The sequence below is a fragment of the Natronobacillus azotifigens genome (assembly GCF_026805325.1).
In the GTDB taxonomy this organism is placed as follows: domain Bacteria; phylum Bacillota; class Bacilli; order Bacillales; family Amphibacillaceae; genus Natronobacillus; species Natronobacillus azotifigens.
On record NZ_JAPRAT010000007.1, the window covers coordinates 1 to 115343 of the forward strand.

A 115343-nucleotide genomic window follows, 5' to 3' on the forward strand; every position below is an offset into this window, starting at 1 on the left:
CCTCGTCGAAACGACCACTTTCACTTAGGTTAAACCCTAAAAAGAGCTTCAACCTCGTCGAAACAACCACTTTCACTTAGGTTAAACCTTAAAAAGAGCTTCAAGCTCATCGAAACGACCACTTTCACTTAGGTTGACCCCAAAAAAGTGCTCTAACCTCGTCAAAACACTTACATACCTAGATTCGCTAATGAACAGTTTATTCAAAGGGTGTAAGAAAGGAACCTATGTGTATAGGAAATTCAATAGTAAAGCTTTCAATATCTAATTTTGAAATATATATATACATTGATTTATCTGGTGAAGGAATCATAAGATAAGAAGTGAATAATGATTGACATATAGAAAAAAAGAGCATATAATTTCCAATTGGTAAGTTTAAATACTTGACAGTGTATATAATTGTTTGCCTAGCTCCTAGTCAAACAAAATTTGAGTTCATTCTAGTTCGAGATCAAAGAGCTTTTTATCTACAGAACAAGCTTTCAGAACTTTGTTGCAATTCGGTAAATGATTTGCGTTACCTGTCATAATATGTTACGGTTTAATCGCTTATACTAATGAGATGAAGTGATCGAGATGCTAGAAGATTTACTACAAAAATTTGAAACCTACTTGCAGATTGAAAAGAATGCCTCAAAATATACTTTAACGTATTATCGAAAAGACATTGAATCTTTATATCTTTTCATGGAAAAAGAGTGCATTCAAGAGCTAACCAACATTGATTATCAAACTGTTCGTCTTTATTTAACAACATTGTACGACCAACAATTAAGTAGAAAAAGTGTATCAAGGAAAATTTCCAGCTTGAGAAGTTTCTATAGGTTTTTAGAGCGTGAGGGTGATGTAGACAAAAACCCTTTTCTACAAGTATCGTTACCGAAATCAGAGCTTACATTACCGAATTTTTTGTATCATGAAGAGTTAGAAGCATTATTTCGTGTAAGTGATTTGTCTACTCCATTAGGCCAACGCAATCAAGTGTTATTAGAGCTAATGTATGCAACGGGAATACGGGTTAGTGAGTGTGCTACACTCACACTCGATGCGATTGATTTTGATTTACAAACGATTTTAGTTATTGGAAAAGGCAGAAAAGAAAGGTATCTTCCTTTTGGTTCATTTGCAGCAAAAGCTTTACTTCGTTATCTAGAAGATGGACGTGAAGTGTTAAAGAGTAAATCAAACAACAGCAATGCGTTTGTTTTCTTGAACGCAAAAGGAAACCCAATCACCACTCGTGGGATTCGATTAATACTTAATAACTTAGTAAAGGATGCGGCTTTAACTGTTCATTTACACCCACATGCATTGAGGCATACATTCGCTACTCATTTACTAGATGCCGGAGCAGATCTCAGAGGTGTTCAAGAATTATTGGGACATGAACATTTATCGTCTACACAGATATATACACATGTAACAAAAGACCGACTTCAACACGTCTATATGAATAGCCATCCTAGAGCAAAAAAAAACAAATAATTTAGTTTGGGGTGAGGAGATGGATATGCAATTTCATGCAACGACAATATTTGCTACGCAACACAAAGGACAATGCGCAATGAGTGGTGACGGGCAAGTCACGATGGGAAATGCAGTTGTGATGAAACATAAAGCAAGAAAAGTGCGTAAATTATTTCGTGGTCAAGTATTAGCAGGCTTCGCAGGATCTGTTGCAGATGCTTTTACATTATTTGAAAAATTCGAAGCAAAACTGGAAGCGTTTAATGGTAATTTAGAAAGGGCTTCGGTAGAGTTAGCTAAAGAATGGCGAAGCGATAAAGTGTTACGTAAATTAGAAGCGATGTTAATCGTAATGAATAAAGAAACCTTATTACTTGTATCTGGTACAGGAGAAGTGATTGAACCGGATGATGGTATCTTGGCAATTGGTTCCGGGGGGAATTATGCCTTAGCAGCAGGGAGAGCGTTGAAACGTTACAGTCCTGAAAAAAGTGCTAGTGAAATAGCGAAAGCAGCTTTAGAGATTGCCGGAGAGATTTGTGTGTATACGAATGATCAAATTATTTTAGAAGTTATTGAATAATTAGGAGGTTTACAGATGGAATTTGATTTATCTCCAAAACAAATTGTAGCAGAACTAGACCAGTATATTATTGGTCAACACCAGGCGAAAAAGTCAGTTGCTATCGCATTGCGAAATCGGGTTCGTAGAATGAAATTAGATGAGAAGATGCGCGAAGAGATTGTCCCAAAAAACATTCTGATGATCGGCCCTACAGGTGTAGGGAAAACAGAAATCGCCAGAAGATTGGCTAAGTTAGTAGGTGCTCCGTTCATTAAAGTAGAAGCAACTAAATTCACAGAAGTAGGCTATGTAGGCCGCGACGTTGAATCTATGATTCGTGATCTGGTGGAAATGGCTGTTCGGATGGTAAAAGAAGATAAAATGAAGCAAGTTCAAGATAAAGCTGCTGAATTAGCCAATGAACACCTGGTAAACCTACTCGTTCCGTTGGCGAAAAAAAAGCAAAACCAAATAAAGAATCCTTTTGAAATGTTCTTTCCACAAGCTCAAGAGGATGAAGAAGTAGTTGATAAATCAGATTCATCCACAGAGCAGGAAATCGCTTCAAAGCGGAAGCGTGTAAAACATCAACTGCATTTAGGAGAGCTAGAAGATACGATCGTTTCTATTGAAGTAGAGGAACAAAATGCATCGATGTTTGATATGATGCAAGGTTCTGGGATGGAACAAATGGGAATGAATATGCAAGATATGTTTGGACAATTCATGCCTAAAAAAACGAAAAAGAGAAAATTAACAGTAAAGGAAGCACGTAAAGTGCTAACGCAACAAGAAGCGCAAAAGCTTATCGATATGGATGAAGTAACTCAAGATGCTCTACATAAAGTTGAACAATCAGGAATGATTTTTATTGATGAGATTGATAAAGTTGCCGCAAAAGGTGAACAACAAGCAAATGTTTCTCGGGAAGGTGTTCAACGAGATATTTTACCAATCATTGAAGGATCAACTGTGGTATCAAAATATGGGCCTGTTAAAACGGACCACATTTTGTTTATTGCAGCAGGTGCTTTTCATATGGCAAAACCATCTGATTTAATTCCTGAATTACAGGGACGTTTTCCGATTCGTGTAGAATTAGAAAAATTATCTGTAGAGGATTTTAAACGGATTTTAACAGAGCCATCAAATGCACTATTAAAGCAATATCAAGCGCTTTTAAGAACCGAAGATGTAGAAGTTGTTTTTACGGATGAAGCAATTACGAGAATTGCCGAAGTGGCATTTCACGTTAATCAAGATACAGATAATATTGGAGCAAGAAGGTTGCACACGATCTTAGAAAAACTTCTAGAAGATTTAACCTATGAAGCATCAGATGTTACGCTTCCTACAGTAGAAATCACTGCCACATATGTAAATGAAAAACTAAATACTATTGCAGAAAACAAAGATTTAAGTCAATATATACTATAACAGTAATTATTTGAACGGAGGATTATTATGGAGTTATTAAATCGCGCTAGAAAAATCAATTCTATTTTACAAGGAACTACAACAAAGTCAGTGAATTTTACTGATATGGCTACAATTTTACAAGATATTATGGCTGCAAACATTTTTGTAGTGAGTCGTAAAGGAAAGTTGCTTGGTTTTTCCATAAATCAACAAATTGAGAATGCTAGAATGAAGGCTATGTTAGAAGAAAGACAATTCCCTGAAGCCTACACAGATAGTTTATTTTCGATTAAAGATACTACAGCAAATATAGATATCAATAGTCCATATACAGCATTTCCAGTAGAGAATCAGGATTTATTTAAAGATGGTTTAACTACAATTGTTCCGATTATTGGGGGAGGAGAACGATTGGGTACATTAATTTTAAGTCGGCTCTCCAATAGTTTTAACGATGATGATTTACTTCTTGCTGAATATGGTGCTACGGTGGTTGGAATGGAAATTCTGCATGAAAAAACAGAAGAGATTGAGAAAGAAGCTAGAAGTAAAGCGGTTGTCCAAATGGCAATAAGCTCATTATCTTACAGTGAATTAGAAGCGATCGAACATATCTTTGCTGAATTAGATGGTAAGGAAGGGTTGCTGGTTGCAAGTAAAGTAGCTGATCGTGTTGGTATAACGAGATCAGTTATCGTCAATGCGCTACGTAAATTGGAAAGTGCAGGCGTTATTGAGTCGCGCTCATTAGGGATGAAAGGAACGTATATAAAAGTACTGAATGATAAATTCTTAGTTGAGTTACAGAAACTTAAAACAAATTAATCAAAAACCATTACCAGAACTAGTTTCTGGTAATGGTTTTTTTTTGCAAAAATAGTTTTTCTTATTTGCGTAGGTGTAATGAAACAAGGTTTATAATTCTGCATTTAATTGCTTTTTAAAAATTTTACAAGTTTTTAATCCGTTTATAAAAAATGTTTCTAAAGACCTAGTAAATAAATGAAGTATCAAAGAAATTGAAATAAATCTAAATTAATTACCAATTATTCACGAAAAGATAATAGCAAATAATGTTGAAAAATAAAAGAAAAGCCTTTATCTTTCTAATCTTTTGTGTGATAATTAGACTGATATTATTGATATTTTTCGACATTTTTTTCAAGATTTTTAATTAATCGTTTTTAGTCCTTTAGTCTTATTTGTTACAGGTGTGCTAGCAACTAAAGTCAGAATGTTATTAAACACCATAGACAGTGCGGTTTTTTTACAATACAATTACGTTTAGATTACACTCGACAAAAACGGATCATTTTTTACAGGAGGTGCTAGATAATGTCGTTGTTTGGAAGTTCAATTACTAATTTGCAACATGGCTTGAATTATGCTGCATTAAAGAATCAAACAATTTCTAATAACATTGCGAACGTTGATACGGCAAACTATAAAGCACAGAACGTTCAATTTAAAAAAATTTTAAATCAAGAAATGAACGATGGGTTTAAAGCGCAACGAACACATGAGAGACACTTGGATTTCGGAAGTGGTTCGGCAAGGGATTTTCGAATTACTACAAATAGAAATACACAATATAACCATAATGGAAACAACGTGGATATAGATAAGCAAATGACCGAGCTAGCAAATAATCAAATTTATTATCAAGCATTGATCGAACGTTTGAACGGAAACTTTAATACATTGCAGACAGTAATTAGGGGAGGAAGATAAGCATGAGTATCTTTAATGGAATTAATACGAGTGGAAGTGCATTAACTGCTCAACGACTAAGAATGGATACAATCTCGTCTAATATTGCAAATGCGGAAACTACAAGAGCAACGATAAATGAAAACGGAGAATTTGAACCTTATCGTCGGAAAACAGTGAATTTCCAACAAGCTGAACAACCTTTTTGGGGGCATTTACGACGTGCAAGAACTGGAAATCAGTCAGTAGGTTCTGGTGTAAAAGTTACAGGAATTACAGAAGATAGAGAACCGTTTACTATGGTTTATAACCCTAATCACCCGGACGCTGGTGAAGATGGTTATGTGCAAATGCCTAATGTAGATCCACTACAGGAAATGGTGGATCTGATGAGTGCGACAAGATCATACGAAGCAAATATTACATCGATTAATGCAACTACAGGTATGCTGATGAAAGCACTAGAGATTGGTAGATAACTAGAACTAAAGATGAAGGGGAGTAAACAATGGGAATAAATCTTCAAGCACTTCAAACCATGCAACCAACTGCATTTACGAATACACCTAGGTCTACTGTTGGAGAAGCACATTCACAATTTTCAAATCAGTTAAAAAACGCAATTGAACAATTAAATCAATCACAAATTGCTTCTGAGCAAAAAACAATTGCTTTAGTTAATGGTGAAATAGATGATTTACATGATGTCATGATTACTGCGCAAAAAGCAAGCATCACGATGAACATGGCAGTTGAAATGCAGAGTAAAGTAATCGATGCTTACAATGAAATTATGCGAATGCAAATTTAAAGGCATTTCTACTAAAGGTTGTTTTTGTATGGAGGCAAATGATGAAAGAGAACTTAACTATCTATCGAGATAAAGTAATAGAAATTTGGAAAACAAAATCAAATAAACAAAAAACGTTCATCCTGTCTATGGTGCTTTTATTTTTGATAATTGTAGTAGGTGGTAGTGTCTTGATGGCAAGGTCGCCCATGGTGCCGTTATATAACAATTTGTCCATGCAAGAAGCGGGGCAAATCCGAGCAGAACTAGATGCCCGTGGTGTCAATCATGAGATTACGGATGCCGGTACGGCTATTCGTGTGCCGTCAGACCAGGTGAATAACCTACTGGTTGAATTAGCGGCACAAGGGATTCCTAATACTGGTGGAATCGACTATTCTTTTTTTAGTGAAAATACATCTTGGGGTGTAACGGATAACGAGTTTGACATGATACGCTTAGATGCGATGCAAACGGAATTATCGAATATGATTACCGGAATAAGCGGGATAGATCACGCGAATGTAATGATCACATTACCTCAACAGCAAATTTTTGTGACAGACCAGCAAGGTGATGCATCTGTTTCCGTCGTATTAACTACAGCTCCAGGATATCAATTTGAAGCAAATCAAATAAATGGACTATATCATCTTATTTCAAAAACCATTCCTAATCTCTCTACAGATAATATCGTCATTATGGATGCAAATTTAAATTATTATGATATGGAAAATGGTTCCGGTACTACTAGTGGCGACTTATACGCAACACAACAACAAATTAAGCAAGATATTGAACGAGATATCCAGCGTCGTGTTCAACAGATGCTTGGAGTTATGATTGGCCCGGATAAGGTTCTAGCATCTGTTACTACAGATATTGATTTCACACAAGAGAATCGGTTAGAACAATTAGTAGAACCGTATGATGAGGAGCAAATGGCTGGATTGCCAATAAGCATTGAAACCATTCAGGAAACCTATACTGGAGAAGGTGCACCAATTGATGGAGTCGGTGTTGGAGAAGAAGATATCCCGAATTATCCAGCAGGGGAAACGGGTGTTGGTGATTATGAACTAGTTCAAGAATCCGTGAATTATGAGTACAACCGAATTCAAAGAGAAATTATCGAAAGCCCTTATAAAATACGTGATTTAGGAATTCAAGTAGCAGTTGATAACCGTAGAGACACACTTGATGAAGCAGGAGAACCAGTGTTTTTGACAGCAGCTGAACAAGCGGAAGTAGAAGCAAGTATTGCATCTATATTAGAGTCAATAATCTCTACATCTATCGATCAAACATACGGAGAAATTGATATGGCGAATCGTACGTCGATCGTTTTCCAAGAATTTAGTGGCATACAAGGTGGAGAAACACCAGGTGTTCCGGTGATACCAACTTGGGTTTATGTTGTTGGTGGGATTTTGGTCGTATTAATTGCAGGATTAATCATCTTATTGGTTCGTAGAAGAAATAATCAAACCACAGAAGAATTCGATTATACAGAAGAGACAACAATACGCCAACCTAATGAGATTCCGGATATAGAAGAACCAGAAGATACCGAAAGTACCATTAGAAGAAAACAACTGGAGAAAATGGCGACAGACAAACCAGATGAGTTCGCTAAATTATTACGCAGTTGGATTGCAGAAGATTAGGGGGAAACCTTTATGGCTAAAAAGCAAATATTGACTGGTAGGCAAAAAGCTGCGATTCTATTGATTTCATTAGGACCGGATGTTTCTGCTCAACTATATAAACATTTAACAGAAGAAGAAATTGAAAAATTAACCCTTGAAATTTCATCCGTAAAAAAAGTAGAGACAGAGCAAAAGGAAGACATTTTGGAACAGTTTCACCAGATTGCTTTAGCTCAGGACTATATAACACAAGGTGGAATTGGCTACGCGAAAACAGTTTTAGAAAAAGCTGTCGGATCTGATGAGGCAGCTAGCATTATCTCGAGGTTGACCTCGTCTCTACAAGTGAAGCCATTTGATTTTGCTCGAAAGGCAGACCCAGGGCAGATTCTTAATTTTATACAAAGTGAGCATCCTCAAACGATTGCGTTGATCTTATCGTACTTAGATAAAGAGCAGGCAGGGCAAATCCTCTCTGCATTACCGCAAGAAGTACAAGCAGATATTGCCAAAAGGATCGCTATTATGGATTCAACATCCCCTGAGATCATTTACGAGGTAGAACAAATATTAGAGCGAAAATTATCTGCAACTGTTACGCAAGATTATACACAAACGGGTGGTATACCTGCAGTTGTAGAAGTGTTAAATGGTGTGGATCGTAGTACAGAAAGAACAATTTTAGATGCACTTGAGATTCAAGATCCAGAATTAGCAGAAGAAATCAAAAAACGTATGTTTGTATTTGAAGATATTGTTACATTGGATAACCGCGCAATTCAACGAGTTATTCGAGAAGTTGAAAATGATGATTTACGCTTAGCATTAAAAGTCGCAAGCGATGAAGTACAAGAGATTGTCTTTAGCAACATGTCCTCAAGAATGGCAGAAACATTCAAGGAGGAGATGGAGTTTATGGGGCCAGTACGTCTACGTGATGTGGAAGAAGCCCAAACCCGGATTGTTTCAGCAATTCGACGCCTAGAAGAAGTCGGAGAGATTGTGATTGCTCGTGGCGGAGGAGATGATATTATTGTCTAATTCTCAAAAAACGTTGATACAAAAGGAAAAAGTTATTGGCTTAAAGCCTGTTGTTTTTCCTGTTATAGAACAAGATGGATCGACCGAGAAAAATGATGAGCTTGTTGATTGTAACATGCAACTTATTGAAGCAGAAAAAAAGCTAGAGGCGATGAAAGAGCACTCAGAAAAATTGTTAGCTGACACAAATAAGAAAATAGACCAAGCACAGAAAGATTGGGAAGTAGAAAAACAAGCATGGATTGAAGAAGCGAAAGAAATTGGTTATCAAGAAGGATTAGAGCTAGGCAAAGAGAAAGGTTTGCAACTTTTTGAACAAAAAATTGAATTGGCAAACGAAACAATTCAGCTAGCAGAACAGCAAAAACAAGTGTTGATTGATCAAAGTGAACCCGAAATATTGGAATTGGCTGTTCAGATTGCTTCAAAAATTCTTCACACACATTTAGTAGAAACAGAGGTTTATCTTGACATTGTTCAGAAGGCTTTGCAAGAAGTACGTGATCAAGTTCGAATTAAAATTTATTCTCACCCGGAAGATTTTCCGTTGCTTGATGCAAACCAAGAAAAATTATCGAGCTTACTTGATAATGAAGCTGTTTTATCGATCTATCCAGATACTAACTTAGCCAAAGGTGATTGTTTGATTGAAACGCCGTTCTCTAAATTAGATGTTAGTGTAGATAGCCAACTTAAGGTGGTTAGTGAGCAATTGTTAGAGCTTCTGGAGGAGACAAGTCGTGAAACTTGATAAGTATATAGATGGAGTTAAACAAGCAGATCTGTATAAACGTTATGGGAAGATTAAGCGTGTGATAGGGCTAATGATTGAATCTGTCGGCCCGGCTGTTAGTATTGGTAATGTTTGCCATATCCATACTTCGATTGAAACGAAAATTCTAGCTGAGGTTGTTGGATTTAATGATGAAAATGTTCTACTTATGCCTTATTCACCGATTAATGAAATCAGCCCTGGTAGCTTAGTAGAGGCAACAAATAAACCACTTACCATTAAGGTGGGTGAAGGTTTAATTGGAAAAGTGGTTGATGCGATTGGACAACCACTGGATCAGTCTTCATTACCGAGAGGTTTAATGAATTATACAACAGAACAATTGCCACCAAATCCACTTGTTCGACCTAGAATTCTTGAACCAATTGAAATAGGGGTTAAGACAATTGATAGTTTGCTAACGGTTGGGAAAGGACAACGGGTAGGTATTTTTGCCGGTAGTGGAGTTGGAAAAAGTACATTATTAGGTATGATTGCAAGGAACAGTGAAGCGGATGTAAATGTTATTGCATTAATCGGTGAACGTGGTCGAGAAGTTAGAGAGTTTATTGAAAAAGACCTTGGTCCTGAAGGGTTAAAAAGATCGGTTGTCGTTGTTGCAACATCTGATCAACCTGCATTGATGCGAATTAAAGGGGCTTACACCGCCACAGCAATTAGCGAGTACTTCCGTGATCAAGGTTATAATGTAAATTTAATGATGGATTCTGTTACTCGTGTAGCAATGGCGCAACGAGAAGTAGGTCTTGCTACAGGTGAACCACCAACAACGAAAGGTTATCCCCCATCTGTTTTTGCTACATTACCAAAACTATTGGAACGAACTGGTACTAGTGCAAATGGAACTATTACAGCTTTTTATACAGTTCTAGTTGATGGTGATGATTTAAACGACCCGATTGCTGACACGACAAGAGGAATTCTAGATGGTCATTTTGTCTTAGACCGGAAACTTGCTGAACAAGGGCAATTCCCAGCGATTAATGTTTTAAAATCGATTAGTCGAGTAATGCCCCAGATTACTAGTGAAGAAGATCAGAAACTAGCTAGTAAAATACGTTCACACTTGTCTACTTACGAAGAGAATTATGAATTAATTCAAATCGGTGCATATAAGCGTGGCACGAGTAAAGTGGTCGATGAAGCAATACAGCTACACCCTAAAATTATTTCGTTTTTAAAGCAGGATATAGAAGAAAATTGTTCAAGACAAGAAGCGATCGAGCAGATGGAACAAATTTTATACGGAGGAGTCTAGCAGATGACTACCATTAGAGCCTTTCATAAAATATTATCCCATCAAGAACGTCTGAAAAATCAAGCGCAAGTGAATTATCAAGAAGCAGTTAAAAGTTTCGAACAAGTTGCAACAAAATTATATGCACTATTGCAAAAAAAAGAACGGGTAGAGACAGAGTATAATTACTATTTACAAGCTTCTGGAACGGTTACCACATTAGCCACGCACTATGCTTATATCGAGCAGATTAAAAAACAAATTGAAGCAGTCCAAGTTGAAGTTAATCGAGAACGTTTCAACATGGAGAAAAAACAAGAGAAGTTAACCGAAGCTCATGTAGAAGTAAAGAAATTCGAGAAGATTATTGAAAAGAAAAAAAGCAATATTATTGCGTTGGAAGTCTATCAAGAGAGTCAGGCAATGGATGAAGTGTCCAATCGACAGTATTTTAGTAGAGATAGGTGAATGTAATGGCACAAACAGAAAAACAAGATAAAAAAAAGAAAAAACCAAGTTTCTTTCAATGGTTATTTGTGATTATCATACCGCTTTTATTTGCACTTTTAATCACGTTTATCATACTGTCACTTTTAGGCATTGATGTTGTCAATAACTCAAAAGAAATTGTTAGTGGTATTCCGTTCGTTGGGAACCTTGTGACTACGGAAGAGGAAGCTGAATTGGAACGAATAGAAGAGCGTTACCAACAACAAATCGAAACAAAAGATAATCAAATTTCAGAATTAGAAGCTGAAGTTACGGGATATGAATTAGAAATCGATCAATTGAATCAAGAAATTGTTTTATTGACAAGGCAAATAGAAGACATTAACGAAGAACTTGAGGATTCGACTCAAATAAATGAAAACCTTGAAAGGTTGACTATTTCTTATCAGGAAATGCCACCACAAAGTGCTGCAAATATTTTGAGTAACTTGAATGAAGCTGTTGCTGTAGTTATTTTACAAGAGTTAGAAGACCAACATAGAGGAGCGATTTTAAGTGTCATGGATCCGGAATCAGCTGCTGAATTAACAGAACTCTTACTAGATTAATTAATTTTTATAATTACTTGAAGGGAGGTGAGTAAATGAATATCGCGGCATTATTAACACACTCAAATATTGCAACAAATGGTTTGCAATCAAAGGTTAAGGAATCTAGTCCAAACGCATTTGGTGAATTTTTAACCAATAAGTCTACACATTATCATACAGAACCGATTAGACAACAACTGGATATACCGAAAGAACCTACAATAGTTAATAAGTATATTGAAGCTATTTCCGATCAGTTGATGGACAAACTATCAATTCTCTTTGAAGATGATCAGAAAATGGATCTAGATGTCTCTGATCAAACCAAAGAAGCTATCTTGGGAAGTATGGTAGAACATTTAGTAAAGCTTGATGAAGCATCCTTCTCTTTACTAGAGTTAGACAATGAAGAGAAAGCCGTACTAAACACGATCTTGGAAAAACTGAGTGAAGAGGAAAATCATGAACAGAACGTTTCATGGCTATATCCAGCAATTTATATTGATATTAAACCATCAGGTGTATTTATGGATGATAATCATGTTGAAGAAAAGTTTGCTACTATGGAAGCAGAGATTGCTGAACTAGTTACAGGCGAACACCTTGATTCTTTTACAAAAAACGGGAAACTATTAAACTTATTAGAACAGTGGACAACATTAACGAAATCGAATCCTGAACAAGCATCACTGGCTCTTACTAAGCAAATGGATACCGAAAGTAATAACGTTTGGTCACAATTATTATCAAACTATCAAAAGCGGATGAATATTGATAGCAAGACAAGTTATCAAACGAATACGTCTGTAACACCGAATGATGTAAGGAAATGGCTTGAGTCAGCAATTAGTCGTATGGATATGAGCGAGATTGAAAATAGCTCAAAAGGATTTTCTGATCAATTTATTAGTACAGCAGCTATATCTCAATTGGAGCAATTTACGGTCCACGTCGCAGAACCAACTGGGGATCATCAGAAATTTGCAAATCAATTGCTAGAAAAATTCGAACTGGCTATTTCTAAAAGCACATTCATGTCTTCACCTAATGGAGCAAAACAATTGATGTTACGCATAACTCCTGCTTCACTTGGGGAAATAATGGTTCAATTAACTGAAATCGACGGAGAAATGTTAGTAAAGATAACTGCTACAACACAAGCAACAAAAGAAGCTTTAGAAGCCAATCTTAAAGAACTGAGGCATATGTTTTCTCCACAACAAGTTGTGATTGAAAAACAAGAACCCCAAGATCTTTCGATAGGTAAACAGGAATGGGTAGATCAGCATGAAGAGCAATTATCACAATCCTCCGATCAAAAGGAACAAAGAAGCAACGATCAAGAACAAAGCCAAAATGGGGATTATCAAGAGAGAAGTTTTGAAGAAATACTTATGAATGAGAGAGTGTAGGTGATACCTGTGACAAGAATTGACCCTTCCTATTATTTAAGTAATCAACCAAGGTCTACCCCTAGTGCTGATTTAGGCAAAGATGAGTTTTTAAAAATATTAATGGCACAAATTCAAAATCAAGACCCATTGAATCCGATGGATGATACAGAATTCATTTCTCAAATGGCTACATTTTCTTCACTTGAACAAATGATGAATATGAACACATCGATAAGTAAACTTGTTCAAAATCAAACGGTTTCACCAGTGATTCAATACAGTCATTTGATTGGAAAAGAAGTTTCTTTCTATAAACTCGATGAAGAGACAAACAAAATTGTACAGCCTAAGGAAATCGTAAATAGTGAAGTGATCGCGATTAGCGAACGTGAAGGCTATGCAGTCATCGAATTAGTAAATGGTCAGAAGATATATACAGATGAAATTCTTCGCATTAACAAACCTTCTGCTGATCAATAAAGGAAGGAGTAATAAGAATGGATCATCGTATCCAACAAGTTCATCAAGGTGCTCTATTGCCGAAACGAACTGAGAAGTTAAAAGAGAAAAATAGCCATACACCTTTTCAGGAAGTGTTTCAAAAAGCTAAGGGAGAGGTCCTTAAGGTTAGTAAACATGCACAAGTCCGCTTAACAGAAAGAAACATAGAGATTTCTGAAGAAAAATGGCAAGAGATTGCTTCACAAGTAAATGAGGCAAGACAAAAAGGAATCTCTGATTCTTTAGTGATCACTGATGAAGCAACTTTACTCGTTAGTGCAAAAAACAATATGGTAGTTACAGCAATGAATCGACAAGAAGCGAAAAGTAGGATTTTTACAAATATTGATGGAACGATTGTTTTAGACTAGGCTGGACCCGAATGGGAAGCCTTCACCACTGTTGACTGATTGATACAGTAGGACAAATGAGAGGAATGATTTTTACATGTTACGTTCAATGTATGCAGGGATTTCAGGTATGAAAGGTTTTCAAACACAGTTAGATGTCGTTGGTAATAATATCGCTAACGTTAATACGGCTGGATTTAAAAAAGGTCGTGTAACATTTCAAGATATGATGAGTCAAACGATTGCAGGTGCTTCTGCTCCTACCGCTATACGAGGGGGGATTAATCCGGCGCAAGTAGGATTAGGTTCACAAATTGGCTCGATCGATAATATCCATACTGGGGGAAACCTCCAAACAACAAACCGTACCTTGGATCTGGCTTTAGAAGGGGATGGCATGTTTGTATTTGGGTCAGGCATTGCAGAAGATGTCAATGATATTGATTTAGCAGAAACAGAAATATTATTCTCACGAGCAGGAAACATGTATTTTGATGATAATGGATATATTGTAAATGCTAATGGTCAGTACTTGATTGGTCGAAATGGTTTAGATCAAGAAGGAAATCCAATACAGGGTGATAATTCTCGAATTCGAATACCAGAGGGTGCTGCTAGCTTTAGTATTCAAGGTAATGGTGTTGTGAATTATATTGATGCATCTGGTGAAACGCAAAGTGCCGGACAAATCATGTTGGCGAATTTTTCTAATCCTGGCGGTTTGGAAAAAATCGGAGGGAACATGTTCCGTTCTAGTGTCAATGATGGAATGTTTACTGGTGATGACGATTTAGTTACGTTATTTGAGCCAGAATCAGCGGGGGTAGCAACATTGGTGTCCGGTGCTATAGAAATGTCAAACGTCGATTTAGCAGAAGAGTTTACCGATATGATCGTTGCACAACGTGGTTTCCAAGCAAATACGAGAATCATTACTACTTCCGATGAAATCTTACAAGAATTAGTCAATTTGAAACGATAGTTAGGAGGATGGGGCAAACATTCGTTTGTTTGCTCCTATCATAAAAGATGATAGAAGTTACGAATTTTAATGGCGATACCTTTACACTAAACGCTCTTTACATTGAGCGAATACAATCTTTCCCAGATACAACCATTACATTGACGAATGGAAGGAAATTAGTTGTCAAAGAAACCGAACAAACGGTGGTTGATTTAGTAAATCGTTATTATCAACAAATCGGTTTACAAGGATGGCAAAAAGAAGCGGGTGACGAAGATGAATGCTAAACTTTTTAAGATTTTACTTATATCCTTAGTTATTATCGCTATTGTAGGACTAGGAGCAATAATTTTTATCTTGTTAAATGACGATGATCCTGATCGCGAACCTACGATTGACGAACAAATAGCTTATTCTTTTACTACAGAAGAAATTAACATTGATCTAAAAGGAAATAGTTTTGCAAGAATTCAATTTAATATTATTACGAACAGTAGCGATGCTACAGAGGAAATTGAAAAAAGACAATTTCAATTTAAAAATTTGTTAATAAAAGAGTCCGTAGATGTGACAGCGTCTGAATTACAATCGGATCTAGAAGAATTTGAGATGAATTTAAAAAACAAAATGAATGAGCTGATGACCGAAGGGGAAATTACTGATATTTATATTGTCAGTAAAATTGTACAGTAATATGAGCTCCTGCTTAGGAGGTGAAGGTCGTGCCTGATGAAGTTTTATCCCAGAATGAGATCGATGCCCTTTTATCTGCACTCTCATCTGGTGAGATGGATGCTAATCAACTAAAGCAAGAAGAAAAAGAAAAAAAAGTTCGTGTATATGATTTTAAGCGAGCACTTCGATTTTCAAAAGATCAAATCAGAAGTATTTCAAGAATTCATGAAAATTTTGCTCGATTACTAACAACGTATTTCTCCGCACAGTTACGTACTTATGTACATATTTCTGTTGCGTCTGTAGATCAAATTCCTTATGAGGAGTTTATTCGTTCCATCCCAACAATGACTGTACTAAATATATTTAGTATGGCTCCGTTGGAAGGACGTATTATCTTTGAGTTTAATCCGAATATTGCTTATGCTATGCTGGACCGTATTTTAGGTGGAAAAGGAAATAGTGTAAATAAGATTGAGAATTTAACCGAAATTGAATCAACGATCATGTCACAATTATTTGAAAAATCATTAGACAATTTACAAGAAGCATGGTCTTCTGTTGCGGAAATTGACCCTCTGCTCGAGGAATTCGAAGTGAATCCACAATTTTTACAGCTCGTATCTCCCAATGAGACAGTCGTTGTCGTTTCGTTGAACACGACGATCGGTGAGAGTAGTGGAATGATTAATATTTGTATTCCTCATGTGGTTCTAGAGCCAATCATACCAAAACTATCCGCACATTATTGGATGCAAACGGAGAAGCCAAAAGAAAGAAAACCACAAGAATATGACAATTTAACAAAGAATTTAGAAGTAGCTAAATTGGATTTGCAAGTATTATTAGGGAAGACTACTATTTCTGTTGAGGATCTTTTGAATTTACAAAAAGATGATATCTTGCATTTGAATCAAGCAATAGAGGATCCTTTAATCATGCAAGCGGATCAGGAGGAACTATTCTATGTTCAACCTGGTAAGAAGAAAAACAAGCTTGCTGTGCAAATTCTAGAAGAAATAAAAGGGGGGAATCCAAATGATGAATGATGGAATGTTATCACAAGATGAAATAGACGCATTGTTAAATAATGCTGATGATGAAGGAAGTACTGAAACTGATAGCGGAGAAGAAGATATCTCGGCGATCATGTCCGAGATAGAGCGAGACGCCCTAGGTGAAATAGGAAATATTTCGTTTGGCAGTTCGGCAACAACCTTAGCAACTTTATTAAATCAAAAAGTTGATATCACTACACCCACTATTTCAGTCATCAAACGTAGTGATTTGGAAAATGAATTTCCTCAACCACATGTTGGGGTAGAGGTTGAGTATACAGATGGATTTGAAGGTGCTAACATATTCGTCTTAAAATCTAACGATGCAGCAATTATCGCTGATTTAATGCTTGGTGGTGACGGACAAACGGATGCCGTTGAATTAAATGAAATACACATGAGTGCTGTTCAAGAAGCAATGAATCAAATGATGGGAACGGCTGCCACAAGTATGTCGACTGTATTTACAAAAAGGGTAGATATTTCACCGCCATCTATTATGATGCTAGATGTGAAAGAAGATGGAAGTAATCAATACCTCCCTCCAGATGATGTCTTAATTAAAGTTTCTTTTCAGTTGCAAATTGGTGATCTAATTGATTCAAGCATCATGCAACTGTTACCAGTTGGCTTTGCGAAAGAAATGGTGGATGGCTTACTAAATGCTCCAACAGAACAACCAGTTGAACAAACTCAAGAAACAGTAACGAAGCCAAGTTCTACAAGTTCCACAAACGAACAAGTAACTCAGACAGAGCAAACACAACAAAGCCGTAGTCCGAGAAACATAGGAGAACCAAGCCAAACAACTGGAGATATTCAATCAGCATCTTTTTCTAGTTTTGAAGAAGTTCAATTACCACAAGCAGAGAAAAAAAATCTTGATATGTTATTAGATATTCCTTTGCAAGTAACTGTGGAGCTTGGGCGAACGAAACGAGCAGTTCGTGATATATTAGAATTATCATCAGGTTCTATTATTGAATTAGATAAACTTGCTGGTGAGCCGGTTGATATTCATGTCAATAATAAGTTGATTGCACAGGGAGAAGTAGTTGTTATTGATGAAAATTTTGGTGTTCGTGTAACGGATATTGTAAGTCAATCTGATCGATTGAAAAAACTTAGGTAAGAATTTAGGAGGAAAACCGAATGGCGAAAAAAGTATTAATTGTAGATGATGCAGCTTTTATGAGAATGATGATTAAGGATATTTTATCCAAAAATGGTTTTGATGTTGTTGGTGAAGCAGCTGACGGTGTACAAGCAGTAGAAAAATATCAAGAATTAACTCCAGATTTAGTTACAATGGATATTACAATGCCTGAGAAAGATGGGATTGCAGCATTAAAAGAAATCAAAGCAATCAATTCAAATGCAATTGTTATTATGTGTTCGGCAATGGGACAACAAGCCATGGTTATCGATGCGATTCAAGCAGGCGCGAAGGACTTTATTGTTAAACCATTTCAAGCAGAACGTGTTATCGAGGCTATTCAAAAAGCATTGGACTAATAAAAATGATGAAAATATTGTTAGTATTCGTAACTAGTTTGTTCGTTCTATTCTTATTTCCAGAATTCACTATAGCAGAAGACAATTCAAATGGTTTTGTTAATGAATTATTTGAAAATGATTCGATGAATGATAATGAAACAGAAACTGATGAGGCGGAGACAATAGAGTCCCCACCAGCGACTGAATCAAATTTACTCGGTGGAGATAACAACATGAATCCCTTTATTATTTTTGTTCAAATCATTCTAGCACTGGGTGTAATTCTCGGTTTAATTTATTTGTTGTTAAAACTATTCAATCGTAACGGAAAACTTTCAAAGCATGGGGAAATGCTAGAAAACTATGGAGGGGTTTCGTTAGGGTCAAATAAGTCTATGCAAATTATTCGAATTGGTAAGCAATTTTTTGTTGTTGGTGTAGGAGAGAATGTGGAGATGTTAACAGAGATTACGGATGAAGAGACAAAAACAACCTTATTACAGGAGCGCGAAGAAAGCCAATTACAAGCAAATCAGATTATAGAGACAATCGGTAATAAGTTTAAAAGAATGAGCAACAAGACACAGTCAGATCAACATGAAAAAACATCAGATCCTTTTGCTTCTATGTTTAAAAATGAGTTACATGCAATGAAGGAAAAAAGAAAAATGATAAGAGATCAACAAAAGGAAGAAGATACTCATGAATGAATTTGTTGAGATATTCTCAGGTACAGATCCCGGTAACGTGTCTACAGCTGTTCAATTATTACTACTATTAACGATTTTCTCTTTAGCGCCAAGCATTCTGATCTTATTAACAAGTTTTACAAGAATTATTATTGTATTATCATTTACCAGAACATCACTTGCAACACAACAAATGCCACCAAATCAAGTATTAATCGGTATAGCTTTATTTTTAACATTTTTTATTATGGCACCAACCTTTTCCCAGATAAATGAAGAGGCTATTTCACCACTTATGAACGAAGAAATAACGCTAGAAGAAGCATATGAGCTAGCGAGTACTCCAATTAAGGAATTTATGGCTAGACATACAAGACAGCGAGATTTAGCTTTGTTCTTAAATTATAGTGGAGTAGAAAGTCCTTCAAGCATAGAAGACATACCGTTAACGGTACTAGTTCCAGCGTTTGCCATTAGTGAATTAAAAACCGCATTTCAAATGGGGTTTATGATTTTCATTCCCTTTCTCGTTATCGATATGACAGTTGCAAGTGTTCTTATGTCAATGGGAATGATGATGTTACCGCCAGTAATGATTTCTTTACCATTTAAAGTTTTATTGTTTGTCTTGGTGGATGGTTGGTATTTAATCACCCAGTCATTGTTGCAAGGTTTTAGTTAGTAAACAAAACAAGGAAGGAGTGTGGTGTGATGAGTGGAGAATTTGTTATTTCATTAGCTGAGGAAGGTATTTATACCGTATTAATCGTTGCAGGTCCATTGTTACTATTAGCACTTGCTGTCGGTTTGTTGGTTAGTATTTTTCAAGCAACAACGCAAATTCAAGAGCAGACACTTGCATTCATTCCTAAGATTGTTGCAGTACTCTTTGGTTTAGTTGTTTTTGGTCCTTGGATGCTTGGACGGATGCTAGACTTTGCGAGTAATATTCTACAAAATTTAAATCAATTTGTAGGGTAAATTCATGCTAACATTATTTGATATGAATACAATACCCGCATTTTTACTAATACTTGTTCGATTTGGAGCTTTTTTCTCAACCGTTCCCATTTTTTCGTATCGTAATATTCCAACCCCTTTTAAAATTGGGACCGCATTTTTTATCAGTTGGATTATTTTATATACCCTTGATATTCCTGAGATATCGTTAGATTATACTTTTTTATTGTTAATTGGGAAGGAAGCTATTGTTGGGCTTTTACTTGGGTTAGTTGCATACATGATTTTAGCTGCTGTTCAAATAGCGGGAGGGTTTATTGATTTTCAGATGGGTTTTGCTATTGCAAATGTGGTCGATCCTCAAACAGGTGCACAAAGCCCCGTGATTGGTCAATACTTTTATACTTTCGCCTTGTTGTTTTTATTAGCGGTTGATGGTCATCATTTACTTATCAATGGAGCATTTTATAGTTTTGAAATGATTCCACTGGATCAATTTATTAATTTTACAGATGAAACAATTTTGCTTACGATTGTACACATGTTTAATCAATTGTTTTTGATTGCTTTTCAGTTGGCTATTCCTCTAGTAGGTTGCTTATTTCTAGTTGACGTTGCTTTGGGGATTATTGCAAGAACCGTACCACAATTAAATGTTTTTGTAGTTGGTTTGCCACTGAAAATACTTGTTTCTTTATTTGTTCTCACAATGTTTATGGCAATCTATATGGGACTAGTTCGAAGATTATTCGCTTATATGCTTGAAATGATGTATGTTTTTATGCAGTTATTTGGAGGTGCTTGACTCAATGGAACTACGATTAGACCTGCAATTTTTTTCAGGTGAAAAAACCGAGAAAGCAACTCCGAAGAAACGAGAAGATACGAGAAAAAAAGGACAAGTAGCCAAAAGCCAGGATGTTAATACTTCGATCTTATTATTCTTTATTTTTATGCTATTTCTTGTTATAGGTCCATTTTGGCAAGATCGAATGACAAATTTATATACAAAAACATTCACAGAATATATTGTTTGGGATCTTACACCAGATCATTTTCAAATCATTTTTTCTGAAGTATTACTTTATATTGCTATTACAATAGCACCAGTAATGGGAATAGCTATCATAGCAGGACTAGCTGCAAATTTTATGCAGATAGGCTTTCTTTTTACGACAGAACCATTACAAATGAAATTAGATAAAATAGACCCAATTCAAGGAGCAAAGCGAATTTTTTCTGCTCGTGCTTTAGTCGAATTGGTCAAGTCACTCATGAAAATCAGTGTAATTGGTACGATAACTTTCTCTATTTTATGGTTAAATAAAGATGAAATGATGATGTTAGCAGGAAAGAATATTGACGGAGCGCTTGCTTTTTTTTCTAACACAGCCATATTAATGGGTGCCTTTGCTTCCATAGCATTATTAATTGTATCGATTATTGATTATGCTTATCAAAGATATGATTATGAAAAAAATATTAAAATGTCAAAAAACGACATTAAAGATGAACATAAAAATATTGAAGGGGATCCTTTAATTAAATCAAAAATTAAAGAACGTCAAAGACAGATGGCGATGAGGAGAATGATGAGTGAAATCCCTAATGCAGATGTAGTAATCACGAACCCAACTCATTATGCTATCGCTATTAAATACGATGAAAATAAATCAGACGCCCCTTATGTTGTTGCTAAAGGTGTTGATTATGTTGCATTTAAAATCCGTGATATTGCAAAGAACCATCAAGTAACATTGGTGGAGAATCGAACTTTAGCAAGAGCGTTATACGCAGAGATAGAAATTGGTCAAGCTATTACCGAAGAGTTTTACCAAGCTGTTGCAGAAGTTTTAGCCTATGTTTATCAATTAGAACGTAAAGCGTAAACAGCTTGGAAGGAGAGAGAGAATATGATGAAGGCAAAAGATTTATCGGTACTATTATTTGTTATTACCATCATAATTATGTTAATCATCCCGCTACCAGGGTGGATTTTAAGTATATTAATTTTAATGAATATTTCCCTCTCGTTAATTGTGATATTAGTAGCCATGAACACGTCCGAACCATTACAATTTTCTATTTTACCTTCGTTGTTATTATTGTTAACACTATTTCGATTAGGGTTAAATGTTTCTACAACGAGATCTATTTTGGGGGAAGCAGATGCTGGGGATGTTGTGGCCACTTTTGGTACTTTTGTAATTGGTGAAAATCCTTTAGTTGGTTTTGTAGTATTTACGATTCTTGTTATCATTCAATTTATTGTTATCACTAAAGGTAGTGAGCGAGTTTCAGAGGTAGGAGCGAGATTTACCCTAGATGCGATGCCGGGAAAACAGATGAGTATTGATGCTGATCTTAATGCAGGTCTAATTAATGAACAACAAGCAAAAGCACGTAGACAAAAAATTGAACAAGAAGCTGATTTTTATGGTGCAATGGATGGTGCTAGTAAATTCGTAAAAGGAGATGCGATTGCTGGTATTATCATCGTTTTAATCAACATTATATTTGGATTAATCATCGGGATGATGCAAGAAAATATGAGTTTTCAGCAAGCAATATCTACTTATATGCAATTAACGGTAGGGGACGGCCTTGTAAGTCAAATACCAGCATTATTAATTGCAACCGCAACGGGAATTGTCGTAACTAGAACAGCTTCAGAAGGTAACTTAAGCAGCGATGTTACAGGACAATTACTACAATATCCGCACTTGCTTTACATTGCAGGTGGTACGATACTTTTATTCGGATTCACACCAATGAATCCGATGCTGACAACCTCGATCGCTGGCGTGTTAATCATTAGTGGTTATTTACTTTCACGACCTAAAAAGGAATTGGCAATTGATCGTGAGTTAGAAGAAGAACAAGAAACCACAGAACAAATGAAATCACCAGAAAACGTAGTTGACCTGATCAGCATGGATCCAATTGAATTCGAATTTGGTTATGCTTTAATTCCATTGGTAGATGCTAATCAAGGTGGAGATCTGATGGACAGAATTGTTATGATACGTAGACAGCTAGCGATTGAATTTGGTATTGTCATTCCTGTTGTTCGAATTCGTGATAATATTCAGTTAAGTCCTAATGCTTATCAACTCAAGATCAAAGGAAATGAAGTAGCTCAAGGCGAACTAATGCTCGATCATTACCTAGCAATGACACCTGGAATGGAAGAAGATGATTTAGAAGGTGTGGATACAACAGAGCCAGCATTTGGACTACCCGCAAAATGGATAAGTGAAGAAGTAAAAGATGATGCTGAATTGTCAGGATACACGGTAGTAGATCCAGCGTCTGTAGTGTCTACCCATATTACAGAAATCATTAAGAAGCATGCACATTTATTGTTAGGAAGACAAGAAACAAAACAATTGATCGATCACTTAAAAGAATCATACCCAATTTTAGTAGAAGAAGTGACTCCAGAGCCACTGGGGGTTGGAGAAATTCAAAAAGTATTAGGAAAACTATTGCGCGAACAAGTATCGGTTCGTAATTTACCTGTAATTTTTGAAACATTAGCTGATTTCGGCAAAATGACAAATGATCCAGAATTGTTGGGAGAATATGCTCGTCAATCTCTTGCTTCTCAAATAACAAAGCAATATACTCAAGGAAATCCATCATTGAAAGTAATTACGGTGGCTGGAGAAGTAGAACAGTTAATTGCCGAACATGTACAGCAAACAGAACATGGAAATTACTTAGCATTAGATCCGGATTCACAGCAGAAAATAATCCGATCTGTTACAGAAAAAGTAGAACAAGTTTCCATGCAGGAAGAAATTCCAATTATATTATGTTCTCCTACAATTCGAATGTATGTAAAACAGTTATTGGATCGCTTTTTTCCTAATGTTGTTGTTTTGTCGTATAATGAACTGGAACCTAATCTAGATGTCCAAAGTGTTGGAGTGGTGAATATCGGATGAAAGTAAAAAAATTTATAGCGCCTACGATGCCAGAAGTAATGCAAAAGGTAAGAAAAGAGTTGGGAAATGATGCTGTCATCCTTCATTCTAAAGGAGTATATACAGGCGGTTTTCTCGGTTTATTTAAGAAACGTAATATAGAAGTGGTTGCAGCAGTTGATCCAGAACCAACGCCACCACCCAAACCTAAACAAGAGACTACCAGTTTCAAGCAGGTTATGTCTTTTGCTGATGAAAAACACCCCGATAAGCAACAACAAGTTGTTTTAGAAGAATTACGCTCTTTACGTAAATGGATGGAAAGCAGTGTAGCAGATAATACAGAAAGAACCTATCCAGCAGGTTATCAATCTGTTTATGATGAGTTAGTTGAAAATGAAATTGCCGATGAAATTGCTCATTCAATTATTGAGGAGCTAACCCAAAATAATAATAGTGAACAAGCTACTTATCAAGAAGTGAAAGAACAGGCTTATCAATATATAGAACAAGAGTTAAATCGTTTTGACTGTGGAAAAATAAGCTATCAAAAAAAATTCGTCCATCTTGTTGGCCCAACTGGTGTAGGGAAAACAACAACCATTGCAAAAATTGCTGCAAATAGCATGTTAAAAGATGGGAAGAAAGTAGCCTTGATCACAACGGATACTTATCGAATTGCCGCTATTGATCAATTAAAAACGTATTCAAAAATTCTCGATATCCCACTCGAGATTGCCTACACTATGGAAGATTATCAAAAAGCCAGGCTGAAATTTCAGAGTTATGATATTGTTTTTGTTGATACTGCAGGCCGAAACTTCCGTGATCCCAAATATATCGCTGATTTAGGTAAGATTGTCGATTTAGAACATGACATTGAAACCTATCTAGTACTTTCGTTAACAACAAAATCAAGGGATTTGGCGGATATTTATCAACAGTTTGATGCTGTGCCGTTAAAAAAGTTAATTTTCACCAAAAAAGATGAAACTTCTAGTTTTGGAGCCATAATAAACTTGGCTTTACAATACAAAATCGGTGTTGCTTATTTAACTTATGGGCAAGACGTTCCTGATGATATTGAAGAAGCAAGTGGAAAAGAAATCGCACAACTTGTTATGGGAGAACTGAATAATGAGTAGTGATCAGGCACACAATTTGAGAAAGAGAATGGATAAATTGCATGCAACGAAACAAGCTAAGACAATTGCTGTTGTAAGTGGTAAAGGTGGAGTTGGTAAGTCTAACTTCACATTAAATTTCGCTTTATCACTTGCTAAATCTGGTAAACAAGTGCTCTTGTTTGATTTAGATATTGGTATGGGGAATATCGACATTCTTCTCGGTGTCCATGCGAAAAAATCAATTGTACAAATGTTCGACAATCAGTTATCAATTCATGATATTATAGAGACAGGACCATACTCTTTATCTTATATTGCTGCTGGATCAGGACTTACCGATGTTTTTAGTATGAACGAAGAAAAGTTCACTTATTTCCTTCATCAATTTGATGAATTAATTCACCAGTATGACTATATATTTTTCGACATGGGAGCTGGTGCAACAAGAGATAGTTTATATTATATATTAGCTGCTGATGAATGTTTTGTCGTAACAACACCAGAGCCAACATCAATGATGGATGCTTATGCTATGATGAAACATATTCATGCCAAAAACGATAACATTCCTTTTCGTATATTAGTGAATCGCGCTGAATCAAACAAAGACGGTAAAGCTATTATGAATAGATTACAACAGGTTATGATTAAATTCTTGGCAAAAAATGTCGAACCGCTCGGTATTTTGCCTTATGATAAAGCAGTTTCTAAAGCTGTTTTAAAACAAATACCATTTACTAGTTTCGATCCAAAAGCAGATGTGACTAAGGCAATGAACGAGATTGTTTCTCAATACTTAACCGGGTCTATTGATATTAATAAAAAGACCCCGTCCACATTCATAAGGAAATTGAAAAAGTTTATGATAGAAAGGTAGATGACCATGACGATTATTAAAGCGTTAGTAGTGGATGACTCTGCTTTTATGCGTAAAATGATAACAGATATTCTAGAATCACATAGTCGAATTACTGTGGTAGGAACTGCACGTAATGGTCAAGATGCCCTTGAGAAAATAGAAAAATTAAATCCAGACGTTGTTACACTTGATATTGAGATGCCAATTATGGATGGCATCACGACATTAAGAAAAATAATGCAAGAAAAACCGAGACCAGTTATTATGCTTTCTAGTTTAACGAAGGAAGGAGCAGATAAAACCTTAGAATCGATGGAAATGGGTGCTGTTGATTTTATAACTAAACCATCAGGTTCCATTTCATTAAACATTCGTGAGAAAGAAGCCGAAATTAAAACAAAGGTTCTTCAAGCGATGAAGATCAAAGTAGAGAAACTAGCGCAAAAGGAACCAGCAAAACCAGTTGCTCTCTTTCACCCTACTCCTATGCCGCGTCGAAATAATTCAGAAAAATCAATCCTAGCAATTGGAACATCAACAGGCGGGCCACGAGCTTTACAACAAGTAATTACACAGATACCTAAGGACTTACCTGTTCCGATTGTGGTTGTACAACATATGCCTCCAGGATTTACAAAATCGTTAGCTAATCGTTTAGATCAACTCTCACAAGTACATGTGCGTGAAGTTACCGATGGAGAATATTTGCAAAATGGAACAGTTTATATTGCTAAAGGTGGGTACCATTTCAAAGTAGTTAATAGAGGGAAAGGTCTTCAGGCTAACGTGGTTCAAGAAGATAATCGAAATGGTCATCAACCATCTGTTGATGTGTTATTCGAATCCCTTTCCGCTATCCAGCAATGCAAAGTTTATGCTGTTGTTATGACTGGTATGGGTGCAGATGGTGCAGAGGGTTTAGTGGAATTAAAAAGTAAAAAGAAGAACACAGTAATTGTCTCTGAAGCAAAGGAAACCTGCGTTGTATATGGTATGCCAAAAGCCGCTGAAAAGACGAAGTTAGTAGATTTTGTTGTTAAATTACCCGATATTGCAGAAACGTTAGTTAACCAATTGAAAGCTAGAGGTGAATAGCATGGAAATGAACGAGTATCTAGACGTATTTATCGAAGAAAGTAAAGAACATATTCAATCATTGAATGATCATTTGTTGGAATTAGAAAAAAACCCTACCAATTTGGACACAGTAAATGAAATTTTCCGCTCTGCTCATACTTTAAAAGGTATGTCAGCAACAATGGGATTTCAGGACCTAGCAGATCTTACACATAAGATGGAGAATGTATTGGACGCAGTTAGAAATAATAAATTATCGATTGACTCTAACATTCTTGATGTAGTATTTAATGCAGTAGATGAATTGGAATCAATGGTATTTGATATTATTGGTGGTGGAGAAGGAAAGAAAGATGTATCTGTACTTGTCAATCAACTTCAAGCAATTGAAAAAGGTGAGTCTATCAACTTAGAAAACAAAGATGCAAACAATCAGGAATCCAAAACTTCAACGAGTCTTCAGATTGGTAATTTAGATCAGTTTGAGACAGCTGTTCTACAACAATCTGCTGAAAAAGGATTCTTTAATTATCAACTTACTGTAACCTTACAGAAAACATGCTTATTAAAAGCTGCCCGTGTCTACATGATTTTTGAAATATTAGAGCAGATCGGTGAAGTTATTAAATCCGAACCAACTGTTTCCGAGCTAGAAGATGAAAATTTTGAGTTTGACTTTACCGTCATCCTTGTCACCAAAGATTCAGTAGATGAAGTTAAGCAGAAAGTTTTGAAAGTTTCAGAGATTGATACGGTGGAAGTAGAGGAATTTTCATTGGACAATCTCCATAATAGTGAAACAGCTCTTGTGGAAGCAGAAACAGAGCTACAAAATAACGTAACACCAAACAATACAACGAGTAAAAAAGAAGTAAAAGATTCAGTTAAAGAACAGGTAACGAGTAAAACGATTCGAGTAAACATTGAGCGTCTTGATGCTTTGATGAATCTTTTTGAAGAACTAGTTATTGATCGTGGTCGGTTAGAACAAATCTCAGGAACGCTTCGTAATAATGAATTGCAAGAAACAGTAGAGAGAATGTCTCGTATATCTGGAGATCTACAAAATATTATTTTGAATATGAGAATGGTACCAATTGACCAAGTATTTAATCGATTCCCTAGAATGGTACGTCAATTGGCGAAAGATTTAGATAAAAAGATTGATTTGCAAATTTTTGGAGCTGATACTGAATTAGATCGAACTGTTATTGATGAAATTGGAGATCCTCTTGTTCATTTAATTCGAAATGCATTGGATCATGGTATTGAAACACCTGCTATTCGGAAAGAAAAAGGGAAACCTGAAGAAGGCGTTCTTAAGCTGAATGCATATCACAGTGGTAACCATGTCTTCATTGAAATTTCTGACGATGGAGCGGGTATTAATCGAGAAAAAGTTATTAACAAAGCAGTGTCAAATGGTGTAATTACTTTAGATGAGGCTAATACATTAACGGATAGTCAAGTCTATCAACTGATTATGGAAAGTGGTTTCTCAACCGCTGACCAAATTTCAGATATCTCCGGTCGTGGAGTTGGGTTAGATGTTGTGCGTAATACCATCGAATCTTTAGGTGGTAATATTATGATTGATTCTAATAATGGACAAGGTTCTGTATTCTCTATTCAGCTACCATTAACGCTATCCATTATCTCTGTTATGCTTGTTGAAGTACAAGAAGAAAAATTTGCAATACCATTATCCTCTATAATTGAAACATCGATTGTAAATAAGAAAGATATCATGCAAGCCCATAACAAGCAAGTGATTGATTTTCGTGGGAAGGTTGTACCTTTAATCTCAGTTAAAGAGGTATTCAATGTCCCGGGTGAATTAACGGATGAAGAGTACTTTTCTACTGTAATTATTCGTCAAGGAGATAAAATGGCAGGATTAATTGTAGATACTTTTATCGGTCAGCAAGAAGTTGTTTTAAAATCATTAGGTAATTATTTAACAGATGTATTTGCTATTTCTGGTGCAACAATTCTTGGTGATGGCCAAGTTGCACTTATTGTAGATACCAATGCTTTGATTAAATAAGAAGGGGGAAACATGATGTCTGAAGAATCAAAACAGTTTTTAAAATCAATTGTTTTTCAATTGAACAAAGAAGAATACGCAATGCCAGTCGATCTTGTTGGCTCAATCGAAAGAATGATGCACATTACTCGCGTACCCGGAACACCTAATTTCGTAAAAGGAGTTTTGAACCTTCGTGGTGTAGTAACACCGATTATTGATCTTCGTTCGCGCTTTGGTTTTGATGATTTATCGTACACAGAAAGTACACGTATGATTATTATCCACCCAAATAATATGGAGGTTGGGCTTATCGTCGATGCAGCTTATGACGTTATTGATATTCCAAATGAGAAAATTGAACCAGCTCCAGAAGTAGTAGGTACTGAGCGGATTGAATACATCGATGGAGTTGCAAAACTAGAAGATCGTTTACTCATATTATTAAATATAGATAAAGTTTTATCTCATGAATCAATCAAAAGTTTAGCTAAATAATAGTTATATAAAAAGGTTAGTAGGTGTACAAATGTCTTCATTTATTGAATCATTAACAGAATACCAATTAGATACCCTAAAAGAAATCGGAAATATTGGTTCGGGTAATGCCGCTACATCACTATCTATGTTATTAAATCACAAGGTCGATATGAATGTACCTGCTGTTCGAGTAGTAGGTTTTGATCAAATGATGGATTTAGTTGGTGGTGCTGATAAATTAATTGTTGCTGTTTTTTTGCGAATTGAAGGAGAAGCTCCTGGGAACATGTTTTTTGTCTTATCGCCAGGTGAAGCCGAAACTTTTGTGAAGGAAATGACAGGTATTGAGTCATTTTCTGTTGAACAACCACCTTTAGATGAGATGGCGTTATCTGCATTACAAGAGTTAGGTAATATACTAGCCGGAGCTTATTTGTCAGCATTGTCAGATTTTATTCAAGTATTGTTACAACCCTCTGTACCACTGTTAACAATAGATATGGCTGGTGCAATATTGGCAGAAGGTTTAATGGAACTTTCTCAAGTTAGCGATTATGCGATTATTATTGATACAATTATAGATGATCATGAGAATGATCGCGAACCAATTACAGGTCATTTCTTTTTACTACCAGATCCGGATTCATTCCCTAAGATATTTGATCGATTAGGTGTATCAGAACAGTGACAATTCAAACGAACGAGATAATTAAAGTAGGCATAGCTGATTTAAAGTTCGCAAAATCTCCGGATGTTTTGCGAACATCAGGCCTAGGTTCTTGTGTTGGTGTTGTTGTCTATGATTCATCTTTAAATATTGCTGGTATGTCACATGTTATGCTTCCTGATTCTTCTTTATCTAAACGAAGCGATTTAAATGAGTTAAAGTATGCAGATACAGCTATACCGTTTCTAGTCAACCAATTACTTCGCGATGGTGCAAGGAAATTCGCCTTAAAAGCGAAGATTGCTGGAGGTGCCCAAATGTTCTCATTCAGCTCCTCTAATGACATGTTACGTGTTGGTGCAAGGAATGTAGAGGCGGTAAAGCAAATATTAACGGAGTATCGAATTCCTATTATAGCGGAAGATGTTCATGGTAATAGTGGGAGAACGATTGAATTTAACCTAGAGACGAATATGTTAAAAATCCGTACAGTAAGTCAAGGTGAGACAGAAATATAAAAGGATTGCGAGGCGGTAGGGTGACTGATGTGAAGATATCTACAGAAGATTTATGGAACAATTGGATCAAAAGAAGAGATAAACATTCGGCCAATCTACTCGTTGAGCACTACCTTTACCTTGTTGATTATCATGTTCAACGAATAGCAGTTCACTTACCCAAGAGTGTATTAAAAGATGATATTCGAAGCTTAGGAATATATGGGCTATATGATGCGTTACAAAAATTTGATCCTTCTCGTGATCTTAAATTTGACACGTATGCTTCGTTTCGTATACGAGGTGCAATTATTGATGGTCTCCGAAAAGAAGACTGGCTTCCAAGGTCCACAAGAGAAAAAGCAAAGAAAATTGAACAAGCAACCCAAGTATTAGAGCAAGAACTCTATCGACAACCTACCGTCAAGGAAATTGCTAACCATTTAAGTATGAATGTCAACGAAGTAGAGACTATCTCAAAGGATTCTTTATTCGCTAATTTATTATCCATTGAAGAAAAATCAAGTGATTCAGATGATTTGAAAGAAGGTATCGGTTATAACCTTCCAGATAAAAAACAACTAACACCAGAAGACAATCTATTGCAACAGGAGAAATATCAAGACTTATCATGTTCAATTCGTGAATTAAATAAAAATGAACAATTAGTAATTAGTTTGTTTTATCAAGATGAACTCACCTTCACTGAAATTGGACATGTTTTATCCTTAACCACATCACGAATCTCACAAATTCATAAGCAGGCTATTTTTAAATTAAAGCAGGCTTTATCATAATAATGTAAAGGAGCGTTCGGCATGGAATCTTTACAAGAATATTTTGATTTAAGTATTAGCAAAGATAAAATGTCTGCTTCCCTTGACGTAAAACAAGAATACCAACCGGATGAATTGACTGCAGAAATGCTACTAAATTGGTTAAAAGAGAATAATGTCCAATTTGGTTTCGATCATACCGTGATTGATCATGTTGTGAGTGAGTATAACCTTGGTATTTACCCCGTTGAGGTAGCAAAAGGCATAGAACCAGTGCATGGAGAAGATGGACAAATTGAATTTTTGTGTGAACGTACTGATGCTTTAGATTTAGATGAAAAAAGGAATTTTCGTGATATAAAAAAGATTCCATCATTGAAAGAAGACGAAAAAATCGCAAGGATCATTGAACCAACAAAAGGAAAGCCAGGTCGAAATATTTTAGACAAAGCTCTCCCAGCAAAAAACGGAAAACCATTATTAATACGTGCAGGAAAAAATGTCCGCTATGATGAAAATACCAATATGTTTCACGCTACAGCTGTAGGTCAATTAAGTGTCGGCCCAAAAGTTATCAATGTTTTTGATACTCATGAGGTATCAGGGGATCTATCAATGAAAACAGGGAATGTTAAGTTTGTTGGTTCTGTTATTATACGAGGTAATGTTCCAGACGGGTATCGTGTAGAAGCTGAAGGTGATGTGCATATTTATGGCTTAGTAGAAGCCGGACACATTGAAGCTGGTGGGAATGTTATCATTTCTGAGGGGATTGCTGGTTTGAAAAAAGGAACAATCAAATCTGGTGGCGACATTACCATTAATTATATAAATCAAGCCAATGTACAAGCAGGGAAAAATATTGTCGTGCAAAACTCTATTATGCACAGTACTTGCGTAGCTAAGGAACATATCTATTGTAAATCCGGTAATATTGTTGGTGGTTCTTGCTCTGCTGGAATGACAATTGAAGCCAAGGATATTGGAAACAAGATGGATACGAAAACAGAAATAGCGATTGGGATTAATCAAGAACAATTTCAGTTAGAAAATCAACTGAATCTCGCTAAAAAAACATTAGAAAACGACTTAGAAAAATTAAATAAACTGGGGAATGGTCTCGAAAAGAAAGCGCAATCAAGTAACGGTCTCTCCTCAAAAGAAAGAATTTTATTATTAAAACAACGAAATTCTGTTCAATTGACAGAGGCGAAACTGGAAAAGGTTGAGCAACAAATAGCTTCTTTGCATGTTGAAATAGGGGAAGAAGATAAAGCTAGACTGATGGTTAAAGGAACATTGTATCCAAATGTTGATTTGTGCTTTGGCAAGTATCAGAAGACAACATTGAACGTTCAGAAATTCACTCAAGTGTATATCGAAGATGGGGAGATCACTTCTCAACCTCTTTAATTTACTGAAGGAGCGATTTTAATGAGTTGGAAAGCGGTAGAAATGCAAGTAGCATTACCACGTACTCATGATGCAGGTCGAATCCAAGAGCAAATTCAACAAAGAGGCCAGTTTATGCAGGATGTTATTACTGCTGATCACTTGCAAAAAGAAGAATTGAAACGAAAAACCGTGAATGAACTGCATCAAAAAGTAAAGTTATCCAATCAAAAACAATCTAAGAATTTACATAATAAAAATAGCAAAGAAAAAAACAACCAGAAAAATCAGGAGATAGATCACCCTTTTTTAGGGAATAACATAGATATTAACGGTTAAGAGGGATCAAATGGAATATTTTTTACTGTTGATTAGTTTCATTATTCATATCATTACACTGGTAATCATTCGGCAACTAAAAGTGAAATTAGCTGAACCTGCTGTAATTCGGGACGAAATAAATCAAGAGAAAAAAGAAATAGAAGAACTTCTTGCAGTATATTTATTGGAAATTCGAGAAGAAAATGAAAAAGTAATTTCTGCTCTAGATGACTCAAGGTATTCACGCGAACCAGACAAACAAAAGGCAGATGAGGTTCAGGATAATAATGTTACGTCTCAGAATCCTGTAAATGATTTAAAACAGGAAGAGTATAAAAGCTATCAACCTCCAATGGAAAATGAGCAACCAGATGTTATGGAGCAATCTTTTGCTGCGCAAGTTCTATCTTTATATAATAAAGGCGAAACGATAGAAACCATTGCCCGTAAAATGGACAAAGGAAAAACAGAGATCGAATTAATAGTGAAATTTCAACAAAAAAACAGGTAAAATTACTTGCCTGGATATATTCAATATGGTATAGTTACTTTTGGTGTTAATTACACACGCTTATGGATGATAAGATTGGTGCTAATATTTTTTATTAGTATTCTTATAAAGATGATATAAGCGGAGGCAAAAAACCAATTTATTAGGAGGAAACAAAAGCATGGCAGTTATTTCAATGAAACAACTACTCGAAGCTGGTGTACATTTCGGACACCAAACACGTCGTTGGAATCCAAAAATGAAAAAATACATTTTCACGGAAAGAAACGGCATTTATATTATTGATTTACAAAAGACAGTGAAAAAGGTTGATGAAGCTTATAACTTCATTAAAGAAGTAGCTGAAAACGGTGGAACAGTTCTTTTTGTTGGTACAAAAAAACAAGCTCAAGAATCTGTTAAAGAAGAAGCGATCCGTTCTGGACAGTATTACATTAATCAACGTTGGTTAGGTGGTACATTAACAAACTTTGGTACGATTCGCAAACGTATTAATCGTTTAAAAGACATCGAACGCATGGAAGAAGATGGCACTTTCGAAGTGCTACCGAAAAAAGAAGTTGTTGGATTATTAAAGGAAAAAGACCGTCTTGTTAAATTCCTAGGTGGAATTAAAGAGATGAAAAAAGTTCCTGATGCATTATTCATCATTGATCCAAGAAAAGAACGTATTGCAGTTGCAGAAGCTCACAAATTAAACATTCCTATCGTAGGAATTGTTGATACAAACTGTGATCCTGATGAAATTGATTATGTTATTCCTGCAAACGATGATGCTATCCGTGCTGTGAAATTGTTAACTTCAAAAATGGCAGACGCTATTTTAGAAGTTAAACAAGGCGAAGAAACGGAAGAAGTAGAAGTTGAAGCTCCAGCAGAAGAAGTAGCTACTGAGCAATAATAACAAAGTTTTAGAAGGGTGATAAGAGGGGAACCTTTTATCACCTTTTTTAGAAAGATAATAAATATCAGATTTATAGCTAATAATACAACGACTTACAAGGAGGAATATATAATGGCAGTAACAGCAGCAATGGTTAAAGAATTACGCGCAAAAACTGGTGCAGGTATGATGGATTGTAAAAAGGCATTAACAGAAACAAATGGTGATATGGAGCAAGCGGTAGATTACTTACGTGAAAAAGGAATTTCGAAAGCGGCGAAGAAAGCAGATCGTATCGCAGCTGAGGGTTCTGCATATACAGTAACAGAAGGAAATAAAGCAGTATTGTTAGAAGTTAACTGTGAAACAGACTTTGTAACAAAAAATGATCAATTCAAAACATTACTAAGTGATTTGGCACAACACCTATTAACTCAAACTCCAGCTAATGTTGAGGAAGCTTTAGCTCAACCACTTCATGGAGATGGCGAGTCTGTGGAAACACACATTAATAACAATATCGCAAAAATAGGTGAAAAATTGTCTCTTCGTCGTTTTACGATTGCTGAAAAAACAGATGCAGATGCTTTTGGTGCTTATATTCATATGGGTGGAAATATTGGTGTATTAACTGTAGTGGAAGGAACAACAGATGAAGCATTTGCTAAAGATGTAGCGATGCACATTGCAGCTGTTAATCCACGCTACGTATCTCGTGATGCTGTCGATGCGGAAGAAGTGGAAAAAGAACTAGAAGTATTGAAACAACAAGCACTTAATGAAGGTAAACCTGAAAATATTGTCGAAAAAATGGTAGAAGGTCGTTTAGGTAAGTTCTTTGAAGAAATCTGTTTATTAGAGCAAGGTTTTGTTAAAGATCCAGACCAAAAAGTTAAGAAGTTAGTAGCAGATAAAGGAGCTACGGTAAAAGGATTTGTACGCTATCAAGTAGGCGAAGGTCTTGAAAAACGTGAAGATAACTTTGCAGAAGAAGTAATGAATCAAATGAAAAAATAAACCTGCTTCCCATTGGAACAGCAAGTGAACAACAATAGGGGACACATGGTGTTCCCTTTTGTTTAGAAACAAAAAAGTCTTGTAAGCAGACGAAACTAAAAAATACATAATGGAGGTTATTATGACTACTGCTCGCTATCAAAGAATTGTGTTAAAATTAAGTGGAGAAGCATTAAGTGGAGAACAAGGTTATGGAATTGAGCCGAAAGTTATTCAATCCATTGCTAATCAAGTAAAAGATATTTCTGAACTAGGTGTAGAAATTGCAATCGTTGTAGGCGGAGGTAACATTTGGCGTGGAAAGGTAGGTAGCGAGATGGGAATGGATCGTGCAAATGCCGATTACATGGGTATGCTTGCTACAGTTATGAATTCATTAGCATTACAAGATAGTCTAGAGAATTGCGGAATTGAAACCCGTGTTCAAACATCCATTGAAATGCGCCAAGTTGCAGAGCCTTATATTCGCCGTAAAGCAATTCGCCACCTCCAGAAAAAACGTGTGGTTATTTTTGCAGCCGGAACCGGAAATCCATACTTCTCAACAGATACTACTGCAGCATTGCGAGCAGCAGAAGTGGATGCTGAAGTTATTTTGATGGCGAAAAACAATGTAGATGGTGTTTACACAGCCGATCCTAAACTAGACAAAGATGCAGAAAAATATGATGAACTTTCTTATTTACAAATGTTAAACGAGGAACTTGGTGTAATGGATGCTACCGCTTCATCGTTATGTATGGATAATGATATACCTTTACTTGTTTTTTCTGTCTCTGAAGAGGGAAATATTAAACGTGCTGTATTAGGTGAAAATATTGGTACAATGATAAGGAGGAATAATTAATGTCACAGTCAGTAATTAAAGATGCCCAAAACAAAATGCAACAAGCGATCCAATCATTCAGTAAACAACTAGCAACTGTCCGAGCGGGGAGAGCAAATCCAGCATTGCTAAATAGTGTCTTTGTTGATTATTATGGTGCTCCAACCCCATTAAATCAATTAGCTACAATTTCCGTTCCAGAGGCTCGTTTACTTTTGATCACACCATTTGATAAATCATCCATTGGAGAAATCGAAAAAGCAATCCAGAAGGCAGATCTTGGTTTAGCACCTTCTAGTGATGGGAATGTAGTTCGAATTTCTATTCCACCATTAACAGAAGAACGCAGAAAAGAGCTTGTAAAAGTGGTAGGCAAGTTTGCCGAAGAAGCTAAAGTGCAAATCCGTAATGTTCGTCGCGATGCCAACGATCAACTAAAGAAAGACGAAAAAAATGGTGAACTTACAGAAGACGATCTCCGTGATTTCCAAGACGAGGTTCAAACAGAAACCAATAAATTTATTGCAGAAATAGATCAATTATCAAAAGATAAAGAAGCAGAGATCATGGAAGTATAATACACAAGTCAGTAAAGACCCTCTTACGCTAAGAGGGTCTTTACTTTTACTATCTCTAATTAGAAGAAAAACAGAAAAACACAATATTCACCCTAGATCATTAGATCATAACCCAATACTCAATTCCAAGTATATGTATTTTTAACCATTACACAGTATCCATAAACTTTGCATTAACAAATCATCCAGCTACGTCAGTAAATGGATTCCCTTTCCGTGGGCACAGCCTCAGCTAACTTGGTAAAGAAAAACACTTTACCAAGTGGATCTTCGGCTTGTGGGACTGCGATTACTCGTCCCATCGAAAACATTTGCTGTTCCCAAAGGAGTGTCATCCATTTGCTGACGCAGCTAGTCAGAAGATATATTTAAATAATGAAGAAACTAAGTCATATTGAATTAACATCTATTTTTATTTAGCGAGCGGATCAAATGAAATTGGCGAGACTCCTGCAGGAACAGCGCGAGCTGAAGATCCACAAGCGTTCTTTGCTTCCTAGTTAGCTGAAGCCGTGCCTGCGGAAAGGGAGCCAATTTCATTTGAGTAGCGGTTAGAGGAGCAATACCACATAGTTTGTGTCTAATGGTAATACTTAAGAGGGGCGATGTCTTTGGAAAATGTTTAATTTTAAGCATGTAAGACAATGAAAAACTTTAAAAACATAATTTCTCAATTCTAAAGATAAATAGGTGAAGTTTCACTTTATTAGTGAATCTGTTATCATTACATGGTAAACTGTAAAAAGGTTATATTCTTTACGTTAGTATGAATATTAATCTAATATTGATTTAGTTTTGGACGTGATGGGGGATATATCATGGGTATTTTTCAATTACCTTTTAGAAAAAAAAGTAAAAAAACAAACGTAGAATTATCAAATAAATCATTAACACTCGTACCAGATCATGTTGCCATTATCATGGATGGCAACGGTAGATGGGCAAATGAACGTGGATTACCTAGGTTTGCTGGTCACAAAGAAGGAATGGATAATGTTAAACGCATTGTTAAAGCCGCAAACAAGCATAATATTAGCATCATAACCATGTATGCTTTCTCTACAGAAAACTGGAAAAGGCCGAAACCAGAGGTTGATTATTTATTGAAATTACCGAAGGAATTTCTGAATACATATTTACCAGAATTAATTGAAGAGAATGTGCAAATCAAAACGATTGGTGCTTTTAATTTATTGCCAGAACACACAAAGAAAGCTGTTCAACATGCTATTGAAAAAACAAAAGCAAATGATGGTTTAATATTAAATATCGCTTTGAATTATGGAAGTAGATCGGAGTTGGTTCATTCGGTCCAATCTATTGCAAATAGTGTGAAAGAGGGTAATCTTGACCCCTCACAAATTGATGAATCAACAATCGCTAATAGCCTTTATACGTATGATTTACCAGATCCTGATTTATTGATACGAACAAGCGGAGAAATGAGATTGAGTAATTTCTTATTATGGCAATCTGCATATACAGAATTTTGGTTTGCGAAGGAGTACTGGCCATCGTTTACTGAAGAAATATTTGAACAAGCATTACTCGACTATCAAAATCGGAAACGAAGATTTGGTGGATTATAAAAGTAACGGAAAGTTATTGAGGTGTTTATAATGAAAATTAGAATTATTACAGCTATTTTCGCAATTTTATTATTTTTTCCATTCGTAATAATCGGTGGTTGGCCATTTTATAGCATCATGTTTGTCATTGCTTCCATCGGATTATTAGAGCTAGTAAAAATGAGACAAATGACAATCTATTCTGTACCAACGCTTCTCACACTTTTTTTGTTGTGGTCTTTACTATTACCTATTGTTGATAATCCAATTTTAACTTATTTTTTTAATAATAAATCGGAAATAACGCTTATGATTTCATTGTTACTATTGGGATATACTGTATTGGTGAAAAATAAAATTACATTTGAAGATGTTGGATTTTTATTATTATCAGCAGTTTATATCGGTTTAGGTTTTCACTATTTTATACAAGTACAACGTGTTGGCCTAGAGTATATCTTCTATGCTATTTTAGTTATCATTGCAACAGATATTGGTGCATACTTTGCAGGAAGATTTTTTGGGAAAAATAAACTATGGCCTGAAATTAGTCCGAACAAAACGATTGAAGGTGCTGTAGGCGGAATCCTATTAGCTGTGATTGTGGCGATTATTTTCCAGTTCATTTTCCCGGTGCACAATTCTGTACTGGTCGTTTTCGTTGTAACCATTTTTGCGAGTATGTTTGGACAAGTAGGAGACCTTGTAGAGTCTGCATTTAAAAGACACTATCATGTGAAAGACTCAGGAAAACTACTTCCCGGACACGGTGGCATTTTAGACCGTTTTGATAGTTGGTTATTTGTCTTTCCATTCCTGCATTTTATTCAATTTGTATCATAAAATCAGATAGGAGTGTACAAGATGAAAAAAATAACCTTATTAGGGGCTACGGGCTCAATAGGCATACAAACACTAGAAGTAATCCGGCAATACCCACAGTTATTTTCCGTTCATGCATTTGCTTTCGGGAAAAATGTGAAGAAAGCTATCCCGCTTATTCGAGAGTTTCAACCTAAGATTCTCGTTGTTCAAGATATGGAAACCAAGCATGAATTACAACAACATTATGCCGTGCGTACAGAAATTTTAGTTGGAGCGGCTGGCATGGTCGAAGTGAGTATTGATCCGGAAACGGATGTCCTAGTTAATGCGGTAATGGGGAGTGTTGGTTTGGATGCAACGATTCAAGCTATTGAGAAGAAAAAACAGATTGCCATCGCTAATAAAGAGACATTGGTAACAGCTGGACATTTGGTCATGGCCCTCGCACAACAACATCAAGTACAGTTACTTCCCGTTGATAGTGAACATTCGGCGATTTTTCAATGCTTGCAAGGAGAAAAGCAGCAACAGGTTGAACGAATCATACTAACTGCGTCTGGTGGAAGCTTTCGAGATACACCGAGGGAAGCATTAGAAAATGTTACCGTAGAAGATGCACTCAAACACCCAAATTGGAATATGGGAGCAAAAATTACGATTGATTCAGCTAGTATGATGAACAAAGGTCTAGAGGTAATAGAAGCCCATTGGCTATTTAATATTCCTTATGACAAAATCGATGTAATTTTACATAAAGAAAGTATCATTCATTCAATGGTTGAGTTTCAAGATCGAAGTATTATCGCTCAACTGGGCAATGCTGATATGAGAATTCCTATTCAATATGCTTTGACCTATCCAAACCGAATGCCATTACAAGAGTCAGACCCGGTTAATTTTATTGAATTAGGAAAGATGCATTTTCAAGAAATGAGTTTCGAGCGTTTTCCTTGTTTAGAAATGGCTTATCAGGCAGGTAAAGAAGGGGGAACAATGCCCGCTGTCTTAAATGCTGCTAACGAACAAGCCGTGGCTTTGTTTTTGCAAAAGAAGATTAGCTTTTTAGCTATTGAAAAAGTAATCCTAGAAATGCTAAACACACATCAATCGATACAACATCCTGATCTAGAAACGATTCAAGCTGTTGATCAGGAAACAAGGTTAAAAGCAATTCAATTTGTTACTAGGTAAGACTATACAAATAAATTTACTATCGTTAAGTCAATAAAGGAGAGTGCTCTGTTTGGATACAATTATTGCGTTTATCTTAATGTTTGGTTTACTCGTTTTCGTACATGAGTTTGGACATTTTGTCATTGCGAAGAAAACAGGAATGCTGGTTAGAGAATTTGCTATTGGTTTTGGACCGAAAATTTTCTCAATTAAAAAAAGTGAAACATTGTATACGATCCGAATTTTACCTATGGGTGGATATGTTCGAGTTGCCGGTGATGACCCTGAAATTATTGATTTAAAACCAGGGCAGCATATCGGTATTACTTTCAATGCGGAAAATGAAGTAGATAAGATTATCATCAATAATAAAGAGAAGCACCCTACTGCTCAAGTAATTGAAGTGGAGCGTTCCGATTTAAATCATGAATTAATTATTGAAGGATATGAAGTGGGAGAAGAAGATCGTTCTAGTTTTTCTGTTGCTGCTGATGCTGCCTATATAATGAATGAAGTAGAAACACAGATTGCCCCATATGATCGGCAATTCGCTTCCAAATCAAAAAAGGCAAGAGCGATGCAACTATTTGCTGGTCCCTTAATGAATTTCCTGCTTGCTTTTGTTATTTTTGCCATTTTAGGGGCTGCTCACGGTATGGCTGTAGAAGAAGCGATAATGGGGGATATTCAACCGAATAGCCCTGCAGCAGAAGCTGGTTTTGTTTCAGGAGATGAAGTAGTCGCTATCGAAGGTATGCCTATTTCAACTTGGATTGAATTTCAAGAAACAGTAAGAGCCAATCCGGAAGAAACGTTGTCCATGACAATTGATCGTTCTGGATCCGAGCAAGAATTAGTTGTGGTTCCAAGATCAGTTGATTTAAATGGAAATGATGTTGGACAAATTGGTGTAACACAATATCTTGAGAAATCTTTCTGGAGAGCTATTCCTTATGGTGTAACGGAAACCTATGAAACAGGAAAAATGATTTTACAAAGCTTAGCCATGTTAGTTACAGGCCAATTCTCAATTGAGATGCTTTCAGGTCCAGTGGGTATCTATGATGCTACTGATCAAGTTGTTCAAGCGGGATTTTGGTACTTTTTAACTTGGACTGCTCTATTGAGTGTAAATTTAGGGATTATAAATTTATTACCATTACCCGCTCTTGATGGAGGACGGTTGTTGTTTGTAGGTATTGAAGCGATACGAAGAAAACCATTAGCGCCGGAAAAAGAGGGGATTGTTCACTTTGTTGGCTTCGCCTTATTAATGTTATTAATGATTATTGTAACGTGGAATGATATACAGCGATTGTTTTTGTAGGAATAAGAAATTTAACAAATTACGATAACCGAATCCAGATGCAGACGTAGTTTATGTAGAAATGAAAAGGTGGAATGAATCATGAAACAAAGCAAAACACTGATACCAACATTAAAGGAAACACCAGCTGATGCTGATATAGCAAGTCATAAATGGTTATTACGAGCAGGTTATATTCGTCAAAATGCTTCCGGTGTCTATAGTTTTTTACCATTAGGAAAACGTGTCTTGCAAAAGATAGAAGCAATTATTCGTGAAGAAATGGCTAAAGTAAGTGCCAATGAGATTTTAATGCCAGCTTTACAATCGGCTGATTTATGGAAAGAATCTGGTCGTTGGGATAAAATGGGGCCTGAGCTGATGCGTTTGAATGATCGTCATGAGCGAGAATTTGTTTTAGGGGCAACTCATGAGGAAGTAGTTACAAGTATGATAAGAGATGAAGTGAAAAGTTATAAAAAACTTCCATTAACACTCTATCAAATTCAAACAAAATTCCGTGATGAACGTAGACCAAGGTTTGGTTTGTTACGAGGACGTGAATTTATTATGAAGGATGCTTACTCTTTCCACGAATCATTTGAAAGTTTAGATGAGTCTTATCAGGATATGTTTCAAGCATATACGAATGTGTTTACTCGTTTAGGGTTAAATTTCCGTCCTGTTATCGCAGATTCTGGTGCGATTGGTGGGAAGGGCACTCATGAATTTATGGCGCTATCTGATGTGGGTGAAGATACCATTGCTTTTTCTGACTCATCAAATTATGCGGCAAATGTTGAAATGGCAGCTGTTTTGGATCAATATCCAGCATCCAATGAAGAGCCTAAGGAATTAACAAAAGTAAGCACACCAAATCAAAAAAACATGCAAGAAGTAGCTGATTTCTTTGGTCATAGTTTAGATGAAGGAATTAAAGCGTTGTTATTTCATGTGGATGATCGATATATACTAACTGTTACTCGTGGGGATCACGAAGTAAATGAGATTAAATTAAAAAATCTTTGTGAGGCAGAAAGTGTGGAGCTAGCAACGGAAGCGGAATCCAAAGAAATCATAGGTGCAGGTTTTGGTTCGTTGGGGCCAATTGGAACACCTGAAAAAGTAGAAGTTATGGCAGATCATGCGGTTAAATATCTAGTCAATGCAACTTGTGGAGCAAATGAAGATGGATTCCACTATACCAACGTAAATCCAGAGCGAGACTTTCCTAATACGAAATACGCTGATATTCGTTTTATCCAAGAGGGTGATTTATCACCAGATGGAGAAGGCAAAATAAAATTTGCAAAAGGAATCGAAGTTGGACAAGTTTTTAAACTTGGTAAACTCTATGCAGAGAAGTTGGGTGCTGACTTTTTGAACGATCAAGGAAAAGCTACTACGATGGTTATGGGATGTTACGGTATTGGAGTTTCTAGAACATTAGCTTCTATTGTAGAACAATACCATGATGATAATGGCATCACATGGCCGAAACAAGTTGCTCCCTTTCAAGTACACTTATTAGTATTGAATAGTAAGAAAGAGGATCAAACGTTACTAGCTGATGCGATCTATAAAAAGCTATTAGCTGAAGGAATAGAAGTTCTATATGATGACCGTGCAGAACGAGCAGGCGTTAAATTTGCCGACAGTGACTTGATTGGAATTCCGCAAAGAATAACGGTTGGAAAGCGTGCATCTGAAGGTTTTGTTGAATGTAAAGTTCGTGAGACAGGTGAACAAACAGAATGCCATGAATCCGAAGTGATTAGCTACCTGAAAAAATTACTTAATTAACAGAAAAGCCCTTGTCTAGTTGTGGTGACAAGGGTTTTCTCGATTGATAAATCTGAATAAGACTGGAGGGATTGACATGACTTTATCGAGTAGTCAAAAAGTACAATTATTATTGGAACAAATTCATATGAGTGAAGAAGATGTTAATCACTATTTTTCTGATGCAAAACTTGAAAAACTTCAAGTATATAAAAGAGAGAAACGCTGGGAATTTTATTTTTCATTGAAGAAGACTTTGCCTATTTCAGTATATCGTATGCTCCGTTTAAAATTACAAGAGTCTTTTGCAACGATTGCAACGATTGACTTTACGATTCAATGTGAAGATAGAACCTTGTCTAATGATGATCTCTGTGGATATTGGAGAGATTTTATTCTCTCGATTCCTGATTTATCTCCAGCCTACAGCGAGTTACTAAAAGAACAAAAACCAGAAATAGACGGAAATAAACTTACCTTAACAGGAAGAAATAATGCAGAAGCTGCCGTGTTGAAAAAACGATTAACCGATCCTTTCAAGCAGTATTGTGTAAAAGCCGGTCTTCATTCTTATCAATTGCAAGTGGATGTAAAGGAAGCCACAACCGATATTGAGCGCTTTAGAGAACAAACAGCACTAGAAGATAAATTACTGGTTAAGACAGCGGTTAAAGATAAAGAGGAACGAGCAAAACAAAAAGGGGAAAAACAATCAGATGGTCCACTAACGATTGGCTATGCGATTAAAGATCCGGCTATTCCGATGAAGGAAGTACTTGAAGAAGAACGTCGGATTGTTTTACAAGGATATATTTTTGATGTTGAAATACGAGAACTTCGATCTGGTCGGCATTTATTGATTATTAAAGCTACCGATTATACCGACTCCTTTTCTTTAAAAATGTTTTCTAAAGGGGATCAGGATATTGAAAAGTTTAAACTAGTGTCAAAAGGTATGTGGATTAAAGCCCGTGGAAGTATTCAAACAGATAATTTTTCAAATGAATTAACGATGATGTTAACAGATATTAATGAATTAAAGCCTGTAAAAAAACAAGATTTAGCATCGGCAGACAAAAAAAGAGTGGAATTACATGCACACTCTACAATGAGCCAAATGGATGCTGTTGTCTCTGTTTCTAAATTAGTTGAGCAAGCTGCAAAATGGGGGCACTCCGCACTAGCAATCACGGATCATGCTGTGGCACAGGCGTATCCAGAAGCACATGCTGCTAGTTTGAAACATGGAATAAAAATGATCTATGGTGTGGAGATAAACTTAGTTGATGATGGTGTCCCGATTGCTTACAATGAAGCGGATATTTCATTAGCGGATGCAACGTATGTTGTATTTGATGTTGAAACGACAGGTTTATCAGCTGTTTACGATACAATCATTGAGTTAGCTGCAGTGAAAATTAAAGATGGAGATATTGTTGATCGCTTTGAAGCATTCGCCAACCCTCATCATCCTTTGTCCCAAACAACCATTGACTTAACGGGGATTACGGATGATATGGTAAAAGATGCACCAGAAGTAGAAACGGTGTTAGCGGATTTTGCAAATTGGATTGGCGATGATATTTTAGTAGCACATAATGCGAGTTTTGATATGGGGTTTTTAAATCAAGGCATGGAAAAACACGATCTTCCTAAAGTTGATAATCCCGTGATCGATACATTAGAGCTTGGCCGATTTATTTTGCCAAACTTAAAGAGTCATCGGTTAAATATTTTATGTAAGTATTATGGAATCGAATTAACGCAACATCACCGTGCGATTTATGATGCAGAAGCTACAGGTTATTTGCTTTGGAAGCTAATAAAAGAGGCCAGTGAAAAGGAGATAACCAATCATAAACATTTTAATTTGCATATGGGAGAAGGAAATGCTTACCAACGCGCGCGGCCATATCATGCTATCCTTTTAGCAAAAAATGATGTGGGACTGAAAAATTTATTTAAGATCATTTCCATGGCTCATGTTGATTACTTCTATCGTGTTCCGAGGGTGCCAAGGTCAAAGTTGACTGCACATCGAGAAGGAATCCTGATCGGATCTGCTTGTGATAAAGGGGAAGTATTTGAAACGATGATGCAAAAATCAGCTGAAGAGGCTGAAAAAGTTGCAAAATTTTATGATTATATCGAAGTACAACCACCAGCTAATTATTTTCCATTGATGGAAAGAGAATTGGTTCAGAATGAAGCACAGATTTACGATATTTTGCGAAATTTGGTAGAACTTGCTGATCGATTAAACAAACCTTGTGTAGCAACAGGAAACGTTCATTATTTAGAAGAGCAAGATAAAATGTATCGAAAAATCTTGATTACATCACAAAATGGTAATCCGTTAAGTCGACAAACATTACCAGATGTTCCTTTCCGAACAACCGATGAAATGATAGCATGTTTTGAGTTTCTTGGAAATGAGAAAGCAGAAGAAATTGTCGTAACAAATACGCAAGCAATCGCTGAGTCCACAGAATCAATTTCACCGGTAAGAGAGGAATTATATACGCCGAATATTGATGGAGCGGATCAAGAAATTCGAGAAATGAGCTATCGTTTTGCTCATAATTTGTATGGGGACGATTTGCCAGAACTCGTCGTAGCCCGAATGGAAAAAGAATTAAAGAGTATTATAGGTCATGGATTCGCCGTTATTTATTTGATTTCACATAAACTAGTAAAAAAATCATTGGATGATGGCTATTTGGTTGGTTCACGTGGTTCTGTTGGTTCTTCATTGATTGCCACCTTTACAGAAATTACGGAAGTGAATCCATTACCACCACACTATGTATGCCCGAACTGCCGTAATCATCAGTTTTTCACAGACGGTTCGATCGGTAGTGGGTATGATCTTCCTGATAAGGAATGTCCAGAATGTGGAACGATGTATCGTAAAGATGGTCAAGATATTCCCTTTGAAACTTTTCTTGGTTTTAAAGGGGACAAGGTTCCGGATATCGATTTAAACTTTTCGGGGGCGTATCAACCGGTTGCCCATAATTATACTAAAGTATTATTTGGTGAAGATAAAGTATATCGTGCCGGAACAATAGGGACAGTTGCAGAAAAAACAGCATATGGTTATGTCAAAGGATATGCAGGAGATCATGACTTACGGATAAAGAATGTTGAAGTAGATCGACTTGTGCAAGGCTGTACTGGAGTGAAACGAACGACTGGACAACATCCTGGTGGTATTATTGTAGTTCCAGATGATATGGATATCTATGACTTTACACCGATTCAATATCCAGCAGATGATCGGAATTCAGAGTGGTTAACTACCCATTTTGATTTCCATTCGATCCATGATAATTTGCTAAAACTAGATATTCTTGGGCACGATGATCCAACGATGATTCGAATGTTACAAGATCTAAGTGGAATTGACCCAATGACAATTCCAACCGATGATGCAGACGTAATGAAAATCTTCTCTGGTCCAGAAATCCTCGGTGTAAACGGAGAACAAATTAACTGTAAAACAGGTACATTAGGTGTTCCTGAGTTTGGAACAAAATTTGTTCGACAAATGCTCGAAGATACGAACCCAAAAACCTTTGCTGAATTAGTCATAATCTCTGGACTTTCTCACGGAACAGATGTCTGGCTGGGGAATGCACAGGAGTTAATTAACAAAGGGATTTGTGAACTTCCCGATGTAATTGGTTGTCGGGATGACATTATGGTTTACCTTATGCATAAAGGACTTGAGGCGTCACTAGCTTTTAAGATTATGGAATTTGTAAGGAAAGGTAAAGGCCTTCAAGATGAGTGGAAAGTTGAAATGAAGAAACACGACGTACCAGATTGGTATATTGATTCATGTGAAAAAATCAAGTACATGTTCCCGAAAGCTCACGCGGCGGCATATGTACTGATGGCTATTCGCATTGCTTATTTTAAAGTGCATCATCCTATTCTTTTCTATGCAGCCTATTTTACCGTGCGAGCTGGAGATTTTGAATTAGATACAATGATCAAAGGATCGGACGCCATTCGTAAACGCATCGATGAAATTAATAAAAAAGGAAATGATGCTTCGCCAAAAGAAAAGAATCTGCTTGTTGTTTTAGAATTATCACTAGAAATGAACGAGCGCGGCTTTTCCTTTCAAAAAGTGAATTTGTATAAATCCAGTGCAAGTGAGTTTCTTGTGGATGGAAACAGTTTAATTCCTCCATTTAATGCTGTAGACGGTTTAGGAACAAATGCAGCCATGAATATTGTTAAAGCAAGGGAACAAGGTGAATTTCTATCAAAAGAGGATTTACGAGAAAGAAGTAGAATTTCCAAAACTGTTTTAGAATATCTAGATAATCATGGCTGTCTTGCAGGTATGGAAGAAAAAAATCAATTATCTTTGTTTTAGTACGGTTAATTCCACATTTACCGATTATTTCTTGCATCTTATTAGGTGGTATGCTATAGTAATTATAGATTTAAATGGGTGCGTGACGAAGAAAGAGTGGGGTAACCCACTCTTTCTTCACAGTTAGATCTTGTAAAGTTTCGACAGCGCACGTGACTTCACACCGTGCATTTTGTGGTTTTTAATGGTTGATCCTATTCCCTTGCCGTTTTTGGCAAGGGTTTTATCATTCTAAGAAATAGGTTAATGAAACATGATAAAAAAGCGCAAACTGAGATGAGAAGATCAATTGATCATGCGAAAAAAAACACCTTTAAAAGGAGGCGATAATAGTGAAAGTAACAGAGCAAACAGAACAACTAGTTCAACCTATATTAACAGAGATGGAATTACAACTTGTAGATGTTGAGTTCGAGAAAGAAGGAAAGAGTTGGTTTCTACGAGTTTTTATAGATAAACCAGGAGGTGTTGATATCGAAGAATGTGGTCGGGTCTCCGAAAAGCTAAGCGAACGCTTAGATGAAACTGATCCGGTTACTGTTCCATATTACTTAGAAGTTTCTTCACCAGGTGCTGAACGACCATTGAAAAATCCAGAAGATTTTGCTAATCATATTGGACACAATATTTTTGTGAAATTATACGAACCAATCTCAGGAGCAAAATCCTTTGAAGGAATATTAACTGATTTTGATCAAGAGATTGTAGGAATCGAAGTGAAAGACAAAGCAAGAACCAAAAAAGTACAGATTCCGTACAATAAGATTGCCAAGGCTCGGTTAGCTGTAACATTTAATTAAAAGGGGGAAGCATGGTGAGTAAGGAGCTTTTTGAGGCCATTCAATATTTAGGGAAAGAAAAAGGTATTGATAAGGACGTATTAATTGACGCTTTAGAAGCGGCGCTTATTTCAGCTTATAAGAAAAACTTTAAATCTGCAACGAATGTACGAGTGGATTTAAATGAAGAAACAGGTAGTATGCGCGTGTTGTCACGTAAGGAAATTGTGGAAGATGTAGAGGATTCCCAACAACAAATGGATTTGGACGAAGCAAAGCAATTAGATCCAAATTATGAAATTGGGGATGTAGTTGAGCTTGAAGTGACCCCAAGAGACTTTGGCCGAATTGCTGCTCAAGCCGCCAAGCAGGTTGTAACACAACGTGTTCGCGAGGCAGAACGTGGAGTGATTTTTAACGAGTATATTGATCGAGAAGAAGATATCATGAATGGTATTATTCAGCGTGTAGATCCGCGGTTTGTTTATGTGAATTTAGGCAAGGTGGAAGCTAAGCTTGCTGAAGCAGAGCAAATGCCCACAGAATCTTACAACGTTCATGATCGAATCAAAGTATTTGTTACAAAAGTAGAAAATACAAATAAGGGTCCACAAATTTTTGTTTCTAGATCTCATCCTGGTTTATTAAAAAGACTATTTGAAATGGAAGTACCTGAAATTTATGATGGTACAGTAGAAATTCGTTCTGTAGCAAGAGAAGCCGGAGACCGTTCGAAGATTTCGGTATATGCGGAGGATCCGGAAGTAGATCCGGTTGGGTCGTGTGTAGGACAGAAAGGTCAACGAGTTCAAACGATCGTAACAGAATTAAAAGGGGAAAAAATCGACATTGTCGAATTCTCCGAAGATCCAGTCGTTTATGTTTCTAATGCGCTAAGTCCTTCTAAAGTAACAGAAGTATTAGTTAAGGAAGAGGAAAAGGCAACAACGGTTATCGTTCCGGATAATCAGCTCTCCCTAGCTATCGGGAAAAGAGGCCAAAACGCACGACTTGCAGCAAAGTTAACGGGATGGAAAATCGATATTAAGAGTGAGACAGAAGCGAAAGAAGCGGGCATTTTTACAGAAAAAGCTCCAACAGAGGTTCAAGAACCACTTTTTGATGCGGACGAAGATTTATTTGATTAAGGAGGAATTTCATTATGCCTAAAAAAAATAAAAAAATTCCGCTTCGTAAATGTATTGTTACCCAGGAGATGCAGCCGAAACAGTCGCTGGTTCGGGTCGTTCGCAATAAAGATGGAGAAATCTTTGTTGATCCATCCGGAAAGAAGAGCGGTCGAGGTGCTTATATTTCCAAAGATATCTCGGTTGTAGAACAAGCAGAAAAAACCAATGCAATTGAGCGTCATTTTCAAACAAAATTAGATGAAAACATTTATTATCAATTAAAACAAGTAATTGAGGGAAAAGACATTGAGTAACGAGCAAAAGTATTTAAATCTTATTGGATTAGCTTATCGCGCTAGGAAGATCTCTTTAGGAGAGGAACAGATTGTGCGAGATATTCAAAAAGCAAAAGCGAAGTTGGTACTGATTGCTAGTGATACCGGACAACAAACAAAAAAGAAGTTAACAGATAAATGCAATTATTATCAAATTCCTTTTCGAATGACTGTAGAGCGTGACCAACTGTCCCATGCGATCGGTAAGTCTGGTCGGGTAGCTGTAGCTATTTTAGATCAAGGTTTTGCGGACAAGATTTGCTCATTACTTGATAATACTATTCGGGGGTGAATGTATGGCTAAAGTGCGTGTATATGAATATGCCAAACAACAAAACGTATCAAGTAAAGAAATTATTAATAAATTAAAAGAAATGGATGTAGAAGTTTCGAATCATATGTCTACAATAACTGATCAAGTAAAGGTTAAGTTAGATGAAATTTATGTGAAGCCGAAACAAGAAGCACATAAGATTGAACAAGAAAAAGCAATCCAGAAAAACAAAAGTCAATCGAACAAGAACAGGCGAAATAAAGGGAAACAAAAAGTTGATAATAAGCAGGCAAAAAGCCAACCAGCACCAAAGACTTCAATTGCGAAGAAAACAGAGGATGTAACAATGATTAGTTATGCGAATACATTAACAGTTGGTGAATTAGCAGAGAAATTAGGTAAAGATGCTAGTGAAATTATTAAGAAATTGATGGCATTGGGCGTTATGGCCACGAAAAATCAAGATTTAGATGATGATACGATAGAATTAATTTGTAGCGATTTCGGTATCGAAGTTGAAAAGGAAGAAGAAGTTGATGAGACGGATCTAAATCATTATATAGAGGCAGATCTAGAGGAACAACTTATCGAAAGACCTCCAGTGGTTACAATTATGGGACACGTTGACCACGGGAAAACGACATTACTAGATTCGATTAGACATACAAAAGTAACAGCGGGCGAAGCTGGAGGTATTACGCAACATATCGGTGCTTATCAAATTAAAAGTAACGGCAAGCCAATTACTTTTCTTGATACACCTGGTCACGCTGCGTTTACAAGCATGCGTTCCCGTGGGGCACAAGTAACGGACATTGCAATTTTAGTCGTTGCTGCAGATGATGGAGTAATGCCACAAACTGTTGAGGCAATTAACCATGCAAAAGCAGCAGATGTACCTATTATCATTGCTGTAAACAAAATGGATAAAGAAGGCGCTAATCCGGACCGTGTAATGCAAGAGCTAACAGAATATGAATTGATACCTGAAGACTGGGGTGGAAATACAATATTTGTACAGTTATCTGCACTTCAAGGTGAAGGTATTGATGATTTATTAGAAATGATTCTTCTTGTGGCTGAGGTTGAGGAGTTAAAAGCAAATCCGGAAGGTCGCGCTGTCGGTACAGTAATTGAAGCGGAACTGGATAAAGGCCGAGGTTCTGTTGCATCATTACTCGTACAAAATGGTACACTACGAGTAGGGGATCCGATTGTAGTAGGAAATACCTTTGGACGCGTTCGAGCGATGGTCAATGATTTAGGTCGACGTGTGAAGAAGGTTGGCCCATCGACCCCAGTCGAAATTACAGGCTTAAATGAGGTACCACAGGCTGGCGATCGCTTTGTTGTTTTTGAAGATGAGAAAAAAGCTCGCCAAATCGGTGAAGCAAGACAGCAAAAGCAAATTGAAGTTCGTCGTGGAGATCAATCCAAAGTAAGTTTGGAAGATCTTTTTGAACAAATCAAACAAGGTGAAATTAAGGACATTAATATCATTTTAAAAGCAGATGTTCAAGGTTCTGCTGAAGCACTTGCAGCTTCATTGAAAAAAATTGATGTAGAAGGTGTGAAAGTTAACATTATTCACACAGGTGTTGGTGCCATTAAAGAATCAGATATTATTTTAGCTTCTGCTTCCAACGCGATTGTGATTGGGTTTAATGTTCGACCTGATAACAATGCTAAAAAAGCTGCGGAATCAGAAAAAGTAGATGTACGTTTACACCGTATCATCTATAAAGCAATTGAAGAAATTGAAGCAGCAATGAAAGGAATGCTTGATCCTGAATTTGAGGAAAAAGTTATCGGGCAAGCAGAAGTTCGTGAAATCTTCAAAGTGTCAAAAATTGGTACAATTGCTGGGAGTTATGTTACAGATGGTAAGCTAACAAGAGATGCAGGAGTACGTGTCATTCGTGATGGAGTTGTTATTTTTGAAGGTGAAATCGATACATTAAAACGTTTCAAAGATGATGTGAAAGAAGTAGCTCAAAACTATGAATGTGGTATTACATTAGAGAATTTCCACGATATTAAAGTAGGAGACGTCTTTGAAGGATTTGTAATGGAGGAAATTAAACGTTCATGATCTTGTATGTTGAAGTAGAATGCTTCATTTATGAAGCTCATTCACTAAAGGATAAACGATCTGTTATTAAGCGGATAATAACCCGACTTCAAAATGAATACAATATTACAATTAGTGAACTCGATTATCAAGATCTTTGGCAACGAACATTATTTGGTATTGGAACAATTTCACCGGATCGAGTCCGAGCTGAACGGGTCATTGATCAATGTTTAGCTAAAATTGATTCTTTTCCAGAAATTGAACGAACAAGTGCAGATAAACAATGGTTGGGTTGATGATCATCATTGTGGAACTTACGAAGATAATGAGGTGAATGTCGATGAATCAAATGCGTGCAAATCGAGTTGCAGAGCAAATGAAGAAAGAATTAGGCGATATTATTTCAAGAAAGATTAAAGACCCGCGTGTTGGCTTTGTTACTGTTACTGATGTAGAGGTAACCGGTGATTTACAACAAGCGAAGATCTTTATAACAGTTCTTGAAGAAGGTCAAAAACAAGACACATTAATTGGATTAGCAAAAGCAAAAGGGTTTATTCGATCTGAAATTGGTAATCGAATTCGTTTGAGAAAAACCCCAGAATTGTTTTTCGAATTTGATGAAACAATTGAAACAGGTAATCGAATTGAACATTTATTGCGTAATTTAAATGATACAGACTAGTCTATTTAATTTACTTCACAAAACCCTTGTTCTATAATGATACAAGGGTTTTGTTTTTTGCTTGTATTTATTATGGATACCTTTTCGGAACAGACATAGCCATGTAAAGCTCCGAGCGCATAAACGAATCAATCTACGAGCTTTCATCTGTATTGATTCGATCACGTTGCTATGTTTTTAACCGACGCTCTTCATATTGGTTCCAATATAATTCTATAACAGTATTTTTAGTTTCATAGTAGGTCTGATGGTTGTCACCATCATCTTCTAAAAAAACACAGCTTTTTTATTGGTTAAAAAATTGGAGGAATAATTACAATGCATGGTATTATCCCCTTGTGGAAGCCAGTAGGATTAACTTCACATGATTGTGTGATGAAAATGCGACGTATTTTTCGGACAAAGAAAGTTGGCCATACAGGAACGTTAGACCCAGAAGTTGCTGGTGTTTTGCCGATTTGTATTGGAGAAGCTACCAAGATAGTCCCTTATTTAACAGATACAAAAAAAACATACCAAGCAGAAGTGACCCTTGGTTATGCAACCGATACAGAAGATCAAACGGGTAAAATAGTTGAAACAAGCGATGATGTTCCTAGCTTTACAAATGCAGCGTTAGAACAAGTGTTAGCAAAATTTCAAGGGGAGATAACTCAAGTTGTGCCGTTATATTCTGCGGTAAAAGTAAACGGGAAAAAACTTTATGAATATGCGAGAGCAAATCAACCCGTAGAACGCCCATCAAGGCAGACAATGATATTTTCGATTGAATTGATCAAGAACTCAATAAAAGAAGAAAACGGCTTGTTTCGTTTTGGTTATGAAGTAACCTGTTCAAAAGGAACCTATATTCGAACGTTGTCTTTAGACATTGGGAAAGCGCTTGGTTTTCCTGCACATATGTCTCATTTAATACGAACGGCAACAGGTAACTTTACAAGAGAAAATTCGTATACTTTAGAAGAGATTGAGGCAAAAAGAGCAGAAGAGAAGCATGAGAATTTATTGGTACCATTTAAGCAAGGAGTAGATCACTTGCCGGTATGGTCTGTTGATGAGGAAGTTGCAAAAAAGGTGCTAAATGGACAGAAACTTAATAAACCTGCTGCATTATTACCTGACATACCTTATCGCGTTGAGGTCAATGATCACCTACTTGCGATTTATCAACAGCATCCAACCAAGCCAGAATTAATGAAACCATCTCGTGTATTTCGCTATGATTAAAGAAAGAAGGTGAGTGAATTGGAAATTATTTCACTTTGCTATCCAGAACAAGTACCAGAAAATAACCAGGAGGAAATTGTTTGCGCGATCGGTTTTTTTGATGGTGTCCATAAAGGGCATCAAAAAGTAATTCAAACTGCTCAAAACCTAGCAAAAAAGCAAAATCGTAAAAGTGCTGTAATCACGTTTACACCACATCCTTCTGTCGTTCTTCAAGGAACAAAAAAAACAGTATCGTATTTAACACCACTACCTGAAAAGAAAAATATATTAGCAGATATGGGTATTGATATCTTATATGTTATTACTTTTAATAAAGCACTAGCACAGTTAACACCAAGTGAATTTATTGATCAATTTATTATCAAACTAGGGATCAAGCACTTAGTTACCGGTTTTGATTTTACATATGGAGCGAAGGGAATAGGGAACGTGAATACGCTTGACAAAGATGGTAATGGTCAATTCGGGGTAACGATAGTGGATAAGCTTACAGAAAATAATGAGAAGATAAGTTCAACTCGTATTCGTAAATTGATACAACTTGGGGAAATGACCTCCGTTAAGGAACTATTGGGCAGACCGTTATTCATACGTGGTCACGTTATCTCTGGCGCACAAAGGGGAAGAAAAATTGGTTATCCAACAGCGAACATCGAGGTCGATTCCAAGTATGCATTACCAAAAACGGGAGTTTATGCTGTTACAGTTAAACTAGATAATAGGGTTATTTATGGAATGGCAAATCTAGGATATAATCCTACTTTTGAAGATGATTACAAGATAAAGCTAGAAGTACATCTTTTTGATTTTCATGAAGATATTTATGGTAAGGAGTTAATACTTGAATGGCAAGCTTTTACTCGTCCTGAGCAAAAATTTGACGGGATTGAACAACTAATTGATCAATTAAAGCAGGACGAACAGGAAATTCGTCATTTATTTGGTCAGTTTGAACAGTAACACTTGCTTTTTGGCTGAAAAACATGTAATCTAAATAACGGAAAACCATCTGCTTGGCAAAACGAATCTCCAACGTTTGCTAGGGGATCGGTGTTTACAATTTTTTTAGGAGGTGAAAAGGATGGCAATCACACAAGAACGTAAAAATGAACTCATTAATGAATTCAAAACACACGAAAACGATACTGGATCTCCAGAGGTTCAAATCGCTGTCCTAACTGCAGAAATTACGAGCTTGAATGATCACTTGCGTACGCATAAAAAAGATCATCATTCACGTCGTGGTTTATTGAAAATGGTTGGGAAACGTCGTAATTTACTGACTTATTTACGTAATAAGGACGTTACTCGTTACCGTCAACTAATTGAAAAGCTTGGCTTACGCCGATAACATGTAGAAGCGGGAGTAATTCCCGCTTTTTCTGTATGTCAATATTTTACGATAGATCAAAGTGTTTGTTTATACATAATAGTATAAGGGATTTCATATCCTTTCGCTCGATTCTGATCAAACCATTGAAGCTGGTTCAATGGTTTGATCAGGATGGAGCAAGGTGAAAAAAGTGCAAAGGGATATACGAAAATAAAAAGTTCCTTTTACATAATCATTGTTTAAAACAGTAAAGTAATTGTTTATGGGTATACTATTACCAAATAGCAAACATTGACGATTTTATCGTTAAATATAAAAGTAGTATTTTATTTTTTTAAATGAGAGGGGTTAAAAATTAATATGGTAGCTGAAAAACAAATATTTTCTACAGAAATATCAGGGAAACCTTTTTCGGTTGAAATTGGAGAATTAGCTAAGCAAGCAAATGGTGCTTGTATGATTCAGTACGGTGACACATCTGTCCTTGCAACGGCAACAGGTTCAAAGGAACCCAAAGACCTACCTTTTTTTCCATTGACCGTAAATTATGAAGAACGTCTTTATGCGGTAGGGAAAATCCCTGGTGGTTTTATTAAAAGAGAGGGACGTCCAAGTGAAAAAGCAGTACTAACATCACGCTTGATCGATCGCCCAATTCGACCTCTATTTCCAGACGGTTTTCGAAATGATGTACAAGTAATCAGTATGGTGATGAGTGTGGATCAAAATGCACCATCAGAAATTGCTGCAATGATTGGTTCATCTATTGCGCTCAGTATTTCAGACATACCTTTTAGCGGCCCAATAGCTGGTGTTGTGGTGGGTAGAGTAAATGGCGAATTTATTATTAATCCTTCTACAGACCAACGAGAACAGAGTGATATTGATTTAGTAGTTGCAGGGACGAAAGATGCGATTAACATGGTAGAAGCTGGAGCTAATGAAGTTCCTGAAGAAGTTATGTTAGAGGCCATTATGTTTGGACATGAAGAAATCAAACGTTTAGTTGCTTTCCAAGAGGAGATTATCGCTGCGATCGCTCCAGAAAAAATGGAGGTGAAATTGTTTTCTTTTGATGAAGAGCTTACCAAAGAAGTGGAAGCAAAAGCGAAAGATCAAGTGATTTCTGCTATCCAAGTTTTTGAAAAGCATGCGCGAGAAGAAGCAATTCAAGCTGCCAAGCAAGTAGTTGTTGATGAATATGAAGAACAAGAAACTGATGAAGATACAATGAAGCAAGTAAAAGGTATTCTAGACCAAATTGTCAAAGATGAAGTTCGTCGTCTAATTACGAAAGAAAAAATTCGTCCTGATGGTCGTAGTCAAGCGGAAATCCGCCCACTAACTTCAAGAGTTGGCGTCCTTCCTCGCACACACGGTTCTGGATTGTTTACAAGAGGACAAACGCAAGCGTTAAGTGTATGTACGTTAGGGGCACTAGGTGATGTGCAAATACTTGACGGATTAGATTTAGAAGAGACGAAACGTTTTATGCATCATTACAATTTCCCATTATTTAGTGTCGGTGAAACAGGTCCAATTAGAGGCCCTGGTCGTCGTGAAATTGGCCATGGTGCACTAGGGGAAAGAGCTTTGGAAAAAGTTATTCCTTCAGAAAATGATTTCCCATATACAATTCGCTTAGTTTCAGAAGTGTTAGAATCCAATGGATCAACTTCTCAAGCAAGTATTTGTGCAAGCACATTAGCTATGATGGACGCAGGTGTTCCAATCAAAGCTCCTGTTGCTGGTATTGCGATGGGATTAGTAAAATCGGGTGATGATTATACGATCCTAAGTGACATTCAAGGTATGGAAGATCATTTAGGCGATATGGACTTTAAAGTAGCAGGTACTGAAGCAGGAGTTACCGCACTTCAGATGGATATTAAAATTGAAGGACTTTCAAAAGAAATCCTTGAAGAAGCTTTGACGCAAGCTAAAATTGGTAGAACGCATATTTTAAAACATATGACGGAAGTAATTAATGAGCCAAAACAAGAGCTATCTGCTTACGCTCCAAAAATTCTCACAATGTCTATTAACCCAGACAAGATTCGTGATGTTATTGGACCAAGTGGTAAGCAAATCAACAAGATCATTGAAGAAACTGGTGTGAAAATTGATATCGAACAAGATGGTAAAGTTTTTATCTCATCTACCGAAAATGATATGAACCTTAAGGCAAAGAAAATCATCGAAGATATTGTTCGAGAAGTACAAGCCGGAGAAATGTATTTAGCTACCGTTAAACGTGTGGAAAAATTCGGTGCATTCGCAGAGCTCTTTAAAGGTAAAGAAGGATTAATTCACGTTTCTGAATTAGCTTTGGATCGTGTAAATAAAGTAGAAGATGTAGTATCTGTTGGTGATAAAATCATGGTTAAAGTAAAAGAAATCGATCGACAAGGTCGAATCAATTTATCGCGCAAAGCAGTATTATTAGATGAAAAAGAAAAGCAAGAAAAACAATAAGTCCTATGAAAGAAACTAGATAAAAATCTAGTTTCTTTTTTTGCATAGTTATTGGTAACGAACATAAACTGTTTTGAATAGGAGGTCGAAAATAATGCGCTATAAAGACTTAGGTAGTAAGGAAATTGTTAACCTAGAAAACGGAGCTAGGTTAGGTATGTTAGGACAAACAGATATTGAACTGGATGAGACAACAGGACAAATAGAAGCTTTTGTTATTCCTAACTATCGTTTTTTTGGTCTAAAAAAAGATGGGTCTGATGTGAAAATACATTGGAAAGACATACAAAAAATTGGCGAGGATATGATTATTGTAAATCGAACCTCCTCCTCATCATCTTCCTAAGGCTGCTCCCCATCCGGAGCAGCTTTTCTTAACTAAAAAACCACAACAATGTGCAGTAGACACAAACTGCGTGGTAAGTAATTTGAATAGCAACCTCCTCCGGAGTCGCTCCGGAAAGAAAGGGTCTGCGCTTTCCGCAGGCTCGGCCTCAACTAACTTGGTAAAGAAGAGCACTTTACCAAGTGGATTTTCGGCTTTCGCTTTTCCTGCAGGAGTCTTGCCCCTTTCTTTCCTCCGCTTGAATTAGCATTTGACTCGTAAAATTACGAATCAAAAAAACTGTTTATATAAATTTGCAATAGAGTTAATAAGTTCTAAAACCTGTTAAATATGCTAATTCTTTAGATCGGTATACAATAATCGAATTCAAAAACAATTAGATCCACTATCTAGCGTATCAAATGAAATTGGCGACACTCCAGCAGGAAAAGTGCGAGCTGAAGATCCACTCGGAAGTGAATTTCTTCCGAGTTAGCTGAAGCCGCGCCCTGCGGAAAGGGAGCAAAGTTCATTTGAGGAGCGGGATAAAAAGCTTCTGTTACCCCACAGTTTATACAAATAAATGTATTTATTTTCTTTGACTTAAGGAACTGTTTAAAAGAAAATAAATAGAAAGAATGTGTTTTAAGAGCAAGTGGTTTATGCAATTTCAGAAAAGTTCTAGTAGGGTAAGTTCCTCAATTTTGAATAATCCGCATGTGAATACGCACTGAAGTGTTATATAGTCATATGATGTATTATGCAATTTGAAAGAAAAGAGTGGTGACAAGATGAAGAATAAGATTCGTATTGCCATTTTAGGTGGCGATGCCCGTTATTTAGAAATGACAAAAAAATTAGCAGAGAATAACCATTTTGAATTAGAAGTAGTTGGTTTCGATCAATTAAATGAAGGCTTTTTTGGTGTGAAACAAACAGATTTAGAAGACTTATCTGTTGAAGAACTCGATGCGGTGATTCTTCCTGTTACCGGAATTGACGAAGATGGTAAGATCAATGCTGTCTTTTCCAATCAAAAGATACACTTATCTACGGATTGGTTTGAAAGATTATCAAAACATGTTGTAATGTTTACGGGAATCTCAACACCTTATCTAGCAGAACAAATCGCTACCCATGGATTAAAACTAATTCCATTGATGAACCGTGATGACGTAGCTATTTATAATGCAGTTCCTACAACAGAAGGTGCCATCATGTTAGCAATCCAGCATACAAATTTTACGATCCATGACGCAAATGTATTTGTCTTAGGATTAGGACGTGTAGGAATGACGGTTGCGAATAAATTCAATGGACTTGGTGCAAATGTATTTGTAGGGGCAAGAAAGGCAAGTGATCTCGCACGAGTTAATGAAATGGGACTGAATGGTTTTCACTTAGATGAAATAACCACATATACTGAATCGTGTGATATTTTGATTAATACCATCCCAGCGTCCATTGTAACGAGTGATGTTTTAAAAACAATTAAATCTAATGCACTAATCATCGATTTAGCTTCAAAACCAGGTGGTGTAGATTTTGCATATGCCAAAAAAAGAGGAATCACGGCAATTCATGCGTTAGGTTTACCAGGCAGAGTGGCTCCGAAAACAGCAGGTGAGATTTTGGCAAAAGTAATTAATCAATGTATCCTCTAAAAATATGAAAGGAAGTAGGTGGATATATATCGTGTTAAAAGGGAAAAAAATAGGGTTTGGCTTAACAGGGTCTCATTGTACCTATCACTTGGTATTTCCTCAAATTAAGCGATTAATAGAAGAAGGTGCCACAGTAATTCCAATTGTTTCGAATACTGTGCAAAAAACGAATACAAGGTTCGGTGAAGCAAAAGAACATTTGGATCGGTTATTAGAAATTACTGGTCAAGAATTAGTAACGTCCATTGAAGTGGCAGAAAAGTTTGGCCCCAAAGATCCATTGGATTGTATGGTTGTAGCGCCGTTAACTGGTAATTCATTAAGTAAACTAGCGAATGCTTTAACTGATACCCCGGTACTGATGGCCACCAAAGCCACCATGCGAAATCAGAATCCGATTGTCCTTGCCATCTCAACAAATGATGCCCTTGGCTTAAATGGTGTTAACCTAATGAGATTGATGGCGAGTAAACATATTTATTTTGTACCGTATGGTCAAGATGATCCAATAAAAAAACCAAATTCACTAGTTGCTAAAATGGAGTTGATTCCCGATACAATCAGAGAGGCACTTGATGATCAACAAATTCAACCCGTGCTAATTAATCATTAATATAAATTCAAAGATACTTTAAACAAAGAAAAGTCCCCCAAATTAACTTTCGCTTTATACAAATTCCCTTTTCTCCATAAGAATATGTTAAAATAGTAACTACAATTATAATTTAGCGTATACGCTTTTGGAGAGGGGAATTTTTTCATGGTGACAGAAAGAAAAAAATACAATGTTGCAGTAGTAGGAGCAACTGGAGCAGTTGGTAAAAAAATACTAGAAACATTAGAAAAAAAAGATTTTCCAATAGAAAATCTAAAATTATTATCTTCTAGTCGTTCTGCAGGAACAAAAATGAAATTTAATGGAAAAGTATATACGGTTGAGGAAGCAAAGCCGGAAAGATTTGAAGGAATTGATATTGCATTGTTTTCAGCAGGTGGGTCTGTTTCCAAAGCGCTAGCACATGAAGCCGTAGCAAAGGGTGCAGTAGTAGTAGATAATACAAGTGCATTTAGAATGGAACATGGGGTACCACTAGTAGTACCAGAAGTGAATGAAGCAGACATTAAGGAACATAAAGGAATTATTGCGAACCCTAATTGTTCGACGATTCAAATGGTAGCGGCACTAAAGCCGATTCAAGATAAATTTGATCTGAAGCGTGTCATTGTCTCTACGTATCAAGCAGTATCTGGTGCGGGTGCAGAAGCAGTAGAAGAGTTAAAAGATCAATCACAAGCATTTCTTAACGGAGAAGATCTTACTAGTGAGTTATTGCCTGTAAAAGGAGAAGATAAACACTATCCAATTGCTTTTAATGCATTACCACAAATTGATGTTTTCCAAGAAAATGGTTACACATTTGAAGAAATGAAGATGATTAATGAAACAAAGAAAATTCTTCATACGCAAGAATTATCGGTAGCAGCTACTTGTGTGCGTCTACCATTCTTTACATCCCATGCAGAGAGTGTCTATATTGAAGTTGGGCAGGATAATGTAACGGTTGAAGATTTGCACAAACTATTGGAAGAAGCACCAGGTATAACACTAATGGATGACCCTGCAAATCAAGTTTATCCAACACCACTTGATGCAGCTGGTCACCCAGATGTTTTTGTAGGTAGAATTCGTCGTGATCTAGACCAAGGAAATGGTTTTCATATGTGGGTAGTTTCCGATAACCTACTCAAAGGAGCCGCTTGGAATTCTGTTCAAATTGCTGAATCGCTTATTAATCACAATTGGCTGTAAGTTGAGGTGAATGAATGGAAATATTAGTACAGAAATTTGGCGGAACTTCGGTTCAGAACAAAGAAACAAGATCACATGCAATAAAGCATATTCAAGCTGCAACCAGAGAAGGGTATAAAGTAGTAGTTGTTGTTTCGGCTATGGGAAGAGCGCCTGAACCATATGCAACAGATTCGCTATTAAGTTTAGTTGATTACCCTGATGGTTACAGTACGAAACGTGAGCAGGATTTATTGTTATCCTGCGGTGAAGTGATCTCAGCAGTAGTCTTTTCAAATGAACTAAAAGAAAATAAGATTCAATCCACAGCTTTAACAGGCGCTCAAGCTGGTTTTATTACAAATGAAGAGTATACTGCTGCGAAAATAAAAAAAATGCAAGTAGACCGCGTATTTGAAGAACTACAAGTTAATGATGTTGTTGTAGTTGCGGGTTTTCAAGGAAAGTCTGAGCGATCAGGTGAAATCACCACATTAGGACGCGGTGGAAGTGATACTTCAGCAGCGGCCCTTGGGGCGGCCCTTGATGCAAAGTATGTCGATATTTTTACAGACGTAGATGGCATCATGACTGCAGACCCGCGAATTGTAAAATCGGCACGCACGTTAGACGTGGTGACCTATCATGAAATTTGTAATTTAGCTTATCAAGGCGCAAAGGTTATTCATCCACGTGCTGTTGAAATTGCAATGCAAGCAAAAATTCCTATTCGTGTACGATCTACTTCATCAACGAATTTGGGAACGCTAGTAACAAGTACAACTATTGAAGAAAAAGGAAAAGATATTCCGGATCGATTAATTACAGGAATAGCCCACATGTCAGGTATCACGCAAGTAAAGGTAGAGGCAGAAGATCAAATTGATCAACTACATGCAGAAGTTTTCAAGTTAATGGCGGAAGCAGGTATATCCGTTGATTTTATTAACATTTTTCCAAATGGTGTTATTTATACTATTCCAGAGGTATTTAGCGAGAAAGCTAAACTATTACTTGAAGAATTATCTTATCAACCCAAGATGATTCATCACTGTGCAAAAGTATCATTAGTTGGAGCAGGCATGACAGGTGTTCCTGGAGTAACAGCCAAAATTGTGCAAACATTAACCGATGCCGGGATACAGATCCTCCAATCAGCAGATAGCCATACAACCATCTGGGTACTTATCTCTCATGATGATCTAGTACCTGCCATCAATGCACTACATGATACATTCGAATTGAATGGAAAAAATAATCACACTATTTAAGATGGTTATAAGAGGAAAGGAGACCGGTTTATCGTGAATTTCGGAAAGCTGTTAACAGCTATGGTTACCCCATTTAATGAACAAAACAAAGTTGATTATGATAAAGTAACCGAGTTAATTGAGTATTTAATTGATCAAGATTCTGATGGTCTAATTATCGCAGGAACAACAGGTGAATCACCAACACTGACAAATGAAGAAAAAGTACAACTGTTCAAACATACAGTAAAAGTGGTGAATGGACGCGTTCCAATCATTGCAGGTACGGGATCAAATAATACAAAGAATTCGATCGCGTTAACGAAAGAAGCAGAAGAAGCGGGTGTTGATGCGCTTTTGCTTGTTACTCCATATTATAATAAACCCAATCAAGCAGGATTGTATCAACATTTCTTAGCGTTAGCAGAGTCTACTTCATTACCAATTATGTTGTACAATATTCCAGGCCGAACAATGGTGCATTTGACAGTGGAAACCATTGTTGCGTTATCTAAAATAGATAATATTGTTTCTGTTAAAGAATCTAGTGGTAATTTAGATGCCATTTCTCAGATTATTGAACAAACAGATGATAGCTTCACGGTTTATAGTGGCGATGACAGCTTAACATTGCCGTTAAAATCAATTGGAGCAGATGGGGTAGTATCTGTTTCTTCTCATATTGTTGGGAAAGAGATGAAGCAAATGTTAAATGCGTATGATGAGGGGAACGTAAAAGAAGCGGCAGCGATCCATCGTCGCTTATTACCAATTATGCGAGGGTTATTTATGGCCCCATCACCCGCTCCAGTGAAAGCTGCACTGCGTATGAAAGGAATAGAAACCGGAAGTGTACGCTTGCCATTAGTTAATTTAAATGAAATGGAAGAGAAAATTATACAAGAATTATTAAAATAAAGCAAAGGACGGTTAAATAGCGTTTGTGAGTAAAAACTCACCAGCGCTATTTTTTTTAATTGAATATAGAAAAACACTTAGTAAATACATAAAACAAAGTATTTATGTATTTACTGTGAATTAACGAATCTTGGTGTATGTGGACGATTTGGCGAGGTTGCAGGACTTTTTAGGGTTTAACCTATGTGAAAGTGGTCGTTTCGACGAGGTTAGCACCATTTTTCACCCTGAACCTAGACAAGATTAGTCATCTTGACGAGGTTAAGTGCATTTTTCACCCTCAACCTAGGCAAGATCAGTCATCTTGATGAGGTTAGAGCTATTTTTCACTCTGAACCTAGACGAAAAACTGCCTTAGAGAAGTTACAGTATTTTTTAATCCTCCATCCTCACGTGAACTTCGTTAAAGTTATGAAGTTAAATCATCCACATTGTTTCCGTCATAAGCGAATATTGAAGAATAGCGATATTGAGAAAGCACAAACCTGTCTGCATTATTTGAGATTGTTTTTTGTTCGTATTTTCCTTATATTATCGCTCATACTAGTGAGAGGAGAAAGGAGCGAAAAAATGACAAATACAGAAAAAAGTAAAGGTCAGAATCAGAATAATGAAGAAAAAGCAACATTAGTAGATCGTATTCAACAGTTAGGACAAAGTAACATCCCTACTGCACCTGATTCGAACATTCATGTATTAACAATCATTGGACAAGTAGAGGGGCATATGCAATTACCGCCACAAAACAAAACAACAAAGTATGAACATTTATTGCCACAATTGATTGCAATTGAACAAAATCCAAAAATCGAAGGGCTAATTGTTCTATTAAACACGGTAGGTGGTGACGTGGAGGCAGGTTTAGCGCTTGCTGAAATGATCGCATCTTTATCAAAACCAACCGTTTCTGTTGTTTTAGGTGGCGGACATTCTATCGGTGTACCAATTGCATGTGCAGTTGATTACTCCTTTATAGTACCTTCTGCAACGATGACAATACATCCAGTTCGTTTAACAGGATTAGTCATCGGTGTGCCTCAAACGTTTGAGTATTTAGACAAAATGCAAGAGCGTGTGATCCAGTTCATTACTAATCATTCGAATGTATCCAATGATAAACTGAAAGAACTGATGTTTGAAAAAGGAAACTTAACAAGAGATATTGGGACAAATGTAGTCGGCAATGATGCGGTTGACTGCGGGTTGATTGATGCAGTAGGCGGTGTGAAGGATGCACTAGAAAAAATTAATTCTCTAATCAGCGAAAGAAATAATCCAGAAGAAGTTGTCTTGCAATGATACATTACACACCATTACATCAACAAGAGATTTTCCCAATTGACCAAGAAGTATATCAAAATCAAGTAATGATCAAGCAAGGGAACAGTGTATATTATTTTGATCGATTAAATGAACAAGATTATCGAGTGGCCCAAATTATCTCTACCAATCCTTATGATTATATGCAGCATGATCATATAGATATGCTATAATAGAGACAAAGTAATTGAATGAAGCAACATAGGTATAAACGAAAGGTAAATCCTTGTCGATATGGCTAGGATTTACCTTTACCTATTCATTGCTTTTTTGACTGGAGGAAAATGTTCATGGCAAAAAAGAAAGCAAAGAAAAAAACAAATACAAATAAATTGAAAGAACAATTAAAGTTTGAACTTTTAGGGATTCTATGTATTCTCCTCGCTGTGTTTGGTAGTGGAGCTGCTGCAATTAGTGATGGCTTGATACCTGTATGGCTAGAGAATATTTTCCGATTCTTTTTTGGTGGTTGGTATATGATCGCCTCCCTATCATTCCTTTCTATTGGTATCTATTTATTAATAAAAAGAAAACTACCTAATTTATATACTCGAAAAATTATTGGATTGTTCATTATTTTTTTTGGCATCTTATTATTCACTCATATTCAAAGCTATCAATCTATTATTGAAACAAGACAAGAAAACATCTCCATCATTCGGGAAACGTTTTCTAATTATCTTGGTTATGTAAATGGAAATGTTGATGCCGTCTATTTAGGTGGAGGAATGATCGGGGCATTATTATTTGCATTTAGTTACATATTATTTTCTGAAACAGGTGCACGAATTGTTGCAATTTTTGCTGTTATTATTGGTTTATTGTTTGTAACCAATTTTTCTCTTGGTACATTTCTTGAAAAAAGATGGGGACAAACAAAAAAATCACTCAGTGAAAAAATGAAAAATTGGAAGCAATCGCGTCGTGAAAAACAATTGAAAAAGAGAGAACAAAAAGAGATAGACATTGAACAAGAAGCAGTAACGCTAGATGTAGAACCTGTGATAGAAGAATTTACTGAAATTGCATATGCAGAAGAACCTGAAGTTATTGAACAAAAAGATAACGATACTGAGAAAACGGTTCCTGCCAAGGAAGAGATGAATGCGTCAGCGGATAATGAAGAGCCAATGGAAGTTGAAGTCGCTCCAATGACAGCGATGGAAAATGTTGATTATGTCTTACCATCAATAAACTTATTACGTGAGCCTGCAAATAAGAAGCAGCAACAAGAAAGAGGCCTGATTCAGGCGACTGTTAGAAAGTTAGAACGTACTTTTCAAAGTTTTGGAGTAAAAGCAAAGGTAACACGTGTCCATGTCGGACCGGCAGTTACGAAATATGAAGTATATCCAGAAGCGGGGGTTAAGGTTAGTAAAATTGTTAATCTACACGATGATTTAGCACTTGCTTTAGCAGCGAAGGATATACGTATTGAAGCACCGATTCCCGGAAAATCCGCCATTGGTATAGAAGTTCCTAACAGTGAAGTCTCTATGGTTTCATTGAGGGAAGTATTAGAAACAAAACAAGCCCAGAATGGCTCGATCTTATCGTTTGTTTTAGGAAGAGACATTTCAGGAGACGCTGTAGTCGCCGAATTAAATAAGATGCCACACTTACTAGTTGCTGGGGCCACTGGTAGTGGGAAAAGTGTATGTATCAATGGGATTATTACGAGCATCTTAATGCGTGCGAAACCGCATGAAGTAAAGATGATGATGATTGACCCGAAGAAGGTAGAGCTGAACATATACAACGGAATTCCACATTTGCTTGCTCCAGTTGTAACTGACGCTAAGAAAGCTTCACAAGCATTAAAGAAAGTTGTTGCTGAAATGGAGCGCAGGTATGAATTGTTTTCAGATACCGCTAACCGGAACATTGAAGGTTACAATAGCTATATTAAAAGACATAATCAGACGGTATCAGAAGAAGAAGCACAGCCGTTATTGCCATATATTGTTGTTTTAGTAGATGAATTGGCCGATTTAATGATGGTTGCATCTAAAGAAGTAGAAGATGCAATTACTCGACTTGCACAAATGGCACGTGCAGCTGGAATACATCTAATCATTGCAACCCAAAGACCATCTGTAGATGTTATTACTGGAGTCATTAAAGCAAATATTCCTTCACGTATTGCCTTTAGTGTATCGTCTCAAACGGATTCAAGAACGATCTTAGATTCAGGAGGAGCAGAGAAATTACTTGGTAGAGGGGATATGCTTTTTATTCCAGTAGGATCTTCAAAACCAACACGTATTCAAGGTGCTTTTTTATCTGATGAAGAAGTAGAAGAGATTGTCGATCATTGTATTGAACAACAAAAGGCTCATTATCAAGACGAAATGATTCCCGAAGAAGTTGAGGTTAAAGATGAAAAGCCTGAAGATGAATTGTTTGATGATGCGGTTCAGATGATTATTGAAATGCAAAGTGCGAGTGTGTCTATGTTACAACGACGCTTTCGAATTGGTTATACGAGAGCAGCTAGATTAATTGATATGATGGAGGATCGTGGTATTGTAGGACCATATGAAGGATCAAAACCTCGTACGGTTTTAGTTACCGAGTATCCCGATTAAGAGTAATCGCTAGGAAAAAAGCTTACAAACACGACTTTTATTAAATCTGAAGTCGTGTTTTTTGTTTGCATGATAAGCAGAGACAATTTAATCTCTCTTAGTTTTTCTAACTACCTTTGTAGAAGGAATTCAATGATACAGCATAGGTCATTCAACTACTCAAAAGCGAATGAAACACAAAAAACAGGGTAATTTACTGGATAAAGTTATCATTAAATAATATTGCTCATCAAGTTTATGTTGGAGCAGCCGTCTGTAAGAATGCTACTTCAAATAAGAAGAAAAATGATGCTAGTTTAAGCGAGAGTAATCGACGGTGCTCACCCAAAAGAATTCAAGTCAGTATAGGTCTAAGCCCCAAAAAGCAAATGGGAAGCTCCTGATCTTAAAGGAAACAAAAAAAAATATACAGAAAGAGGTCTGGTAATTGTTACCGAACTATTTTTCCTGTAAAATATATTGTTGGAGTCATAGATGGGCAATCTAAATAGATGAAGCGTGAATAAAAGGAGGAGTTTAAATGTTACAAGTAAATGAACATACGATAATGAAAAATGGATATCGTTTGCATATTATCAATAGTAAAAAATTTAAGACGATTCATTTTACAGCAAAATTACGAACGAATTTAGATCGCGAAGCAATTACTAAGCGAGCGTTATTGCCTTTTGTTTTACAGCAAGGCACGGAAAAATATCCAAGTTCGAATTTGTTCCGACGGGCACTAGATGAGCTATATGGCTCAGTGATGTCTATTGATGGTGCAAAAAAAGGGGATCATCATATTCTGAGTATCCGTATGGAGGTCGCAAACCAAGCATATTTAACCACAGAGAAAAATATTTTAGCAGAAGGAATCCAATTTTTAAAGGAAGTTATTTTTCAACCTAAAACGGTGAATGGAAGCTTTGATCCAAAGGTTGTTGAACGTGAAAAGCAAACATTAGCTCAAAAGATTGCTTCGATAATTGATGATAAAATGAGCTATGCAAATATGCGATTAATCGATGAGATGTGTGAACAAGAGTCTTATCGTTTCCATGTGCATGGTTATCCGGAAGATTTACCAGGTATTGATGCCGAAAATTTATTCGAATATTACCAAAACTGTTTGAAGCATGATGAAATGGATCTTTATTTACTTGGAGATTTTGAGGGGATGGATGTTGAGTCTCTGGTAGCAGATCATTTTGATCGTACACCGCCATCACCAATCCCATCGAATGAACGGCTGTTGAAACCAGTTCATGAATCGAAAGAAATTATTGAAGAACAAATGGTGCAACAAGGGAAGTTGCATCTAGGATTCCGAACAAATATCACCTTTGCTGACGCGGACTATCCAGCATTACAAATATTTAATGCAATTTTCGGTGGTTTCCCTAGTTCAAAATTGTTTATTAACGTACGAGAAAAAAATAGTTTGGCTTATTATGCGACATCACGATTTGAGAGTCATAAAGGCTTATTATTTGTGTTTAGTGGGATTGATCCAAAGGAATATCGGAAAGCAAAGCAGATCATTTTAGAACAAGTAGAAGCAATGCAAACTGGTGATTTTACAGAAGAGCAAATCACGGAAGCAAAAAAACTCGTTCAAAATCAATACAAAGAGACATTGGATGATCCATTCGGAATAATTGAAGTATTATTTAATCAAACATTAGCAGATACAAATCGCACAATTGAAGAATTTTTTGGACAACTAAATCAAACGACAAAAGAAGAGTTAATTGCTGTAGCTAACAAATTAGAACTAGATACAGTTTACTTTTTAACGGCACAAGGAGGTAAAACAGATGGCGAAAAAACATTATGAGCAACTAAAAGAAACAGTATACAGTGAAACGTTACCGAACGGATTACGCGTTTTGTTAATGCCAAAACCTGAAATGACCCAAACGTTTGGGATTTTCACAACAGATTATGGTTCCATTGATCAATCTTTTGTCCCTATTAATGAAAAAGATCTTATTACCGTACCTGATGGTATCGCACATTTTCTAGAACATAAATTGTTTGAAAAAGAAGATCATGATGTGTTTCAATTCTTTACACAACGCGGTGCTTCTGCCAATGCTTACACGTCGTTTACGAAAACTGCCTATTTATTTACGGCAACATCAGACATAGCTGAAAATGCTACAACCTTATTAGATTTTGTTCAAGACCCCTATTTTTCTGATGCCTCTGTTGAAAAAGAAAAGGGTATTATTGCACAAGAAATTCAAATGTATGATGATCAACCAGATTGGCGTGCATTTTTTGGTGTAATTGATGCACTATATCATCATCATCCCGTTCAAATTGATATTGCGGGTACAGTTGAGTCGATACAGGCTATATCGAAAGAAGATTTGTATACTTGTTACCATACTTTTTATCATCCAAGCAATATGATCTTCACGTTGACTGGAAACTTCGATCCAGATGAAATGATGGAACTTATACGTAAAAATCAAGCAGAGAAAAATTTTGAAAAAGTAGAAACGATTAAACGCGATCTTCCCGTTGAACCAACTACTGTGAACAAAAAAAATGCTTCCATTGAAATGCCAGTGTCTATTTCTAAATGTATGATTGGGATTAAAGAAGAACAGGTAAAAATCACGGACACATTTATGGCTGAAGAACTGATGGCAGATATGTTGTTGGATTATTTTTATTCGAAGAGTGGAGAATACTACCAAGAATTGTATGATGGTGATCTTATTGATGCAAAATTTGGATTTGAGTCACATCGTCAAAAGAATTTTGCTTTTTCTATTATAGGTGGCAATACGAATAAGCCAGATGTATTTGCAGAAAAGATAAAACAACAATTAGCAAGTTGGAAAACATATCAATTAACAGATGAAGCTTTTTTACGCATGAAAAAGAAGAAAATTGGGGAAGTACTAAGAGAGATGAACAGTATGTCTGATGTTGCGAATCAGCTTACGCATTATGAGATGATAGGTTTCGATTTCTTTGACCTTTTACCAACCCTTGAAAAATTAACAAAAGATCAAGTAAATCAATTTCTGAATCACTGGATTATCGAAGAAAATATCGCAGTATTTCAAGTGAATCCAAGTGAGCAAAAATAAATGAAGAAGCATTGTCTAGTCATTGGTGCTAGTGGAGCGATCGGTTTAGCAGCTACAAAAGCATTAGCTCAACAGGGCTACACGCTATCGCTTCACTATCATAAAAATAAAAGCGCGATCGAACAATTGATAGTAGATTTACCCAACGATTCTGTATTAGAAGTGATTCAAGCAGATTTAAGAAATCAACCTGGAATTCAATTTCTAATTGATTCTATCGCTTTTTCGCCTTCTGATCTCTTATTTGCTCAAGGGCAAGAGAGTTATGGGGTGTTTCACGAAACAAATGAGAAAATAATGGATGAACTTTTTTCTGTACATGTTAAAGCAACGTGGCTCATTACTTCTGCATTATTACCTACAATGCTTAGGGAAAGAAAAGGAAATATTGTTGTGATTTCGTCTATTTGGGGTGATCGGGGTGCCAGTTATGAGGTCGTATATTCGTCTGTTAAATCGGCTCAAAACGGTTTTGTTAAAGCACTCGCACAAGAGGTTGCTGCTAATAACATTCGGGTAAATGCTATTAGCCCTGGTTTTATCGATACTCGAATGAATCAGCATGTAACGGGTGAGGATAAAGATAATATCATAGCAGATATTCCTGCGAATCGATTGGGAACACCTGAAGAAGTAGGTGAACTCGTAGTATTCCTTCTCAACGAGAAATCTTCCTATATCAATGGAGAAAACATCAAAATCTCCGGTGGATGGTAATAATTTTTAGAATATGTAAAGCGAATTGTATGGAACAAGCAGTTCTACTTAACGCATGCTTACCTGAGTTTATCCCAAATGATTACAATCATTCTGTTTTCACTATAAATAATCTGCAAGGCTTTATAGAGATTGATTTATTTTCCGGTAAAAAAACTTACCAAATAATCTATTATTTCCTTTTATAATCACCAGAAATCATTTATTATAGAAATAGTACGGTTAATAACCCAAAGTTCAGTCTTCGATTATATCAATGGATGGTGTTTATAATGCAAATTGGAGAAAGACTAAAAGAAGCCCGATTGGAAAAAGGACTAACTTTAGAAGAAATACAAAAAAAGACGAAAATTCAAACAAGACATCTTCAGGCAATCGAAAAAGGTGATTTTTCGTTAATGCCTGGAAGTTTTTATACAAGAGCTTTTATTAAAGAATATGCTTTAGCAGTTGGACTAAATCCGGAAGAATTATTTAATGAATTTAAAGATGAAGTACCGCCACCGGTAGAGGAAAGTTCCATCCAATATGTTCAAAGAAGTCGAAGAAATAGTTCGACCAAAAAAAATTCGCCATTTGTATCCTTGTTGCCAACCATTTTTGTGTTTATCTTAATTCTTGGTGTTGCTTTTGTTATTTGGTTAACATTTTTACCAAATGAAGACGAAGGTCAAGACACTGGGAATGATGTGGGAACGGAACAACCTGCTGGTGACCAGGTCAACTTACCACCAGATTCAGACGAATCCGACGGTGACGATGACGATACTGAATCAGATCAGCCGGAAGAGAACGAAGAGGATGAAGAACCTGAAACTGACGAACAAGAGGAAATAGAGGCTTCTTTAACATTGGTTGAATACAACGACAATGAATCCAACTATGAATTTATAACAAATGATGAAGAAATCCAATTAGTAATCGAAACTACCGGAAGAAACTGGTTGGAAGTGGAGGGTGAAGCAGGCAATAGCCTTTATTATGGTACCCTTGAATCAAGTGCCTCCCCTTTAGAAATTGATGTAAGTGAATTTGAACAAGTCTATCTACGCTTTGGTGAACCTGGGATTATTTCTATTTACATCAATGACATTGAAGTTGAATTAGCTGAAGAAATTAGTCCTAGTGCTGTTCAAAGAGTTTGGATCACGTTGTTGGAAACAGAAGAATAATGCTAAAGCCCTTTTCACGATCGTGAGAAGGGTTTCTGTTGTAGTAACAACCTTTTACACAATAAGTGATAGATATGGAAAACCAAAATTTAACCCGTAATACATAGTAAGCCATTTAGGGAAACACGTCTTTGAAAGGATGGATGGAAGAATGAATATACCAAATCGAATAACTTTATCGAGGATTTTTTTAATTCCTGTTTTCATTTTATTACTAACTTTACCACTGGATTGGGGGTTCTGGGCAATAGGTACAACAGAGCTTCCGGTTGTGGATTTTGTTGCAGCCATGATTTTTATTTTTGCATCAGGAACAGACTGGGTGGATGGTTACTACGCGCGAAAGCATAATTTAGTGACCAATTTAGGGAAATTTCTTGATCCTATGGCAGATAAATTATTGGTAGCAGCGGCCTTCATTTTATTGATTGAAATGAATTTAGCTCCTGCATGGATTGTTATTTTAATTATTAGTCGGGAATTTGCAGTTACTGGACTACGGTTAGTAGCAGCAGGCGAAGGAATTGTACTTGCAGCAGGTAAAATGGGTAAATGGAAGACTACTTTTCAATTAGTATCGATTGCACTTTTATTGTTGCATGATTTTCCATTTTCTTATATCGGTTTTCCTGCTGGTAAGATTACTTTATACATCGCATTAATTTTAACAGTTGTCTCTGGGATTGATTATTTTGTAAAAAACTGGCATGTAATGAGGGACTCAAAATGATAAAGAATTTTCAGGCTGAAATAATAGGGGTTGGTACAGAACTATTATTGGGTCAAATATCCAACACGAATGCACAATGGATTTCAGACCAATTAGCAAGAGTAGGTATAAGTGTATATCACCATCAGGTTGTTGGTGATAACCTCACTCGGACTAGAGATGCTTTTGCTTTAGCAGCGAATCGATCTGACATAATCTTTGTCACTGGTGGTCTCGGGCCAACAGATGATGATTTGACGCGAGAAGCGTTACAGTTATTAACCGGTAAGGAATTAGTAGAAAGTGAAACGGTTCTTGCGACTATTCAAGCTTATTTTTCCAAATCAAATCGTACAATGACAGAAAACAATCGGAAACAAGCGAGAATATTTCCAGATGCTGTTGTGATTCCCAATCATTCAGGAACAGCACCAGGCATGATTGTACCTTATCAAGAAAGCTATTTTATTTTGATGCCAGGTGTCCCTAATGAGATGAAAAAAATGATGGAAGATTCTGTGCTTCCTTATTTAGGAGAGAATTTCGCACTAAAAGACGTTATAAAATCAAAAATGATGCGCTTTATTGGTATCGGTGAATCACAATTAGAAACCCTTGTTAGAGAATTAATTGATAAGCAGAACAATCCAACTATTGCGCCCTTGGCAACGGATGGAGAAGTTGCTCTCCGAATCACCGCGAAAGCAAACACAAATCTGTTAGCAGATCAGTTAATTGAACAGACAGAAAATGAGCTTAAAGATATTGTTGGTGATTACTATTACGGAGCAGATCAAATGACCATTAACGAGGCCGTTTGTAGCTTATTAAAAACACAAGGCTTGACCCTTTCTGCAGCAGAAAGTTTAACTGGTGGGAAATTCGCTGATGCGATTGTTTCTATACCGGGTGCTAGTACAGTGTTTGAAGGGAGTATTGTAAGTTATACACCAAATGCTAAGCAGAGCGTTTTAGGTGTTTCTAACAAAACGATTGAAGATTTTGGCGTAGTTAGTGAATGGTGTGCATTGGAAATGGCTAAACAAGCAAAATCTAAATTTGATACGGATATTGGGATTAGTTTTACTGGAGTAGCAGGGCCTGATTCATTAGAAAATAACCAGGTTGGCACAGTATATATAAGCATGTATCAAACAGAATCCAATCATGTAACCAAGTGTTTTCATTTTTCGAAGAACAGAGAAATGATAAGAGAACGTTCCGTAAAAAAAGGTTTAGAGCTTCTTTACAATTGGTTAAAAAAAATACAATAATTTAAAATTAATTTTTAACAATGTTTTTACAAGTGAAAAGTGATTTTCACTAGAGATAAATAGGAATATTCAACTAATATTACCAGTGGAAAAATCGGGAACATTCATTCGCTTTTTGCTTGTTAAAATGTCAAAAACAAGTTATGATAGTATTAGTTGAATTAATGAGGAGGAAATCAAGTGAGTGATCGCAAACAAGCCTTAGATATGGCATTAAAATCAATAGAAAAGCAGTTTGGTAAAGGTTCAATCATGAAGTTAGGGGAACGAGCAGAGCAAAAAGTGGCTACTGTTTCTAGTGGTTCATTAGCATTGGATGTTGCGTTAGGAGTCGGAGGGTATCCAAGAGGACGTGTTATTGAAATTTACGGTCCTGAATCTTCAGGTAAAACAACTGTTTCTCTTCATGCAATTGCTGAATCGCAAAAACAAGGAGGGCAAGCAGCATTTATCGATGCAGAGCATGCACTTGATCCTGTTTATGCTAGAAACTTAGGAGTTAATGTAGATGAACTTTTGCTTTCCCAACCAGATACCGGTGAGCAAGCGTTAGAAATTGCCGAAGCATTAGTTCGTAGTGGTGCAGTAGATATTGTTGTTATTGACTCAGTCGCTGCTCTGGTACCAAAAGCAGAAATTGAAGGAGAAATGGGAGATTCTCATGTCGGTCTCCAAGCTCGCTTAATGTCACAAGCACTAAGAAAGCTTTCCGGAGCGATAAACAAATCAAAAACAACTGCTATTTTCATTAATCAAATTCGTGAAAAAGTTGGGGTAATGTTTGGAAGTCCAGAAACAACTCCTGGGGGTCGAGCGCTTAAATTCTATTCTTCTGTTCGTTTGGATGTACGTAGAGCAGAAACTATTAAACAAGGAAATGATATGGTAGGGAATAGAACAAGAATCAAAGTGGTAAAGAATAAAGTAGCTCCTCCATTTAAACAAGCAGAAGTTGATATTATGTACGGAGAAGGGATATCTAGAGAAGGGGAACTATTAGATATTGCTTCTGATTTAGATATTGTGTTAAAAAGTGGTGCTTGGTATTCTTATAATGAGGAACGTCTTGGTCAAGGACGAGAAAATTCTAAACAATTTTTAAAGGAAAACCCTGCAATTGCTGAAAATATTTATCAAGCAGTTCGGAAGCATTATAATATGGATATCGAAGAACCGGTAATGGAAGAGTTAATTGAAGATAAATAATCTAGTTACCTAGATTAAATGAATACCCATGTCGTATTTGATATATTTTGTAAGCTATTTAAGAACAATGTTTATTTTTGTTCTTAAATAGCTTTTTATTTAGAAAAGTAACGAATAGTCGTTCATGTTTTCTTGACATTAGATAAACACAAGATTAAAATTGATATAGTATAATTTTTTGATTATTAAATTATACAATATGATTATTGATACATTCATAAGGTAGATTGTACATGCCGACTAAAAAAGAGTTTTTGAAACAAATTTATAGCAAGAGGAGGTGAAACCATGAACGTAATGGATTATTTACTCATCATCATCTCCAGTTTGCTTACCCTTATCGTCGGTATTGTTGTTGGCTATTGGATTCGTAAATCTATTGCAGAAAAGAAAATTTCTAGTGCAGAAGAACTGGCAAAGCAAATCGTAGAAGAAGGTCGTCGTAATGCCGAAGTAGCTAAGAAAGAAGCCCTACTAGAAGCAAAAGATGAAAATCACAAAATTCGTCAGCAAGTAGACCAAGACCTTCGAGAGCGACGATTAGAAATTCAGAAACAAGAAAATCGTCTGATGCAAAAAGAAGAGAATCTTGATCGGAAAGATGAAACGTTAGATAAGCGTGAGCTTGTTATGGAAAAGAAAGAAAGCTCATTATCTGAAAAACAACAACAAATTGAAGAAATGGAAAGCAAAGTGGAAGCTATGTTGAGTGATCAGCAAGCTGAGCTAGAGCGCATTTCTGGTTATACAACTGACCAAGCAAAACAGGTTATTCTGGAACGTGTGGAGAAAGAAGTTAATCATGAAGCAGCACTCATAATTAAGGAATCAGAAAATCGTTCGAAAGAAGAAGCAGATAAGAAAGCGAAGGAAATTTTATCTTTAGCTATGCAACGTTGTGCAGCAGATCATGTTGCCGAAACAACCGTATCTGTTGTCAACTTACCGAATGATGAGATGAAAGGACGAATTATTGGTCGAGAAGGTCGTAATATTCGTACTTTAGAAACATTAACTGGTATTGATTTAATTATTGATGATACTCCAGAAGCAGTAATTTTATCTGGTTTTGATCCAATTCGAAGAGAAACAGCTCGAATCGCACTGGAAAAATTAGTGCAAGATGGCCGTATTCACCCTGCTCGGATTGAGGAAATGGTTGATAAGTCTAGACGCGAAGTGGATGAATATATTCGAGAAGTTGGAGAACAAACAACCTTTGAAGTTGGTGTACACGGTCTCCATCCAGATCTAATTAAAATCTTAGGTCGTCTGAAATATCGTACTAGTTATGGTCAGAATGTATTGAAGCACTCAATGGAAGTGGCGCATTTATCTGGATTACTTGCCGCAGAACTTGGACAAGATGTAACTATTGCTAAGCGCGCAGGTTTACTTCATGATATTGGTAAGGCAATTGATCATGAGGTAGAGGGTAGTCACGTGGAAATAGGGAAAGAATTAGCAATTAAGTATAAAGAAAAAGAAATCGTTGTGAATTCGATTGCTGCTCACCACGGAGATGAAGAGCCAACATCAATTATTGCTGTGCTTGTTGCTGCTGCCGATGCATTATCAGCAGCTCGACCAGGAGCTCGCAGTGAAACGCTAGAGAATTATATTAAACGACTAGAAAAACTAGAAGAGATTTCTGAATCTTATGCTGGTGTAGAGAAGTCGTTCGCTATTCAAGCTGGACGTGAAGTTCGGATCATGGTGAAACCGGATGAAATTGATGATCTTGAATCGGTACGAATTGCAAGAGACATTCGAAAACGCATTGAAGAAGAATTAAATTTCCCGGGACACATAAAAGTAACTGTAATTCGAGAAACAAGAGCAGTTGAATATGCAAAATAAAAAAGAAGTGACCGATAGGTTGCTTCTTTTTGACATTCTTTATATCTTATGTGAAACTTGTTCTACATATACTTTAACAGAGGAAGGTAACAGATAGATGCGATTACTTTTTATTGGAGATGTTGTAGGATCGATGGGTCGTGATCAATTACAACAATACATGCCAAAACTTAAACAGAAATATCAACCACAATTAACCATTGTAAATGGAGAAAATGCAGCTTCTGGTAAAGGAATTACCGAAAAAATTTACAAACAATTTCTTGAATGGGGTGCAGATGTTGTTACGATGGGAAATCACACCTTTGATAAGAAAGAGATTTTTTCATTTATTGATGATGCGAAAAAAATGGTTCGCCCAGCAAACTTTCCAGAAGGTACACCGGGGAAAGGAATTCTTTATGTTAATGTAAATGGAATCGAAGTAGCCATCGTCAATTTACAAGGTCGTACTTTTTTACCCCCATTGGACGATCCTTTTCGATATGCTGATCATTTAGTAGAAGAAGCAAAAAAACGAACAAATGTAATTTTTATTGATTTTCATGCAGAAGCTACAAGTGAAAAACTTGCATTAGCGTGGTATCTTGATGGTCAGATCAGTGCACTAGTCGGTACGCACACCCATGTTCAAACGGCTGATCAAAGGATCTTAGATCAAGGGACTGCTTACATCACAGATGTTGGAATGACAGGACCGTATGACGGGATTATTGGTACAGAGCGAGATGCCGTGATTCGTCGTTTTCTTACTAGTTTACCTGCTCGTTTTGAACCACCAAAAGAAGGGAGGACACAGTTAAGTGGTGTGATTATTGATATTGATGAGAAGACCGGGAAATCAAAGCGTATTGATCGGATTTTAATTAATGATGACCATCCTTTCTTTTCCTAGCCTAGAATACTACCTCCTCGTAGCAGAGGAAACGATAAAAATGTTCAGTGATGAGATAGCCACGTCAAGCTCCGATCACTTAAAACCATGTAATTTCATGAAGCAACCTTCGATAAGTCATCTTTTTTAGTTAGCGAGTTTGCTGTAATTTCTTTATTTTCATTGATTCGCTCCAGTTGCTACGCTTTTAATCGCTCGCCTCACTTTTGTTCTTCGTTCGCGCTCTAATTAAGTGGAATATCTATTAAATTAGAGAATATAGTAAAAGTGGAACGACTTATGATAACCAAGGAGGTAGCAGAAATGGACGTATTAAAAGTTTCAGCCAAATCAAATCCGAATTCAGTAGCAGGTGCATTAGCAAATGTTTTGCGTGAGCGGGGGTCTGCAGAAATTCAAGCGATTGGTGCAGGAGCATTAAATCAATCGGTTAAAGCAGTGGCAATTGCGCGTGGGTTTGTAGCGCCTAGCGGGGTTGATCTCATTTGTATTCCAGCTTTTACAGACATTCTTATTGACGAAGAAGAGCGTACGGCAATTAAATTAATTATTGAACCAAGATAAGTGCTTTCCCCCTGTTTGTTTGTATGCAAACAGGTTTTTTTCTATTATACTTATTTTTAGGGAGGTGACATCGATGGTTATTGATGCTCATTGTGATGTATTACTTAAACTTTGGCAAGATCATGCAGATTTTGAATCTAGTGAACAATTGCAAGTAGATCTGAAAAAATGGAGAAAAAGTCCAGTTAAAGTCCAATGCTTTGCCATTTTTGTTCCGGAAGAAGTTCCGAAAGAAGAGCAATTTGATGTTGCGCTAGAGATGGCTAGACTTTTTCATGAGAAAATCGTTGAGCCTTATCCTGACGTTCAATTTATATCGAATCAACAAGACTTGCATCGGTTAGGTGATGACCAGTTGGGTGCTGTATTAACGTTAGAGGGTTGTCATGTTATCGGAAATGATATAGATAAACTAAAACAATTAATTTCATTAGGTGTACGAGCGGTTGGGCTTACATGGAATCAAGCAAATGCTGTATGTGACGGCATCGGGGAAAAACGTGGAGCTGGGCTCACTCGTTTTGGGGAAGAAGTCATTGACTTACTAAATAAAGAAAGTATTTGGACAGATCTTTCCCATATATCATACCAAGGTTTTTTTGATGCGATCGAACGAGCGAGATACATAATGGCTTCCCATGGGAATGCAATGGAAGTCTATCCTCATCGTCGTAATTTGTCCGATGAACAAATACAAGCATTAGTAAATAGAGATGCATGGTTCGGAATAACATTCGTCCCATATTTTACAAGTGGGAAAAAAATAGTGGAGATTAATGATTTACTGAAGCATATTCAATATTTTATCGATAAAGGTGGAGAGAACTGTTTAGGGTTTGGTTCTGACTTTGATGGCATCTCTGATACCATTGATCGGCTTGAGGATATTGCTGATTACCCAAATTTAATCGAAGAAGTAAACCGATACTTTACAAATGAACAGATTGAAAAAATCTCCTATCGTAATTTTATCGAGAAGTTTCCTAGGTTAGAAAACTAAAAACAAGTCTTTTTCTTACAAAATAGTTGAACTCGTGTTAAAATTGAGAAGGCTTATCCAGTTAACCTTTCTAAGGCTCTATGAAAACGTTAGGGATCAGGAGTTGGTAGTTAATGTAACGGATGTAAGAGCCTTTTTATTTCGATAGACAGTTAGTGTAGCTGGAGTAAACCTAACGTAGGTTCGCTTATAAGGACTAGATTGTTAAATTAGTTGCAAAGCAGTGAAAGGAGCTTAAATAAAGCAATGAACGAGAAACAAAGAAAAGAAGCAAATGAAATCAAGGAATATTCAGCGGACGTAAAATCCGAGTCGAATAACAACTTGAATCGTTTAAAAAATATGGAGTCCGATGAATTAATTGGTAAATATTTTCAATCAACCTATCAACCGCCTAATCTGAAAAAAGCGAAGAAGCGTTTGAAAAAAGATGTGGATATTCATTATGATTTTTCTATTCCTGAAGAAATGAAAGAAATCGGAAAAGATAAGAAATTTCTGATCCGCACTTATGGATGTCAAATGAACGAACATGATACAGAGGTAATGGCCGGCTTGTTGACGGATATGGGTTACCAGATTACAGAAGATACCAAAGAAGCCGATGTTGTTTTATTAAATACTTGTGCGATTCGAGAAAACGCAGAAAATAAAGTATTTGGGGAAATCGGTCACTTAAAACCATTAAAATTAGAAAACCCTGACATGATCATTGGTGTGTGTGGTTGTATGTCCCAAGAAGAATCGGTAGTTAATCGAATTCTACAAAAACACCCGTTCATCGATATGATTTTTGGTACGCATAACATTCACCGTTTGCCAAGCTTATTAAAAGAAGCTATGTTCAGTAAAGCGATGGTCGTTGAAGTGTGGTCCAAAGAAGGAGATATTATCGAAAATTTACCCAAAGTACGTAAAGGTAATATTAAGGCATGGGTAAATATTATGTATGGCTGTGACAAGTTTTGTACGTATTGTATTGTGCCCTATACGCGTGGTAAGGAAAGAAGTCGACTTCCAGAAGATATTATTCAAGAAGTTCGTCATTTAGCAGCACAAGGCTATCAAGAGGTAACCTTGCTTGGTCAAAATGTTAATGCATATGGGAAAGACTTAGAGTTTGATTATGGTTTAGGTGATCTAATGGATGAGATCCGTAAGATCGATATTCCACGTGTTCGATTTACTACCTCACACCCGCGAGATTTTGATGATCGTTTAATTGAAGTGCTTGCGCAAGGTGGAAATTTAGTAGATCATATTCATTTACCTGTACAATCAGGTAGTTCGGAAGTGCTTCGGATTATGGCAAGAAGATATACACGTGAAAGCTATCTAGAGTTAGTTCGTAAAATTCGTGAAGTGATGCCAAATGCAACATTAACCACAGATATTATTGTTGGTTTCCCTAATGAAACGGACGAACAGTTCGAGGAGACGATGACATTAATGCGTGAAGTAGGCTTTGAAAGTGCTTATACCTTTATTTATTCGCCACGAGAGGGTACACCGGCAGCGCGTTGGGAAGATAATATTCCGATGGAAGTGAAGAAAGAAAGGTTGCAACGCTTGAATAAATTGGTGAACGAACAATCTAAGCAAGCAATGGAGAAATACGAAGGAACTATTGTTAATGTTTTGGTTGAAGGGGAAAGTAAGAAAGACCCAGAAGTGCTTTCAGGCTATACAGAACGAAACAAATTAGTTAATTTTCGAGCACCAAAATCTTTTATCGGTAAAATTGTACCGGTGAAAATTACAAATGCAAAAACGTGGTCTTTAGATGGAGAACTTGTTGAAGAAACTTCCGAGGTGTTATAAATGGAAAAATTCTCAAAAGAGGAAATACTTGCTGAGGTTGATCAAGTAGCCGCACAGCTAGCAGAACTTGAAGAAATTCAGCGTTTCAAAGAATTGGAAGCACGTTTGAATGAAAATGATAAAGTAAAGAAGCTAATTGAACAAATAAAAGGGCTACAGAAACAAGCAGTTAATCTTCAAGCCTATGGGAAGCAAGAGGCAGTGAAACAGATTGATGAACAGATTGATCAAGTTCAAGCTGAGATTGATGCAATTCCTATTGTGGAAGAATTTAAAGGAACACAAGTTGTTGTCAATGATTTACTGCAAACGATGGTACAATCCATTACTCAGCAAGTAGCAAAAAAGATTGAACAGTAATAGGTTATTCAAGGTTATTGGAATAAGCTAGCTATAAGGAAACTTCTCGTAAATAACTACATTACGAGGAGTTTTTCTTTTTTTCAAGGCATTCTATTTTTCGTTACAGATCAATGAATTCAATGATTATTTGAAAAATGATGTACCTTTTCTTAGGCAAATGCATACGATGAACTAGAAAATCAATGCAGTTCGATCAAAAATTTACGTGCACTTTGCCTAGATCGTCTGCATAGACTGATTATGTAGAAAGAGGAGGTAACGATCAATGTCTTTTCTTGATCATGAATATCGAGAGATTATTACGAAAGCGGTAATTGGAAAGGGTCGTAAGTTTGTTCAAGACACAAATACCATCAACCCAACTCATAAACCAACGAGTATTTTAGGTTGCTGGATCATTAATCATCTCTATCACGCAAAACGTAAAGGGGAAGAAGTGGTAGAAGTAAGTGGTAGCTATGATGTGAATGTTTGGTATTCGTATAATGATAGTACTAAAACAGAAGTAGTTACCGAGCGTATCACTTATACAGATCCAATCAAATTATCCGTCAAAGATAAGCAAACAATTGGTAATCAAGTAGAAGTGTATGCAAAAGTATTGCAACAACCAAACTGTTTAGAGTGCTCCATTAGCAAGTCTGATCAAAAAATTGTTGCAGAAGTAGAACGTGAATTTTTAGTAGAAGTTATCGGTGACACAAAGGTTGCAGTAAGAGTTGATCCAAGTGGTGTCGAGACTGATGATGACGACGAATGGGACTTTGAATTGACAGATGAAGAACTTGCAGCAAATGTTGACCCAGAGTTTTCATCAAATACTAATGAGGGATAGTACTAGTAAGTACGTCTCAAAATAAGAATAAACCCCACTATAATATTGTGCTTTTCGGACCGAATCATTTTCTGATTCGGTCTTATTTTTTTTGCAAATAAATAATTGCAGATAATACTAGTTTAATTTGATAAAGGTATTCATAAACTTAAAGATAGATGCACAGTAGACACAAACAGTGTGATAAATAATTTAATTTTTTCACTTTAATGAGCTTCACATGAGGATGGAGGCTGAAAAATGGCTCGAACCTCGTCAAGATGCCCAATTTTGCCTAGGTTCAAGGCTAAAAAATGCTACAAACCTCATAGGAACGCTCACTTAAACTTAGAATCGCTACCCCACAGTTTATTCAAACCATGATTGGAGGTTGATTCAGTGGGATAATTATAAAAATTTTAGATGAAATTTTTTAGAGAGAAAAGACTTAAATAAATGGAGTCTTTTTTTATGTTTAAAATCTAAGTTTAATTGTTCGTTAATTCATTGACATCCTGCAAAAAGGATTGCTTGATATGCTATAATAGAAACCATGAAATTACTTGGCTGGAGGCAATACATATGGCAAATTACACACCAATGATCGAACAATATTTAAAGATAAAAGCAAATAATAGAGATAGTTTTCTCTTTTTTCGCCTTGGTGACTTTTATGAAATGTTTTTTGATGATGCAATCAAAGCATCAAGAGAATTAGAGATTACTTTAACAAGCAGAGATGGGGGAGGAACGGAAAGGATCCCGATGTGCGGTGTACCTTATCATTCTGCCGCGAACTATATTAAAAATCTCGTTGAAAAAGGTTACAAAGTGGCGATCTGTGAACAAGTAGAAGATCCAAAAGAAGCAAAAGGTGTGGTGAAGCGAGAAGTCGTCCAATTGATTACACCTGGTACAGTAATGGAAGGGAATATGTTAGATGAGAAGGAGAATAATTATTTAGCAAGCATTAGTCAATTTGATCTCGATACGTTTGTTCTTACATACAATGATTTATCTACTGGGGAAAATAGTGCAGCTATCATAGAAACAGGATGGGAACGTGTGGTGAGTGAACTGTTTAATCGTCCCATTAAAGAAATTGTAATAGCTAAAGATTTGCCTGAAGCATTTCAACAAGATTTAATGGAGCGTTTACAGGTAACCTTATCTTTTGCAGAGAACACGGAGATTAGTTCTGAACTAACTCAATTGGTTGATCACTTAACAGATAGCCGACTAAAGCAAGGCTTTGCGCGCTTGTATCATTACATCCAATCGACACAACAGAGAGCACTAGATCATTTAAAACCAGTTCAATTTATTGAACTAAATGAGTACATGATGTTAGATATGTACTCCAAGCGTAATCTTGAATTAACAGAAACGATTATGAAAAAAGGAAAGCAAGGAAGCTTACTATGGGTGCTTGATCAAACAGTTACTGCAATGGGAGCACGAAAATTAAAGAAATGGTTAGAACGACCGCTACTTAACCACCGATTGTTAGATCAACGGTATCAAATAGTAGAAGGATTTATGGAAGATTTCATGTCAAGAGAAGCAGTGCGGGAAACGTTAAAATCGATTTATGACTTAGAACGTTTAGCCGGTAGAGTTGCTTTTGGAAATGTAAATGGCCGTGATCTATTGCAGCTAAAAAACTCGTTAGAAAAAGTACCGCAACTACTATCAATCTTGCTTGCATGTAATCAAAAAGAAATAAACAATCTAGCGAAAACAATCGATCCTATCCAGGAACTTAAGACATTATTAGAAAACAGTCTTGAGCAAGATCCGCCTTTAACGATCAAAGAGGGCGGTATAATTAAGACGGGCTTCCATGAACAACTTGATGAATATCGAGATGCAGCCAAAAACGGGAAGCAATGGATCGCAGAGTTAGAACAACAAGAAAAGAAAGCAACGAATATCAAATCATTGAAGATTGGCTATAACCGTGTGTTTGGTTATTATATTGAAGTTACAAAAGCAAACCTACATCTGTTACCAGAAGGTAAATATGAACGAAAACAAACGTTAACAAATGCAGAACGTTATATCACTCCTGAACTGAAAGAAAAAGAGAGTTTAATTTTGACCGCTCAAGAAAAGAGTGTCGATTTAGAGTATAGATTGTTTCTTGAATTACGTGAGCAAGTAAAGGCATATATCCCTCAGTTACAACATCTTGCTGATCAAATTAGCGAAATTGATGTTTATCAAGGATTTGCCACTATTAGTGAACAACAAGCGTATGTGCGACCAACCTTTAATAAAAATCGGTCGATCGCAATTGTGAAAGGTCGCCATCCAGTAGTAGAGAAGGTAATGAAAGATGGAATGTATGTACCGAACGATGTAACGATGAATGAATCGACGGATATGTTATTGATTACTGGTCCGAACATGTCCGGTAAAAGTACGTATATGCGTCAACTAGCTCTTATCACGATCATGGCTCAAATTGGTTGTTTTGTACCATGCGAGTCCGCCAGTTTACCTGTATTTGATAAAATTTTTACAAGAATCGGTGCTGCCGATGATTTGGTCGCTGGTCAAAGTACGTTTATGGTAGAAATGTTAGAAGCAAATCATGCGTTAACTAATGCCACGGAAAATAGTCTAATCTTATTGGATGAAATTGGACGAGGTACAAGTACGTATGATGGCATGGCTCTCGCCCAAGCGATTATTGAATATGTCCATGATCAAGTAGGTGCTAAAACCTTATTCTCTACACACTATCATGAATTAACAGCTTTAGAAGAAACATTAAGTAACTTAAAAAACATCCATGTTCGAGCAGAGGAGTTTGAAGGACGAGTCGTATTCTTACATCAAATCCAATCAGGAGCTGCAGACGAAAGCTACGGAATTCATGTTGCTAAACTGGCAGCCTTACCAGAACCATTGATTGATCGAGCTACGATCATTTTAAAAGAATTAGAAGAGAAACAAGGAAAAGAAAAAAAAGCGGAAGTTATTCAAACAGATGAATCTCAGTTAAGTTTTTTCGTAAGTGAACCAAGCTTAAATCAATCAAGAGAACACCAATCGAAGAGTGAACAACATTTACGAAAAGAATTGCAACAATTAAAGTTAATGGAAATGACTCCAATGGAAGCAATGAACGCACTTTATCAATTACAAAAAAAAGCAAGTGAGGAGGGATAAAAGTGAAAATATTTCCGATGCCAGATTTACTAGCGAACAAAATAGCCGCTGGTGAAGTAGTCGAACGCCCGGCTTCTGTTGTGAAAGAATTAATCGAAAATAGTATCGATGCCGGTAGTACTTCGATCAAGTTGGAAATAGAAGAAGCAGGGTTAAAACGGATAAAAATTACCGATAATGGTATAGGGATGGAAGCAGAGGATGCTGAACGTGCCTTCTTACGTCATGCTACAAGTAAAATTAGCACAGAGAATGACTTGTTTCATGTTCGTACATTAGGTTTTCGAGGAGAAGCACTGGCCTCTATTGCTGCTGTAAGTCAATTAACGTTAAAAACATCTACTGGAGAAGGTGCGGGAACCATTTTGAAGTTAGAATCAGGAAAAGTGGTTGAACGCGATAAGAGTGATGCTCGTCAGGGAACAGAAATCACAGTAGACGCTCTATTTTATAACACCCCTGCACGATTAAAGTATATGAAAACCATTCATACAGAATTAGGTCACATTACCGATGTCGTAAATCGGATGGCATTATCTCATGCGAACATCCGATTCGAACTTTACCATAACGGGAAAAATCTATTTCAAACAAGTGGGCGAGGTGATTTGCTACAAATCATTGCACAAGTTTACGGCGTTAGTGTAGCGAAAAAAATGATCCCCGTTTCTTATCAAACACTTGATTATACGGTGAAAGGATACATTGCTAAACCCGAAGTGACACGAGCATCACGTAATTATATATCAACCATTGTTAATGGTCGGTATATACGCAGCATTCCATTAAATAAAGCGATTTCTAACGGCTATCATACTTTGTTGCCGATTGGTCGACATCCAATTGTTGTTTTAGCTATTGAGATGGATCCTATTTTAGTTGATGTTAATGTACATCCGGCGAAATTGGAAGTTCGGTTTAGTAAAGATAAAGAACTATTTCAAGCGGTTGAAGAGACGATTCGACAAGCCTTTCGTAAAGAAACACTAATTCCAGAAGCTAGCCAGAAGAAGGAAACGAAGCAAGAGAGCTCACAGTCTCAATTTTCATTTGAGTATACGAAAGAAGCAGATTTTGTTAAAGAAACACAGAACCCACCAGAAAAAACGGATAGTAATTTCTCGGATGAAATTGTATTACCATCAAATATAGATGATCAGTTGAATCATTTTCCCGAGATGGAAATAAAGAAAGAAATGTCGGGTGAAGGTAAACAGAATAACTATAATACCGATTTAGATGTAGAGGAAGAGAGGGAAGAAGAATTCCTCGATGCAGATCGCATTCCCGTAATGTATCCAATCGGACAGCATCACGGAACTTATATTTTAGCAGAAAATGAAGAAGGTTTTTACATGATTGATCAACACGCAGCACAGGAGCGTGTGAAATATGAATATTTTCGAGATAAAATTGGTGAAGTTTCGAACGAATTACAGGAACTACTTTTTCCTTTAACATTTGATTTCTCGAGTAAAGAAGCTCTTTTAATTGAACATTATCAAGAAGAGTTAAAACAGGTAGGGTTGTTTTTTGAACATTTTGGTCAACAAACGTACATTATTCGAGCGCACCCGCAGTGGTTTCCAACTGGATATGAGGAAGAAATTATTCGTGATATTATTGCACAAGTTATGGAAAATGAAAAGATTGACCTTGCTAAGCTAAGAGAAGAAGCGGCAATTTTAATGTCATGTAAACGATCGATTAAAGCGAATCATTATTTAACAAAAGACGATATGTTCCAATTATTAGAGGACTTAAGAAAATCAACAGATCCTTTCACTTGTCCACATGGTCGACCAATTCTTATTCATTTTTCTGGATATGAAATAGAAAAAATGTTTAAAAGAATCATGTAAGAGAGATAAATCACATATATGCTGAAGATCAGTAAGGGGAATGTCAATGAAGGAAATAGTAATAGGTGTAGTGGGACCTACAGCTGTAGGGAAAACAAGTCTTAGTGTAGAAATAGCCAAGGCGTTTAATGGCGAAGTGATTAGTGGGGATTCTATGCAAATTTATCGTGGAATGGACATTGGAACGGCTAAAGTTACGGAAGAAGAACAAGAGGGAATTCCACATCATATGTTAGATATAAGATCCCCAGATGAAAGTTTTTCTGTTGCAGAATTTCAAACGAATGTAAAAAGATACGTTCAGGAAATAACCTCCCGAGGAAACTTACCAATTATTGCTGGAGGTACAGGCTTATATATTGAAGCAGCCTTATATGACTATCAATTTGCAGACCAGAAGCGAGATGAAAGTTTACAAGCCCGTATTGAAAAAGAGATTGAAACAAACGGTATGGACGTCATATACGAACGATTAAGAAAAGTAGATCCAGAACAGGCTGAAAAAATCCATCCGAATAATGTACGACGAGTAATTCGTGCCTTGGAAGTATACGAGCGGACAGGATCTACCATGTCCGAGATGCATCAGAAACAATCAAAGACTTCTCCCTATCATCCTATTTTAATTGGCTTAGAAATGGAACGAAGTCTATTATATGATAGAATTAATCATCGAGTAGATTTGATGATGACTGAGGGTTTATTGGAGGAAGTAAAGCGATTTTATCAGCAAGGATTAGAGGATGCTCAAGCAATGCAAGCAATTGGATATAAAGAGTTTATTCCTTATTTTAAAGGGCATTATTCTTTAACAGAAGCGGTTGAATTACTAAAACGAAATTCGAGAAGATATGCCAAGAGACAATATACGTGGTTTAAAAATAAAATGAATGTTCACTGGTACTCTATTAACCCGGAAGAAAAAAATGAAAAATTTCAAATTATTTTAAATGATTTAGCAGGAATGATTAAGAAAACGTAGAAATATTATATATTAGAGATAGAAAGAGGAGGATATATATCATGGCTCAGTCTGTAAATATTCAAGATCAATACTTAAATTCTTTAAGAAGAGACCATATTCAAGTTACGGTGTTCTTAACAAATGGCTTTCAATTAAGAGGTGTAGTGAAAGCATTTGATAACTTCACCGTCTTATTGGAAACAGAAGGCAAGCAACAACTTATTTTCAAACATGCAATTTCAACGTTTTCACCTGCAAAAAATGTTCAGTTGGATAAAGAATAAAACAAAAAAGAACACCGATTTGGTGTTCTTTTTATGTTGTTTTTTTAAATAAATAAGCGATTACTGTGTGTTATTGATGATCGTAAACCCTTCAAATATAATTATCTCACTTAACAAAAATTTATTAACAACCGAGCATGGTATACTCAGTTTATGAATTTTTTGATTAAAAATTTGGGCGTTTGTCACAAGATTACAGGATCCTGCGTATACTATAGAGAGTGAGGAGTGTGATATCGTGGAGACACAGAGTTCCCCTTTGAGACAAAATCAAATCAACATTGTCCTTCATGACAAACGCGTTACACCGACAAGTAATAACAAAAAAGCTGTCAATCCTTTTCAACCAATTGATGATGCATTTGCGGATTTTGTTGGTCTAAAACAGTTTAAAGAAAATATTAAAGAAGTGTATGCCAATGTGCAAATTAACTTACAAAGAGAAAAAGCAGGACTAAAAACAAAAAAACAAGTTTTACACATGCTGTTTAAAGGGAATCCTGGTACAGGAAAGACAACTGTGGCTCGACAATTAGCTGAACTATTTCATGATCTAAATATGTTATCGAAAGGTCATTTTATTGAAGCTGAACGAGCAGATTTAGTTGGCGAATATATTGGCCAAACAGCAAACAAAACACGTGAATTAGTAGAAAAAGCATTAGGGGGCATTTTATTTATTGATGAAGCTTATTCCCTTGCAAGAGGTGGGGAGAAAGATTTTGGAAAAGAAGCCATTGATACATTGGTGAAGCAAATGGAAGATTACCATCAAGACTTCATTCTTATTTTAGCGGGCTATCCACACGAAATGGATTATTTCTTATCAACGAATCCAGGCTTAGCCTCTCGATTCCCAATGATTCTCGATTTTGAAGATTACACGGTTGAACAATTAATAAAGATTGCAAAACAAATGGCTCAGGAACGAGATTATCAGTTATCAAAGGAAGCAGAGTGGAAATTAACAAGATACTTAACGAACGAAAGAAATTCTCATCATCGTGAAAAGTTTGCCAATGCTCGCTTGATTCGGAATATCATTGAACAGACGATTCGAAAACAGTCAATGCGTTTAATGAGTGAACATAGTTATTCCACAGAACAATTGATGCTATTAATAGGCAGTGATCTTTGTTTAACATGATGAATGAACGAAATTACTTATCGAATGTGCTGACTTTTGATAAAATATAACTATTGATGTATGGAATAGAAACGAGGATGTCTAACATGGAAGAAAATGTACTAATTATTGCAGTCCAAAAAAAATTAGATGATGAAACAAGGTTTCACTACTCTTTAGAGGAGTTAAAATCTTTAACAGAAACAGCAAAAGGTATTGTTGTAGATAGTGTTATCCAAAAGCGGGATCGTGCGCATCCCGCTCTTTATCTTGGAACAGGAAAGCTAGAAGAAGTCGAGGAAATAATTGAAGAGAAGGAGATTGACTTATTAATTGCTAATGATGAATTATCTGCTTCACAAATGAGAAATTTGCAAGAGCAATTCGATTTGCCGATCATTGATCGCAGCCAATTAATTCTAGACATATTTGCTAGTCGAGCAAAAACGAGTGAAGGAAAGCTACAAGTCGAATTGGCCCAATATCAGTATTTGTTACCGAGATTACATGGACAAGGTCATGCGATGTCAAGACTTGGTGGTGGAATTGGAACACGTGGTCCGGGTGAAACAAAACTAGAATCAGATCGAAGACACATTAATCGACGTATTGATGAGGTCAAACGTCGTCTAGCAACCGTTGTTAATCAACGAGAACAATATCGCAATCGTAGAAAAACGAACCATACGTTTCAAATTGCTATTGTAGGTTATACGAATGCAGGCAAATCGACCCTTTTCAATCGTTTAACTCGAAGTGATGCGTTTGAAGAGGACCAATTATTTGCAACATTAGACCCGATGTCTAGACAGATGAAATTACCATCAGGATTAACGGTTGTTATTACAGATACGGTTGGGTTTATGCAAGATCTTCCAACTGCTTTGATTGCGGCCTTTCGTTCCACGCTGGAAGAGGTGGCTGAAGCGGATTTTATTTATCACGTAGTTGATGCTTCACACCCAGATCAAGGGCAACATCAAGAAACGGTACTTTCTTTATTAAAAGAACTAAAAGCTGATCACATCCCGTCGCTTACTATCTATAACAAAAAAGATCTGATTCGAGCGGATTTTTTGCCAATAAATCAACCCGCCATAACGATTAGTGCGTTTGATGAAGCAGATCGTAAGCGACTATTGAATAAAACGCAAGAATCCATGAAGAATAATTGGAAACGTTATGAGTGTGTCATTTCGGCTTCTGACGGGAAAAAATTACAACAATATAGACAACATTCTATTATCGTTTCAGAAGAATTTACTGAATCATCTGAAACGTATCATTTAGAAGGTTATTTACCAGAAGACCACCCACTTCAACCAAAGCATTAATAACTGTAGTTTCTTATTAAATAAATTCTTTGTATAGAAGAGAGAGTATGTAATGATGTTAGAACAATTAATAGAACAGACAGAGTTAGATATCGAGACAGAACGGAAAAAAATTCAAAAAATTGCAGAAAAAAATCAGTTACGCGTTTTGAACGCTTTTCGTCAAGAACAAATCTCTGACAGCCATTTTCAAGCCACCACAGGTTATGGCTATGATGATTATGGAAGAGAAGGACTAGAAAGCGTATATGCTAATGTCTTTGCAGCTGAAGACGCCTTGGTTCGACCACAATTGATTTCAGGAACTCATGCGATCACAACTGCGTTGTTTGGTGTACTTCGACCAGGCGATGAGTTACTGTACATAACAGGATCACCTTATGATACTTTAGAAGAAGTTGTTGGTACTCGTGGTAATAACAAAGGTTCACTCATGGACTTTGGCATTACCTATCAAGCGATAGAATTAACAAAAGAAAAGGACCTAGATTGGGATGCGATAAAAAATACGATTGGTACACAAACGAAAGTGATCGCGATCCAACGCTCCAAAGGCTATGCAGATCGTCCATCTTTTACAATTGAAGAAATAAAAACAATGATCCAATTTGTAAAAGAAATAAAACAAGATGTGATCGTCTTTGTTGATAATTGTTACGGTGAGTTTGTTGAGGAATTCGAACCGACCCATGTTGGTGCAGATCTTATTGCTGGCTCACTAATTAAAAATCCAGGAGGAGGAATCGCAAGAATTGGTGGTTATATCGCGGGAAGAAAGGACTTGATTGAATTAGCTGCAAATCGATTGACTGCACCTGGACTAGGTAAAGAGACGGGTGCAAGTTTAGGTTTACTACAAGAATTATTTCAAGGTTTTTTTCTTGCGCCACATGTCGTTGGAGAAGCGCTTCAAGGGGCTTTATTTACTTCGCGCCTGCTTCAATTACTGGGGTTTCAAACAAGTCCGAATTATTTAACGAAGCGTACGGACCTGATACAATCGGTTACTTTTGATACACCTGAACAGATGGTAGCATTTTGTCAAGCTATTCAACATGCATCACCGATTAATGCTCACGTAACTCCACACCCGGCTCCTATGCCAGGGTATGAAAGTGATGTCATTATGGCGGCTGGAACTTTTATTCAAGGAGCTAGTTTGGAATTAACTGCTGATGGACCTATTCGTCCTCCTTACATGGCATTTGTGCAAGGAGGTTTAATTTATAGCCATGTGAAGTTAGCGATTATTGAGGCTGTGATGAAATTTCAAGATTTAGGATATATACCCAATCAAATAAATGCTCCTCTATAATTTTTTTTACGTGTAATCTTACCCATACATAGTACGTACCAAACGGATAACAAAGGGGTTTGTTTAATAGAAATAAATAAAAATAATAAATATTTTGAAAATTTTAATGTAAAGAAAGCTCACATCTGTTGACAATTATTATTCCGTATGTATAATAGAGTTATGGAAAGCAAGAGAGGAAAGGGGAGAATGTTATGAGTGATCAAGATAGACGTTCGACGCCCTTATTTTCCATTGGTATAGTCAAAGATTTGACTGATTTAACCGCTAGACAAATTCGTTATTATGAAGAGCATAATTTAGTTAACCCTGCTCGAACAGAAGGTAATCAACGGTTATTTTCCTTTAATGATGTCGATCGGTTGCTGGAAATTAAGGAATTGATTGAAAAAGGAATTAACCTTGCTGGTATTAAACAAGTATTACAATTGAAAGACTTACCTAGAACGGAGCAAGTAACTACTGACACAAAGCCAGAGTTGACAGAAAAAGAATTACGCAAATTCTTAAGAAACGAGTTGTTAGAGTCGGGTAGGTTAGGGAAAACCTCGTTGCGTCAAGGGGAACTCTCAAGGTTCTTCAAACAATAAAGATTAATTAAAGGAGAGGACAGTCATGGGAAAATTTACAAGAGAACAAATCAAACAGAAAATCAAGGAGGAAAACGTTAAGTTTATACGTCTTCAGTTTACAGATTTACTGGGAACAATTAAAAACGTTGAGATTCCTCTAAGTCAACTAGACAAAGCACTTGATAATGAAATGGTATTTGATGGTTCTTCCATTGAAGGTTTTGTACGTATTGAAGAGTCAGACATGAAGCTTTATCCAGATATCGATACTTTTGTTGTATTTCCTTGGACATCAGAAAAAGGAAAAGTAGCACGTTTTATCTGTGATATTTATAATACAGATGGTACTCCATTTGGTGGTTGCCCACGTGTCAACTTGAAGAAAAACCTTAAGAAGATGGAAGAAATGGGTTTCACTACATTCAATATTGGTACCGAGCCAGAATTTTTCCTTTTCAAATTAGATGAAAAAGGTGAACCAACACTGGACTTAAATGATAAGGGTGGATATTTTGACCTTGCACCTACAGATTTAGGGGAAAACTGTCGTCGTGATATCGTTCTAGAATTAGAAGAGATGGGCTTTGAAATTGAAGCATCTCACCACGAGGTTGCACCAGGTCAACATGAAATTGATTTCAAATACTCAGATGCAGTGAAACATGCAGATGATATTCAAACATTTAAATTAGTGGTAAAAACAATTGCTCGTAAACACGGTTTACATGCAACGTTTATGCCAAAACCATTGTTTGGTGTAAATGGTTCAGGTATGCACTGTAACATGTCACTATTTAAAGACAAAACAAATACATTCTTGGATGAATCAGGTGAGTTACAGTTAAGTAAAACAGCTTACCAGTTTATCGCGGGTATCATTGATCACGCACAATCGTTTACTGCTGTAACAAATCCAACAGTTAACTCTTATAAACGATTGGTTCCAGGTTATGAAGCGCCTTGTTATGTAGCATGGTCAGGTTCAAACAGAAGTCCTTTAATTCGAATTCCTGCATCTCGTGGATTAAGTACACGTGTTGAAGTTCGAAGTGTTGACCCTTCAGCTAACCCATACTTAGCACTAGCTGTATTATTAGCATCTGGACTAGACGGAATTGAAAGAAACTTAAAAGCACCTACTTCAGTGGATCGTAACATCTATGTGATGGATAAAGAAGAAAGAGAAGCTAATGGTGTTAAAGATTTACCAGCAACGTTATACGATGCACTTGTTAATCTACAAAAAGATGACATTGTTACGTCTGCGTTAGGTGATCACCTATGTGAACACTTTATTGAGTCTAAAGAAATCGAATGGGATATGTTCCGCACCCAAGTACACCCATGGGAAAGAGAGCAGTACCTACAGACTTATTAATATTCATAGAAAAACTCCTTGTTAAATTAATTTATCAAGGAGTTTTTGTTTTACACAAGTTCAATTGTATACGTACCACGGTCAGTGATTAGGCGAAACTTTTCTTCATTATATTGATAAAGGGTCGAATCCTCAAGCGGTATCTCATAAGAGGACAGAGGTAGCTCTTCGTATGTTTGTTTTGTTGTTTCAACTTCTCCAGTACCGTTCAAGTGTAACGTGTGCATTGGTTGATAATCATCAATTCTTCGCGTGTTCGTTTCATAAGAAATAGATTTTATTGATAAAATTGCTTCATCATGGTCAGCTACTTCCTCTTTTGAAATTTTTATTTTCTTTCCGGCCCAACTTCTTATTCGATCGTTAAATTCTTCTACTGATAAGTGTTGCATTGTCATTTGATATCCCTCCTGTTTATATATTTTCCAGGAAGGATTCATACATACTGTTGTTTATCAATAAAATTTCATGTTATATTTGTGAAAGGTTATACAAACAAATGAAGTAATGATTATTTATAAGCATCCATTTTTTCATTGAAATAATAGTTATGTTATAGTTAATTAGAAATATTTATCTTTACTCTCTTTTTTAAATAACCTTATCATTTCAATGGTTTGAATAGATAGTCAATAGGAATTAAACATAAATAAATAGATTAAAAGCTTAAAAAGTAAAAAAATTCACAAAAAGTACACACATTTATTCAATCTTTATGTTAATATAATACGTGAATCAATTCACAAAAAAAGATAAATAGGGAGGAAAAAAAGAAATGAATTTAAAAAAGTTTTTAATGTTAGTATTAGTATTGGGGTTATTAACAGCATGTGCTATTGACGAGGACGAAAACACTTCAGGAAATGGCGATAATAATGATGCAGTTTCAGGTGCTACTCAAGTAGTTGTGGAAGATGAAGCGTCAATGTTAGAAGGTATTAGTGAAGATGGAGCTTGGATCATCATTTTTGAAGGTGATTTGACTACTGATGAAGAACTTGTTTTAGAAGGTGACTTCACACATAGAGACGAGCCAGCTCGTAAACTTGCTCTATATACACAAGATGATGATCGTGTAATTATTGATCAATTTACACTAACTGCACCACAACTTACAATTGCTAGTGAAAATACTAGACTTCAAGGTGGTACTTTTGTAGGGGATGTTTATGTAGAAGCTGAAGGTTTCTCAATTCCTGACGGTACAATTGACGGTAATGTGTACTTTGCTAGTGAAGAAGTACAAGAAGCAGCTGATTTAGACGGCGGTACTGTTACTGGTACAGTTGAAGTTCAATAATTCTTTTACATTTAAATCATAATAAACTATCAAAGTGGGTCTCTTTTTAAGAGATCCACTTTTTATTTTCATAGAATAGAAACCGTTATAATTGTACATACTCGAACAATTTGACTTATTTAAACACTATCGTTGACATTTGTAAACGATAGTTGTAAAATACATTTAAATCATGATTTAGTACTGAATTTTTTAAATGAAGTCAATAAAGGAGGATGTTGATAATGACTAGCGATAACAAAACCAATGAACTGGATAAAATAGAAAAAGTAACCTTGAAATTATCAGGGATGTCTTGTACAAATTGTGCAAATACCGTTGAAAAAGCATTGCACAAGACAGAAGGGGTTTCTGACGTCTCCGTTAATTATGCCGTCGAAAAAGCTTACGTTGATTATGATCCAACACAAGTATCTAAAGACGATTTGATTGCAACAGTAAAGCGTTCAGGGTACGAAGCAGAGACAAGTGAACAAGATAAAGATAAAAATGCAACGATGAAGATAGCTGGAATGTCTTGCTCTAGTTGTGCGCAAAGAGTGGAGAAGAACATAGCAAACCTTGAAGGTGTTTCAAAAGTCAATGTCAATTATGGAACAGAGAAAGCTAACGTGTCTTATAATCCACAGAAAGTAAAACTTACTGATCTAAAGCATGTTGTAGAAAAAACAGGCTATAAGGTTATAGAGGAGCAAGGAGATAATCAGCAAGGGAAAGATGCGGATGAAGAGAAGATGGAAACCGCAGCCAAAAAAATGTGGTCGTCTGTTGTATTCGCTAGTACGATCATGGCACTAATGATGGTGCATATGTTTATAATAGATATTCCATACTATTTCCCAATTATTTCAGTTCTTGCTTTTTTCCCAATTGTTATTATCGGTTGGGAAACACACGTGTCTTCTTGGAGAGCGGTACGAAATTTGAGTCCGAACATGGACACCCTTGTTACAATGGGTTCCATTATCCCATATGGGCTAAATTTACTTGGTTTTTGGTTGCCAATTAGCTCGTTCGTTGAAATGGCTGCTATGATTATGACCTTTCACATGGTTGGACGATTTTTGGAAGCAAAGGCAAAAGGAAAGGCATCCCAAGCGATTAAGAAATTACTTGAAATGGGTGCGAAAACTGCCCATATTCTCGTCGATGGAGTTGAAAAAGAAATACCGGTCGATGAATTACAACTTGGTGACGTTATGGTAATTAGACCTGGAGAAAAAGTTCCGACCGATGGCATTATTATCTCAGGAGAAAGTTCTTTAGATGAATCAATGGCCACAGGTGAGTCGCTACCAGTAAATCGAAAAGTTGATGATCAGGTTATTGGATCTACTATTAATAAGCAAGGAATGCTACATGTAAAGGCAACGAAAGTAGGGAAAGATACCTTCTTATCACAAGTGATAAAGATGGTTGAAGAGTGCCAAGGTTCGAAAGTGCCGATTCAAGAATTCGCTGATCGAGTTACTGGATTTTTTGTGCCAATAGTTATTCTTCTTTCCCTATCAGCATTTATCTTGTGGATGAGTTTTCCAGACTTTTTTGTTCCAATTTTACAGTACTTTAACTTTCCGTGGACTATGGTCGATTTACCAATACTGTCCTTATCTTTGTTAGCCATGATTGCTGTATTGGTCATTTCATGTCCATGTGCATTAGGTTTGGCGACACCAACTGCTATTATGGTTGGTAGTGGAAAAGGCGCTGAAAATGGTGTGTTAATTCGTCGAGGAGAAGCGATCCAGACGATTATGAATACGTCGATTATTGCTTTTGATAAGACGGGTACGTTGACAAAAGGGAAACCTGAAGTTACTGATATTTTATCTTATGGTGAATTTAGTGAAAAAGACGTTTTGTATTATGCAGCTAGTATTGAGGTTTCATCAGAACATCCATTAGGTCAATCAATTGTTGAACAAGCAAAAGCAAAAGATATTTCTTTAACCAGTGTGGAAAGTTTTTCTTCTATTACGGGTATGGGTGTGAAAGGAACCATTAATGACAAATCAGTTTTGATTGGGAATCGGAAATTAATGACCGAAAATAATATTGATCATCAGGCTATTGCCGATTCAATGGAGAAATTAGAGCATGAAGCAAAAACAGCAATGCTACTTGCTGTGGATGGAAAATTAGCAGGTATTGTAGCAGTAGCTGACACACTGAAAGATGATGCTGCTTTGGTTATTCAAGAATTAGAAAGCATGGGAATCAAAACAGCCATGATTACTGGAGACAATCAAAGAACAGCAAATGCAATCGCTAAAAAAGCTGGAATTAGTCGTGTGTTGGCTGAAGTGTTGCCGGACGGTAAGGTAGATGAGATTATTCGATTGCAAAAGGAATATGATACTGTGGCAATGGTTGGAGATGGAATTAATGATGCTCCTGCATTAAAGCAAGCAAATGTTGGTATTGCGATTGGAACGGGTACTGATATTGCGATCGAGGCGGCAGATATCACTTTAGTTCGTGGGGACTTAAGTTCAGTAATTTCAGCAATTAAACTGTCGAGAGCGACTTTTACAAAAATCAAACAAAATTATTTCTGGGCATGGTTTTATAATGGTACTGCAATCCCAGCGGCATTTTTCGGTTTGATTCATCCTATTGTGGGGGCAGCTGCTATGGCAATTAGTTCGATTAGTGTTGTGTTAAATTCTACTCAACTTCGAAAAGTGGATATCGATCCTTCCTATTATCGGAAATAATTCAATGGCAAACGGATGGATTGACAGTTATTTTTCACTTGTGTAATCTGAAAATATAAATAGAAATTTGATGATGAATAGATGGAGGTGTCTATATTGGTGACGGAAGATAAACCTAAAATAACAGATTCAGAATGGGAAGTAATGCGTGTTGTTTGGACATTAAGACAAGCCACTAGTAAAGATATCTGTGAAGTCTTGCAAGTCAAAAAAGATTGGAAGCAATCAACAACGAAAACTTTTATTGGTCGTCTCGTTAAAAAGGGAATGTTAAATACAAGATCAGAAGGAAAAAGGTTTTTGTATACAGCGGTAGTTAATGAAGATGAAAGCTTAAAAGCGGCAAAAGAAAGTTTTTTGGATAATGTCTGTAACAAACAAGTTGGAAAAACAATTACAAAGATGATCGCAGAAGCTACTTTAACTCATGAAGATATTCGATTATTAGAAGATATGATTGCTGAAAAGAAAAAAGAAGCAGTAGATGATATAACTTGTAACTGTGTTCCAGGGCAATGCAAGTGCAAAATGCATTGTTAAAAATAAACAGTGTTTGAATAAAGTGAAACTTTAATCAGTGTGGGTTTCTTAGCTGTTTTCCAACTGATTGTTATTAAAAAGAAATAGACACTTAAATCCTTCGGGATGCTAGCGTCCGTTGTTCCCACTTAAACATCTTAAATTTTTCTTCTTGTTAATAAGTGGGAGTCTTACGGAAGGTTGCTCAAGGATAAATTAAAATAGGAGTGAATTATATGGAAACAATTGTATTAAATGTAGAAGGTATATCTTGTAATCATTGTGTAGGGACAATTAAGGAAGCTTTGAGTGACCTTAACGGAGTGGAGCATACAAAAGTAAATATTGATGATGGAACTGTTGAAGTTGTATATGATAGTAAAGAAACAGAGGCACTTGCATTAGCAAAAGCTATTGAGCAAGCTGGTTATCGTGTAGCAAATTAAAATAGTCATGGAGCATTTTGAGATTAAATCATTTCTTGATTTAGTCTCTTTTTTATGAAATGAAGTGATTCTGTTTGAGCAGAATAGAATAAACTGATACGATGAAGAAAATATATTCAAAAGAGGAGATTAGCTCAATGGCAAAAATACAGATACCCTTATCCGTACTAAATTTAGCGCCTATTCGTAAAAATGAGGGAACAAAAGAAGCGATAGATGCAGCGGTTGATTTAGCTCAAGCTACTGAAGAAATGGGTTATGAGCGTTATTGGATTGCAGAACATCATAATACACCAACGTTGGTAAGTTCTGCGACTTCCATTCTAATAAAACATATTTTAGAACATACAAAAAAGATTCGGGTAGGGTCGGGCGGTATCATGTTGCCGAATCATGCACCCTTAATAGTAGCAGAGCAATTCGGTACAATGGCAACCTTATATCCAAACCGTGTAGATTTAGGTCTTGGCCGTGCTCCGGGTACTGATATGCGAACAGCTAAAGCTTTAAGGAGGACAAATAGTCAATCTGTTGAAAGCTTTCCGCACGATGTCGAATCATTGCTTACTTATTTTGGATCGAAAGAACAGCAAACAGGAATTAGTGCATATCCAGGGGTAAATACCAATGTTCCGATATACATTCTTGGATCGTCAACAGATTCAGCTGTTTTAGCTGCTAAACTAGGATTACCTTACGTATTTGCATCACATTTCGCTCCAAAAGAAATGGCAGCAGCGATATCAATTTATCGTGATCGTTTTCAACCATCTGACTATTTAGAAAAACCATATATGGTTGTGTGCTTGAATGTTATTGGAGCAGAGAGTGATGAGGAAGCGAGAATGGAATCGACAACGATGAAACAATTTTTCTTAAATGTTGTTCGAGGAACAGCCAATCCATTATTGCCTCCTGTGGAAAATATGGATGATTTATGGAGTGAACATGAAAAATTAATCGTTAATTCTATGTCTAGCGTAACCTTATTAGGAAGTAAACAATCGATTCAATCACAATTAACCCAATTTCAAACAGAGTTTGCTGTTGATGAAATTATGGCAGTTTCTTATATCTATGATCAAGAAAAGCAGAAACAATCTTATCGAATATTAAAAGAAGTAGTTGAAGGGAAATAACTTAATAAAAATAAGATCATTGAAACTTAGGAGAGTAATACTGTTAAAGCTTGCCTAATTTCAACCGTTGTAGTCTGTTGTGCAAATGAAATAATGTTTTATTGTGAATATTTCAACTTTAATTGAAAAAAATAAAAACAACAACGTATTTACAAAGGAGTGGTCGTGTGGATTTCATTTGGGAAGCCTTTGTTATGGTGATTGCTGGATTTATTTTTTTACGCTTGTCTGGACGTAAATCACTTGCGCAAATGACAGTTACTACAACGGTGGTTATGATTTCAATTGGCGCGATAATCGTGCAACCAATCATTGACGATAGTGTAGCGAAAACTTTAATTACTATCATCATTTTTATCAGTGTTCTTATTGTAATTGAGTATATTCAAGTGAAATCAAATGTACTAGAGAAACTTATAACAGGGAAAGCGATAGCAGTAATTGAAAATGGGAAGATCAATCTGGATAATTTGAAAAAAATGCGTTTTACCGTTGATAAATTGGAGATGCAATTACGTCAACGTGGGATTTCTAATTTTTCAGACGTGAAAAATGCAACCATAGAACCAAATGGGCAATTAGGTTATGAATTAACTCCTGACGCGAGGCCATTAACCGTAGGAGAGTTCAAAAAATTAACAGGACTTATGATGAAAAATCAAAATCAATCGCCAGATGTGGATGGTAGCTTGTTTTACGAGGTTATTTACAAACAACATTCAAAAAATCATCAGGAAAATTTGAAGTGAAACACATAAACAAAAGAAAAATCCACTGATATTGAGCGGATTTCATTTTTTACAAAGTAAGTTGTCCTAAGAAATTCTTCTTTCTAATCAATTAGTCAATCTAATTTTGAAAAGTGGGGATGGATCAAGGAATTGTTGATTCTGATTTTTAGACGTTCGTAGAATAAGCAGTGGGGATGGGGAAACCAATCTATAGGAACCTCTCCATTGATTTCACTTGATTAGATTAGAATTTATTTTCGTTTTACTCGTTTTTTTCCACATCCTCCACAGCCACTTTTCCGTTTTACTGGTTTTGCTTTAATTACTTTTATTTTTCTTGTAATCATAATTCTTCCTCCTCTACTAGCACCGTTTCTTTTCCTTTTAATAAAGGTGCAATTAATTATAAAGCTATTTCAATTTTATTCTATGTGAAAACTAATGAAATGTTTGTACAATAACCTACAAATCAATAAATAGCACATTGGAGTTACCGCTGATAGTCTCAAATAAATAATTGTTCAAAACCATGTTGTATTTAAGAGCTAAATTTGACACAATCAGTCTAGTAAATGATTTATTTTCTTCAATTTAACGAGGTTCAGGTGAGAATAGATGATCAAAAGTACGGTCACATCATCATGAAGCGTGTTTATGCTTAGGTTGACTATGAAAAAGTGCTGTAACCTCGTCAAGAAGACCGATCTTGCTTAGGTTGAGGGCAAAAAATGGTTCTAACCTCGTCAAGAAGACCGATCTTGCTTAGGTTGAGGGCAAATAATGCATCAAGACTCGTCAAGATACCTAATCTTGCCTAGATTTAGTACCAAAAAGTACTGCAACTTCGTTGAAACACTCACTTAAATCTAGATTAACACTAAACCTGCAATTAATAGGGGAAAGTTTTGAAATGGTAGGCAGGATAAAAATAAAAGAACAGATGAAATCAATAATCGTCACTTGATTTCGTCTGTTCATACTAAACGCTCTACAGCTTGGTAGAAGTATCATTCTGCTAAATACTTTTCTGTATAATAAGGTTGCGATTCTTCATTAAAAGCAACTCCTATTCCCAGTGATTCAAAAGCATCATTTAATTTATTTTCTCTATGTCCGAGTGAATTCATTAACCCTTCGTGCGCAAAAACACTACTGATCTGTCCTGCCGCTAGATTTTCACCTGCAGTTCGATATGAAATAGCATCCTCTGTTAACCGATCAAAAGGAGATAACCCATCCAGATTGATATGACCAAAATAATTATTTTCAGCCATGTCATTGCTATGTTTGTAAGCTGTTTCTCTCACCCGTTCATCCCAAGAAAGTATACTTAAATCGTGTTTAACTCTAGCAGCATTTGTAATGTCAAATAATTGATATTCAAAACCTGTTTTTAATTGACCACTTGGATCTGCAAAGTAAGTTTCTTTTTGTTCTTCTAAGTCCCCACGAATAATTTGAATGCCAGTAACTGTATTGTTCTGATGTAAATCGTAAAAAATAGTTACATAATCGTCATGGATACGAAACATGTCATATTCTTCTGTATCTTGAAGTCTATAATTGACATATCCTTTTCTAAGATACTCTAAAGGTTCGCCTAATTCGGCAAGTATGTTTGAGCGACTACTTTCAAAGTTGATACCTTTTGTAGATGTAACAAGATTTTGATTTGTGTAAAGACCTGCGACTAGATTATTCTCATCGTATGCAACAAGAATAAAGTTATGGTAATGATCATGGTATGCAGTCCAATCTACACCATATTCATTTAATGAAGATCGTTGATGTGATCCAACATGCTGTTCTACCATATCTCGAGAATCATTAAGTTCTATATTATGGATAGAAAAAACTTGTTCGGTAGGTTCATCTAGTTCGGGTGATTCTGGAATGGTAGGGTCAGGTTCTACCTTTGTTTCCTCACGCATTCTTTTAAATAAAAGGTCTATTTCCTTATTAATGTGATCAATTGTATGATTCACGGTAGGGTTATTTCTCATTCGATTTAGGTCATAGCGAATTTCATCATATACTCCAGAGATACCAGAATGAGTAAATGCATCTCCATAAAAATACCAAAATGACCCAGCAATGATCAATAAAACAATAATATTTCTTAATTTCCGCAAGTTATAACCACCTACCTCGTCTATATATTGATTCTTTATTCTAGCAAGTTTTCACTAGATAAACAACTTGTTATGCTGTTTAAAAATATACTTGCTCTCTTCTATACAGTTTGCTATAATTCTATCTTGTGACCAATTAAGTTCGAGTGCTAGTAGTTACTAGAATAAGAGAAATTGTAACAAAGATATTTTCTCCAAGGATAAATTGTTGTCGAAAATCTCTGTTTGTTTGACAGGATTTTCTAAAGTGATACGTGATAAAAATTTTTCTTGTTACCAAAAATCTCTTTTGTTCATCTCTCTTTTTCTATTCATTTTTGAAATCTTATTTAGTTATAGAACAACAGTAAGTCCGTAAACTTACATCATTTAGGGTATCATTTAACCAGAAATATTATACAGACAATAGATAAAACTCTGGCTTACTTTATAAGTTGAGTTTTTCTAATAATTATATAGAGAAAATTTAAAGGGGATGACTCATTGAAAAACATAGAGACAAAAAATATCAATATTACAGCTCGAATACTTGGGATGTTCGTTCAGAAAAAAACATTAATAAAGAATGAGGTGCTATCTGGATTAACAGTAGCTTTGGCATTAATTCCAGAATCAGTTGCCTTTGCGTTTGTTGCAGGGGTTAGTCCAATCTTAAGCTTACAAACAGCCGTTATGATAGGGCTTATTGCAGCAATTTTTTCAGGTAGGCCAGGGATGATTAGTTCATCAACAGCAGCTATTTCTGTAGTATTCGCTTCGTTAATAGCGATGCATGGTTTAGAATATTTATTTGCAACTGTTGTTTTAATGGGAATCATTCAAATAGGAATTGGGGTATTACGCTTAGGAAGATTTGCTAGGATTATACCGTATTCTGTAATGCTAGGTTTTCTAAATGGCTTGTCGATTGTAATTTTTTTAGCACAATGGGATCAATTTAAAGTAAATAAGACGGTAGTAGTAAATGGCGTGGAGATGGTGGAAAAGGTATGGTTACCAATGCCTGATCTAGCGATTATGCTTTTCTTCGTTCTAGTAACGATGGCCATTATTCATTTTTTTCCAAAACTTACGAAAGCAGTTCCAGCAAGTCTAGTAGCAATTATTATTATGACAATTGTAGCCGTTGTTCTAAGTAATAATGGCTATCATTTAAGAAACGTGCAAGACTTTGCTGGTATGGAAATTAAAGGTGGTTTACCGAGATTTCATGTTCCACAAGTGGCGATAAGTATTGATATGTTGCGAATTATTTTTCCATATGCACTCGTTGGGGCGCTTGTAGGTTTAACAGAAGCAGTACTTACACTTCGGGTTATTGATGAAATGACTGATACAAGAGGTAGAACAAATAAAGAATGTGTTGCACAAGGGATTGCTAACACTGTAAATGGGTTCTTTGGAGGCATGGGTGGAGATGCAATGATTGGTCAGTCGATCATTAATATAAAATCTGGCGGTAGAACTCGATTGTCCGGGATTGTAGCTGCTGTTGCGTTGCTCATGTTTATTATGTTTGGTTCAAGTTTAGTTAATGCGATTCCTTTAGCAGCACTTGTTGGTGTAATGTTTATGGTCGTAGTTGGAACGTTTAAATGGGAAAGCTTAAAATATGGTAAAAAGGTTCCGTTTCAAGATATTGTCGTAATTGTTGTAGTTAGTTTAGTAACTATATTTGCTGATTTAGCAACTGCCGTGATTATTGGGGTAGTATTAGCAGCCTTAATGTTCGCCTGGGAAAAAGGTAAAGTTATTTACGTAAACGTGGAAAATGAACCACAAGGGATAAAAACATACAAAATAAACGGTTCGATATTTTTTGGTTCTGTTTTAAATTTTAAAGAGTTGTTTGATATTAACAATGACCCAGATAATATAATTATTGACTTTAAATACGCAAAAGTGATGGATCATTCTGCTATCGAAGCGATTAATAGTATTGCGGAAAGATATGAAGCTTTAGGAAAAGAAGTAACACTTATTCGACTTAGCGAAGAATGTCAAAGATTATTTAGAAATGCTGAAACCATTACCAAGGTGAAAATTGATACAAAGTTGGGCGCTGTTCCTCAGCATCCTTATGTATAAATAGCGATGGAGGTTATTGTTTGAGATTACTAAAGAAAATAATTCATCGAGATGTAAAAAATTTAGATGGGAATACATTTGAAAGAATAGCAGCGCGTGGAATTGTTTTAAAAGGTTCAAAAATTCTTTTAATGTATACAAAGTTATATAATGACTACAGTTTCCCGGGTGGGGGAGTAGACGTTGATGAAGATTTAGTCACTGGTTTAAAAAGGGAGCTTGCTGAGGAAACTGGAGCAAAGAATGTAGAAGTAATTAGTGAGTTTGGTTATATTGATGAATATCGACCGCACCATAAGCCTGAATACGATTTAATTCACATGCTATCCTATTTTTACGTATGTAAGATCGATGAGCACTTAGAAGAGCCGAGCTTTGAAGACTATGAAATAGCCAATGGGATGTCAGCAGATTGGATTGATATTCACGAGGCGATTCAACACAATAAAATGGTAATCGCAAATAAAGAACCTTCAATGGGATTATCTATTGAACGAGAGACATTTGCTTTAGAGAAAATTGTTGAAGAATTATTGGAAGGCAAAATGAAACAAAAGTGATGATTACCATGAATAGATTATTTGAAAAAACGATCCTATTAAAGGATCGTTTTTTCAATACTTATTTATTGTTGTTATTAATTGTTGTATTTGATAGTGCTGTGACAGGAAGTGGGGTAACTGGATCAAGGCATGCAATGGCACAGAAACAATTTAAATCAACAGTGATACAAATTCCTGTTGCTTGAAAATCTCTAATACTGTTTCCTGGGAAGAAATCACATACGTTATCACCACCAGGTCCTGGTGTTGAACCGCCTGCTGTAACGGGAATTAGCAATTCCAGTTGAACACAACAATCACTACCTTCTACAAATTTCTTCGCACGAAAGATTGGCGTCTCTACACATCCAAAGAACGTTTGATCTGTCATTCCTAATGTTTCCTGGAAAACTCCACTTGCAATATAGGGTTTACAACCTTTACAGTATAGAAAAAATGGAATGGTTGTATTACCGTTACCAGCAACTTGTGGTGAAAGTAATTGATCAATAGATCGTTCACAACTTGTTAGACAACACTCTTCTTGTACAGCGTCTTGTGCAGCAACGATTTGATGAACAATTTCACAAACACAATCTTCTAATTTAGGTTTGAAAGTCAAAATAATTCCTCCTTTCTTTTGAAGTTACTATACAATACGAAATATATGAAGAAGTGATAGGTATAGAAATCTAGCACAAGTTAAATTGATGAATATATATATGATTCATTTTAACTAGTAGAGTATAAACTTGTGATATAAATAAGGAAACATCAATTAAAGAGGATTTTCGAATCCAAGCGACTGGTTATTTTCAATGAGGATAAAGTATCTAAAGTTATTAAATTCAAATATAAATATTCACAAAGAAAAAAAGAGCGATTTCCTTATTTCATCGTGTAATCTGTAAGTAATCAATGGTTGCCTATTGCAATTATTCATGAGATGAGTTATTCTTCATTACTGTACACATTTATGATAGGAGGATAATGATGCACCAATTTGATCAATCCCTAGAAGCATTTATTGATGGAGCAGGTTGGTTTGCTCCCATTCTTTTCATCATTTTACATGTGGTTCGACCACTATTCTTTATCCCGGTTATCGTAATCTGTATTGCTGGTGGAGTACTGTTTGGATTTGTCGAAGGGGCAATTCTATCATTAATCGGACTGTCTTTAATGAGCCTTATTTCATATAAACTCGTTCATCGCTTTCCAAAATTCAAGAAGAATCTCACTCGTTTAAAAGAAAAGATTTTTTATGACCGCTCATTAACTGTTGCTCAAGTGATGATGTTACGAATCATGCCATTTATTCATTTTCACTTACTTTCACTATATCTAATGGAAATGACAAAATCATTGAAAGAATATATGTACTATTCTATACTCGGTTTAATCTTACCTGCGATCGTATATACAGGGTTTGGTGAAGCTATTACAGCATTACCGTGGTATATTACTTTATGCTTATTACTTGTTTTGGCAGGAGCATTTAAATCTATTGATATATGGAATAAATCTCACATATAAGTATCTATGCCATAAATGTATTTGTAAAAAGCTCCAACGTTATGTTGGTGCTTTTTCTTTTCCTTATATGAAGTAGGACTATGTCTTGGGTATTTTCTATTCATTTGGAGAGCGCACAAAAAAGGTAGGATATACATCGTGCGTGTCCTAAACCCGGTGAATGAGAAGCAAGCAGATCAAGGTTAGGGAATTAGTAAAACGAGTCAACAAAGAAAGGCGTCACTTTTCGTTTGGGACAGTTTGAACAACCTTTAATACGAAACTATCTCTACAAGGGGGGAAGTGTTATAATAATGGAAGAAAAAATAAGAAGAGGAAGTGCTGAATGAATAAGCTAAAGTCACTTTATATTCTCATCGTATTTGTAGTACCATTTATTTTTATCACTACGATCAATATACTGGTAAATATCGATCGATTACTATATATTGATATCCTATTAGGTTTTATCTATATTATTTTTAGTAACGCGCTTGGGCGTGCATTTATGAATTGGTTGGTCCAGCACAATAAAACAGATCAAGTCTGGGAGTGGGCTTTTAATACAAAAAGTAATGTGATGACCATCTTCTACCTTGTGTTTATCCTAGCTAGTATGATGTTAACCGGTATAGTCAGAGTTAACTTTATGTAAGGAAGATTAATGTAATAAGATAAACGGAAACTTCAATCAGAGGGGGAATACCTAAAAACCCTACTGATTGAAGTCTCACTTTATCCGTAATTGATTTGTGCTGCTTTTTATCGCCGCTTAAAACCTTCTTGCTCTAAGTAATCAACAGCAGCATTATATGTGGAAAATGTTCCATCTAACATTTCACCTGCATAGACATTCCAAGAATCATAATCATTTATCAAGTCTAATATTTGATTTTTTCTGTTGATCCATGTTTCTTGAAAAGGCTCTTGCTCAGATAGAGACTCAATGGCTTCATGGATAATCTTACGTAATTCAATCGCAGAAAAATCGCGGATATTCACCATACCTTTGGCGTCAACATCATAATCATTTTTATTATTAAGTAACTCAGCGTATACATAACCATTACCATTTGGGTGTAAATGATAGACAATATTCTTCTTATCCAAAACACTATCTGGAAACTGAAAATTCACGCGTCCTAAAGACACATCTTTTCTTTTTAATGTTGGGAAAGCTTCAATTATCGTTAGTTTTTCTTCAAATGTAAGCATAGTACCTCCAATTTTATCCCTGTGGAATTCATAATCAGTTGAGAAATCTATTTAAAAAACAAACGGATAGAGAATTAACTTAATGATTTAAGCCTACTCTTATTAGGTAGGAACGAGAAAAGACAAGCGTTAGTCGCTTGTCTTTATTCTGCTAACGCATCATATTGGTTAACCGCGTCGTCCACCTCTACCACCTTGTTTTGATTCTTTACTACGTTTCAATGTAGAGAGATTTTCTTCACTAGTTTTTAAGAAATTTGCAATTTTATCTTCAAAGCTTTCTTTTGGTTTAAAATTACCTTTTGAACGGTTATTTCTTGTGTTTCGATCATCTCTACCACCTTGACGTGGTCGTCTAGCAGGCGAGTCACTGTCTCCCTCAGGTTTGTCTATAGCTTTTTTGATGGATAAAGCAATTTTACCATCTTTCTCACTTAATACTTTCACTTCAACCTGCTCGCCAACTTTAAGGTGATCATTAACATCTTTTACGTAGCTATCTGCTACTTCACTAATATGCACCAATCCAGTCGTGTTACCAGGTAATTCGATAAATGCTCCAAAATTTGTGATACCAGTTACTTTCCCTTGAACTTTACTACCAATTTCAACTGACAAAAAATTTCCCCCTCAATAATTTTAAAACTACGTCATTATAACAAATATATAGGATAAAATCAATCGGTTGCAAGTCTAATTTCTTATTAGAATGCCATCGTTGTCCAATTTTCGCAATTCCATACATCGGATACGATATCTTTATAAAAATCAGGCTCGTGTGAGATGAGTAAAACACTTCCTTTGTATTCTTTTAACGCTCGTCTTAGCTCCTCTTTAGCATCACGATCTAAATGGTTGGTAGGCTCATCTAGTACAAGCAAATTTGTGTCCTTATTAATTAGTTTGCATAACCGGACTTTTGCCTTTTCTCCACCACTAAGCACCTTTACTTTGCTTTCAATGTGTTTGCGAGTAAGCCCACATTTTGCCAAAGAAGAGCGGACTTCTTGTTGGGTAAGGTGACGAAATTCTTCCCAAATTTCTTCAATACAAGTATTCTCGTTCGTTTCAGATGCCTCTTGTTCGAAATAGCCAATGTGAAGGTGATCTCCTAATTGAACTTTTCCGGATATTGGTTTGATTTCTCCAAGAATACTGCGAAGTAATGTGGTTTTCCCTATACCGTTTGCTCCAGATAATGCGATTTTTTGACCGCGCTCCATGGTTAATTGAAGCGGTTTTGATAATGGTTTATCATAACCAATGACAAGATCTTCTGTTTCAAATAAGTATTTTCCTGGTGTACGCGCTTGATTGAAATGAAAATGTGGCTTTGGTTTTTCTGAGCTCAATTCAATGACTTCCATCTTATCGAGCTTTTTTTGACGAGATGCAGCCATTTTACTTGTCGCAGCATTGGCTTTGTTTCGTGCGACAAAGTCTTTCAAATTGGCAATTTCTTTTTGCTGCTTTTTATGTGCTGCAGCAACTTGCTGCTTTCTCAATTCATATACACGCAAAAACTCATCATATCCTCCAGGATAACGAGTCAATTGCTGGTTTTCCATATGATAAATTAAGTTCACCACACTTTTTAAGAAGGGAAGGTCATGCGAAATTAAAATAAACGCGTGATCATAGGAAAGTAAGTAATCCTTAAGCCATTCAATGTGTTCTACATCTAAATAGTTTGTAGGTTCATCTAGAAGCAAAATATCGGGTTTTTCTAACAACAGTTTTGCTAGTAATACTTTCGTTCGTTGGCCACCACTTAAATCGTGTACATCACGTTCTAAGCCAAATTCGTTTAATCCTAATCCATTAGCTACTTCTTCTACTTTGGCATCAATCATATAAAAATCATTATTTGTTAGTGCATCTTGAATCCTCCCTGTTTCTTCTAAAAGAAGTTCAAGTTCTTCTGGTGACACCTCACTCATCTTATTAAAAAGATCATTCATTTCTTTTTCCCAATCATATAAATATTGAAACGCAGTTCGTAAAACCTCGCGGATCGACATCCCCTGGTTCAAACTAGTATGTTGATCTAAGTATCCTACTCTCGTATGCTTGGCCCATTCAATTTTCCCGGAGTCAGGATCCAATTTCCCTGTGACAATATTCATAAAAGTTGATTTACCTTCTCCGTTAGCACCGATTAAACCAATATGTTCACCGGCTAACAAGCGAAAAGAAACATCCTCAAAAATTGCCCGGTCACCAAATCCGTGACCTAAATTTGTAACGGTAAGTAAACTCATTCTAAAACACCTTTTCTCTAAATTGTTCATGCATATCTATTATATAGATATTTACTCAAAAGAGATAGAGCAATAATTGACTTCGTGATTTTTTTCTTGATAAGGTTGCGGCATAATTTTTTCTGGAAGTAGTGTTGAGGGCTTTTCTTTTATTTTTAAATAGATGAGCAGATTTTATAATATCCCAGAGAGCAGGGTGGATGCTTTCCCCACAATGTCCTCATAATTTCTTCAATAGTTTACTCTTTAAAAAATCCGGATGAACTTTCCTTTATTTGTTCTCTTACCGTTAGTTTCGCTTGGATAGGTTTTGGAAAAGGTGTAAGATAGACAAAAAAAGCAAAAAGGCTTTTCGACGTAAATCATTATTAACTACCCAACAAGGATACACTATTAGGGACCTCTATTAATAAAGGATGTGAGTGAATGAATGTTAGCATAGAAATAATTTACCAAACCCTTATAGGCACAGAGACATCATTTCAATCCGAAGAAATGCGAGCAGCAAAAGCGTTATTGATCGCTGAGGATTTCGAACGAACAGGACGTGCAAAAAAAATTTTGTTTATTGATCAGCACCAAAGTAATTGGACAATGAAGGAAATGAAGAAGTTCTTAACAGAAATAGAGACAGAACCGCATGATATTAAGGTTTATTTTGATGGAGGGTTCGATTTGAAACAAAAAAAATCCGGTTTGGGTGCTGTGATTTATTATCAACAGAATAAAAAATTACATCGAATGAGAATAAATGCAACCGTTGACGAATTGAAATCGAATAACGAAGCCGAGTATGCAGCTTTTCATTTGGGCCTTCAAGAGTTAGATAAATTAGGGGTGAGAAACCAAAATGTTACTTTTATTGGCGATTCTCAAGTTGTTATCAATCAATTGCTAGGTGAATGGCCATGTCTTGATAGTGAATTAAATAACTGGGCGGATAGAATTGAACGGAAATCGGAACAATTGGGTATAACATTGGATTTTGAGGTTATTGCTCGAAAGGAGAACAAGGAAGCGGATCAACTAGCTACACAAGCACTAAGTGAAGTAGAAATAATGAGTACCGTCCTATTGGACTAGCAATGAAGAAGAGAAGGGGAGAGAGCTAGCATGTCAAAACCAAAAAAACTTGAAAATGATATCAGTATCATTGATCTTTTTGATTTAGAATGGGAACAACGAACGGGTTGCTATATTCTTCACGCTGAGGAGTTAACATTAATAGAAACCAGTGCAAGTCCTTCGATTCCACATCTGCTAAAAGGGTTAGAAAATGAAAATATTGTTCCAAGTGAAATAAAGTATATTATTGTGACACATATCCATTTGGATCATGCAGGGGGTGTAGGTCTTTTGCTAAAAAGTTGTCCTAACGCTTCTGTAATTGTTCATCCTAGAGGAGAACGACACTTGGCTGATCCGACTAAGCTAATTTTAGGAGCGAAGGCTGTTTACGGTGAAAAATTTGACGCGCTATTTGATCCCATAGTCGCAGTGCCAAAGGAGCGTCTGATTAGCAAAAAAGATGGGGAAACGTTAAAGATTGGTGCAAATAGAACGCTAACCTTTTATGACACGCCTGGTCATGCAAAGCATCATTTTTCTATTCATGATTCACATAGTAATGGTATGTTTACGGGGGATACTCTTGGGATTCTTTATCCGATATCAATAACAGAAGGAGAGGAGTGTGTTCTTCCTTCCACATCACCAAATCAATTTGATCCAGAAGCCATGTTAGCATCCTTAAGAAAAATCGAACAACTAGAAGTAGCGACCATTTACTTTGGTCATTATGGTAAATCGGATAACCCGAATGCTGTTTATCAACAACTACGGTACTGGTTACCGAAATATGTTCAAGTAGCAGAAGAAGTATGGGAAGAAACGTTGAATTATTCCTTTGAGGAAAGAGTATCAAGAATAACAACAAAATTGTTAACGTTGATAGAAGCGGAAATAGGAATAGAACCCAATGATCAAGTATACAAATATATAGCCTTTGATGTGGAAATATGCGCAATGGGAATAGCAGACTATTTAGTGAAGACCAAAAGTTAGAGGAAAACCAAATAACTTGAAAAGAAGAATAACGTTTCACTACCAGCACTAGGCGTTATTCTTCTTTTGTAGCGCTTAAGGCAATGTATTGCCTGCCGCACGATATAAATCGTACCATTCTTGTCTCGTTAATGTGATGTGTGATGCCTTTGCAATATCAGCTAATCGTTTAGCGTTCATGGTACCAACAACTGGTTGGATGTTAGCGGGGTGGCGTAAAATCCAAGCAATTGCAATCGCTGAATCAGTAACACCTTTTTTCTCAGCTAGTTCTTGTAATTTAGCATTTACTTCAGGGAAATCACTATTTCCGACAAAAACACCTTCAATCATGCCATACTGAAATGGAGACCATGCTTGTATGGTCATGTCATGGATGCGAGAATATTCGAGGATACTGTTATCTCGATCGATTGCTTTGTCATGCTGCATATTGACATTTAGACCCGCATCGATGATTGGTGTGTGCATTACGCTTAATTGTAATTGATTAACAATCAAATCTTCACGCACATACTTTTTCACCAATTCGATTTGCATTGGATTTTGATTACTTACACCAAAATAACGAACCTTTCCACTTGCTTTTAACGTGGAAAAAGCTTCAGCTACTTCTCCTGGTTCAACGAGTGCATCTGGTCGATGTAGGAGAAGAATATCTAAATAATCGGTCTGTAATCTTTTTAAACTGTCGTCCACCGATGATAAAATATGCTCTTTGGAAAAATCAAAAAATCCTTTTCGAATCCCACATTTGGATTGTATGATCATCTTTTCTCGGATCTCAGCGTTCATGTCAATCGCATCAGAAAAAACTTCTTCAGATCTACCAGACCCGTAAATATCTGCATGATCAAATAAATTCACACCCAAATCTAAGGCATTTTCAATGACGTAGTTGGCTTCTTTTTTTGATAGCGCATCCATTCTCATGCAACCTAATGAAATCTCTCCAGCTTCTAACTTGCTTGTCCCTAATGTTATCTTTTTCATTAACGTACACCTCACCTCTTCGTATAGAATAGCTTTATTCTATCACGAAGAGGCATCAAGATCTTGTAATAAGGGTTATTTGATCGCTACACAGAGGTTAGGTAGGTTGTGAAAGTTAATTATGAACCGGTACATATCCTGTTTCTTCAACCAGCCATTGGCCTTGTTCTGATAAAATCCATTCAAGAAACTTTTCTACATTTG

The 115343-nt window shown here is 36.3% G+C and carries 112 protein-coding genes (1 of these 112 running past the window's edge); 104 read left to right on the forward strand and 8 right to left on the reverse strand.

Features of this window, described 5'->3' with window-relative positions:
• Nucleotides 1-579: 579 nt before the first annotated feature.
• The 92 genes from xerC (at nt 580) to glnA (ending at nt 95477) form a co-directional block, all read left to right on the forward strand.
• Nucleotides 580-1488 carry a tyrosine recombinase XerC gene (gene xerC, locus OWO01_RS04925; protein ID WP_268779325.1) on the forward strand — a complete coding sequence of 303 codons (909 nt, stop codon included), beginning with the start codon at nt 580-582 and terminating at the stop codon, nt 1486-1488.
• 25 nt (nt 1489-1513) lie between these two features.
• Nucleotides 1514-2053: an ATP-dependent protease subunit HslV gene (gene hslV, locus OWO01_RS04930; protein WP_268779438.1), complete on the forward strand. Its 540-nt coding sequence runs from the start codon at nt 1514-1516 to the stop codon at nt 2051-2053.
• Nucleotides 2054-2068: 15 nt separating this feature from the next.
• Nucleotides 2069-3472: an ATP-dependent protease ATPase subunit HslU gene (hslU, locus tag OWO01_RS04935; RefSeq protein ID WP_268779326.1), complete on the forward strand. Its 1404-nt coding sequence runs from the start codon at nt 2069-2071 to the stop codon at nt 3470-3472.
• 27 nt (nt 3473-3499) lie between these two features.
• The gene (codY, locus tag OWO01_RS04940; protein ID WP_268779327.1) at nt 3500-4279 is read left to right on the forward strand and encodes a GTP-sensing pleiotropic transcriptional regulator CodY; all 780 of its coding nucleotides are present in this window, start codon (nt 3500-3502) and stop codon (nt 4277-4279) included.
• A 510-nt stretch (nt 4280-4789) separates the two neighbouring features.
• Nucleotides 4790-5185, forward strand: coding sequence for a flagellar basal body rod protein FlgB (gene flgB, locus OWO01_RS04945; protein ID WP_268779328.1), 396 nt, complete (start codon nt 4790-4792; stop codon nt 5183-5185).
• A 2-nt stretch (nt 5186-5187) separates the two neighbouring features.
• Nucleotides 5188-5643: a flagellar basal body rod protein FlgC gene (flgC, locus tag OWO01_RS04950; RefSeq protein WP_268779329.1), complete on the forward strand. Its 456-nt coding sequence runs from the start codon at nt 5188-5190 to the stop codon at nt 5641-5643.
• A 29-nt stretch (nt 5644-5672) separates the two neighbouring features.
• A complete protein-coding gene (gene fliE, locus OWO01_RS04955) occupies nt 5673-5975 on the forward strand; it encodes a flagellar hook-basal body complex protein FliE (RefSeq protein ID WP_268779330.1) in 303 nt (100 codons plus the stop codon).
• 41 nt (nt 5976-6016) lie between these two features.
• Nucleotides 6017-7621: a flagellar basal-body MS-ring/collar protein FliF gene (gene fliF / locus OWO01_RS04960; RefSeq protein WP_268779331.1), complete on the forward strand. Its 1605-nt coding sequence runs from the start codon at nt 6017-6019 to the stop codon at nt 7619-7621.
• A gap of 12 nt (nt 7622-7633) precedes the next feature.
• A complete protein-coding gene (fliG, locus tag OWO01_RS04965; protein WP_268779332.1) occupies nt 7634-8644 on the forward strand; it encodes a flagellar motor switch protein FliG in 1011 nt (336 codons plus the stop codon).
• A complete protein-coding gene (gene fliH, locus OWO01_RS04970; RefSeq protein ID WP_268779333.1) occupies nt 8637-9395 on the forward strand; it encodes a flagellar assembly protein FliH in 759 nt (252 codons plus the stop codon). The genes fliG and fliH overlap by 8 nt, the downstream gene beginning before the upstream one ends.
• Entirely contained in the window at nt 9385-10695 is a 1311-nt protein-coding gene (gene fliI, locus OWO01_RS04975) for a flagellar protein export ATPase FliI (protein ID WP_268779334.1), read from the forward strand. Before fliH ends, fliI begins: the two co-directional genes overlap by 11 nt.
• 3 nt (nt 10696-10698) lie before the next feature.
• Nucleotides 10699-11142: a flagellar export protein FliJ gene (fliJ, locus tag OWO01_RS04980; protein WP_268779335.1), complete on the forward strand. Its 444-nt coding sequence runs from the start codon at nt 10699-10701 to the stop codon at nt 11140-11142.
• Between the two features lie 5 nt (nt 11143-11147).
• Nucleotides 11148-11732, forward strand: coding sequence for a MotE family protein (locus OWO01_RS04985; protein WP_268779336.1), 585 nt, complete (start codon nt 11148-11150; stop codon nt 11730-11732).
• 35 nt (nt 11733-11767) lie between these two features.
• On the forward strand, nt 11768-13126 hold the full coding sequence (locus OWO01_RS04990) for a flagellar hook-length control protein FliK (protein ID WP_268779337.1): 1359 nt from the start codon (nt 11768-11770) through the stop codon (nt 13124-13126).
• 9 nt (nt 13127-13135) lie between these two features.
• Nucleotides 13136-13588 carry a flagellar hook assembly protein FlgD gene (gene flgD, locus OWO01_RS04995; RefSeq protein ID WP_268779338.1) on the forward strand — a complete coding sequence of 151 codons (453 nt, stop codon included), beginning with the start codon at nt 13136-13138 and terminating at the stop codon, nt 13586-13588.
• 17 nt (nt 13589-13605) lie between these two features.
• Nucleotides 13606-13980, forward strand: a complete 375-nt coding sequence (locus tag OWO01_RS05000; RefSeq protein WP_268779339.1) for a TIGR02530 family flagellar biosynthesis protein — start codon at nt 13606-13608, stop codon at nt 13978-13980.
• A gap of 76 nt (nt 13981-14056) precedes the next feature.
• Nucleotides 14057-14941 (forward strand): flagellar basal body rod protein FlgG, encoded by an 885-nt coding sequence (gene flgG / locus OWO01_RS05005; protein WP_268779340.1) that lies wholly within the window; start codon nt 14057-14059, stop codon nt 14939-14941.
• Nucleotides 14942-14988: 47 nt separating this feature from the next.
• A complete protein-coding gene (locus tag OWO01_RS05010) occupies nt 14989-15210 on the forward strand; it encodes a flagellar FlbD family protein (protein ID WP_268779341.1) in 222 nt (73 codons plus the stop codon).
• Nucleotides 15200-15616, forward strand: a complete 417-nt coding sequence (locus OWO01_RS05015) for a flagellar basal body-associated FliL family protein (protein ID WP_268779342.1) — start codon at nt 15200-15202, stop codon at nt 15614-15616. Before OWO01_RS05010 ends, OWO01_RS05015 begins: the two co-directional genes overlap by 11 nt.
• Before the next feature lie 29 nt (nt 15617-15645).
• A complete protein-coding gene (gene fliM, locus OWO01_RS05020; protein WP_268779343.1) occupies nt 15646-16647 on the forward strand; it encodes a flagellar motor switch protein FliM in 1002 nt (333 codons plus the stop codon).
• Nucleotides 16637-17788, forward strand: coding sequence for a flagellar motor switch phosphatase FliY (gene fliY, locus OWO01_RS05025; protein WP_268779344.1), 1152 nt, complete (start codon nt 16637-16639; stop codon nt 17786-17788). Before fliM ends, fliY begins: the two co-directional genes overlap by 11 nt.
• 20 nt (nt 17789-17808) lie before the next feature.
• A complete protein-coding gene (locus OWO01_RS05030) occupies nt 17809-18171 on the forward strand; it encodes a response regulator (protein WP_268779345.1) in 363 nt (120 codons plus the stop codon).
• A 5-nt stretch (nt 18172-18176) separates the two neighbouring features.
• A complete protein-coding gene (locus tag OWO01_RS05035; RefSeq protein WP_268779346.1) occupies nt 18177-18863 on the forward strand; it encodes a flagellar biosynthetic protein FliO in 687 nt (228 codons plus the stop codon).
• A complete protein-coding gene (fliP, locus tag OWO01_RS05040; protein ID WP_268779347.1) occupies nt 18856-19524 on the forward strand; it encodes a flagellar type III secretion system pore protein FliP in 669 nt (222 codons plus the stop codon). The genes OWO01_RS05035 and fliP overlap by 8 nt, the downstream gene beginning before the upstream one ends.
• Nucleotides 19525-19553: 29 nt before the next feature.
• Entirely contained in the window at nt 19554-19823 is a 270-nt protein-coding gene (gene fliQ, locus OWO01_RS05045) for a flagellar biosynthesis protein FliQ (protein ID WP_268779348.1), read from the forward strand.
• 4 nt (nt 19824-19827) lie between these two features.
• The gene (fliR, locus tag OWO01_RS05050; protein WP_268779349.1) at nt 19828-20607 is read left to right on the forward strand and encodes a flagellar biosynthetic protein FliR; all 780 of its coding nucleotides are present in this window, start codon (nt 19828-19830) and stop codon (nt 20605-20607) included.
• Nucleotides 20608-20611: 4 nt separating this feature from the next.
• The gene (gene flhB, locus OWO01_RS05055) at nt 20612-21691 is read left to right on the forward strand and encodes a flagellar biosynthesis protein FlhB (protein ID WP_268779350.1); all 1080 of its coding nucleotides are present in this window, start codon (nt 20612-20614) and stop codon (nt 21689-21691) included.
• 27 nt (nt 21692-21718) lie between these two features.
• Nucleotides 21719-23752 (forward strand): flagellar biosynthesis protein FlhA, encoded by a 2034-nt coding sequence (gene flhA / locus OWO01_RS05060; protein WP_268779439.1) that lies wholly within the window; start codon nt 21719-21721, stop codon nt 23750-23752.
• Nucleotides 23749-24876, forward strand: a complete 1128-nt coding sequence (flhF, locus tag OWO01_RS05065) for a flagellar biosynthesis GTPase FlhF (protein ID WP_268779351.1) — start codon at nt 23749-23751, stop codon at nt 24874-24876. Before flhA ends, flhF begins: the two co-directional genes overlap by 4 nt.
• A complete protein-coding gene (locus OWO01_RS05070) occupies nt 24869-25735 on the forward strand; it encodes a MinD/ParA family protein (protein WP_268779352.1) in 867 nt (288 codons plus the stop codon). The genes flhF and OWO01_RS05070 overlap by 8 nt, the downstream gene beginning before the upstream one ends.
• Nucleotides 25736-25741: 6 nt before the next feature.
• Nucleotides 25742-26812, forward strand: coding sequence for a protein-glutamate methylesterase/protein-glutamine glutaminase (locus OWO01_RS05075; RefSeq protein ID WP_268779353.1), 1071 nt, complete (start codon nt 25742-25744; stop codon nt 26810-26812).
• Nucleotide 26813: 1 nt separating this feature from the next.
• Entirely contained in the window at nt 26814-28841 is a 2028-nt protein-coding gene (locus OWO01_RS05080; RefSeq protein WP_268779354.1) for a chemotaxis protein CheA, read from the forward strand.
• A 15-nt stretch (nt 28842-28856) separates the two neighbouring features.
• The gene (locus OWO01_RS05085; RefSeq protein ID WP_268779355.1) at nt 28857-29318 is read left to right on the forward strand and encodes a chemotaxis protein CheW; all 462 of its coding nucleotides are present in this window, start codon (nt 28857-28859) and stop codon (nt 29316-29318) included.
• A gap of 31 nt (nt 29319-29349) precedes the next feature.
• Nucleotides 29350-29988, forward strand: a complete 639-nt coding sequence (locus OWO01_RS05090; protein WP_268779356.1) for a chemotaxis protein CheC — start codon at nt 29350-29352, stop codon at nt 29986-29988.
• Nucleotides 29985-30485: a chemotaxis protein CheD gene (locus tag OWO01_RS05095; RefSeq protein ID WP_268779357.1), complete on the forward strand. Its 501-nt coding sequence runs from the start codon at nt 29985-29987 to the stop codon at nt 30483-30485. Before OWO01_RS05090 ends, OWO01_RS05095 begins: the two co-directional genes overlap by 4 nt.
• 20 nt (nt 30486-30505) lie before the next feature.
• Nucleotides 30506-31261, forward strand: a complete 756-nt coding sequence (locus OWO01_RS05100) for a FliA/WhiG family RNA polymerase sigma factor (protein WP_268779358.1) — start codon at nt 30506-30508, stop codon at nt 31259-31261.
• 21 nt (nt 31262-31282) lie between these two features.
• On the forward strand, nt 31283-32653 hold the full coding sequence (locus OWO01_RS05105) for a DUF342 domain-containing protein (protein ID WP_268779359.1): 1371 nt from the start codon (nt 31283-31285) through the stop codon (nt 32651-32653).
• 21 nt (nt 32654-32674) lie between these two features.
• Nucleotides 32675-32971 (forward strand): hypothetical protein, encoded by a 297-nt coding sequence (locus OWO01_RS05110; RefSeq protein ID WP_268779360.1) that lies wholly within the window; start codon nt 32675-32677, stop codon nt 32969-32971.
• Nucleotides 32972-32981: 10 nt separating this feature from the next.
• Nucleotides 32982-33464 (forward strand): DUF6115 domain-containing protein, encoded by a 483-nt coding sequence (locus OWO01_RS05115; protein ID WP_268779361.1) that lies wholly within the window; start codon nt 32982-32984, stop codon nt 33462-33464.
• A gap of 160 nt (nt 33465-33624) precedes the next feature.
• The gene (gene rpsB / locus OWO01_RS05120; RefSeq protein WP_268779362.1) at nt 33625-34365 is read left to right on the forward strand and encodes a 30S ribosomal protein S2; all 741 of its coding nucleotides are present in this window, start codon (nt 33625-33627) and stop codon (nt 34363-34365) included.
• Nucleotides 34366-34479: 114 nt separating this feature from the next.
• Nucleotides 34480-35364, forward strand: coding sequence for a translation elongation factor Ts (gene tsf, locus OWO01_RS05125; protein ID WP_268779363.1), 885 nt, complete (start codon nt 34480-34482; stop codon nt 35362-35364).
• A 121-nt stretch (nt 35365-35485) separates the two neighbouring features.
• Nucleotides 35486-36211 (forward strand): UMP kinase, encoded by a 726-nt coding sequence (pyrH, locus tag OWO01_RS05130; protein WP_268779364.1) that lies wholly within the window; start codon nt 35486-35488, stop codon nt 36209-36211.
• A complete protein-coding gene (gene frr, locus OWO01_RS05135) occupies nt 36211-36768 on the forward strand; it encodes a ribosome recycling factor (protein WP_268779365.1) in 558 nt (185 codons plus the stop codon). The genes pyrH and frr overlap by 1 nt, the downstream gene beginning before the upstream one ends.
• An 818-nt stretch (nt 36769-37586) precedes the next feature.
• A complete protein-coding gene (locus OWO01_RS05140) occupies nt 37587-38357 on the forward strand; it encodes an isoprenyl transferase (protein ID WP_268779366.1) in 771 nt (256 codons plus the stop codon).
• A gap of 30 nt (nt 38358-38387) precedes the next feature.
• Nucleotides 38388-39179, forward strand: a complete 792-nt coding sequence (locus OWO01_RS05145) for a phosphatidate cytidylyltransferase (protein ID WP_268779367.1) — start codon at nt 38388-38390, stop codon at nt 39177-39179.
• A gap of 21 nt (nt 39180-39200) precedes the next feature.
• Nucleotides 39201-40352 carry a 1-deoxy-D-xylulose-5-phosphate reductoisomerase gene (gene dxr, locus OWO01_RS05150; RefSeq protein WP_268779368.1) on the forward strand — a complete coding sequence of 384 codons (1152 nt, stop codon included), beginning with the start codon at nt 39201-39203 and terminating at the stop codon, nt 40350-40352.
• A gap of 52 nt (nt 40353-40404) precedes the next feature.
• Nucleotides 40405-41661: an RIP metalloprotease RseP gene (gene rseP, locus OWO01_RS05155; protein ID WP_268779369.1), complete on the forward strand. Its 1257-nt coding sequence runs from the start codon at nt 40405-40407 to the stop codon at nt 41659-41661.
• Between the two features lie 81 nt (nt 41662-41742).
• Nucleotides 41743-43443 carry a proline--tRNA ligase gene (locus OWO01_RS05160; protein ID WP_268779370.1) on the forward strand — a complete coding sequence of 567 codons (1701 nt, stop codon included), beginning with the start codon at nt 41743-41745 and terminating at the stop codon, nt 43441-43443.
• 76 nt (nt 43444-43519) lie between these two features.
• Nucleotides 43520-47812, forward strand: coding sequence for a PolC-type DNA polymerase III (locus tag OWO01_RS05165; RefSeq protein ID WP_268779371.1), 4293 nt, complete (start codon nt 43520-43522; stop codon nt 47810-47812).
• 383 nt (nt 47813-48195) lie between these two features.
• The gene (gene rimP, locus OWO01_RS05170) at nt 48196-48612 is read left to right on the forward strand and encodes a ribosome maturation factor RimP (RefSeq protein ID WP_418936202.1); all 417 of its coding nucleotides are present in this window, start codon (nt 48196-48198) and stop codon (nt 48610-48612) included.
• Nucleotides 48613-48626: 14 nt separating this feature from the next.
• Complete coding sequence (nusA, locus tag OWO01_RS05175) at nt 48627-49739, forward strand: transcription termination factor NusA (RefSeq protein WP_268779372.1); 1113 nt, start codon at nt 48627-48629, stop codon at nt 49737-49739.
• Between the two features lie 14 nt (nt 49740-49753).
• Nucleotides 49754-50035: an RNase P modulator RnpM gene (gene rnpM, locus OWO01_RS05180; protein WP_268779373.1), complete on the forward strand. Its 282-nt coding sequence runs from the start codon at nt 49754-49756 to the stop codon at nt 50033-50035.
• Entirely contained in the window at nt 50028-50348 is a 321-nt protein-coding gene (locus tag OWO01_RS05185) for a YlxQ family RNA-binding protein (RefSeq protein ID WP_268779374.1), read from the forward strand. Before rnpM ends, OWO01_RS05185 begins: the two co-directional genes overlap by 8 nt.
• Before the next feature lie 4 nt (nt 50349-50352).
• Nucleotides 50353-52422, forward strand: a complete 2070-nt coding sequence (gene infB, locus OWO01_RS05190) for a translation initiation factor IF-2 (protein ID WP_268779375.1) — start codon at nt 50353-50355, stop codon at nt 52420-52422.
• Entirely contained in the window at nt 52419-52700 is a 282-nt protein-coding gene (locus tag OWO01_RS05195) for a DUF503 domain-containing protein (protein ID WP_268779376.1), read from the forward strand. The genes infB and OWO01_RS05195 overlap by 4 nt, the downstream gene beginning before the upstream one ends.
• 44 nt (nt 52701-52744) lie before the next feature.
• Nucleotides 52745-53089, forward strand: coding sequence for a 30S ribosome-binding factor RbfA (rbfA, locus tag OWO01_RS05200; protein ID WP_268779377.1), 345 nt, complete (start codon nt 52745-52747; stop codon nt 53087-53089).
• A 318-nt stretch (nt 53090-53407) separates the two neighbouring features.
• Nucleotides 53408-54316, forward strand: coding sequence for a tRNA pseudouridine(55) synthase TruB (gene truB / locus OWO01_RS05205; protein ID WP_268779378.1), 909 nt, complete (start codon nt 53408-53410; stop codon nt 54314-54316).
• Between the two features lie 18 nt (nt 54317-54334).
• Nucleotides 54335-55279: a bifunctional riboflavin kinase/FAD synthetase gene (locus tag OWO01_RS05210; protein WP_268779379.1), complete on the forward strand. Its 945-nt coding sequence runs from the start codon at nt 54335-54337 to the stop codon at nt 55277-55279.
• Nucleotides 55280-55400: 121 nt separating this feature from the next.
• Nucleotides 55401-55670 (forward strand): 30S ribosomal protein S15, encoded by a 270-nt coding sequence (gene rpsO, locus OWO01_RS05215; RefSeq protein ID WP_091494159.1) that lies wholly within the window; start codon nt 55401-55403, stop codon nt 55668-55670.
• Between the two features lie 342 nt (nt 55671-56012).
• Nucleotides 56013-58127 carry a polyribonucleotide nucleotidyltransferase gene (gene pnp / locus OWO01_RS05220; RefSeq protein WP_268779380.1) on the forward strand — a complete coding sequence of 705 codons (2115 nt, stop codon included), beginning with the start codon at nt 56013-56015 and terminating at the stop codon, nt 58125-58127.
• Nucleotides 58128-58221: 94 nt separating this feature from the next.
• Nucleotides 58222-58473, forward strand: a complete 252-nt coding sequence (locus OWO01_RS05225) for a YlmC/YmxH family sporulation protein (RefSeq protein WP_268779381.1) — start codon at nt 58222-58224, stop codon at nt 58471-58473.
• A 770-nt stretch (nt 58474-59243) separates the two neighbouring features.
• Nucleotides 59244-60116, forward strand: coding sequence for a dipicolinic acid synthetase subunit A (gene dpaA / locus OWO01_RS05230; protein WP_268779382.1), 873 nt, complete (start codon nt 59244-59246; stop codon nt 60114-60116).
• A 28-nt stretch (nt 60117-60144) separates the two neighbouring features.
• Nucleotides 60145-60729, forward strand: a complete 585-nt coding sequence (locus OWO01_RS05235) for a dipicolinate synthase subunit B (RefSeq protein ID WP_268779441.1) — start codon at nt 60145-60147, stop codon at nt 60727-60729.
• A 147-nt stretch (nt 60730-60876) separates the two neighbouring features.
• Nucleotides 60877-61926, forward strand: a complete 1050-nt coding sequence (gene asd, locus OWO01_RS05240) for an aspartate-semialdehyde dehydrogenase (RefSeq protein WP_272506002.1) — start codon at nt 60877-60879, stop codon at nt 61924-61926.
• 14 nt (nt 61927-61940) lie between these two features.
• A complete protein-coding gene (dapG, locus tag OWO01_RS05245) occupies nt 61941-63176 on the forward strand; it encodes an aspartate kinase (protein ID WP_268779383.1) in 1236 nt (411 codons plus the stop codon).
• 33 nt (nt 63177-63209) lie between these two features.
• Nucleotides 63210-64073, forward strand: a complete 864-nt coding sequence (dapA, locus tag OWO01_RS05250; RefSeq protein WP_268779384.1) for a 4-hydroxy-tetrahydrodipicolinate synthase — start codon at nt 63210-63212, stop codon at nt 64071-64073.
• A gap of 570 nt (nt 64074-64643) precedes the next feature.
• Nucleotides 64644-65372, forward strand: coding sequence for a ClpP family protease (locus tag OWO01_RS05255; protein ID WP_268779385.1), 729 nt, complete (start codon nt 64644-64646; stop codon nt 65370-65372).
• The gene (locus OWO01_RS05260; protein WP_268779386.1) at nt 65369-65566 is read left to right on the forward strand and encodes a YlzJ-like family protein; all 198 of its coding nucleotides are present in this window, start codon (nt 65369-65371) and stop codon (nt 65564-65566) included. The genes OWO01_RS05255 and OWO01_RS05260 overlap by 4 nt, the downstream gene beginning before the upstream one ends.
• A 117-nt stretch (nt 65567-65683) precedes the next feature.
• A complete protein-coding gene (locus OWO01_RS05265) occupies nt 65684-67981 on the forward strand; it encodes an FtsK/SpoIIIE family DNA translocase (RefSeq protein WP_268779387.1) in 2298 nt (765 codons plus the stop codon).
• Between the two features lie 520 nt (nt 67982-68501).
• A complete protein-coding gene (gene yfmF, locus OWO01_RS05270; protein ID WP_268779388.1) occupies nt 68502-69800 on the forward strand; it encodes an EF-P 5-aminopentanol modification-associated protein YfmF in 1299 nt (432 codons plus the stop codon).
• The gene (gene yfmH / locus OWO01_RS05275; RefSeq protein ID WP_268779389.1) at nt 69781-71070 is read left to right on the forward strand and encodes an EF-P 5-aminopentanol modification-associated protein YfmH; all 1290 of its coding nucleotides are present in this window, start codon (nt 69781-69783) and stop codon (nt 71068-71070) included. The genes yfmF and yfmH overlap by 20 nt, the downstream gene beginning before the upstream one ends.
• The gene (ymfI, locus tag OWO01_RS05280; protein ID WP_268779390.1) at nt 71071-71787 is read left to right on the forward strand and encodes an elongation factor P 5-aminopentanone reductase; all 717 of its coding nucleotides are present in this window, start codon (nt 71071-71073) and stop codon (nt 71785-71787) included.
• A gap of 272 nt (nt 71788-72059) precedes the next feature.
• Nucleotides 72060-72959, forward strand: a complete 900-nt coding sequence (locus OWO01_RS05285; protein ID WP_268779391.1) for a helix-turn-helix domain-containing protein — start codon at nt 72060-72062, stop codon at nt 72957-72959.
• Nucleotides 72960-73110: 151 nt separating this feature from the next.
• Nucleotides 73111-73689, forward strand: a complete 579-nt coding sequence (gene pgsA / locus OWO01_RS05290) for a CDP-diacylglycerol--glycerol-3-phosphate 3-phosphatidyltransferase (protein WP_268779392.1) — start codon at nt 73111-73113, stop codon at nt 73687-73689.
• Nucleotides 73686-74942, forward strand: a complete 1257-nt coding sequence (locus tag OWO01_RS05295) for a competence/damage-inducible protein A (protein WP_268779393.1) — start codon at nt 73686-73688, stop codon at nt 74940-74942. The genes pgsA and OWO01_RS05295 overlap by 4 nt, the downstream gene beginning before the upstream one ends.
• A 180-nt stretch (nt 74943-75122) precedes the next feature.
• A complete protein-coding gene (gene recA / locus OWO01_RS05300) occupies nt 75123-76148 on the forward strand; it encodes a recombinase RecA (protein ID WP_268779394.1) in 1026 nt (341 codons plus the stop codon).
• Between the two features lie 297 nt (nt 76149-76445).
• Nucleotides 76446-78008: a ribonuclease Y gene (gene rny / locus OWO01_RS05305; RefSeq protein ID WP_268779443.1), complete on the forward strand. Its 1563-nt coding sequence runs from the start codon at nt 76446-76448 to the stop codon at nt 78006-78008.
• Between the two features lie 97 nt (nt 78009-78105).
• Complete coding sequence (locus OWO01_RS05310; protein WP_268779395.1) at nt 78106-78903, forward strand: TIGR00282 family metallophosphoesterase; 798 nt, start codon at nt 78106-78108, stop codon at nt 78901-78903.
• 303 nt (nt 78904-79206) lie between these two features.
• Nucleotides 79207-79467, forward strand: a complete 261-nt coding sequence (locus OWO01_RS05315; RefSeq protein WP_268779396.1) for a stage V sporulation protein S — start codon at nt 79207-79209, stop codon at nt 79465-79467.
• Nucleotides 79468-79540: 73 nt separating this feature from the next.
• Nucleotides 79541-80467: a dipeptidase gene (locus tag OWO01_RS05320; RefSeq protein WP_268779397.1), complete on the forward strand. Its 927-nt coding sequence runs from the start codon at nt 79541-79543 to the stop codon at nt 80465-80467.
• Between the two features lie 246 nt (nt 80468-80713).
• Complete coding sequence (gene miaB, locus OWO01_RS05325; protein WP_268779398.1) at nt 80714-82288, forward strand: tRNA (N6-isopentenyl adenosine(37)-C2)-methylthiotransferase MiaB; 1575 nt, start codon at nt 80714-80716, stop codon at nt 82286-82288.
• Entirely contained in the window at nt 82289-82648 is a 360-nt protein-coding gene (locus tag OWO01_RS05330) for a YlbF/YmcA family competence regulator (RefSeq protein WP_268779399.1), read from the forward strand.
• 268 nt (nt 82649-82916) lie between these two features.
• On the forward strand, nt 82917-83486 hold the full coding sequence (locus OWO01_RS05335) for an outer spore coat protein CotE (protein WP_268779400.1): 570 nt from the start codon (nt 82917-82919) through the stop codon (nt 83484-83486).
• Nucleotides 83487-84047: 561 nt separating this feature from the next.
• Nucleotides 84048-86642, forward strand: coding sequence for a DNA mismatch repair protein MutS (gene mutS / locus OWO01_RS05340; RefSeq protein WP_268779401.1), 2595 nt, complete (start codon nt 84048-84050; stop codon nt 86640-86642).
• A 2-nt stretch (nt 86643-86644) separates the two neighbouring features.
• Complete coding sequence (mutL, locus tag OWO01_RS05345; RefSeq protein ID WP_336283769.1) at nt 86645-88504, forward strand: DNA mismatch repair endonuclease MutL; 1860 nt, start codon at nt 86645-86647, stop codon at nt 88502-88504.
• A gap of 46 nt (nt 88505-88550) precedes the next feature.
• Nucleotides 88551-89486 (forward strand): tRNA (adenosine(37)-N6)-dimethylallyltransferase MiaA, encoded by a 936-nt coding sequence (gene miaA / locus OWO01_RS05350; protein ID WP_268779402.1) that lies wholly within the window; start codon nt 88551-88553, stop codon nt 89484-89486.
• A gap of 41 nt (nt 89487-89527) precedes the next feature.
• Nucleotides 89528-89752: an RNA chaperone Hfq gene (gene hfq, locus OWO01_RS05355; protein WP_268779403.1), complete on the forward strand. Its 225-nt coding sequence runs from the start codon at nt 89528-89530 to the stop codon at nt 89750-89752.
• Nucleotides 89753-89990: 238 nt separating this feature from the next.
• Nucleotides 89991-90899, forward strand: a complete 909-nt coding sequence (locus OWO01_RS05360) for an AAA family ATPase (RefSeq protein WP_268779404.1) — start codon at nt 89991-89993, stop codon at nt 90897-90899.
• 86 nt (nt 90900-90985) lie between these two features.
• Nucleotides 90986-92212, forward strand: a complete 1227-nt coding sequence (gene hflX / locus OWO01_RS05365; RefSeq protein ID WP_268779405.1) for a GTPase HflX — start codon at nt 90986-90988, stop codon at nt 92210-92212.
• Between the two features lie 55 nt (nt 92213-92267).
• Nucleotides 92268-93527: a methionine gamma-lyase family protein gene (locus tag OWO01_RS05370; RefSeq protein WP_268779406.1), complete on the forward strand. Its 1260-nt coding sequence runs from the start codon at nt 92268-92270 to the stop codon at nt 93525-93527.
• Nucleotides 93528-93721: 194 nt separating this feature from the next.
• Nucleotides 93722-94117, forward strand: coding sequence for a MerR family transcriptional regulator (locus tag OWO01_RS05375; RefSeq protein ID WP_268779407.1), 396 nt, complete (start codon nt 93722-93724; stop codon nt 94115-94117).
• Nucleotides 94118-94142: 25 nt separating this feature from the next.
• Nucleotides 94143-95477, forward strand: a complete 1335-nt coding sequence (gene glnA, locus OWO01_RS05380; protein WP_268779408.1) for a type I glutamate--ammonia ligase — start codon at nt 94143-94145, stop codon at nt 95475-95477.
• 50 nt (nt 95478-95527) lie between these two features.
• Here the strand turns inward: glnA and OWO01_RS05385 are convergent, their stop codons facing one another.
• A complete protein-coding gene (locus OWO01_RS05385) occupies nt 95528-95875 on the reverse strand; it encodes a protein YmzB (RefSeq protein ID WP_268779409.1) in 348 nt (115 codons plus the stop codon).
• 377 nt (nt 95876-96252) lie between these two features.
• Between OWO01_RS05385 and OWO01_RS05390 the strand changes: the two genes are divergently transcribed.
• From OWO01_RS05390 to OWO01_RS05415, 6 genes are all read left to right on the forward strand, one after another.
• Nucleotides 96253-96777 (forward strand): hypothetical protein, encoded by a 525-nt coding sequence (locus tag OWO01_RS05390; protein WP_268779410.1) that lies wholly within the window; start codon nt 96253-96255, stop codon nt 96775-96777.
• A gap of 224 nt (nt 96778-97001) precedes the next feature.
• On the forward strand, nt 97002-99494 hold the full coding sequence (locus tag OWO01_RS05395) for a heavy metal translocating P-type ATPase (RefSeq protein WP_268779411.1): 2493 nt from the start codon (nt 97002-97004) through the stop codon (nt 99492-99494).
• Between the two features lie 99 nt (nt 99495-99593).
• The gene (locus tag OWO01_RS05400) at nt 99594-100034 is read left to right on the forward strand and encodes a CopY/TcrY family copper transport repressor (protein ID WP_429352230.1); all 441 of its coding nucleotides are present in this window, start codon (nt 99594-99596) and stop codon (nt 100032-100034) included.
• 215 nt (nt 100035-100249) lie between these two features.
• Nucleotides 100250-100459 (forward strand): heavy-metal-associated domain-containing protein, encoded by a 210-nt coding sequence (locus OWO01_RS05405; RefSeq protein WP_268779413.1) that lies wholly within the window; start codon nt 100250-100252, stop codon nt 100457-100459.
• A gap of 137 nt (nt 100460-100596) precedes the next feature.
• Nucleotides 100597-101598, forward strand: coding sequence for an LLM class flavin-dependent oxidoreductase (locus OWO01_RS05410; RefSeq protein ID WP_268779414.1), 1002 nt, complete (start codon nt 100597-100599; stop codon nt 101596-101598).
• A 167-nt stretch (nt 101599-101765) separates the two neighbouring features.
• A complete protein-coding gene (locus OWO01_RS05415) occupies nt 101766-102347 on the forward strand; it encodes a DUF421 domain-containing protein (RefSeq protein WP_268779415.1) in 582 nt (193 codons plus the stop codon).
• A gap of 989 nt (nt 102348-103336) precedes the next feature.
• Here OWO01_RS05415 and OWO01_RS05420 read toward each other — a convergent pair.
• The gene (locus OWO01_RS05420) at nt 103337-104461 is read right to left on the reverse strand and encodes a CAP domain-containing protein (protein WP_268779416.1); all 1125 of its coding nucleotides are present in this window, start codon (nt 104459-104461) and stop codon (nt 103337-103339) included.
• A 483-nt stretch (nt 104462-104944) separates the two neighbouring features.
• Between OWO01_RS05420 and OWO01_RS05425 the strand changes: the two genes are divergently transcribed.
• Complete coding sequence (locus tag OWO01_RS05425) at nt 104945-106549, forward strand: SulP family inorganic anion transporter (RefSeq protein ID WP_268779417.1); 1605 nt, start codon at nt 104945-104947, stop codon at nt 106547-106549.
• A 20-nt stretch (nt 106550-106569) separates the two neighbouring features.
• Nucleotides 106570-107109 (forward strand): NUDIX domain-containing protein, encoded by a 540-nt coding sequence (locus OWO01_RS05430; protein WP_268779418.1) that lies wholly within the window; start codon nt 106570-106572, stop codon nt 107107-107109.
• A 61-nt stretch (nt 107110-107170) separates the two neighbouring features.
• Here the strand turns inward: OWO01_RS05430 and OWO01_RS05435 are convergent, their stop codons facing one another.
• Nucleotides 107171-107713, reverse strand: coding sequence for a CotY/CotZ family spore coat protein (locus tag OWO01_RS05435; protein WP_268779419.1), 543 nt, complete (start codon nt 107711-107713; stop codon nt 107171-107173).
• A gap of 371 nt (nt 107714-108084) precedes the next feature.
• Between OWO01_RS05435 and OWO01_RS05440 the strand changes: the two genes are divergently transcribed.
• Nucleotides 108085-108627, forward strand: coding sequence for a TVP38/TMEM64 family protein (locus OWO01_RS05440; RefSeq protein ID WP_268779420.1), 543 nt, complete (start codon nt 108085-108087; stop codon nt 108625-108627).
• A 325-nt stretch (nt 108628-108952) separates the two neighbouring features.
• Nucleotides 108953-109261 carry a hypothetical protein gene (locus tag OWO01_RS05445; protein WP_268779421.1) on the forward strand — a complete coding sequence of 103 codons (309 nt, stop codon included), beginning with the start codon at nt 108953-108955 and terminating at the stop codon, nt 109259-109261.
• Nucleotides 109262-109368: 107 nt separating this feature from the next.
• Here OWO01_RS05445 and OWO01_RS05450 read toward each other — a convergent pair whose 3' ends face one another.
• The 3 genes from OWO01_RS05450 to OWO01_RS05460 form a co-directional block, all read right to left on the reverse strand.
• Entirely contained in the window at nt 109369-109821 is a 453-nt protein-coding gene (locus tag OWO01_RS05450; protein ID WP_268779422.1) for a hypothetical protein, read from the reverse strand.
• Nucleotides 109822-109989: 168 nt separating this feature from the next.
• The gene (locus OWO01_RS05455; protein ID WP_268779423.1) at nt 109990-110439 is read right to left on the reverse strand and encodes a S1 domain-containing RNA-binding protein; all 450 of its coding nucleotides are present in this window, start codon (nt 110437-110439) and stop codon (nt 109990-109992) included.
• Between the two features lie 86 nt (nt 110440-110525).
• Complete coding sequence (locus tag OWO01_RS05460; protein ID WP_268779424.1) at nt 110526-112082, reverse strand: ABC-F family ATP-binding cassette domain-containing protein; 1557 nt, start codon at nt 112080-112082, stop codon at nt 110526-110528.
• Nucleotides 112083-112508: 426 nt separating this feature from the next.
• On the opposite strand from OWO01_RS05460, the gene OWO01_RS05465 reads away from it, so the two are divergent.
• Nucleotides 112509-113165: a reverse transcriptase-like protein gene (locus tag OWO01_RS05465; protein ID WP_268779425.1), complete on the forward strand. Its 657-nt coding sequence runs from the start codon at nt 112509-112511 to the stop codon at nt 113163-113165.
• A 30-nt stretch (nt 113166-113195) separates the two neighbouring features.
• Entirely contained in the window at nt 113196-114146 is a 951-nt protein-coding gene (locus OWO01_RS05470; RefSeq protein WP_268779426.1) for an MBL fold metallo-hydrolase, read from the forward strand.
• A 75-nt stretch (nt 114147-114221) separates the two neighbouring features.
• Here OWO01_RS05470 and OWO01_RS05475 read toward each other — a convergent pair whose 3' ends face one another.
• Nucleotides 114222-115139, reverse strand: a complete 918-nt coding sequence (locus tag OWO01_RS05475) for an aldo/keto reductase (protein WP_268779427.1) — start codon at nt 115137-115139, stop codon at nt 114222-114224.
• Between the two features lie 115 nt (nt 115140-115254).
• Nucleotides 115255-115343, reverse strand: the end of a protein-coding gene (locus OWO01_RS05480; protein ID WP_268779428.1) for a PstS family phosphate ABC transporter substrate-binding protein. Its footprint extends 1069 nt past the window's final position; only the last 89 of its 1158 coding nucleotides appear in the window; its start codon lies beyond the right edge, outside the window — the gene reads right to left on this strand; its stop codon occupies nt 115255-115257.

Excerpts from the sequence above, each read along its gene's own strand:
- OWO01_RS05110 (WP_268779360.1), top strand. The coding sequence starts at position 32,675 with ATGAGTTGGAAAGCGGTAGAAATGCAAGTAGCATTACCACGTACTCAT.
- miaB (WP_268779398.1), top strand. The coding sequence starts at position 80,714 with ATGAACGAGAAACAAAGAAAAGAAGCAAATGAAATCAAGGAATATTCA.
- truB (WP_268779378.1), top strand. The coding sequence starts at position 53,408 with ATGCATGGTATTATCCCCTTGTGGAAGCCAGTAGGATTAACTTCACAT.
- fliY (WP_268779344.1), top strand. The coding sequence starts at position 16,637 with ATGATGAATGATGGAATGTTATCACAAGATGAAATAGACGCATTGTTA.
- hfq (WP_268779403.1), top strand. The coding sequence starts at position 89,528 with ATGGCTCAGTCTGTAAATATTCAAGATCAATACTTAAATTCTTTAAGA.
- pgsA (WP_268779392.1), top strand. The coding sequence starts at position 73,111 with ATGAATATACCAAATCGAATAACTTTATCGAGGATTTTTTTAATTCCT.
- rpsO (WP_091494159.1), top strand. The coding sequence starts at position 55,401 with ATGGCAATCACACAAGAACGTAAAAATGAACTCATTAATGAATTCAAA.
- flhF (WP_268779351.1), top strand. The coding sequence starts at position 23,749 with ATGAAAGTAAAAAAATTTATAGCGCCTACGATGCCAGAAGTAATGCAA.
- pyrH (WP_268779364.1), top strand. The coding sequence starts at position 35,486 with ATGACTACTGCTCGCTATCAAAGAATTGTGTTAAAATTAAGTGGAGAA.
- flhA (WP_268779439.1), top strand. The coding sequence starts at position 21,719 with ATGAAGGCAAAAGATTTATCGGTACTATTATTTGTTATTACCATCATA.
- OWO01_RS05090 (WP_268779356.1), top strand. The coding sequence starts at position 29,350 with ATGTCTTCATTTATTGAATCATTAACAGAATACCAATTAGATACCCTA.
- miaA (WP_268779402.1), top strand. The coding sequence starts at position 88,551 with ATGAAGGAAATAGTAATAGGTGTAGTGGGACCTACAGCTGTAGGGAAA.
- OWO01_RS05285 (WP_268779391.1), top strand. The coding sequence starts at position 72,060 with ATGCAAATTGGAGAAAGACTAAAAGAAGCCCGATTGGAAAAAGGACTA.
- hflX (WP_268779405.1), top strand. The coding sequence starts at position 90,986 with ATGGAAGAAAATGTACTAATTATTGCAGTCCAAAAAAAATTAGATGAT.
- asd (WP_272506002.1), top strand. The coding sequence starts at position 60,877 with ATGGTGACAGAAAGAAAAAAATACAATGTTGCAGTAGTAGGAGCAACT.
- OWO01_RS05470 (WP_268779426.1), top strand. The coding sequence starts at position 113,196 with ATGTCAAAACCAAAAAAACTTGAAAATGATATCAGTATCATTGATCTT.
- codY (WP_268779327.1), top strand. The coding sequence starts at position 3,500 with ATGGAGTTATTAAATCGCGCTAGAAAAATCAATTCTATTTTACAAGGA.
- OWO01_RS05320 (WP_268779397.1), top strand. The coding sequence starts at position 79,541 with ATGGTTATTGATGCTCATTGTGATGTATTACTTAAACTTTGGCAAGAT.
- OWO01_RS05085 (WP_268779355.1), top strand. The coding sequence starts at position 28,857 with ATGTCTGAAGAATCAAAACAGTTTTTAAAATCAATTGTTTTTCAATTG.
- OWO01_RS05475 (WP_268779427.1), bottom strand. The coding sequence starts at position 115,139 with ATGAAAAAGATAACATTAGGGACAAGCAAGTTAGAAGCTGGAGAGATT.
- mutS (WP_268779401.1), top strand. The coding sequence starts at position 84,048 with ATGGCAAATTACACACCAATGATCGAACAATATTTAAAGATAAAAGCA.
- OWO01_RS05460 (WP_268779424.1), bottom strand. The coding sequence starts at position 112,082 with ATGAGTTTACTTACCGTTACAAATTTAGGTCACGGATTTGGTGACCGG.
- OWO01_RS04985 (WP_268779336.1), top strand. The coding sequence starts at position 11,148 with ATGGCACAAACAGAAAAACAAGATAAAAAAAAGAAAAAACCAAGTTTC.
- OWO01_RS05165 (WP_268779371.1), top strand. The coding sequence starts at position 43,520 with ATGACTTTATCGAGTAGTCAAAAAGTACAATTATTATTGGAACAAATT.
- OWO01_RS05080 (WP_268779354.1), top strand. The coding sequence starts at position 26,814 with ATGGAAATGAACGAGTATCTAGACGTATTTATCGAAGAAAGTAAAGAA.
- glnA (WP_268779408.1), top strand. The coding sequence starts at position 94,143 with ATGGGAAAATTTACAAGAGAACAAATCAAACAGAAAATCAAGGAGGAA.
- OWO01_RS05375 (WP_268779407.1), top strand. The coding sequence starts at position 93,722 with ATGAGTGATCAAGATAGACGTTCGACGCCCTTATTTTCCATTGGTATA.
- flgG (WP_268779340.1), top strand. The coding sequence starts at position 14,057 with ATGTTACGTTCAATGTATGCAGGGATTTCAGGTATGAAAGGTTTTCAA.
- fliQ (WP_268779348.1), top strand. The coding sequence starts at position 19,554 with ATGAGTGGAGAATTTGTTATTTCATTAGCTGAGGAAGGTATTTATACC.
- fliG (WP_268779332.1), top strand. The coding sequence starts at position 7,634 with ATGGCTAAAAAGCAAATATTGACTGGTAGGCAAAAAGCTGCGATTCTA.
- hslU (WP_268779326.1), top strand. The coding sequence starts at position 2,069 with ATGGAATTTGATTTATCTCCAAAACAAATTGTAGCAGAACTAGACCAG.
- OWO01_RS05195 (WP_268779376.1), top strand. The coding sequence starts at position 52,419 with ATGATCTTGTATGTTGAAGTAGAATGCTTCATTTATGAAGCTCATTCA.
- OWO01_RS05445 (WP_268779421.1), top strand. The coding sequence starts at position 108,953 with ATGAATAAGCTAAAGTCACTTTATATTCTCATCGTATTTGTAGTACCA.
- OWO01_RS05440 (WP_268779420.1), top strand. The coding sequence starts at position 108,085 with ATGCACCAATTTGATCAATCCCTAGAAGCATTTATTGATGGAGCAGGT.
- OWO01_RS05405 (WP_268779413.1), top strand. The coding sequence starts at position 100,250 with ATGGAAACAATTGTATTAAATGTAGAAGGTATATCTTGTAATCATTGT.
- OWO01_RS05225 (WP_268779381.1), top strand. The coding sequence starts at position 58,222 with ATGCGCTATAAAGACTTAGGTAGTAAGGAAATTGTTAACCTAGAAAAC.
- fliR (WP_268779349.1), top strand. The coding sequence starts at position 19,828 with ATGCTAACATTATTTGATATGAATACAATACCCGCATTTTTACTAATA.
- yfmF (WP_268779388.1), top strand. The coding sequence starts at position 68,502 with ATGTTACAAGTAAATGAACATACGATAATGAAAAATGGATATCGTTTG.
- OWO01_RS05030 (WP_268779345.1), top strand. The coding sequence starts at position 17,809 with ATGGCGAAAAAAGTATTAATTGTAGATGATGCAGCTTTTATGAGAATG.
- OWO01_RS05315 (WP_268779396.1), top strand. The coding sequence starts at position 79,207 with ATGGACGTATTAAAAGTTTCAGCCAAATCAAATCCGAATTCAGTAGCA.
- fliE (WP_268779330.1), top strand. The coding sequence starts at position 5,673 with ATGGGAATAAATCTTCAAGCACTTCAAACCATGCAACCAACTGCATTT.
- OWO01_RS05075 (WP_268779353.1), top strand. The coding sequence starts at position 25,742 with ATGACGATTATTAAAGCGTTAGTAGTGGATGACTCTGCTTTTATGCGT.
- dpaA (WP_268779382.1), top strand. The coding sequence starts at position 59,244 with ATGAAGAATAAGATTCGTATTGCCATTTTAGGTGGCGATGCCCGTTAT.
- OWO01_RS05255 (WP_268779385.1), top strand. The coding sequence starts at position 64,644 with ATGACAAATACAGAAAAAAGTAAAGGTCAGAATCAGAATAATGAAGAA.
- hslV (WP_268779438.1), top strand. The coding sequence starts at position 1,514 with ATGCAATTTCATGCAACGACAATATTTGCTACGCAACACAAAGGACAA.
- fliF (WP_268779331.1), top strand. The coding sequence starts at position 6,017 with ATGAAAGAGAACTTAACTATCTATCGAGATAAAGTAATAGAAATTTGG.
- OWO01_RS05145 (WP_268779367.1), top strand. The coding sequence starts at position 38,388 with ATGAAAATTAGAATTATTACAGCTATTTTCGCAATTTTATTATTTTTT.
- rny (WP_268779443.1), top strand. The coding sequence starts at position 76,446 with ATGGATTATTTACTCATCATCATCTCCAGTTTGCTTACCCTTATCGTC.
- infB (WP_268779375.1), top strand. The coding sequence starts at position 50,353 with ATGGCTAAAGTGCGTGTATATGAATATGCCAAACAACAAAACGTATCA.
- pnp (WP_268779380.1), top strand. The coding sequence starts at position 56,013 with ATGGTAGCTGAAAAACAAATATTTTCTACAGAAATATCAGGGAAACCT.
- frr (WP_268779365.1), top strand. The coding sequence starts at position 36,211 with ATGTCACAGTCAGTAATTAAAGATGCCCAAAACAAAATGCAACAAGCG.
- OWO01_RS05310 (WP_268779395.1), top strand. The coding sequence starts at position 78,106 with ATGCGATTACTTTTTATTGGAGATGTTGTAGGATCGATGGGTCGTGAT.
- OWO01_RS05390 (WP_268779410.1), top strand. The coding sequence starts at position 96,253 with ATGAATTTAAAAAAGTTTTTAATGTTAGTATTAGTATTGGGGTTATTA.
- OWO01_RS05035 (WP_268779346.1), top strand. The coding sequence starts at position 18,177 with ATGATGAAAATATTGTTAGTATTCGTAACTAGTTTGTTCGTTCTATTC.
- flhB (WP_268779350.1), top strand. The coding sequence starts at position 20,612 with ATGGAACTACGATTAGACCTGCAATTTTTTTCAGGTGAAAAAACCGAG.
- rbfA (WP_268779377.1), top strand. The coding sequence starts at position 52,745 with ATGAATCAAATGCGTGCAAATCGAGTTGCAGAGCAAATGAAGAAAGAA.
- OWO01_RS05260 (WP_268779386.1), top strand. The coding sequence starts at position 65,369 with ATGATACATTACACACCATTACATCAACAAGAGATTTTCCCAATTGAC.
- flgB (WP_268779328.1), top strand. The coding sequence starts at position 4,790 with ATGTCGTTGTTTGGAAGTTCAATTACTAATTTGCAACATGGCTTGAAT.
- rpsB (WP_268779362.1), top strand. The coding sequence starts at position 33,625 with ATGGCAGTTATTTCAATGAAACAACTACTCGAAGCTGGTGTACATTTC.
- OWO01_RS05160 (WP_268779370.1), top strand. The coding sequence starts at position 41,743 with ATGAAACAAAGCAAAACACTGATACCAACATTAAAGGAAACACCAGCT.
- ymfI (WP_268779390.1), top strand. The coding sequence starts at position 71,071 with ATGAAGAAGCATTGTCTAGTCATTGGTGCTAGTGGAGCGATCGGTTTA.
- OWO01_RS05395 (WP_268779411.1), top strand. The coding sequence starts at position 97,002 with ATGACTAGCGATAACAAAACCAATGAACTGGATAAAATAGAAAAAGTA.
- dapG (WP_268779383.1), top strand. The coding sequence starts at position 61,941 with ATGGAAATATTAGTACAGAAATTTGGCGGAACTTCGGTTCAGAACAAA.
- OWO01_RS05295 (WP_268779393.1), top strand. The coding sequence starts at position 73,686 with ATGATAAAGAATTTTCAGGCTGAAATAATAGGGGTTGGTACAGAACTA.
- rimP (WP_418936202.1), top strand. The coding sequence starts at position 48,196 with ATGGAATTACAACTTGTAGATGTTGAGTTCGAGAAAGAAGGAAAGAGT.
- OWO01_RS05000 (WP_268779339.1), top strand. The coding sequence starts at position 13,606 with ATGGATCATCGTATCCAACAAGTTCATCAAGGTGCTCTATTGCCGAAA.
- OWO01_RS05070 (WP_268779352.1), top strand. The coding sequence starts at position 24,869 with ATGAGTAGTGATCAGGCACACAATTTGAGAAAGAGAATGGATAAATTG.
- yfmH (WP_268779389.1), top strand. The coding sequence starts at position 69,781 with ATGGCGAAAAAACATTATGAGCAACTAAAAGAAACAGTATACAGTGAA.
- dxr (WP_268779368.1), top strand. The coding sequence starts at position 39,201 with ATGAAAAAAATAACCTTATTAGGGGCTACGGGCTCAATAGGCATACAA.
- OWO01_RS05465 (WP_268779425.1), top strand. The coding sequence starts at position 112,509 with ATGAATGTTAGCATAGAAATAATTTACCAAACCCTTATAGGCACAGAG.
- OWO01_RS05450 (WP_268779422.1), bottom strand. The coding sequence starts at position 109,821 with ATGCTTACATTTGAAGAAAAACTAACGATAATTGAAGCTTTCCCAACA.
- rnpM (WP_268779373.1), top strand. The coding sequence starts at position 49,754 with ATGCCTAAAAAAAATAAAAAAATTCCGCTTCGTAAATGTATTGTTACC.
- OWO01_RS05115 (WP_268779361.1), top strand. The coding sequence starts at position 32,982 with ATGGAATATTTTTTACTGTTGATTAGTTTCATTATTCATATCATTACA.
- flgC (WP_268779329.1), top strand. The coding sequence starts at position 5,188 with ATGAGTATCTTTAATGGAATTAATACGAGTGGAAGTGCATTAACTGCT.
- tsf (WP_268779363.1), top strand. The coding sequence starts at position 34,480 with ATGGCAGTAACAGCAGCAATGGTTAAAGAATTACGCGCAAAAACTGGT.
- OWO01_RS05370 (WP_268779406.1), top strand. The coding sequence starts at position 92,268 with ATGTTAGAACAATTAATAGAACAGACAGAGTTAGATATCGAGACAGAA.
- OWO01_RS05015 (WP_268779342.1), top strand. The coding sequence starts at position 15,200 with ATGAATGCTAAACTTTTTAAGATTTTACTTATATCCTTAGTTATTATC.
- fliP (WP_268779347.1), top strand. The coding sequence starts at position 18,856 with ATGAATGAATTTGTTGAGATATTCTCAGGTACAGATCCCGGTAACGTG.
- OWO01_RS05410 (WP_268779414.1), top strand. The coding sequence starts at position 100,597 with ATGGCAAAAATACAGATACCCTTATCCGTACTAAATTTAGCGCCTATT.
- OWO01_RS05335 (WP_268779400.1), top strand. The coding sequence starts at position 82,917 with ATGTCTTTTCTTGATCATGAATATCGAGAGATTATTACGAAAGCGGTA.
- OWO01_RS05385 (WP_268779409.1), bottom strand. The coding sequence starts at position 95,875 with ATGACAATGCAACACTTATCAGTAGAAGAATTTAACGATCGAATAAGA.
- OWO01_RS05265 (WP_268779387.1), top strand. The coding sequence starts at position 65,684 with ATGGCAAAAAAGAAAGCAAAGAAAAAAACAAATACAAATAAATTGAAA.
- OWO01_RS05010 (WP_268779341.1), top strand. The coding sequence starts at position 14,989 with ATGATAGAAGTTACGAATTTTAATGGCGATACCTTTACACTAAACGCT.
- fliJ (WP_268779335.1), top strand. The coding sequence starts at position 10,699 with ATGACTACCATTAGAGCCTTTCATAAAATATTATCCCATCAAGAACGT.
- xerC (WP_268779325.1), top strand. The coding sequence starts at position 580 with ATGCTAGAAGATTTACTACAAAAATTTGAAACCTACTTGCAGATTGAA.
- OWO01_RS05330 (WP_268779399.1), top strand. The coding sequence starts at position 82,289 with ATGGAAAAATTCTCAAAAGAGGAAATACTTGCTGAGGTTGATCAAGTA.
- OWO01_RS05140 (WP_268779366.1), top strand. The coding sequence starts at position 37,587 with ATGGGTATTTTTCAATTACCTTTTAGAAAAAAAAGTAAAAAAACAAAC.
- OWO01_RS05105 (WP_268779359.1), top strand. The coding sequence starts at position 31,283 with ATGGAATCTTTACAAGAATATTTTGATTTAAGTATTAGCAAAGATAAA.
- OWO01_RS04990 (WP_268779337.1), top strand. The coding sequence starts at position 11,768 with ATGAATATCGCGGCATTATTAACACACTCAAATATTGCAACAAATGGT.